Source organism: Sphingopyxis sp. (assembly GCF_050725655.1).
Lineage (GTDB): Bacteria > Pseudomonadota > Alphaproteobacteria > Sphingomonadales > Sphingomonadaceae > Sphingopyxis.
This window is the reverse complement of record NZ_JBOHHT010000089.1, coordinates 1-115343: the sequence shown is the minus strand read 5'-3', so window position 1 is coordinate 115343 and position 115343 is coordinate 1. Positions and strand designations below refer to the sequence as shown.

Here is a 115343-nt window from a genome sequence, read left to right as displayed (position 1 = left end):
CGCAGGGTTGAGGGCCGATTTGATTTCGAGCCGCGGGTTATTTAGGCCGGGGTAACCCAACCGCCCCAGTCGATCTAAAGTATCCTTAAAAACTTCCGCCAGATGCTTATCGAGGCCTACCTCAGATTCGAACAGCGCCTTCAGCGCCTGATGGTCGTCCTGACGTTGATCAAGATTGCGCTGATAGAAGCGGCTTAAACGCTTCGACAAATCCTCTGAACGACCACCGCCGCCGGAGGCTGTTGAATGATCTGCCAAGTGCCGCTGCGCATTCAGGAAATCGACCTTAATGAGCGATTTAAGCACAGCAGCGCCGCCGGGTTCGTTGCCGAGAGGCAGCGGCTGATATCCTTCCACCGCCTGAAACTTCGCATCGAATTGAGCGTGATCAAGGACGAAGTAGTGCAACTCGTACTCACGTCTCAGTTCCTCAAGCAGATAAGCTGACAGCGATTTCGGCCAAGGCACATAGTCGCCTGCGCCGCCAATTAACGCCGCAGCTTTAGCTTGGCCATCATCACGAGCGCTGCGGTAACGCTCGATCAATTCGGCGGCGTTCTTCGGCGCGAATTCTACGCGGACGCCGACGAGCGTTCCGGCCCAGGCGGTTGAAGGCAGGATGGGGATAACGAGATAGAGGTCTTCTGCTGCCACCTCGAACCAAAGGTCGAGCGAGACGGTAGGAAACTCGGCCCCGTCGATCTCGCCGTCTCGTTCGCCGATCTCGTCTAGCAGCGGCCAAACGTGAGAGCTGAAATCGTACAACGAAAAGGCGTCTCTGCCGCCGGAGAGGAACATCTGCATCGCCTGCGTTGCCGACGTTTTCCCGCTGTTGTTCGCCCCAACGAAAATGGAGATGTCGGACGCAAGCTCGACGTGTACGTCCCGAAGTCGCCGGAAATTCCTCAGTCTATAAGAATGTAGGTGCATCGTGTTCCCCCGGACGGAGACTACCGGCTGATAACCCGCTTGGGAATTTTAAACACGCACCGATCTGGTATCTGAATCTGATAGACCGGGCTCTCCTAGCTTCGTCGGATTCCAATACATCTCATGAGCGTCCGCTTTCGGGACGCGAACCGTCGCGGCTGAATGCCAGAGATCAGGCGCAGAGCCGACGCAAAAAAGGCGGCCCGAAAGGCCGCCAGGTTTGTGATGAAGGAGCACCTCCATCGGGTCGCTCGCGGCCCATACAGCAAGGTAGGCACCCCACCGCAGAAATCGACCACGCTTCGAACGAAAGAATCCGGACTGATGCTGTAGCGCAACACGTTGTTTCGCGCGCAACTATTTAATCGTCCGACGCGAGCGGTAGGCAAGAGACGATAGGCAACTAGCAGAACAAGAAACGACACGCGTTTGAGCCATTCTCCGGCGTGGTGTTACCAAAAAACTTCCCGCGCGTTTAGACAGGATGTCGGAAACACTTCGTACTCTGCAGATGAAAATGGAAGCCGCGGCCGAAGCCCTGGATTTCGAAGAAGCAAAGCGGTGCCGTGACAAGATCAGCCTGCTACGCGGAGGCGCGACTGCCGCAGCGGCCGAACAGGCGGATTTGTCCGGACTGAAACGACAGCAGCCCGGATCGATGGGTCTTGGAACGAGCCAACAGCAGATGACACCACCTGAGGGCTGGCAGCCACCGGCTAAACCCGATCCCATGACAACCGGTCGAAGCAGACGGCGAAGATGATGGGAGCCTCCGCGCGGGATGCGATCTTGGCCATGCTCGCAGATCGATCGCCTGAAGCATCGATCTGCCCGAGCGAGGTTGCGCGCGCGGTCTCGACCGACGACGACTGGCGCTCGGCGATGCCGATCGTCCATGCGGCCATCGACTCTCTTCTTCTCGAGGGGCGTGTCCAATTGAGCTGGAAAGGCCGGCCCCTTAAAACGCGCTCCGGACCTTATCGGATAAATTTGCCTGCGCGGCCGCTAGCTTCGGCGGCGCAGGCGAAGAGAACACTCCGAAACTAGCCAGCCAAGGCTCTGTTTTCAGCAAGCGCTTCGACGATCGCATCGCAGAATGCCGGCAAATCATCCGGGCACCGGCTAGTGATGATATTGCCGTCGATGACGACAGCTTCGTCCACAACGTTCGCTCCGGCGTTCGCAACATCGGTGCGGATCGACTTATAGCTCGTCATGCGCTTGCCCTTCGCAAGGCCCGCTTCGATCAGCAGCCATGGCGCGTGACAGATGGCGGCGACTGGTTTTCCGGCGGCGGCGAAGGCCTGAATGAGCGCGATCGCATCCTTCTCTACGCGAAGCAGGTCGGGATTGATCTGCCCGCCGGGCAGCACGAGGGCGTCGTAATCGTCAACGTTCGCGTCGGCGATCTTGAGGTCGACCTCGACGTCGTCGCCCCAATCGTCTTTGTTCCAGCCGGTGATTTCGGCCATTTCGATCGAGGCGATGTCGACGTCGGCACCGGCCTCTCTGAGACGTTCGAGCGGCACTTCGAGTTCGGATTGCTCAAATCCATCGGTCGCCATGATGAGAATGCGGCGTGACGAGAGGGGGGAGGTATTGGTCATGTTGGCAGCTCCTTATTGCTATCCAACCAATGCGCGGCCGCAGGCGAATGTTGCCTTGGCTGCGAGCATGCGACCCGGTTATCGCCCGCCTCGGCGGCGGAAGCGGCGGGCCCTCGCTATCGCACTTCCCGCTCGACGAGGAGTTCGGTTGCAGGCTTCCGCCGGAGCGCAACGATGAGCACGCCGAGCATGGCGAACCCTCCCCCAATCCCCATGCGCAAATCGAAATGGTCGTGGGTGATCAGCACGCCGAGGGCGATCGTGCCTAGGGGGGTCATCAAGGTCAGTGGCGCGAGCAGGTTGGCCTCATAGCGATCGATCAGGTGATAATAGACCGAATGCGCCCCCACCGACACGACGAGCGCGGTGAACAATACGGCGGCAAGAAGGGGCCAACCCGTCGCCATTGCCGACGCCCATTGGCCGTTCTCGACTGCCGCGGAAGAGAGCGTGAGAACGACCGACGATATCAGCCCGACCCATGCCTGGAAACGGAAGGGCGTGACGCCGTCGACCTGCTTCATCAGCACGGCGCCCGCGGTGCCGGCAAAGGCGCTTGCGGCGACGAACCATAGCCCGGTCGAAAGCGACAATCCGTCCGGCCGCCATGTCACGATCAGGACGCCAGCGAGAGTCAACGCGATCCCAAGGCCGCGGCGCCAGTGGATGCGCTCCCCCAATACCAGCACGGAAAGCAGCATCGTAAACGGAACGCCGAGCTGCAATATGATCGCCGCGGCCGAAGGTGATGTCGTCTGAAGCCCGACGAAGAGAAGCGAAAAGCTACCGCCGCCAAGAAAGAGAGCGATCAACGCAATGCGCCACGCCGGTCGCGGCATCGGCAGAAGCCAAGGAAGCATGACGAGCGCGACGACCGCAAACCGGAGCGACGCATAGAACAGCGGCGGGATCGCCCAGTCGGTAACAATGATCTTGCTGAGGACGTTGTTGAACGCCCAGATCAGGCACACGGCAACGAGCAAAAGAAAATCACGGACCCGCATCCCCCCGCCTAACCGGCGGCCCGTGCGGTTTCCTCAAGCTGCGCAATGCGTTCGGAACAGACGATTTCGACTACCGACGCCAGCTCGGCGACACGCGCGCCGAGCCATTCGAGTTCTTCTTCCGAGATCCGATAATGTTTCGAGTAGCGCGCCTTGATGTAAGCCTCTTTCAGCTTCTCGAAACGAGAGCGATCGGCCTTTGCCTCGCGGGGCCATGCCTCGATCAGCCGCGGATCGATGCGTTCGGCTTGGATACGCAATGAACGAAGGTTGTGAACGTGGGGGCTATAGAAAGTGCACACTAGAAGAATGCAGTTGTAGAATCGTTCGGTAGCCTGATGCAAATCGAACGCGGCTTTTTTGAGATCGCCATCGTCTACAGCGTGGCGAAACCCCCGCACGAAACTTTCGGAGCTTGGATACAACTCCTCATAATATTCGCGCGCCATCTCGAGCGCCGCATGCGGCGTCATCGGCTTCGGCTCGTGAAGCTCGGTATCGCTCGACTGGTAGATCGCGATCCCGTCGCGCGCGATATCCATGAAGAAATAGCGCCCCTGCGACAGACTCCCGTTCACCTCGTCGAGACTATGGACGATGAAATTCACAGGCGTCCGGAGAGTCTTCGTCACGCCAAGTTCGCGGCTTAACCGGTCATCGAGCTTCGACCAATATTCGGCGCGATCGGTGAGCCGCTGGTCGTTGACGATAATCAGCAGGTCGAAGTCGGACTGATAGCCCTTTGCCGTGTGCGGCTCGTCGACCCAGCCGCCGCGCGCATAGCTGCCGTAAAGAATGATCTTCTCGATCCGCCCCTTGCGCTTCCAGTCCTGCGTCGCGAGCGCGAGCACATCCTCGAATTCCTCAAAGACGATCTGGACGATCCGCTCGAGTTCGCGCTGCTTGTGCGGGGGGAGATGGTCGAGATTGCTGCGCATCGCATTTACCCTAACAAGGTGGCGGCAGCCTTGCACGTCGAGATTGAACCAGACGCACGGGATGCCGCCACGGTGGTCAATCCGCCGGATTCCATAGCAAGGCATAGACGTCCGGATTATCCTGCCCGGCGGCGCGGCCGAGGTTCGCATAGATGCGCCGCGGCCCGAACTCGGGGGCTTCGAGCGTGAGCGAGACATAGAGATTGCCCGAGGCTTCGCTGCGCCGAAGCCAGCCCGCGCCGCATTCGACGCCGCCCGACCAGACGCGATAATCGGGCTGCACTTCGCCATTCTTGCCCGGATTGGGGCGGATTTCGATGGGAACGCGGATCGAGATGGTGGTGAGCTGGCCGACAAAGCCTTTCTCCATCGTTCCACTGACAAGACCGATTGCGGCCATGATGCTTGCTCCTGCAACGCCCGGAGCCATCCCCGGGGCACCCGCCGCAAGAGACTGGCGGTGAGACTGGCCGCGCACCCGCAGGGCCGAAGCGCCAGCGAAGGACGGCGACGCCCCGGCTTTTTGCGCGCGAAGCGCCCGCGAGGAGGCCGCGCGGCGGCCGGGGAAAAAGGCGGGGCGGCGCCGTTGCGCGCCCGGGCGCGCCAGTCACCGCGGGACCTGCACCGGCTGGCAACGGGGTGTTCTGCAGAGTGGATGTTTGCGGCAAGGATTTGCTCACCGGATCTGGCTAAAGCTGCAGTCATGAAACTCATCCTCGTCGTCGCCATGTTTGCCATCTCCGTTCCTGCACTGGCGCAGGATGTCAGCGGCAGGGCCCGCGCTGCCGACGGAGATTCGCTCGACCTCAGCGGGATTTCGGTTCGCCTGCACGGGATCGACGCGCCCGAGCTCCTGCAAAGCTGCGAGCGCGCCGGAACATCCTGGCCATGCGGCAAGGAAGCCGCGGGTAAGCTCGCCGACCTTGTCGGCCGGGGATCGGTCGAATGCGAGCAGCAGGATGTCGACGATTATGGCCGGATCGTCGCGCGTTGCCGGGTCGGGTCGATCGATCTGGGCGAGGCGATGGTGAGCGCGGGTCTCGCGGTCGCACTTCCCCGGTTCAGCGATCGCTATGTCGCGAGCGAGGCCCGCGCCCGCGATGCTGGTCTTGGGGTATGGGCTGGCAGTTTCCAGATGCCCGCCGATTATCGCGCCGCGCATCCGCGGCCGAAGCTTCGTACCCCGGAGCCGCCACGCGCGTCGATGCCCCGCAGCGCGCCGACCGCTTCGCCTTCCGGGGTCTATTATCGCAATTGCAAAGAAGCCTGGGCGGCCGGCGCCGCGCCGCTCCGCCGGGGCCAACCGGGATATCGGCCCGAGATGGACGGCGACGGGGACGGCATTGCCTGCGAGCCTTATCGCGGCCGCTGATCGATGGCGGGTGCGGCAAGAATAGAATCGATCTGGATCAATCTGTTCTTCGCAGGCTTGCCCCGCCGCTACGGCAAGCTATGCTATCGGGGCATCGGGCCAGAAGGCGCGCGGTGCCGAGTTGTAAGAGGCTCGCTCGGTCCTTTATGATATTCCATCCGTTGCCGGGTGGCCGTCGCGCATGTCCAGGCCTTCGGGCTAAAGGCGGCGGCACATATTTTTCCGAGTATGTTCTTACCTCCCGGCACACTCGCCTTCCGATCCGACCGGTAGGCGATGGACATGGAATTCGACGACGAACAGGAACGCGCGCAAGCCTTAAGCAGTGGCGACCCCATGCCGCCGTCCGACTGGACCGGCTTTGGCCGGTCGGCCAGCATGGAAGCGATCTACAATGCGCATCAACCTGCGCTGATGCGTTATCTGCGGCGCCGCGCGCCGAAACAGGATCTCGGCGATCTCGTCCAGGAATGTTTTCGCCGTCTCGCGATGGCGAAAGGCCAGAAGCTGGCGTTGATCGAGAAGCCCGGCTCCTATCTCGTCAGCACAGCGCGCAACCTGCTCACCGACCGCGCGCGCGCCGACAAAGCGCGCCAGACGTCGCAGCACCATAGCTTCGAGGATGAAGATATCGCCGGCCCTGACCCCCATGCGGCGCTTGAAGCCCGCGACACGATGCGGCGGATCGGTGAGGCCATCGAAAAATTAAAGCCCCAGACTGGTTCCATCTTCGTGATGCATCGGTTCGATGGCATGAGCTATGAGGACATCGCGCAAGCGAAAGGAATCAGCGTGAAGGGCGTCGAATGGCATATCGCGCAGGCGATGATCGCAATCCGCAAGGCGCGGGCCGGCACTAAGTGAGCGACCGCGAGACCGAGGCGGACTATTGGTTCGCGCTTCTGCGCGCGCCCCATTCGGCTGCAGACGAGGCCGAGTTCGAGGCGTGGCGGGCCGACCCTGAAAATGCCGAAGCCTATGCCTTGGCCGAAGAAAACTGGTTGCTGACAACTGGCGTCGCGCCCGAGTATCTTGCTGCGCATCGGAAGGCGGCCGCAGCCCCCGCGCCGGCCGCGCCCGACAGGCGCTGGGCGCTCGCTGCGGCGCTCCTTCTTGCCGTCTCGCTCGCCTTCGGCTGGGTACTCCTCGGCAATCGCGGCTCCGAGCCGATCGTCGCGGGAAATGAAAGCGGCGAGCTACGTCTCGAGGACGGCACCCGCGTCGCTCTGATGGAAGGTGCGCGCATCGAAACGAAATATTCGCCCGGGGAGCGCCGTGTGTTTCTGAGCGGCGGTCGCGCGCGGTTCGTTGTCGCCCATGACGGTGCCCGCCCCTTCCGGGTGGAAGCCGGAGGAAGCGAAACTACGGCTCTCGGCACGATCTTCGAGGTCGATCTGACAGGGCGGCGGCCGGTCGTCCATCTTGTCGAGGGCTCCGTCGAGGTGCGTGCCATCGCCAAGCCTTTGGCCCCGCTCCGCCTCCGCCCCGGCCAGCGCGCATCGATCGACAATGACGCACCGATGCTCATCGAGACGGAGCCGGCGGGCGAGACCATCACCATGCGCAATCCCGTCGACCAAAGCGCCGCGACGAACCTTCTTGTCGCCGACGGCCTGCCGCTCAGTGCGGTCGTCGACCGCGCCAATCGTGCCGGAAGCACCAAGATTGAAATCGCCGATACGACTATTGCCGGGCGTCTGGTCAGCGGACGCTTCGATGTTTCGGATGCGCGATCGCTAGCACGCCAGCTCGCTGCCGCACTTGATCTCGATATGAAAGAGCAGGCGGGCGGCTATGTCCTGATGCCCAAATTAGCCAACTAGGAGTTTTCCCACCCGATACGTCTTGCCCCCTCAGACGGCCATGCAGGCCGCTGGGAGGGAAAAATGAAGTATCGTTTTCTGGCCGCGTTTCTAGCAGCGGGCTGCGCTGTCGGCGCAATTTGTCCGACCACTGCCTATGCGCAGACCGACCAACGCCCCTATGACATAGCGGCGCAGCCGCTTGGCGACGCGCTGCGCGCATATTCGGAAGTCTCGGGACGTCAGATCCTCTTCGCGACGGACCTGGTTGATGGACGGCAATCGTCGCCCGTGCGGGGCAGAATGTCTTCCGACCGAGCCCTTTCGCGTTTGCTTGCGGGATCGGGCCTGGTTCCCGAGCTTGTCGACGGCACGCTCGTGCTTCGCCTGGGAAACGGCGCTGTCGCCAGCACCAGCTCGACTGACGGCGTCGACGATGCCGCCATCATTGTCACAGGTTCACGGATCCGGGGCGCGGGCCCGACCGGGTCGCCTGTCGTCACGATCGATCGCGAAGCGATCGAGAAGAGCGGTTATGGCTCTGTCCAGCAATTGCTCCAGTCACTCCCGCAGGCGTTCGGAGGCGGATCGAACGAGGCCACGACCGGGTCGACGACGCGGAACGGCACGGGCAATGACGCGACACTCGGTTCGAGCATCAACCTGCGCGGTCTGGGAACGTCCTCCACCCTTGTGCTTATCGACGGTGCGCGCCCCGCACTCGGGGGCGTCGGGGGTTTGTTCGCCGACATTTCATTGATCCCGATGGGCGCGGTCGAACGGATCGAGGTTCTGACCGATGGCGCTTCGGCTATCTATGGGGCGGATGCCGTGGCCGGCGTGGTTAATATCCGGCTCCGCAATCGCTTCGAGGGCGCCGAAACGATGCTGCGCGCGGGCACGGCCGATGGCGACATGACCGAGGTTCAATTCAGCCAGCTGCTCGGGAAGCGGTGGAGCGGCGGTCATTTGGTGCTCGCTTATCAATATTCAGACCGCGGCGCGCTCGCGGGCGCAGCGCGGGACTTCGCGCGCGAGGACCTTCGCCCCTTCGGCGGGCCCGATTTTCGCTCGACGACGAGCGTGCCGGGAACGATCCGTGCGGCGAACGGACAAATCTTCGGCATCCCATCGGGTCAGGACGGCACCGCGCTGACCGCTGCGCAGCTGTTGCCAGGTGTGCAGAACCGCCGCGACGCACGCGCGGAAAGCGATATCCTTCCCCGTCAACGCGTGCACAGCCTTTATGCTGGCGGCGAATTCGAGATCAGCGATGGCCTCACGCTACGGGCTAATGTGCTCGCGGCCGAGCGCCGATTTCGCCGGATCGCCAAAGGTGATTTCCTGCGCGTGTCGCGCGTGCCGGTCACCAACCCATTCTATGTCGATCCGATCGGTACAAATCAGCCTATCTCGGTAACCTACAGCTTTGTGGCCGATCTGGGCCCCGACACGAGAACCGGGCGCGTGCGAGCCGTGACGCTATCGGGCGGTCTCGAGCAGCGCCTCGGGCCCTGGCGCATCGATCTCAGCGGCGCATATGGTCGCCAGAAGGGCAAGGCCAAATATCACAATCTCGTCAACAGCGCCCGGCTTGCCGCGGCGCTGGCTGACGCCAATCCCGCGACGGCCCTCAACGTCTTCGGCAACGGGAGTGCCAACAATCCCGCCACGCTCGCGCGCATCCGCGGCACCTATGGAACAATCGACGATTACTCGACCTGGTCGGCCGCACTTCGCGCCGACGGCCCGCTCCTCCGGCTTCCCGGCGGCGATATGCGGCTCGCCCTCGGCGCCGAGTATCGGCGCGAGGCCTATGATTATTTCGTCAAGAACGACATCAGCGCGGCGACGCCGAACAATGCGCCCTATCCCGGCTTTCCCGGCCCACGGCACGTCAAATCGATCTACGCCGAACTGAACCTTCCCCTCGTCGGCGAAGGCAATGCGATGCCTGGAATCCACCGGCTGGAAGTATCGGCCGCCGGTCGCATCGAAGAGTATAATCAGTTCGGCCGGACGAAAAATCCCAAGTTCAGCGCGCGCTGGGAACCTGTCTCCGGCATCGCCCTACGGGGCTCCTTCGGCACGTCGTTCCGGGCTCCGCTGTTCGACGAGCTGATCGGACCCGCGCTTTCGCTCTATTCGGTCGAACGCGTGCCGGACCCGGCTTCCCCGACCGGCACGTCAAACGTCCTCGCGCTGTTCGGCTATGCGCCGAACATCCAGCCCGAAAAGGCGACGACCTGGACCGCAGGCGTCGACATCGCCCCACCGTCGATTCCCGGGCTGAGGGCTTCGCTTACCTATTATGACGTCGACTATCGGGACCGGATCGGAACGGTCACCGAAGATTATCTGCGTTTCCTCTCGAACCGCGACGTCTTTGGCGGGGTCATCGTCGATAATCCCGCGCCCGACCTCGTGCAGTTCTACTTCGACCAGCCGACACTGAGCAATCCGCTTGGACTTGCACCGACCGACATCAAGATCATTCTCGACGGGCAGACCCGCAATCTTTCGGCCGAGCGGCAGCGCGGGATCGATTTCGATGTCGGCTATTCGCCGCAGTTTGCCGGTGGAACGCTCGATCTTGGGATCGGCGGGACGCATATATTTTCGATCATCCGGCAGCTGACGCCGGGCGCTGCCAGCACGGATTTTGTCGGCCTCTACGCAAGCCCGGTGAAGTGGCGGCTGAGGGGCCGCGCGGGCTGGTCGAAAGGAGGCTTTTCGGCAAATGCCTTCATCAACTACACCGACTCCTACCTCAATCAGGTTCCGGTGCCGGCCGAGCGCATTTCCGCCTGGACGACGGTCGATCTGACGGTCAACCAGCGCGTCGGCGACGCGGCGGCAAACCCGGACGGACGTGGGGTGCAACTCGGTCTCAGCATCCTCAATCTCCTCGACAAGGATCCGCCCTATGCGACCATTCGCAGCCAGACGTCGGCGCAAGGCTATGATCCGGAGAAAGCCAGCCCGATCGGCCGGATGATCTCGGTGCAGGCGACGATCCGGTGGTAAGTCGCGTCGCGCTCCTGCTCGCCCTGCTCGCCTCGTCACCCGCGGCAGCGCAGACGACGGCGCGCGACATTGCCGAGACGGCCGACATTTCCGGTGTCACTGCGTCCCCCGACGGCGAATGGGTCGTCTACCGGATCGAGCGCCCGTCGACGCTGACGAACCGGATCGATGTCGACTGGTACATCGTCGCCTCAGATGGCCTGTCTCCACAGCGAGCCCTTGGGCGGACCGGAACGGCGATGTGGGACGATGCCGGCGTCGTCCTTGCAGGCGAGGCCAAATGGGCTCCCGATAGTCGCACACTGGTTGTCCGCGCACTGGTCGACGGCCAGATCGCACTATGGTCCAGCGACGTGGCGGGGTCGGGTTTCCATCCGCTCGCGGCCGGCGAGGGCGACATCGAAGCCTTCGCATTCGCTGCCGATGGCTCGCTGATCACCAGCGAAGGGCCGGCTCGCGACACGCTCGCCCGCGCCGAGGATGCTGAACGTGAATCGGGCATCCTCGTCGACGGGAGTACCGACCTCGCGCAACCGCTCTACCGTGGGGCATCGATCAACGGACGCCCGGCGACGCAGCGCTTCTCGGGCGACTGGTTCGACCGGGCGCCATTATTGGCGGATGAGCCCCGGCGCGTGACCGCGCGTCTGGCGGGAGGGCCGGTCCGCGCCGCAACTGCCGACGAAAAAGCCTTGATCGCGCCACCACCGCACCCCGCCTTGCTAAAGCTTGACGATCTGCCGGTTTCGCTGCGCACGGCGCTCATTACCGAGGGCATCTGCCAGACCAAAACCGGCTGCCCGGCCGATCAGCCTCGGCTGTCATGGTGGATACCGAAATTCGGAGATGGAAGTATCGTCGCTACCCACAACGCCGATTACCGCCAAACCCTTCATCGGTGGTCCGCGACCGACAAGCAGCTCACTCCGCTTGCCACGTCGGAAGGGCAACTCTCGGGCGGGCGCTATCATTTTCAACCCTGCGCCGCAGCAAGGAGCTCTGTGTTTTGCGTCGAAGCGTCGCCGGCACAGCCGCCCCGCCTTGTCCGTGTCGATGCCGATGGCACGAAGGCGATCATCGCTTCCCCCAACCCCAATCCTGACAGCGACGGGCTCCTTGCGGAAACGATCGTTTGGCAGGTGAGCGGCAGCCGTGCGTCGGGCGTATTGATCCGCCCGAAGATCCCCGGACGGCTGCCGCTCTTCGTCACCTATTATCAGTGCGGGGGCTTTTTGCGGGGCGGGGTCGGCGACGAATGGCCGCTCCGCGCGCTCGCCAGTCACGGGATCGCTGCGCTCTGTATCAACGCCGTTCCCAGCAAGGCCGCAGGTCCCGAACGCTATCAGCTCGGAATGAAAGCGATCGAAGCCATCGTTGCCAAGCTGGACGATCAGGGGCTCATCGACAGGAAGCGCATCGGCATCGGCGGGCTCAGCTTCGGAAGTGAAGTTGCGATGTGGACGGCCATGCGGAGCGACCTGGTGAAGGCCGTTTCCATCGCCTCGGTGCAGATGGAACCCGCCTATTACTGGTTCAACGCGCGTCCGGGTCGCGAAACGTTCGCCGCCAATGTTCGCAAGGGATGGGGTGTCGGTCGTCCCGACGAGGATCCGCAGGGCTGGAAGAAGATATCGCCAGCGCTCAATGTCGACGATATCCGCGCGCCGGTCCTCATGCAGCTTCCCGAACAAGAGGCGCGGCTGTCGATCGAACTGCAGAGCAAACTGGCACTCGCCCGTCTCGGCGAAATGCACATCTTCCCCTTTGCGCCGCACCTCAAGGTCGAGCCGCGGCAGAAGCTCGCGGCCTATCGGCGCAATCTCGACTGGTTTCGATATTGGTTGAAAGGCGAGATCGACCCAGACCCGGCCAAGACCGGTCAATATCAGCGCTGGTCTGTGCTGGGTCCGAACGCGGCCTCGGCGGCACGAACCCAAGTTTCGATGTCGCCGATTTCGATGAGGCGGAAATAGTCGAAATCGCCCTCGACGAGATCGCGGGCGAGATAGGCCTCGATCCGCGGCAGGTCGAGTAGGCCGTTGGCTGCAAGCCTCCCTTCGAGCAACAAATCGCGAAGCCTGCTGCGCTGCGCCAGATAGGCCGTCGCGCACAGGGATTCGAGGCGCCCCTTGCCGCGACGCCAGACGATGTCCGCCGGCAACCGGTGGGCGAACGCGGCGCGTGCAACCGCGCGGTCGCGCCCGCCGGTGAACCAGGTCCAGCTTGGGACAGACAGGCAAAACTCCACGACCGGCTGCGACAGGAGGGGCGTGACGACGTCGCGCCCTTGCCAGCGGCCCGGCCGGTCAAGAAAATCGATAATGCGGCGGAGGGATTCAACATGGTTGCGCTTGGCCTGCGATACCGACTTCGCCCTGTCGTCCCAGGGATGAGCGAGCGGCCGATCGGGTAAAGCCGCCGGATCGAGGTACTCCGCGTCGCGGCGCCAGGAAGCGCGCGGTCCCTTTCGCTTTGCCCGCCAAGTGAGACGCGAGGCTTCCCAGATCGTGGCGCCGCTTGCGCGAGATATGTCGCGGAGCACGGCAAATGCTCGCGCACCTATGCCGAATGTCTCGAACGCATCGACGATCGGCGCGACGGTGCCGTCGAACTCGAAGATATTGTCGCCTCCAATTCCACCGAAGATTGCCACATCGGTGTCTTGCACCGCGGCAGCGAAGGCTCGGTCGATGCCGCCGAGCGCGCTATACGCGCCCGGGCGCGCCTGGAGCGTCTTAGGCAACGCAACAAGGTCGATCCCGCGTTCGTCGTGCGCCATTTCGAGGAGCGAGACGCCGCAATGCGCGGCGACGCGGCGCGCATAGAGACGTTCGTCGCCATCCGCCCCGGGCGTCACGAAGGTGATTGCGGAAAAGTTCGCACCCGCTGCACTGAGAGCCGCCGCGACAATCGAGGAATCGAGCCCCCCTGAGAGTTCCAGGAGGATCGAGGGCCGCGAAGCGCTCCAATGCCGAACGCTCCCGAGAATCCTTCGTTCGAGTTCAGGCGCCAGCTCGGCCACGGGCAACGAATTCTCCCGCATGACATGCTCCCATGGCAACCAGGTCGGCGTGACCATGGTGACAGATCCATTGATATCGAGACGCGTGCCGGCGAGGAGTTCGTAGAGGCCCGAGATTCCCGTGCGCTCGGTGCGAAGGTTGATGTGGACCAGGCCTTGCGCGATGAATTCCCAATCGATCGCAGGTCGTCCGAGAAGAGGGACGAGCAGGTCTGGGGCCGACCCGCACAATATTCCCTCTTCGCGATGTGCCCAATAGAATGGCGCGCCGGTGAGCGGCGCGCGCACGACACTGTGACGCGATCCTTGGCGCGAGAAGGCGATATAATTTCCCCAGCCATCGGCGGGCATTGCAACCGTAGCGCCCGAGCGGGAGAAAACGTCACCGACGACAAGTGCTTCGTCCGCCAATCGCGCCACAGGACAGCGCTCATCGACGAAGAGAAGACGATCAGGTTCGACAATGACTGGCGCCAGCCCTGAGCGCTCAGCGGCGGCGGCGATCGCGCCAGCCCGCTCGGCGGGGCCAAAAAATGCGAGTATGCCGAGGCTCATGCGATCACCAGGATGGGCGTGAAGTTGCGCGCCTCCGCCGCCGTGCCGGTAAGGACCGTTTCGGGGGTTTGTAGCCAGCAGTGGGCGGCGAAAGGTGACAGCCGCACTCCGAACACGAGACTTGCCGAAAGCCCCGAAGACAGAAGGAGATGATCGAGTGCGAGGGCGTCGACGAGACATCGCGGCGGCGTCGGATTGATCCAGCGGGCGGCGGCAAAACGCGTAGCAATCCGGCGGACGGACGCCTCGGACCCGGGAACACCGATGCGTGACTTTCTCCGGCGGTGACGCTCGATCGTGTCAGCGATCCGTCCTGGACGCATGCCTGACCGCGCCTTTCGCAAAGCGATGGCGGCGGCAAGGGCCATGGCAGGGCTGAAGGGTGTGTCACGCACGACCGACAGGTCGCAGCCGGGAATATCGGTGACCGTTGGAGGGAGACGGGTTTGGCCGTTGGCTCTCGCCAGCAATCCGGTTCCGACGAGCCTGCCCATGGTTTCGCTATCGTTCGCCTCGCCCGCGCGAAGTCGCTCGAAAGCCGCGCGATCTGCGCCGACTAGCGAAAGATATTTGTCGCGCACGAGGTCGAGAAACACGAAGTTTCCGGCGACTTCGCAGTAACCGACACCGGGTGCCAATTGCCATCCAAGCATGAGCGGGAAGAGCCGTCGGGCATCACTCTTGGGAACGACGCCCGACTGACTTCTCAATCCTGCGCGAGGCCGGGGTGCGGCATGCGGCCGCCCGGTTCGAAGGCGGGGCCACCTTCGCCTGCGGTATCTTCGGTGACGGTGCCAAGCTCGACAAGAGTGTCTTGGTCGCGTTCCATATTCATGTCCTTTCCTGAAATCATGGGTCGGGGAGTGCCGGGGGCCGGCAGAGCCGACCCCCGAACGGCCGGTCAGTCCTGGCGGAGACCGGTCTCGAGGATCTTGCCCCCGGCTTCGATACCGAAGGGGACCTCGCCGGCCGTGTCGACGCTGACGCTGCCGAGCTCGACCAGATCATTCAGTTCACGATCCATGATCGTTTCCTTTCAGATTGCCGCGGAATTGCGGCACCGTCGAAGTTACGCCCTTGAAGAAAATAGAATTTATGTACTTTCTCGATCTCGAAAATATCATCCAATTGTTTGCGACCGCGGCCGGAGCGCGGCGACTACCCGCCCTGCGTGCGCTATCCTGCGGCGGTAAAAACCCGCGCTTTTGCTGCGAAGTTCGGTCCAGCGCTCGCTCCGAAAGGCTGCTTCCATTGCGGAAAGATGCTCGTCGGCAGCGGGATCGGTGCGGGCCTCGGCCGCGCGGAAAAACTCGCTCCGCTCCACGAAATTGACGATCGCGTAGCGGATCTCCCGATTGTCGCAGAGGAGGGCGATCGCCCGGAACAGACGCGCGACTCGCGCCGGATAATCTTCGACCTCCATCGAAACCAGAAGCGACGCTGGCACCGCTGATCCCAGCGCGGGTGCCCGAAGCGCAAGCCCGATGAGTGCGCCTGCCCACTGATAGAGGTCGCAGAGATCGGATTCGGCGAAAATGGGTTGCCGAAACCCTTCCTGGTGCCAGCTATCGACGATGCGCTCGCCCGACAGCCGGTGCAGCGCTTCACGCACCGGCGTCGGGCTCGCCGCGAGGCGTTTCGCCAAATGAAACGGATCAAGCCGCGTGCCAGGCGGATAGGCGCCGCCGACGATCCGCGCCTTGAGATCGAGATAGACCCGCTCCATGGTCGAGCCCGCGTTCATGCCGCAAGATCCTCGCCACCCTCTCGTTGGGCCGCCACATAGTTTGCAAGTAATGCGTCCTGATCGGGACGAAGGGCATCGATCGCGGCCAAAGGTTCGGCCGGATATCCGCCGAACAGAACAGAGGGGCATTGTCCTTCGAAATTACCGAGATTGGGCCGGTGCTGAGCATAGCCGGCGAGTGCAGCGAGATCTGGCGGGAAATCTTTCGCTAGGGCGGGAGGATAGGCGAGCCACTGATTTTCATATGGCTTGAGCCAGCCAAGACAATAGCTGATGATGATCCCCCGCCTTACATCCACAGTGCGATTGCCGCCCGCGCCATGCAAGGTCGACCCCAAAAATATGATCGCATCGCCGGGTTCGGCTTCCGTAACGACCGGAGCTTCTTTCGGCTCTTCGATCAATGCCTCTACGCCATGGCTCCGAGGCCAGATGATTGTCGCACCATTATCCTCGGTGAAGGGTGTGAGCGGCCACATCACATTCATGAGATATTCGACGTCGCCGAGCGCTCCCTGCCACATATCCTGATCGCGGTGCGGAAACTGCGCCAGCGCGCCAGGATGGAGCTCGATTGCCTGGGCGAGGTTGAGCTGGATTCGCTCGCACCAATTGCCGAGCGCGAGTTCGGCGAGATCGAGGATCTCCCTGTGCATCACGAGCTCTCCCATAAGCGGCGAGCGGATGAGCAAGCGGCCGAAGCGCTTTGTGCGCTCGCCGTAAAAGCCGCCCTCGCAAAAGGGCGTCGCGGCGAACCGCGGTTCGAGGTCTTGCGCCAGACGGCAGAGCAGCGAAGCGGGTGCCGCGCCGCGCAGGATGGTATAGCCCTGCTGGAGCAGCTCACGTCCCGCGGTTGAATGGTGGGCGGGCCGTCCTGCCAGGTCCGGATGAACCAACATCCCGGCCTCCTCACGCTGCGCGCGTCGCGGAGACCGCGACCGCCTTGCTGATGATGCCCATCGCCGCGAGCCGCGAGATGGTCGAACCGTCGACGTCGATGCGAAGCGCCACCAGCGCCTCGCCACCGTGCAGCCGCGGCGGGCCGAGCGGCTGGCAGTCCCATCCGAAGCGCTCGACCTGCCGAAACCAGGCAAGTTCGGCGACGCCGGTATAAATCCGGATTCCATTGGCGAGCGCGAATTCAGCGAGACCCACCAGAAGTGAATCACGCGCGACCCTCCGATGCCGCGCGCCAATCCCCGGCGAAAGACAGAAGCGAGTGATTTCCAGAACGTCCGCTCCCTGCGGCGCCGGTCCGTCGACGAGCTCGGGAAACAGGCTGTCGAGAAGCGCCGGCCGCGTGGTGAGAAGCAGTCGCGCCGAGGCAAGATGTTCGCCATCGGCATCGGTCACGATGAGATAGGTGGCATCGACATCGTCGAAATGATCGAGTTCGAACCGGCCCGCGAGTGCCGGAATATCCCACTTAAGAAGATCGATGAAGACGCGCTTTCGCGCCTCGAACATCGAGCGAAGGGCGCGATGTTCGCTCGCGCGGTTCTGGTGATCGATGATACGCAACATGGATGCCTCCTTTCAAAGAGGCGATCCAATTGAACCGCTTTTTTCGGTCGCACCATAGCACGATAGGGGGGGGTGCGACGTCTTTTTTTACCGGCGAGCGATGTCGACGAAACTGATGTCGCCATCATAAAGCGCCCGCACCGTGAGCACGACGCCTCCATTGGCGCCGTAGCGCAGCCGGGCGTTGCGCAGATGCTCGCGCACAGTGTCGGGCGAGAGCTCGAGATGGCGCCCGATCCGCCAGATCGGGTTGCCCTGAGCGGCCCTGATGAGACATTCCCGCTGCCGGTTGGTCAGGCGCGGACCAATATGCACGCGGTCGGGATTGGCGATGCTGTCGGCCGCTTCGAAGGCGGCGCCGCCGATCATGCGGGCAAATTGTAGCGCATCCGGTTCGGCAGCAAACCCCGGCCGCCATGCAAAGGAAACCGAGCCATGGGCATCACCCGGAATATGGGCGGGCACCGTTAGCCCGTCGCCGATACCATGGCGCTCGGCCTCAGCAAGGATGATATCGTCGCCAGAGCGCGGGGTGTCGTAGCGACGCATATCGTGCCAGAGAAAGCCGGCCCGGCTGCGCTGGCTCGCGCGGTGTATCGGATCCGATGGCCCCAGTCGGTTCTGATCGAACCAATCGGCCCATTCCTCCGGATAATTGTGAACTCGCACGCCCTTGTCGGGCGCGGCGAGGAAGTCGATGTGGTGACTGAGCGCGAACCAGGCGCAGCCCATGAAGGAGCAGGCCTCACGAAGCAGATCGGCAAGTTCGGCTTGGGTCTTCACACGCGTGAATTCAAGCTCGAAGGCGTGGGCGGCGGCGATCGTCGGCATTACGAACCATGGCGCGCCGACCGCCGTTTCCGAACCAGTCGATCCGCGTGCCCCTCGTAAGGGCCGGCAAGCCCCGCCCTCTTACAAGGCCGACCGCCGACGGCGGGACCGCCGCTGGTCAAGGCGATCGTGGGAGAAACTGAAAATGGCGGCTAAGCTCATATATTCCTACTATATTCGAGAGATAGAACCAGATTGAGGCTAGTTCTCAAAGGGCCTCGTGGAAGAGCTTCAGCGAGATCTGCTCCGAAAATCCCAAACCGGTATGCCCATCTTGCGAGCTTTATCGGCCAGATTGTCCTGAATGCCAGTGCCCGGGAATATGATGATTCCGACCGGCATGGCCTCGAGGATTCGGTCGTTGCGTTTGAAGGGGGCTGCCTTGCCGTGCCGGTTCCAGTCGGGCCGAAAGGCGACCTGCACAACGTTACGGCTGTCAGCCCAGCACGCTGCGGCGCGTTCTGCTCCCGTTGGCGTGGCCCCATGGAGGAGCATCATGTCGGGGTGTCGCTCGCGTGTCCGGTCAAGGATTTCCCAGATGTTGTTGGGATCGCCCTCGGCGCCTCCCGTGAACGCGATGCGCGTGCCCTCGGGGAGCAAGGCTGCAGCTTTTTGACGCAACCGGGAATCGAGAAAATCGCGGCTGTCGATCAGCGCGGCGGTCAGTGATTTCTGTATCGCGCGTGAGCCGGTTCGCGGCATCCACGCTTTGCGGGTCAGTGCCCGATATTGATCGGCAGCGGCCTCGCGGAAGAATTCCATCGCGTCGCGCCTTTCGATAAGCGTGATGCCTTCGCGCGTCGCCTGTTCCAGCTCGGAGGACCGTATCTCGCTGCCATCCTGTTCGCGCTGAAGCCGGCGCTGCACCTGCTCATTGTCGTCGAGCTTGCGGTCGGCATGGTCCCCGGCGCGATGGAAGATCGCAACGAGGTTCCAGAGCAGGTCGTCGAGATCGGGCTCGATCCGTGTATCCTGCAGGCATCCCGCCAACGCATCGAACATGTCGACGATCGCGCCATGGGCCAAGCGGGCATCGGGTAGCGGACGCGGGTCGGGCTCGTCCTCGAAGGGCCGGTGCCCGAACAGCTGAAGTTCGTCGAGAAGCGTATGATTGTCGCCGGGGTCGGCAAGGTCGAGGCGAAACTGGTCGGCTGCATCGGTCATCGTGGCTCTCCGCTCTGCGGCCGCGCTCCCGCGGCCTTCGCGGCGACAAGAGCGGGAGGCGGCGCGGGGCCGCACCGCAGCTTAAGCTGCGGCCGAAGCGCCAGCGAAGGATGCTGGCCGAAGGCTATTTTGTTTCGCGATGCAAAGGGGCCGCAGGTCCCGGCGGAAAATAGCCGCGCGGCCAGCATTGAGGCACCCCGCGCCGCCTGTCGCAGTCGCCCTTTCCGAAGGCCGGAGCGCGGCCCTCCAGGAGCCATGCCCGCCCAGCCGCCGCCCGCCTCGCCTTTCCGGCCCGCCGCTTTCATCAAAGAAATTCGAGCCGATCGGAACGGCACAGTTGACGCGCGGTGGCGGCTCGCAACTTTTCGGGGCCCGCGGTGACGAGGTCGGCGTTGAAATCGCCGTGCGTTGGATCGAGCGGCCGTATCTCGATATCGGCGGCAGCGGCGCGCTCGGCCAGCGTGTCGAAAGCGTGCCTCCCTGCGGGGTCGTCATCGCGTGCGACATAGAGCCGTTCGAGTGGAGCGGGGAAGGTGATAGCGGCGAGATGTGCCGCCGACAGTCCCGCGATCATCGGCATTGCCGGCAGGACGCCGCGAACCGAAAGCAAGGTCTCGAGCCCTTCGCCAAAAAGCATCACGCGGCCAGACTGGCCGAAACGGACGCCGTGACCCAGCAGATGCCCCATCGCGCGGCGGGGATAGGCCACCGGCGCCTTCCCGCCCATCGGATCGAGCCAGGTGCGATGGACGCCCGTGATGGTCCCGACGTCGTCGGTCACCGCTGCGATCAGCGCCGGCCATGCCGGGCGAATGTTCGGTGGATCGTCCTCGGATGCACGATAATAGCAGCGCGGGTGGAAGCGCAGGCTGTCCGCCGCAAGCGAGGAGACAATGCGCCGCCCTTGCAAATAGGCGTCGGCAAGGCTTCCCGGGAGCGGCTTCAATGCCGCCCATAGCTGCCGGGCGGCCTCCGGCGATCCGGGCGAATATTTACGCGGGGCGGGATTTCGGGCCAGAGGCGGGTCGATCGGCAAACTCAGAAATCGGCGCGCTTCGTCCATGGTATCGCGGAAGCTGGCGTGACCGCAGGTCGCCGCGATGATATCGAGCAGGTCGCCATGGTCACCGCTTTGGGCATCGGTCCATTTGCCGGCCGACCGTCCGCCTTCGGCGTCGCCGGACAAGCGGACATAGAGGCTGCGACCCGGATCGTTGCGGATGTTGCCGACCATCCAATATTGGCCTTCGCGCCGTCCCTTGTTCAGATAGCGGCGGCACACGGCCTCGGCATTTTCGCCAAGACGTCGAGCGATTTCAGCGGCAGGCTTGTTCATTGCAGGGCTCCTCGGTTTCGCGGTCCATGTTGCCCACGCCCGGTCCGGGCGAGCAGATGCGAACCGTTCCAGCAGCCCCTGCCGGTGACGAGCTTCATATGTTCGATCGGCGGCTCGCATCTTCAAGGTCGGGGCAGAAAAAAGGGAAGCCTGACGATCCGTCAGGCTTCCCAGGTTGGTCGTCGTTCGACCCTATTCGGCGGCAACCGCGTCGATATCGCCATCGCCGCCGGTCTCGCCGGCTTCATCGCTACTGATCGCGGGCGCCGCATTATCGTTCGCCGCCTCAAGCACGGGTTCGTCGGCGACGAGGAGGTCCGGCGTGCGAAGCGGCTTGGCGAGCCAGCCCTTGCCCTTCAGCAACTCTTCGGCGGCGCTTGCCATCTCGGGCTTCTTCATGCCGGCGAGGCGGCTCGACACCTCCTCCCCGCATGCTTCTTCGACGGCGCCGAGGATCTGCGGCTTGGTGACCCGGCCGAGATAGTTTGCAACCGTTGCAGACCAGCCGGCCGCGACCATGTCGAGACCCGCCGCACGCGCAAGGATGTGCGAATGCTCGATGCGCGCCGCGACTTGCCGGGCTGACACGCGACCCTGATTATATCGGGTCGCTGCTTCCCACACCGCGTCGATGCCGAACGAGATGCAGTGAGCAAAGAGCGCCGCCTGCTCGTCGGCGTCGAAACCGGCAAGCGTCGTCCACACCTCATCGGTCGCATCCGGCAGGCGCGCCGACCAGCTTTCATGCCGGTCATGGATGGCCTTCGCCGACGGCGTGTCGTTGAGACCCGTGCCATAGCCGCTCAGCCGGTTGCTTCGCATCGCGATTCCGACACAGCTTCCCGATTGGCTGTAGGTGTAGAAGGTCTCGAGCACGAGCGCGTGGAGAAGCGCCGCGAAGGCGACCATCGGACTCTGCGCCACCGCATCGCGCAGTGCGAGCGTGCGGTGCGCCGTGAGGTCGGTGACGAGACGATCGGGAAGCGGCCGAAGCAGATCGTCGGGGTCTTCGTCCTCGCTGCCATCGACCGTCGGCGGGACACCGTCGCCGCGATGATCCGCAGCCTCGTCCTGCCCTTCACCGGATTCGCCGCCTTCGCCGTCCGCGCCGCCGGCCTCGGCTTCATCCTCCGGTTCGGCGGGTTCGTCTTCGGCCCGGACATAGCCGCGCTCGATGTGGAGCGAACCATCGACATCGATGCTGACGAAGGCGCCCGCGATCGCGACCTCGGCGGGATCATAGATCAGGGGCTTGGAGACGAGCGGCGCGATCTCCTCGTCGATCGCATGGATGCGCGCGGCGACTTCGTCGGGGATGTTCTCCTCGCCGGCCCATTGATCCTCGAGCCGGTCCGCTTCCTCGCGAAGCGCCTCGACCCGCGCCTCATCCTCCGCGTTCGCCGGCGGCTCCTCGCCGTCGATCGCCCGGAAATCATAGGTGTGACCGTAAGCAAAATCGACCGCAGCCTCGACCCACTTCCAGCCCTCGGCCGCGACGCGCGCGACTTCGGCATCGAGCTTCTCGGTCTGGAGCTGATTGAGCAACGTGACGTCTTCGAGCCAGCCACCGTCATCGGATTCGAAGAGATCGCGAAGGACATGGCCGCCCGCCGCGATATAGGCATCGAGGGTCACGAAGAGCACACGCTTGTCCGACGCTCGAACCTTGTCCTCGGTCAGCCGCGCCCGGATGAACCAGGGTTGCCGGTTGCCGCTCGTCTGGAGCATCTCCCAGATTTGCTCCTGACGCGCATGGTCGGGCGACACCGAGAAGGCCATGAGCTGCTCGAGCGTCATGCCATCCTCGGCATAGACGTCGTGCAGTTTCGGCGAAACCTCGGCGAGCTTCAGCCGCTGCTTCACCACCGCCGGGGTGACCATGAAGGTCGCCGCGACCGTTTCGACGTCGCTGCCTTGCGCGACCAGCATCTGCATCGCCCGGAACTGGTCGAGCGGATGCAGCGGCTCGCGGTGGACGTTCTCGGCCAGCGAATCCTCCTCGGCCGAGATCGCGTCGTCCTCGCGAACGATGCACGGGACAGGCTCGGTCTTGGCCATCCGGCGCTGCTTGACCAGCTGCTGGAGGGCGCGGAACCGGCGACCGCCGGCCGGAACTTCATATTTGCCGGTTTCAACGCCTTCCGCGTCGCGCTGAGCGCGAACGGTTAGGCTCGTAAGCAGTCCGCGGCGTTCGATGTCGGCGGCGAGACCGTCAATCGAGACGCCGCCCTTTACGCGCCGGACATTGGCCTGGCTCAGGACGAGCGCGTTGAAGGGAATATCCCGCGCGCCGCTGAGGGTGATTTTCACATGCTTCGTCATGACATTTCTCCATGACGGGCAGCCGCAAGACTCTCTCTTGGCTTTCAGCCCGTCATGGCTCCGGCCCGGACCTCTTCCTCTGCGGGAGCCAGCCGGGCCGGGGTTTCAGGCGAACAGGTGCTTGTCAGGCGGTGACCGCGAACGGATCGACAGCAGAGTGGATGGGCTGCGCCCGCCCCATCCAAGGCTCTGGCCGGATGCAGCGTACCCAATCGGCAAAGGATGGAATGAAGCCGAGATCTTCGCGGACGTGCTGCTCCCCGATTAGTCGCACCGGAACCTTGCGGCCGCTGGAAATGAGGAGGGCAGCGCCGAAGAACCGCTCAAGCATGAAGATGCCTTCAGCGTGATGGCGAAGCGCACGATGGCGAAAGTCAGCCGTGATGAGCTTCGACGGCTCGTCGAACCATTGATGGAGGGGAAGATAATCTTCCGCTTCGCCGCCCCATTTCTTCGCGCTGGAAAGCGCGTGATGGTAACAGTGTCCCATGACGGCCTCCGTCAGAATGAATGGACGAACTGCTCGCTCGTTTCGTATCGCTCATTATAGTCGAGCGTGATCACTTCTGCGGCGACGTCGAAGGTGAAGTCTCCATAGGCCCCTTCATTATTTTCCCACCCACCATGCGTGGCTGCGAGGGCATCATAGGCAAGGGTCTCGATGGCATCGGCGACCGGCTGCGCGCAGACCACGGGTTCATCTTGGCCAAACTGAAGCCGCGTAAGTTCAACCTCGATTGCGGGCAGATCGCGCTCGATTTCATCCGCGCCGAAAGCGGTCACTTCCTCGACCTGCCCGCTATCGCCCGACCCGTCGAAGCGGACGAGCACCTTCGAAACTTCGGCGTCCTTCAGTGCCGCGAATAGCGCCGACTTGTTGGCCGGAATCAGGGCGGCGGAGCGTGACTCGAACAAATTGTATCGCTCGATGAAATTTGCGATTTCCGGGTTCGGTGATGCAACGTCGTCGGTCATGGCATATCTCCAAGACGGGCTGGCCGCGAGACTCTCTCTTGGCTTTCAGCCCGTCATGGCTCGGGCGCAGCCCTCTCCCTCTGAGGGAGCGGACTGCGCCGGAGGACGGGCGCTGGCGCGGACTAGCGCACCGAAGCGAGAAGCTTCGCGCCCTTGCCTTCGAGCTCAAGGCGAGCGTCCTGGTGCGGCTTGTCCCGCGCGAGCGCGGTGATCCCCTGCACGAAGTCGAAAATCGACGAAGGCGGGTGCCCTTCTTCCTGGAGGACCGTGGCGATGATCTTGTCGGTCTCGGTTTTCGAGAAACCGCGCTTGCGCAGGAAGCTGTGCCGTTCCTCGCCATTGCGCGCTACGATGGCCACGCGCGATGCCTTGATGCCGTTCAGGAACGAACCAGGCGATGAGGATGCGAAGCGTTCGAGCGCGGGCGATGCTTCCTGGGCAAAGCGACCCGCCGCGAATTTGCTGTGGCGAATGCTGATTTCCTCGAAACCTTCCGCGCCCCAGATGTTCCGGTTCATGCAGACGGCGCGGAGATAGAAGGTCGCCATGCCGAGCGTCTTCGCGCCGACCTCGCTGTTCCAGCAGTAAAATCCCCGAAAGAAGAGATCAGGATCGCCGTTGGGCAGCCGCCCGGCCTCGATCGGATTCAGATCATCGACGAGGAAGAGAAAGACGTCGCGATCGCTCGCGTAGAGGGTGGTGTTGTCCTTCGTCACATCGACGAGCGGATTGTGATGCATCGTTGACCAGTCGAGTGTCCCCGGGACTTTCCAGCGCGTGTCGCCCATTCCGTTGCCCGCGATCTTCATCACGGCCGCCACAAGTTCATGGTCCCAGATGCGGCCATAGTCGGGGCCGGTCACGGCCCGGAGTTCGGTGCGGCCGTCCCCGGTTTCGAGCGTCTTAACCAGCTCGCCGCGATGCGCGAGTAGCCCATGCTGCATGTTGATCCCCGCCAGGGCCGCAGGCAGCTGGCGCAGATAGCCCGAGGGTGCGCCAACGAGGCTGCACAGCTGGCCGAAGGACCAATGGGTGGGCGCCACGGGATTAGCGCGGTCGGGAAGCCGCAGCGCCAGGCGCTCAGGATTGTCGGTCGCAGCTTCGACCCGGATGGCGCGGGTTTCGACCGTGCGCGCAGTTGCTGCTTCGGCGCGGGCGCGAACGGAGTCAAAGAGCGCGTTCAGCGACAGATAGCGCTCGTCGTCGGGACGCGCGAACCATTCGGAAGAGACGCGGCCGATGCGCTGGCCGCGCGAGATTTCGACTTTATATCCTGGGGTTTCAACAGCGTTTGAGGTGCGAGTTGGGAGTGTCATGACAAATCTCCGCGACGAGCGCCAAGAGCCTCTCTCTTGGCCTCTGCCCGTCACGGGTCTCCCTGGTCCCTCTCACTCTTCGCGCCGACCGGAGGCCCGGCGCTCGGCCCCGCGACCGGGTGCCTTCGAATGTGCCGGGCCCGATACCCGGCGGCCGGTCATTTTTGCGCCGTCTCGCGTTTCCGCCGCTCTTCCGTCAATTGGTCGAAGAACCGGAGGCGTTCGCCATCGGGCGCGCGCTGGACCTGAGCTGGCTTGTCGATGGTGAGTGCTTCCATGCGCTCGAGGTCATATCGGGGCCAGTGCGGCAACGAACCTCCGTTGGGATTTCCCGTCTTTGCGAAGTTCGTCCAATAGGATGTGAGGAGGTCCTGGAGTTCCCGATCGGCCTCGGTAATCGCATCGCCGCTGAGCTTCCCCTGTCCGCGCTCCAGATTGCCAAACGCGTAGATATTTTCCCCGCAGTGCATTCCCCGCATCATTTCGGGCGGAAAGGCTCCGCCGGCGCGTTTTGCGAGTTCGCCGGCAGCGGGCAGCGCGTTTCGGAAAACATAGGTCGGCTGTCCGCGCTCGGTATTGATCTTGGCAAGAGCATAATTTCCGTGGGCGAAGCCGACATCGGTCGACCAGTTGACGGCCGACCGGAGCGCTTCGGCTGGCGTATTCGCCGGGTAATAACGAAAGAACTCGGGAGCGTTACCCGGCGCCTCTTTCTCTGCCAGCGCCCGCATTGCCTCGGGGGTCGCGAGTGGCTTCCACGTCGTGGGAAAAATCGTCGCCTCGTTCAGCGACGAGCCGGTGAGAAGCGGAACATCCGCATAATAGCCTTTTTCGGCCGCCGTATAGGTGTCGAGCGGGAGCCAGTATCCGTCCGTCCCTGGGAGAGCCATGTCGCCCGAACCGGTCGCCTGCTGCGTCGCGACGATCGTGTCGGCGGACATTGCCCTGAGCTCTGCCAGATTGCTGGCGCCGAGGCGGCGGGCAAAGGATAAACCACGCTCTTCGCTTTCCGAAAGCGGAGCAAGGGTCGCATTCAGTCCAGGCGAGAATTTGGCGCCGCTCTCCGCGATGACACGGTGAAACAGCCCCTTCGCATGCGGCGAGGCCATGAGGAAGCTCGACATGTAGGAACCGGCGGAGCAGCCCATCAGCGTGACGTTCGCAGGATCGCCGCCGAAGCTGGCGATATTCTCATTCACCCACCGGAGTCCCAGAACGAGGTCAGACATCGCATATTGACCCGAACTCCCGTGAGGATTTTCCTTGGTGAGTTCAGGGTGGGCCATATAGCCGAGCGCCCCCACCCTGTACGGGAGGCTGACAAGTACGACGCCCTTGCGTGTCAGCGCCGTACCGTCGCTACCTGACGCGCCGGTGAACCCGGCTGTAAATCCTCCGCCATATATCCAGACGATCACCGGACGCTTGTCGGCCGGATTCCGGTTCTCTGTCCAGATGTTGAGATAAAGGCAGTCCTCGCTCGGTACCGCACCCTCTAGCCAGGGAGAGGCGGGCTGTGCACAGGGCGCCGCGAACTTGTTCGCCTTCAGAACGCCGCTCCAGGGCTTTGCTGGACGTGCGTCCCGCCAGCGAAGCTCGCCGACAGGCGGCTCGCCGAGCGGGATGCCCTTGAAGCTGACGACGTCCCTCTCCAAGGTGCCTTCAACCGTTCCGCCACTTGTCTTGACGATGGTTTGCGCCTGGACGGCAGAGCTCAGGAGGAGCGAAGCAGCGGCGACCGCGCCGAGGGCGGCGCTGCCGGTGCCTTCTTTTGGGGTGAAGCCTGAGCGGCGGGTCATCATCAATGCCTTTCTGACTTTGGTCTTGTGGAGGCGTTCGTCTGGGAACAGGCGACGGCGCCGGATCGTCTCTGCCCGAGTCTCAGTCGGAAATGGCCTTCGTCCCGCCGTTCATCGCGTCGATCACTGCGAGGGTCAGAACGGTGATTCCCATGGGGATCGCCCCTGCGGGATCGGGAGCAAAATAGGGCGAATGGTTGACGGGCACGGGCAAAGACCTGGCCTTGTAATCGGCAAGGACGCTTGGGGCGTAGCCGCCTATCGAGAAGAATACCGATGGGACGCCCGCCGCAACGAACTCGGCATAATCTTCGCTCGCGGCGGATGGCGGCGCCGAAGCCGCAACGAAGTTCAATCGGTCACCGAGCATAGGCGAAAGCAGATCGGCCATGTGGCGCGACAGCCCGGGATTATTGACGAGCGCGGCCCCGCCACTGGTCGCCTTGATCGTTGGCTCGGGTGCGCCGGCCATAGCTGCGACCGCGCGCGCCGTTCGTTCGACGCCTGCTTTCAGCATCGTCCTGACCTCAGGCGCGTGCGAGCGAAGATTGACCTTCACGACCGCCTCGTCGGGGATGATGTTGGCAACGGTTCCAGCCTGAAATGCGCCGACGGTGAGCACAGCGAAGGTTGCTGGGTCCTTCTCGCGGCTGATGACCGTCTGGACATCGTTGACGAAGCGCGCTCCGATGATGACGGGATCTATAGTGGCGGACGGCATCGAGCCGTGCCCGCCGCGGCCATGAAAGACGATCTCGAGCGAATCGGTTGCCGAGGAGGTGGTGCCAGCCTTGATCGAAACGCGGCCGGTGGCATTGCTGCTGACATGCGCGGCGAAGCCCACGTCGGGCTTTCCGAAGCGTTCGAACAGCCCGTCGGCGAGCATGGCCGTTGCCCCGCCCCGCTCCTCGGCAGGTTGGCCGACGAACATCAGCGTGCCGTGCCATTTGTCCTTGTGCGCGAGAAGCGCCTGCGCCGTACCGAGCCACCACGCCATGTGGATGTCATGGCCGCAACTATGGGCGACCGGCGTTTCCTTGCCGTCGACGATCTGCTTGGCGTGACTGGCGTATGGCAACCCGGTTTTCTCGGCCATTGGCAAGGCGTCGAGATCGGTCCTGACCAGCACCGTGGGACCTTCCCCATTTTTGAAGATCGCGACGAAGCCGGTCTTCGCGATTCCCTCAGTGACCGCGAAGCCGAGCTTGCGCATGCGCGCAGCCAATATTTTCGCGGTCCGGTTCTCCAGAAAGCCGACTTCGGGATGCGCATGAAGGTCTTTGTAAAGCGTCTCAAGCGAAGGATAGTCGGCCTTCACGGTTTGCGCGAGTTCGGCCTCGAACGATTGGGCGGCCGCGGCACCCGGGGCAAGCGCCAAGGCCAATCCAATGCCCGCGCCAAGCATATGACGACGCATCATCCTCTACTCCTTCTTTATTCCGAGCTACCCAGCGTTGCAGAAAACCGACTGCCGGCAGAACGGGGGTCGCGGATCGATCCCGGCCGCGGGCGGACTATCTCGCCCGCGACCGGGACGGCCTGATCAGAAATTATAAGTGAGTTCGGCGCCGTAGATAGCGGGTGGCCGGAAATCGACGCCAAGCCCTCCGGTGAAGGGATTGGTGGACGTGTTGGGGATATAGCCGCGGCTGTCGAGAATATCGCGGCCGAAGATGGCAAGATCGAAGTTCGAGTCCGCCACGCGGGCCCATTCGATGCGGAAGTTCGCCTGGTCGTAAGACGGGCCCTTCCTCGCTGGAGTGATCGTCGTCGTGGTCGCCCCATCGCGATAATAATAATTGCCGCTGACGGTGAGCTCCCCGCCGATCGAGCCAAGATCGATTGTCTGCGACGCGTTGAGGCCCCAGCTATAGGCGGGAGCGCCGGCATCGCGGCTGGCCTGGACCGGAGCGCCATTGCCCGGATCGAACTGGAGGAATTCTCCGCTTACGTGGCCCACGAACCCGCCGATCGAGGCACCCCGCCAAGGTTCGAGAGTCAGGCTCGCTTCCCAGCCGCGCAGATTTTCGGAGGCCGCATTGGTGATCCGGGTACCCGTACGCGGGGGGCTTCCGAAGCTAAAGATAACGACCGTCTGCGTGTCCTTATAGTCCATTTCCCAATAGTTGGCGTTGAGCTGGACTCCGACACCGCCGAGCGAGACGCGCGATTTGAAGCCCACTTCCTTGTTGTTCACGGTTTCGGGACGGAAAGAGGATGGCAGGAAGAGTTCACGCACATTGAAGCCGCCGCTGCGATAGCCGCGGCTGATGGTCCCATAGACGAGGATGTCGCGAGCCAGCTTGTAGTCGAGCGTCACGAGATAGGTCGACTTTGCGTATTTCGCCGAGTTGGTGAGCGAGCAGGCCGAGAGCGGCAGCGCGACATTGTTGGCATCGAGCAGCGAACAGTTCAGTTGGTCACCAAGATCATAGGACCCATCGACAAATGCGGTCGTAGTGCGCGTGCCGCTTGATATGGTGAGGGCCCGGCGGTCCCATGTGCGGCGAAACCCGCTCGTCAGACTGGCCTGCGGCAGCCAGTCGGGTCGATAGGTGGCCTGCGCGTAAAGGGATCGCGAGCTGTTATCGATCTCGCCGTAGGAGGTCGCGATCGGCAGGCTGAGCGCGGACACGAACGAGTCCGAGGATGAAGACTCGGTGCCGGTTTCCTTGAAATAGAAGCCGCCGGCGGTGAGCTCGACCTGCCGGTCGAACAATTTTGCCTGGACCTGGAGCTCTTCCGTATATTGCTTCTGCTCGAGACGGGCGAGAAGGCGGGACACCGGATCCGCAAGACCCGCGCCGGTCAATTGCGAATAAGCCTTGATGTTGCGATAGGCAGCGATGTTCCGGAGCGTGACCGTGTCGCTCAGGTTCCAGTCGGTGATGTTGGTAATCATCAGCGCCCGGTCGCGCGACTTGGGGACCGTCGGCAAGGCCACAACCGGTCCGTCCGAGAGGTTGAGCGCCAGCGCGGCGGCAACCGTCGGCCAGTTTGCGTAGCGCGGATCGGCGGCACCCGACGGGGCACCAGGCCCGTAGAAGCAGGCTGCCTGGCGTCCCGTCGTGCAAGGCACGGCGGAGATCGCCTTCGCCCCGTAGACAAGACCTCCGAGGTCGCGTTGATCGGCGCGGCTATATTCGACGATCAGATCGTTCGTCACCGTATCCGACGGGGCCCAGCGGAGCGTTCCGCGGACGGCTTCACTGTGCTGGCTGCCCAGCGACCTGCCCGAGTTGAGCTCGGTGATGAAGCCGTCGCGACGCCGGAGTTGCCCGGCGACGCGGAGAGCCAGTGTCTCCCCGACCGGAATGTTGATTGCGCCGGTCAGGCGGCGATGATCATAACTGCCGGCTTCGACCTTCAAATAGCCCTCGAAGCTGTCGCTCGGGCGCTCGGTGGTATAGGTGACCGCGCCGGCAACGGTGTTGCGCCCGAAGAGCGTGCCTTGGGGACCGTAGAGGATCTGGACGCTGGCGATGTCGTAGAAGCCGATATTGGACCCGTCCTGCCGTGCAAGCGGAACCTCGTTGAGGTAGAGACCGACCGTCTGGTCTTGGCCAAACAGCGTCTCATTGCCCCCGATACCGCGCAGAGCGATATAGTTCCCGTTGCCGCCCTTGGCGGAGCGACCGACAGTCAGGCTGGGAACATTGATCTGGAGGTCGCGGGTGTCGGTGATATTCTGCTTCGCGAGTGTCTCCGCTGGAAGGGCCGCGATTGTGATCGGCACGTCCTGAAGCCGTTCCGAGCGACGCCGCGCGGTTACGACGATTTCGCCCGGCTCGGAGGCAGTGCGCGGATCGGATGGCGCCGCGTCGGGGGTCTCGCCGGATTCCTGCGGGGCGGGTTGCTCGGCGTGTGCCGCCACCGGCAACATCGCAATGGCAAAAATCGACGATTTCAACGGAAATTTCCGAGACATATCACTCTCCCTTACCTGGCATGTTTCTGCCAATTCATATATCTCTTTAAAAGCAGAATCGCGGTGCCGCAAGGCCAATCAGCAAGCCGCAGTAGGCCTCTGCGGTTCCGTCGACCAAGGGCACGGCGCCGCAAACCCCGCGTATCTGGCGATAAATTCGCTACAAATCACTGCGTTTCGCCGTAAAACTGAGATCGGCACCACCGACTAAATTTTGAGATCGGTACAGCAGAAGCCAGCGCGAGCGCGACTCAAAACTAACTCAATCTTTGAAGTCGCTTGCTCGTCAAATATGGCCGAGCGTACTCATGCGCGCCGGGCCGACTCTATCGCGCTGGCGGACCGGGGCACAGGTTTTGGGTGAGACCATCCGCAGGCTCAGAACCATTTGCCCTCAACGCGGGCATGACGAGAACCTGGACGCGCAGTTCCTTATCCGCTTGTCCCAATGGCATCGCCGCGATCGAAAGGAGCTGGCGGAATATCCAGGCGACGAGTTCGGAAAGCGGAAGAGAATCCCGCACTTCGCCCGCCATGACGCCCTCTTCCAGCAGAGGGAGCAGCGCGTAGCCGGCGGCTTCCTGATCCGCCGGATTGAGGATCGCCATCACGCGCGTGTCGGGGCCTTTCGAAAGCTCACCAGCAAGCCAGTCGTGACCGGCGATTTCCGCGAGCGCGACGAAAAGGATGGCCTCGACGCGCGAAAGGACGGACTCGCTTCGAGCCGCGATCGCGCGAGCGCGGTCGACGAACGAGGCGGCCTCCCGTCTGAGGAGTGCGGCGAATATCTGCTCCTTATTCTCGAAGCGACGATAGAGCGTCGCGCGCGACATAGACGCCCCCTTGGCTATGTCCCCCATATGGGTGTGAACGAAGCCCGAGTGCGCAATGCAGGCCTTGGTGGCGTCTAGAACATCCTCAATATTGCCCGACAAAGGCGAATTCTCGGAAAATCCCGATTGGTTCCTCATGATAGATATACCTCATTGCAATGGGCGATGTCATCGGTTAGCTTGAGACAGATAAAAAATTTTGTCTCATACTATGATCGGCAGAGGAAGGAGACAAGTGCGATGGCCATGATGTCGACGCAACTTGGGGCAGTCCCGGATCATGTTCCGCAGGACCTTGTCGTCCCCTATGATTTTGTGGCCGGCGAGAATATGCAGAGCTGTCCCCACGCAATGCTGGCGAGACTGCAGCAAGGACCTCGGCTCTTCTTCAATTCCTCTGGCCAGAATCCCGACGGCAGCATGGGCTTCTGGGTGCCGACGAGAGCGGAGGATCTGCGTCACATCCTCCAGCATCCTGACATTTACTCGTCGCATCAGATAGCGCGCTATTCGTCATTGCTCGGTGAGAGCTGGCCCCTCATTCCGGCCGAAGTCGACCCGCCGGATCACACCGCCTATCGCAAATTCCTCAACCCTCTCTTTTCACCGTCCGCCGTCAAGGCAATGGAGCCGGCAATCCGGCGGCATGCGGTCAGCCTCATTGATCGCGCGCTCGCTGATAAGCAGTGCGATTTCGCAACGGCCTTTGCCAAACCATTTCCGATCATCATCTTCCTCACGATGATGGGGCTCCCCCTCGAAGCCTTTGAGGATATCGTCCGATGGGGACATGATCTTCACGAGGGCAGCAGTCTGGAGCAACGGGCCCGAGGAGGCAGGGCGATAGGAGAGTTTCTCGGCGCCGAACTCGCGCGGGCAAGCGCAACACCGCGCGATGATATCATCTCGCGAATAGCGAATGGCGAAATCGACGGACGCAAGTTGAACGACGACGAGATCATGGGAATGACCTTTCTCGTGTTTGCCGGCGGAATTCACACCGTAACCGCGTCGCTCGGCTTTCAATGCCTTCATCTTGCGCGGACGCCCGAACTCCAGCGCGAATTGCGTGACGATGTTACGAAGCTACCAGCCGCGATCGAGGAAATGCTCCGCGTGTATGCCGTCGTAAACTCCTTCCGGCGCGTCACACAGGATCATGAACTTGCCGGCGTGTTGCTTCGCCGGGGCGACTGGCTCCTGAACAGCCTGCCTATCGCCAACTATGATCCGGACGAGTTCGAAGACGCGGCGGTTCCCGACACCAGTCGGAAGCCGAACCGGCACATGACCTTTTCCTTCGGACCCCATTTTTGCCTCGGCGCCCATCTCGCACGGAGCGAAATGCGCATTGCCTGGTCCGAGTGGCTCACGCGCGCACCGCCCTTTGTGATCGCCGATGACAGCGCGACCGAAATCACTTCGGGCACGTTGTTGGGCGTCAATCGCCTGCTGATTGAATGGAATTGACGCGCCGATCGTGCGCAATGGAGACTGGACATGATTTCGCTGACGAACCGCGACAGGCATTTTATCGATGGTCAATGGGCGCGGCCCGTCGAGGGGGGCCGGATCGAAGTAATCAATCCCGCAACCGCTAAGCGTTTTGGCGAAGCTCCCGATGGGTCAGTGGCTGACATCGATGCGGCGGTTCGCGCCGCACGCCTGGCGTTCGATAATGGGCCCTGGCCCCGCATGAGCGCCGAGGACCGTGCAACCTTTCTGCAGCGGATGGCCGACTATCTGCTCGCGCGGGCCGAAGAGACCACGCACCTCATCATCCAGGAGATGGGAGCGCCGATCGCTTTCCTCGGGCGCGGGGGTACGGCCCCCGCCGCGATGCTCAACTATTATGCCGACCTCGCGGTCGAGCTGCCTCCCGCCGAGCAGCGGCAGGGACTTGCAGCGCCTTATCTTGTCCGCCGCGAACCGGTCGGGGTGGTGGCCGCGATCGTGCCTTGGAACGGCCCCCTCTTCCTGCTGCTCGCGAAATGCGCTCCTGCGATGGCAGCCGGCTGCACCGTGGTTGCCAAGCCCGCTCCGGAAACCCCGCTCGATGGCTTCCTGCTCGCCGACGCCGCCGAAGCCGCCGGCCTGCCGCCCGGCGTACTTAACATTGTGCCGGGTGGGCGCGAAGCGGGTGAGGCGCTGGTCAGCCATCCACTTGTCGACAAGGTTTCCTTCACGGGCAGCACCGCGGCTGGTCGGAAGATCGGCGAAATCTGCGGCCGCGATCTGCGGCGCTGCGGACTCGAGCTGGGCGGAAAATCCGCTGCGATCGTGCTCGATGACGCAGACCCCCAACTTGTGGCGGACTTCGCGGTCCCCCTCGGCCTGGGCTTCAATAGCGGTCAGGCCTGCGCGGCGCTCACCCGGATCATCGTTCCGCGCGCTCGGCAGAAGGATTTTGTCGAAGCCTTGAGCGCCAAGGTAAGCGAGCTCCGGGTAGGCGATCCCCACGACCCTGCGACAACGATCGGTCCCATGGTTGCCAAGCGGCAGCAAGAGCGTGTGCAATCTTATATTGACGGCGCGCGCGCTGACCGCTTTCCGATCGCGGCCGGCGGCGATCGCTTGTCGAACCTCCCCGCCGGTTGGTTCGTGCCTCCAACCCTCTTCTACGACGTTTCGAACGCGAGCCGTATCGCGCAGGAGGAAATATTCGGTCCGGTCGGGGTCGTCATACCTTATGATGGCGGCGACGAAGAGGCGCTCGCGATCGCCAACGACAGTCCCTACGGGCTCGCCGGCGCCGTCTTCAGCGCCGAGCCCGCGCGCGGATATTCCATCATCAAGCGGCTGCGCGCGGGAACGGTGGGGTATAATAGTTTCGGCATCGATTTCACCGCGCCCTTCGGCGGTTTCAAGGCGTCGGGCGTCGGCCGTGAGATGGGGCGCGAGGGCCTCGGCCAATATCATGAACTGAAGACCGTCACCGGCCTGGGCGAGGAACCCGACTAGCGCCATCGAGGATCCGCGAAATGAGAACCGAATTGGACGAGAGCTTTCTCCACGCCGACTATGTGATCATCGGCGCCGGCTCGGCGGGCTGCGTACTGGCCAACCGGCTCAGCGAGGACCCGTCGGTTCGTGTTCTTCTGATCGAGGCCGGCGGCAGCGACCGCAGTCCTGTGATCGACCTGCCCGTCGGCTATGCGAAGACGATGGCCGATCCGAGATATGATTGGTGTTTTCGCGCTGGACCCGAACCAGGTCTCGATGGACGCACGATCCATTATGCGCGTGGCAAGCTGCTGGGCGGGTCGAGTTCGATAAACGGGCTCGCGTGGGTGAGAGGTACGCGTGCCGATTACGACCATTGGCGCGATCTCGGCTGCGCCGGTTGGGGCTGGGATGACGTGCTGCCTTACTTCATGCGCGCCGAGGATTTCCGGGCAGGCGGGGCCGGGCGCGGACAAGGCGGCCCGGTTCCCGTCGATTTCAACCCGCTCTGGTTCCGTTCGATGGGTTTGCTGGTCGAAAACAGCCGGGCGATGGGCCTGCCGGCGCTGGCGGATTATAATGTGGAACGACCGCTCGGGCTTGCGCGCGCGCAACTCAACTGGAAGGCCGGGCGACGCCAGAGCGCCGCACGCGCCTATCTCGCCCCTGTTCGCAGCCGCTCCAATTTGCATATAGTGACCGACGCGCTGGTCGAGACAATCCTCCTCGAAAATGGTGCAGCGACCGGTGCAACCCTGCGCGTCGGGGACCAGTCAGCCGTTGCCCGTGCCGATGTCGAAGTTATCATTTGCGCCGGCGCGATCGGCTCCCCCTTGCTCCTCGAGCAGTCGGGCATCGGCGATGCGACGCGGCTGGGGTCACTCGGTCGCCGCGTCGAGATCGACAGCCCCGAGGTCGGCGAGAATGTCGCGGATCATCTGATGCTGACAACACATATGAGGTGCGCGGATTGCCGTCCATGAACGGCGCTGGCCGGGGCTTTGCGGCGATTCTCAACGGGCTGCGCTATCTTGCGGGACGAAAGGGCTTGCTCGCCGGAACGCCAACGCAGGCCATGGGCTACGCCCGCGTCGGGCCGGGCGATGGACCCGCCGACATCGAGCTCTTCGCGGGTCCGCTGACCTATGCTTTCAGGGAAATCAATGGTCGGGTGGCCGCCGTGGTTGATCGCCGCCCGGGCTTGAGCCTTTCCTTTTATCAGTGCCGCCCGGAAAGCCGGGGTCATGTCCATCTCGCGGCCGACGGACACGTCGACCTGAGCTGTGGTTTTCTGACGCAGGAAAATGACCGGGCGATTGTCACCGCCGGTCTGCGGTATTGCAGGGCGATGGTTCGGCAGTCTCCTCTCGCCGAATTTATCGTTGGCGAGAATATGCCGGGACCCGAGGTCGACAACGATGATGCATCGCTCCTCGAATGGGCGCGCCGCGCGGGCGGGACCGGCTTCCACATCGTCGGCTCGTGTCGGATGGGCAATGACGAGAGGTCGGTGGTCGATCTCGGGCTCAAGGTCCGCGGGGCCAGGCGGCTTCGGGTTGTCGATGCGTCCGTGATGCCGGCGCTGGTCGGTGCGAACACGCATGCACCGACCGTCATGATCGCAGAGCGCGCCGCAGACATCATCCGCCGGCGAAGCTGATCACGGCGATACAGGCAAATCAGACGCAGCGCCCACCGAGGAAGAGCCAGCTCCCGCCGCGATGAGTGGGCCTTGGCGATGGCGGCGCCCCCCTTTCATTGCATGACGGCGTCGAGCGTGTCGAAACCGAGAAGCATTTCGTCGACGCGCTTCTGCAGCCTCTGGCGGCCCTCGGCATGCGTGAAAATAAAGAAATCTCCGCGCGTCAGACCGGCGAGCGCGATCGCCGCGACGTCTAAGACCGGCATGGCATTGCTCGGCCTCGCCGCAGCAGATGACGCCGGCGGCGCCCCGGGGGCGCTCCCGCTCGCGGCATCGATTATGCGCTTGCCGCCAAGGCCGGTGTCGACGGCGCCCGGACACAGCAGCGAGACGATGATCCCGTCGGGCGACAGTTCGTCGCGCATCGCCTCGCAGAGCGAAACAAGCGCATGCTTCGATGCGGAATAGTCTGAAGCGGCGCTGACGGTGTCGATCCCGGTCATTGAGCCGATATTGAGAATATGGCCGCGTTGCCGCTCCCGCATCGCAGGCGCGAAGGTCTGGACGCCCCGCAACGCGCCGACGACATTGGTGTCGAGCACCTGGCGGAGCACATCGGGCGATACGCCGAGGGGCATTTCATATGCTCCCACGATTCCGGCATTGTTGCAGAGAAAATCGACTTCGCCGAATGCCTCCCGGGTCTGGCGAGCGACACCGTTCCAACTCTCGCCGTCGGTCACATCGAGGTGGAAGGCGAGCGTCGCGCCCCCGCTTTCATTGAGGGCGGCGCTCGCATCCTGCACCCCCGCAGCGTCAACATCCGCCATGATGACTCGTGCGCCATTTGCGGCGAGGACCCGGGACAATCCAAGCCCCAGCCCGCCGGCGGCGCCAGTAACGAGCGCGACCTTGCCGCGTAGCCAGCTCAATTCAACCATATATCCCTCCCGAGAATGCCGGGCTCCGGATGGCGTCGACCCGCCTCCCGCCTAAGCGCCACTGGCACAAGACGACGTCTTCACTGTTCGATCTTCGGGCGCTATCGCGCAGCACGGGGAAGCGTGGCGAGAACCCGGCCCGGCCCGACCGAAATGTCGCTGCCGTTTTCGGACCATATCTCAAGAGTCACGAGGCCCGCGCCATCGACTATCGCCTTTTCGATGACGCGTCCGCGCACGGTGACGCGATCGCCGGCGACGTTGAAGCCCGACATGCGGAAGCCGCTGATACGGCGGATCGTTCCTGCTGGTCCGATGTAAACTCGCACCGCCTTTTCCCACATTCCCTGGAGAAAGAGCGTGTTCGCGTAGATGTCGGGGGCTCCCGACGCGCGCGCGACGTCGGGATTGTGATGGATTGCGTTGAAATCGCGGTTCGCGCCCGCCGCCATGACGAGCCGATACACTGTCAATGGAAAGTCGAAAGCCTCCAACACCTCGCCGATTTCCACATCGTCCCAGAGGCGCTGCTTCACCGCGCGCCCTCCCGCGGCGTGTAGAGAAAGAGGCTGGTGCGCACGCGCGCCAGTAGATTCCCCTCTTCGTTCGCGATTTCGGCCTCGGTCGTCACGAACGCGCCACGTCCGACCCGGGTTTCCTTGGGATGGCACGCCACCAGCTTTGCGCCGCGTCGCTGCAAGCGCTCGCCGACATGCGCCGGGCGGAGATAATCCATATCGACGTCCGTCGCAAAATAGCCGGTGAAGGGCGGGAAGAAATCGGGAAAAACAGGCTTGACGACGCTTCGCTCCGGCTGGGCATCGCGGTCCGCGGCAGGAAAGAGGGTGGGCGCGCCCGGGAACCACATCGGCGGCAAGGCAAAGCTCAGCATGGCAGTATAGGGCGCGATGATATCGGGATGGCCATGCCGGCGCGCTTCCTTACGGTCATCATGAAGGGCGCACGCAAATTCGAGCGGCTCGGTCCAGCGCCGGATGGCACCTGCTTCGACGCGGTCGGCCGCTTGCGCAGCCGCGCCCGTTCCAAGGTCGGTACCGATCGCGGCGACGACGGGATCCCACAGCCGCTGCCATGCTTCGTGCTCGCCGCTGATATCACTGCCCTCGTTCATCGAAGCGCTTTGGCGTCGACAAGCGCCGCGATCGCGGCATCGGAATAACCAAGCAGGTCGCGGAGCACCGCCTCATTGTCGCGTCCATATACGGGTGCCGCTCGCCTCGGCCCGACGGCCGAAGCGGAGAGGCGAAAACGCGATCCCTCGACAATGCTGACGCCGCCATGGGCGTGCGCGAGCTCGACGAGATGCCCGTCGCGGCAAAGCTGCGGATCCAGCGCAAAATCCTCCGAATTCGCGACGACATGCGCCGGAATGCCTTGCGCCTGCAGCTGCCGCTCGATCTCATGGGTGTCCCGCGTCACGGTCCAGCGTGCCACCATCGCCTCGATTTGTTGTTCTGCAGCCTTGCGACCGACGAGCTTAGCAAGATAGGGGTCCATCGCTTCGTCGCCAATCAAGGCGGCGAAGCGATGCCATTCGCTGTCGTCGCGAACCGCGATCGCAACCCAGCGATCGTTGCCCTTCGCGGGGAAGACACCATGCGGAGCCATTGCCGGGACACGATTGCCTTGTAGCCGCGCAACGGTGCCGGTCGTTTCGAAGTCGGCGATCTCGGCTGCCAGGAAATGCAAGCCTGCCTCGACCTGCGCGATGTCGAGCCAAGCGCCCGGTTCGTTCGGCCCTTTGCCCACGCCGTCCAGTCCTTCACCGCGCTGCGCCGCGAGGCGGGCAAGCAAGGCGGCCAGGGCAAAGCGCGGGCCGACATAGTCGGTGTAAGGCCCATAAGGTCCGATCATCTCGCCATCGGGATGGCCGACAATTGCCTGGAACCCCGACAGGGCGGCACCGATGTTGCCGAAACCGGCGAGGCCGGCGAACGGACCGCTCTGCCCCATGAGCGAGGTGCTGAGCATCACAAGACGCGGGTTGCGCGCCGAGAGCATGTCGTACCCAAGCCCCCATTTCGTCATCTGTCCGGGCGCGAAGCTTTCGACGAGGACGTCGCCCCACGCTGCCAGATCGCGAACCACCTCGCGCGCTGCGGGGTTGGCAAGGTCGAGGCTGAGTCCGAGCTTTCCCGCATTGCAGTTCTCGTAAAGCGCCGAGCGCTCGGGATTGATGTCGCCCCCGGGAAACGGTCCCATCATACGGGCCGTTTCGACACGCAGCGACGATTCGACCCGGACGACCTCGGCACCGCAATCGGCGAGCACACGCCCGATCATCGGCCCAGCTACCACCCAGGCGAGATCGACGACCTTGAGACCGGCAAGGGGCGCCTTTGAGTTCGCGACGTCATCGCTACCGGCCGGTCGGCTCCGCGGCGCGGCGCGTTCGAGCGCGCCCAGAATCTCCGCCGCATGGGCGCCGGCCGCTGGCGCCGCATGGACCGGGCGCCGCGCCGACAGTCCGTCCAGGGCGGCCGGCAAGCGGACCGGCACGCTGGCTCCCACAGCCCCGGCGAGCGCCCCGCGCGCCGCGAAATGCTCGCTCGCTGCCAGGTCGGCGATCGTCATCACGGGCGCGAGGAGAAGCTTGTGACGCATTGCGATCAGGGCAAGGTCGGCCTTTGTGAAAGATGCGAGCGCGGCGGCGACCTCGTCGCGCGCTGCCTCAAGATCGGCCTCGCCCATCGCGCCTGTCGACAAGGCTTCGGGCACGCCGCGTGCCCAGTCCCATTCGCGGAATTGCTGCTGGGCAAGCCCGGCGTCACAGAGCCAGGCGAAGAGATTGTTGGTGAAGCGACCGGCCGCCGGACCCATCGCGAGGTGCATTTCGACAAGGCCATCGCGCACTGGCCATTTGGAACGGCGCGTACGCGAGCCGCTACCGCTGAGATCGAGATTCCCTTTGCCGCGCATCGGCGGCGGCTTACTGCCGAGCGTGAAATCGGGATGACCGACCGCATGCGCAAGAACTGCCGAGAGCGTCGCCTGGGCCACGCTTGCCTGGGCCGACACGGTGACGAGCTGGCCCCGGCCGGTTCGCTCTCGCTCCGCGAGCGCCACGAGTGCACCGACCGCCCCGTCGGCACCGGCATGGAGCAGCGCCTGATTGGAGCCGATGCGCACCGGGGGACGCTCGGCATCACGGCTCGGAAAGAGAGCGCCGCCCGCCGCCCAGAGAATGAGGTCGCTAGCCGCATAGCCGCGCTTGGGTCCCTCTTCGCCGAATGGCGAGATCGAGAGATGCACCAAATGCGGGTTGTCCGCGCGTAGCGCCTGCCAGTCGAGACGCCGATCGCAAGCCATACCTCCGGTGATCAGGATATCGGCACTCGCCGCAAGCTGCCCGAGCAGATCGCGCCCTTCCTCGCTGTCGAGATCGCAGCATATGCTGCGGCGGTCGCTCGCGAGAGCCGTCCATAACGGGCTTTCGCGCTCTTCGGTATCCGCACGACCGGCCGCCGCGGTCTTCGCCTGCCATCTTGTCGGCGAGCCGCCGGGCGGCTCGACGAGGATGACGTCGGCACCCAGCTGCGCCAGCATCTTGCCGGCGATGAGCGCGCCCCCTTCGGCGAGATCAAGGACACGGATGGCAGCGGACGTCATTGCGTTAACTCAATTATAGATCTACAGGAGAGAGGGTGAAGACATCGCTCGGCTTTCTTCTCGACGACACAGCGCGCCTCTTCCGTCGCTCTTTCGACGCGAAGACGCGCGGCGACGGAGTGACAGCGCTCCAGTACCGGCTGCTCAAATATCTCGCCGAGCATCCCGGGACCCGGCAATCGGCCCTCGCTCAGCGCCTCGAGCTTGCACCCATTACTCTTTCCCGCATGATTACGCGGCTGGTCGCGACCGGCCTCGTCTTGCGCCTTCCGGACAGCGACGACCGCCGGGCGAAATGCCTTCATGTCACGGGCCGCGCGCCTGAACTCCTCGACGAGGTGGCGGAACGGGCCGAGGCGACGGTGCGCGAGGCGATCGAGGGGCTTAGCCAAGGCGAGAACGAGGATCTGGCTCGGCTGATCGGCCGCGTTCGGACCAATCTCTCGCGTGTCGCCGAGGCGCACTCGCCCTGACCCGGCAAGCATCCCCGGTCAATCCGGCCGGGCGAGGCGCTCGATCTCGTCAATCGTGTGGACTTCGGCGAACCACAGGGACAGGTTGAGAAGCGCAGCGTCATGCTCGCTTGTGGTCATCGCACCGGTGCCGTCGGCAGCGATGATGACGCTGAAGTCATGCTGGTGCGCATCGCGCGCTGTCGTTTCGCAGCAGACGTTCGTTTCGATGCCCGCGATCACGATCGTCTCGGTTTCCTGTTCGCGCAGGATTCGACCAAGATCGCATTCCGATCGGGGATGCAGCGCGCTGACCGTCTGTTTGGAAACCCGGAGGTCGCCGGGCAGCGCATCGAGTTCGGGCGCCAGCTCGTAGCCCGGTTTCCCGATTGCCAAGGCGGCGCGAAAGGCGGCGCCCTTGTCATGGCGGGGATCGGCAACAGGTTCTTGCGAGGGCGGATAACCATGCTGGACCCAGATCACCGGAACGCCCGCGGTGCGCATGATCCCGACGAGCCGATTGATCCGTGCAACCAGCGCGGCTCCATTCGGGACGGCGATCGGCACCGAAGGGTCGAGAAAGAAATTCTGCATGTCGATGACGACAAGCGCCGTGCGGTCGGCGACGATCTTGGCGGGCGGGCGGATCGATCGTCCGCGTTCCGTCGCCCAGGCGGGCGGCATCGATATCGCTTCGGCCGTGCTTGCCATCACTATTTCTCCACTTGCGGTGACTGACGCGGTAGTCAGCTGGCGAGAGACGCCGCAGCGCCCTGATCGGCAGCGAGAGCGACAAGTTCGTCCGCGCTCTGCACTTCAGCGAACCAGAGTGCGAGATTGAGGAGGGCGGCGCGATGCTCTTCCTCGCTCATCGCGCCGGTCGCGTCCGAAGCGAATAGGATTTGGAAGCCGTGCTGCGAGGCATCACGGGCGGTCGTCTCGCAGCAACCATTGGTAACAATGCCGGTGATAACGAGCGTCTTGATCCCACGGGACTGTAAGGTCTGGAGGAGGTCTGAGCCGGATTGCGGGTGGAAGACGCTGGCCGTCTTCTTGACTGCGTGGAGGTCGCCCTCCTCAACTGTGAGCCGTGCATCGATATCGAAAGCGGCGTTGCCCGGGACCAGCTGCCTGACGAGCGAGCTGCGTACGCCGCAATCGCCATCGGCGGGCGCCTCAGCGCCGGCGAAACTATGCTGCACCCAGATAACGGGGCAGCCGGCATCGCGCATCGCGCGCCGCACCCGGTCGATATTGTCGACCAGCTTCGGAATTCCCGCCACGGCGAGCGGATGTGTGCCGTCGAGGAAAAAATTCTGCATGTCGATGATCAGGAGCGCTGCCGTGCGCGGATCGAATGCGACCGAGGGGCGGATGGCCCGGCCCCGCTCAAGGGCCCATGCTGGAACTGCTGCTTCGCTCATGTCTTGCTCCCGGTGTGCCGAGTTCGACGCCCGGCGATGACGTTCGTACAATATCTGTCAGCTGGCAGCGATGGGCACCGACGCGGCCGCTTAGCCGCGCCGGCTCCCCAGCCCGCTCAGAAGGAGAAGCGCGCAGTCATACCGTACGTCCTCGGATTTCCGACAACCCCGCCTGCAACATTGCCCGAGAAAGTCGCCGAGACAAAATATTCGTCCTTGGTCAGGTTGCGACCCCACAGGGACAGTTCGAGACCGTTATCGAGCTGCAGGGCAAGGCGCGCGCTCAGAAGGTCGGAACCCGATACAAGGGCACCTGGTGTGAGAGGGTTGGGCGTTCCGTAAAAGGCGCCCGAATGGTCGAAATTCACCTGGCCCGTAAGCTTCGACGTGCCGATTTCCTGTGTGTAGGAACCGCCCACCGCCCATTTCCAGCGCGGCGAGAGGATCTGGACGATAGTCGGATCCTTGAAGTCGAAGTCATTATGACCGACCGAGGCTTCAAGACGAAGTCCCTTCACCGGCGTGAAGAAAGTTTCGACCTCGAACCCTTCGACATTCGCGCTGCCTTGGTTCACGTTGGCAGTCGTGGTGGTCGGCGTGTTGGGCGGCGACAGGATGAGCGACTGCTGCACGTTCGAATAGTCGACATGATAGGCTGCGGCATTGACCGTCAGCATGTCGAACAGCTTCACCTTGAAGCCTGCCTCATAGTTGACGACCTTGTCGGGATCGAACGGCAGGCTGCTGAGCGTGTTCACCGAGCGCAGCTGCTGACCACCACTGCGGAAGCCGTTCCCGGTCTTCACATAGACGAAGATGTCGTCGGTGACCTTATAGTCGGCCCCAACATCGTAAATCCAGTAATCGAACTTGTCGGTACGGCGCAGTTCGCACGGCCCGTTGGGGGTCGTCGACGTGATGATGCCCGGCCCCGCGGTGTAGACACAGATGCCGGTATTGACGTTGCGGTTCTGGCCGAGAATGCCCTTGGTATCTTCGGTGTAACGGCCGCCGGCGCGGAAGGTGAGACGGTCGGTGGGATGGAAGGTCAGGCTGAGATAGCCCGACTTCGACTTGTTGTTGACGGAGCCGTCGAATGTAATGGCGTTCGCGCGGCTACCGAGCGTGCGCGAATTGCCCGGGCTGAAGTCATAAGCATCTTCCTCGAAATAGTAGAGGCCGCCAATCCAGTCGAGCACGCCATCGAAGCTCGATCCGGCAAGCTGGATTTCCCCGGTATATTGCTTTTGCCCCTGGCTGAGGTTGGGCTCGAACTGAACGAGCGTAACGCTCTCGCTTACCACACCGTCGGCATTGGTGCTCGAGCGGTTCGACCCCTTCACATAGGAGCCGATCAGCTTGAGCGTGATATCTTCGGAGAGATCCTGCGCGATGGTCGCCTGCATGATGTCGGCACGCGACTTGCTGAACGGAGTTACGTTCGAAAGAGCCGCATAGAAGCTTTCATCGCGTTGCGGCGAGTTGAACTGGGTCGTGACGCGCGGCGTGGTCAGCGTTGTGTTGCTAATGTCGCCGAACAGATTCGCGACGAGGACGCCATTGCTCTTTTCGCGGAACAGATAATAGCTCGCGTCGATCCGCGTCGTATCACTCGGATGCCATGCGACGCTGAGGCGATGCGAGGTCACCGACTCATCGTTGGTGTCGATGACGCGCCTGATGGAGGCGGGGCCGGTGTAGGGCTCGGTGACAAGAGTGGTTTTGGTATAGCCATCGTGGCTGCGGATATTGCCCGCATAACGCAGCGCGAGCCGGTCGGCGACGATCGGGATAGTCACCGCGCCGCCCATTTCGAGCCGGTCGTAGTTTCCATAACCCGCATAGAAGGACCCGGTGAGGCCTTCGTCGACCTTCGGCTTGCGCGCGATAACGCGGATCGCGCCGCCGATCGTATTTCGCCCGAAGAGCGTCCCTTGGGGGCCGCGCAGCACCTCGACGCGTTCGACATCGAGCAGTTCGCTGAGCGCCGAATAGGACCGGGCAAGGTAGATGTCGTCGACATAGACGCCGACGCTCGGATCGACCGTCGGCAAATTCTCGCGTTGGACCTGGCCGCGCATCGAGATGATCGCTGTCGATTTGGAGGCCGCCGCGGGGCGGACCGCGAGGTTTGGCACCGAACTCGCGAGATTGTCGATATTGGTGATGCCGCGCTGTTCGATGGCTTTGCCGGTGAGCGCAGTGACCGACACAGGGACCGTTTGCAGCGTCTCCTCGCGCCGCGTCGCGGTCACGATGATGTCGTCATTGCCAACTTGGTCCTCTGCGACAGGTGGCGCCGCGGCTTCCTGCGCGAAGCCCTGGACGGGCGTGCAAACGGCAAACACGGCGATTGCAAACGACGAAGCAGTCAGTAGCTGGCGCATAGTGGGTCCTCTCCTAGCTCGATTCGGCTATAGAGTTATATCAATCATATTTGGGTAACTCTTTCAAGCATGATTTTCCGCTACGTCGATCTACGCGCTAAAGTCAGCAATTCAGGCAATTTTATTGGCCAGCGTTGATAGATCGCTACCCTCGCCCCACGAGATGACGGAGGTTGAAACCCTCTATTCGGCTAACGCTTCCCGCATTTCGGACTGCGAATGGGCTGTTTGAATCAGATCCGGACCCTCGCTTCGCCCCAGTGCCGGGCACGAAGGTCGCGCTTCAAGAGCTTGCCTGCCTCGGAGCGCGGCAGGGTCGCGGTGAACTCGAAACTGCGCGGTATCTTGAAGCCCGCGAGCTTGCCGCGTGCGAGACGCGAGAGTTCTTGGCTGAAGGCATCATCCTCTCCCCGCTCGGTCTCGATCACCGCATGGACACGCTCGCCGAACTCGTCATCGGGGATGCCGATAACCGCGACATCGGCGACGTCCGGATGCGCGAGAAGGACCGCTTCGATTTCCGCCGGATAAATGTTCACGCCGCCCGAGATGATCATATGGCCGCGCCGGTCGGCCAGATAGAGATAACCGTCCGGATCGAGCCATCCCATATCGCCAAAGGTCGCCCACCCTTTTTCATGAAAGGCATCATGGGCGTCCTTCTCCTGCCCGCGATAATCAAAGGGCTTTGGCTCGGTAAAGTAGACGAGGCCTACCTCTCCCTGCGGCAAAGGCTGACCATCGGCACCGACGATCGCGATTGCTCCGCCGTAGCGCGGCCGACCGACGCTACCCGGATGCGCCAGCCACTCGTGCGGATCGATGGCGGTCATCCCGAAACCCTCGGTTCCCGAATAATATTCCCAGATGATTGGCCCCCACCAGTCCATCATCGCGGCTTTGACCGCAACCGGACAAGGCGCCCCGGCATGAACAACACGTTTGAGGGCCGATGAGGGAACGGTCTGCCGCGCCTGCTCGGGAAGTTTCAGCAGACGGACGAAATGGATCGGGACCATCTGAACATGGCTCACATCGTGGTCCGAGAGCGCCGCGAGGCAGGCGGCGGCATCGAACTGGCGAAAGACGATGATCGTCGCGCCGAGCCGCTGTGGTCCGATCGCCCAGTTGAGCGGGGCGGCATGATAAAGCGGCCCCGCGGTGAGCACGACGCTTGCCGCGGTGATTTCGTGAAAGTCCCGGTAGAGCTTTTCATAGGATGTGAGTTCGGCGAGCGATCGTCCCTGGCCACCGGAGGCAACAACCCCTTTGGGGCGCCCTGTGGTCCCCGAACTGTATAGCATCATGCCGCCGCCGAATTCGGCCGCGGTTCTGTCCGGCGAGGCCTCGTCGATCGCTTCCGCAAGGCCCAACCATCCCGGCTCGGCGGTGCCGGCAGCATAGCGGCGCGCGGGGACGGCCGCCGCCCCATTGACCAGAGCAGTGAAACGGGGCGACGCGATGATGGCCTTGGCGACACAATCGCCGAGAATATATTCAATTTCAGCCGGCGCGAGGTGCCAATTGAGAGGAATGCAGAGCAGGCCGGCACGGCGGGCCGCCCATATTCCGACGATCAGATCGGGACCATTTTCGAGCAGGAGCGCTACCGCGTCACCGGTTTGCAGCCCGTCGGCCATCAGGCGATTGGCAAGGCGGGCAGAGCGGTCGTTGAGGTCGCCGAAGCTCAGAGTTTCGCCCGTATCGGCTACCAGCAGCGCAGTTTGATCGGGACTCGCGGCCCCGAATATCCAAGGCGCGCGCTCGCTCATAGATAGGTTCCGGATGCATCTCCGAGCTTCATGCCCCCGTCGCAATCGAGGATCGTGCCGGTAATATAGGCGCTCTCGGGGGAGGCGAGGAACAGCGCGGCATTGGCGATGTCCTCGACAGTCCCGAAGCGGCGGAGCGCGGTCTGATTGGCCCAGATGCGCTTGTCCTCATCGGTCGGTGCCATGCGATCGACGCCCTCGGTTCCCAGAATCGGACCCGGCGAGATCGCGTTGACCCGGATGCCCGCCTGGCCCCATTCCATCGCTAGCACCTTCACTACCATGTTCACGCCGGCCTTCGCCGCGCAGACATGCACCTGTTCGGGAAGGGCTTGAACGGCCTGCGGCGCGGTGATCGCGATCATCGAACCGGGCCGGCTGATGATGTCGAAGCCGCTGCGGAACACATTATAGGTTCCCAGCAAGTCGATATCGACGACCGTCTTGAACCCGTTCGGTGAGATACGGCTTGCCGGTGCCATGAAATTGCCCGCCGCGCCGGCAATGATGAGATCGGGTGCGCCGAGGCGCTGCGCCGCGTCGGCGAACAGGGCCGCCACCGCGGCCGCATCGCGGACGTCGGCGCTGCCGCCGACGGCCTCACCACCGGTCTCCGCCATGATCTCCGCGGCGGCGGCGGCGGCCTTCTCCCCGTCCCGGCCAAATACGAGGACCTTGCCGCCGCGTTTTGTAATGCCCTTGGCGATGCCCAGGTTGATCCCGCTGGTGCCGCCCGAGATGAAAGCAATCTTGCTCACGTCATATCCTCCCTTAACCCCGCCGGACGTCAGCCATCCCAGCGCAATTCCCAGATTGCGCCGTCCGGATGGTGAAATTCCCCCGTCGAGTAGCTTTTGCCCCAGTGGCTGACGAGCAGACGTCCGCCGGCAAACAAAATGTCGTTCCGGCCGGCGCGAAGGCCCGACACGAGCGGTTGCAGCTCACCTGCTGCATCGCGAAACAGGAGGCGCCCGTCGTGGGGCAGCGGGTCGTGATCATAGATGGTCTGCGACTGGTTGATCGAGCCATGATCGGTATAGACCAGCGAACCGGACAGGGGCCCGAAGTCCGCGCCGCAGCGCTGCGGAAAGGCCAGCATACGGTTGCCAAAGGCGAATGGGTCGGACGCGACCGCGCCCTTTTCCACGAGGAAGAAAGCGCTTTCCTGTCCGACAAAGCGCCCCTTATTGTCGTCGCCGATGATGAAATTCGCGTCGGGCACACCTCCGACGATCAGCTTCCCTTTATGCTCGGGAAAAATATCGTCGGTGCCGAAGCACATTGCGCGCGGCAGCAGTTTCGGGCCGTGGACGCCATCCATGATCGCATAGGTTTCGGCGCGGCCGGAACCCGAGACACGGTAGATGCTGTTGTTGCGAAGCGCCGTGAAATAATAATATCCCTCATGTTCGGTCCCCTCGGGTCCGAACCCGCCGGGGATCAATGCGGCAGGAATACCCTCGCCGCTCGCGCTGTGGTTGCGCGGCAAGGTGGCGAAGAGGGTGAGCTCGCCCGAGCGCCGGTCCCATTTATGAATGACATGATCCCAGTGCGCGCCTTCGCGTCCCGGCTGGACCTGCGCGAGGATGAGGGCGTGCCCCGCCCATCGGCCGAAGGACGGCGGAGCAAGGCGGGGAAACATGATCATTCCCAAATGCGTATGTCCCCACGCGACGGCGGGCTCGAGCCGGCCGTCGGCGGTGAGCCACCAGATCGCCCCGTGGCCGAGGGCCGGGTCGAAGCGCGAGGACCAGCCCTGTCCGCCGACATCGCAGATCGCGACTCGCCCATCGGGCTCTTCCCAATCCACCACATGCGGGTCGTAGAGGACATCGTCGGTCGGGATGATTGTCCGGAAGCTGTAGCCCGGGATGTGAACCTTGGGCGTGATCTCGAGGTCTTCGCCGTTCGTCCAGTCGGCCATTCTATTTCTCCTAGAGTCCGCTGATGTCGACGACACACACGCTGCTCGCGCCAGCTTCGGCGCCTGGCGCGATGTCGGGGATGAGCAGCGCGGGTTCGCCGCCAAGGGCAGCGGGATAGCAAATGTTGATATCGGCCGGCCGCGCGACGGGATCGGAGCCATCCGCGAGTTTCAGGATAAGATGGCGGCCGTCGGCAGGAAACAGATGCACCTCGCTCGTCGGCGGCGTCGAGGCAATGAAGGTTCCGCGACGGGTCTCGCCCACGCCGTCGATGATCCCGAGGCCCGCGATAAGAGGGGCTGGCTGCTGGCCGCTGCCGAAATCGGCGAGCGAATAGCGATACACGCCACCGGCTACCGGATCGTTGGGCGAGCAGCTGACCGAAAGGATCGAGCCGTCGCGCCAGGAGCGCGTGAGCCCGTTGGTCTTACCGGGCGTGAGCAGTCGCTGCACCGCGTCGGCCGCACCCTCCTTGCCCGCCATCAGGTCGTCGATCGCACCGTGCGGAATGCGGTAGATCGCCGAAGGTGAGACGCTGTCCCAGCCGGGCACTTCGGCCGCGGGCGCCATGTCGCTCACATAGAGATCGCCGTTGGCGCCGAAGGCAAGGCCATTGGGTTGCTCAAGATCGCTGAACTTTGCCGCGATTGCGCTACCGACACCGAGCGGAAGCGCACCAAGCAGGATGCCGGCGTTGGGGTCGAACACGGCAAGGTTCGATTGATAGGCGGACTTCGGCAAAATTCGGCCGCTTCCGCGCACGGTCTGCGGACCCGCGGCTTCGGTGATGAACGCCGTGCCCTTCGTAAGCTTCGCTGTTGCGACCGGAAGAATGTCGATCCCGTGCGTTCCCGTCAGGCCGTCGATGAAGCGTCGCTCGAGAAGCGGAACGTCGCCCCGTCCGGCGAGCCTTGCGCGCGAGATGAAGGCCTCGCCCTGAGCATAGGTTATCCCACGCCCGGCACGATAGCTCTCGATTCCCAGCAGGATGGTGCAGTTGCCAAAGACGATCGTTTCGCCGTCGGCGAGAAGCTCTGCGCTCTCCGGATTCGTGCAACCCTCGATGCGGCCGATCAAATCAGCCTTATATATGTGCCGTTTACTGTCGGCGATATTGCGGGTCATTTCGGTACCTTTCCCAACGCTTTTATTTTTTCGATCTCCCGGCTCCTAGGCGGGGGCGGACGTCGCGGCCCCGTCATGAAGCGGCTGCAATATTTCCCGAAGCGCGCGCTGGTCGACCTTCATGGAGGCGGTGCGCGGCAGGCTCGGAAGGAAATGGAACAGGACGGGTAGCTGGTAGCTCGAAAGGCTCGACCTCAGGAACGCCTTCAGTTGCTCGACAGATGGCGCCGGCTTGCTGGCGTCGAGCAGTATTGCCGCAGCCGGCACCTGCCCGAGGCGTCCATCGGCAAGACCGATCACCGATGCTTCGGCGACGGCGGGGTGTGCCTGAATGGCGCGAATGAGCTCGTCGGGATGGACCTTGAAGCCACCGCGGATGATGGCGTTGTCCGAACGGCCTACGATCCAGAGAAACCGCTCGGCGTCGAGACGCGCGAGATCGGTTGTCCGGGTCCAGCTTTCGCCATCTCCGATCTGACGCGAGCGCAACTCGAGGATGCCTGTCTCGCCTGCCGCAAGCGGAACGAGGGTTTCCGGATCGACGACACGCCCTTCGACGCCCGGATTCAGACGCCCAACCGCGCCGCGCCGCGTTTCACGAAATGCCACGAAGTCGTCGAGGGTCCAACCCGCCACACCGCCGAACTCGGTTGCACCATAATTCTGCAGGACCGGAATTTGGTAGCGTTCATAAACGGCGTCGGCGAGGTCGGGGTCAAGAGGTGCGGTGCCAACGCGGAAGGCCTGGAGCGAAGAGAGGTCCTCAACCGGCACCGCCGCGTCATAGATCATCTTGAGCGCGGCGGGAGGGACGCTCGCAGCCTTGATTGCGTGCCGCTTCACGACATCGCGAAAATCATCGACGCGGAAGCGTTCGAGGAGTCCGATACTGCGGCCCGCCATCAGTGCGTTCATGAAGGCAAGCATGCCGCTGATGTGGGCGAGCGGCGCCATCAAAAGTTGCACGCCCTTGCGAAGTCGGGGCGCATCGTCGCTGTTGCGCCCTTTCTCGAAGCGGGCCGCGCCGAAGACCGCGGCCTCAAATGCCTCGCGACGCATCGGAACGCGCTTCGGCGCTCCCGTCGTGCCGCTGGTCAGCATTTCGAGCGCGACGTCCTCCTCAACCGACCGGGCGGCCGCGACGTTCGCGGAACTTCGCTCCTGGCGCACGATCGCGGGCGCATCGGTCCGGCCGGTCAGTTCGACAACAAGGCATCCAAGGCTCTTCAACGCTGCGGATAATTCCGGCGCTTCAACGTCCGCGGCCATGCCGATCACGGCGGGGACATTGGCAGCGAGCGAATCTTCAGCAAGTTTGGCCGGGCTCTGCATCGGATTGAGCGTCACGAGGCAGCGATCGCCGATCACGGCAAGGATCGCCGGCAGCAAGGCGGCATCGTTGCGAATGAACACGCCGATGCGACATTGCGGTCCGAGACCTGCGCCCGACAGAATAGCGTCGATCGCACTGCGCGCGCGGGCAAGGTCGCCCCAGGTCAACCATCTGCCTTCGAATTCGACGGCCTGTGCATCGGGATCGAGCGCGAGGATTGCGTCTATTCTATTGGCCAGCTCACCCATTATTCCGACTCCTTGACGCCTCTGTAGCATGGGTGCATGATGAATTGAAATAACTCTTTATACTATGGGAGCAGCTATGGCGGTACAGGATGGTGGAAGCCACAGCGATAACCGCGCGCGGATAAGAGCGCTTCGCCCGGACCTTTTTCCCCAGCAATATTGTATCCAGTCGCGGCAGGCGGACCTCGATACGCTTCGGCATATCAGCAATTATTCGGTTGCGACGATACTCGGTGAAGCCCGGACAAGAATGATCCGGGAGTTTGCGCCGCGCGACCAGCGTCCCGAAGGCGTCGTGTTCATGGTCGGCCAGAATGCGACGACCTTCGTAAGGCAATCGCATTATCCTCATGATTGTACCGTCGGGTGCGGCCTTCTTTCGATCGGCACTTCGACATTCCGTATCGTCCAAGCCTTGTTCCAACAAGGAGAGTGCAAGGCGCTGGGTGAATCGGTGCTGGTGGCAGTGCGGTCGGACCGGGCGACGCCAATCGACGGCGCGCTTCATCAGCGGCTCGCGTCGCTGCTGCTCCCCGAACATGCGGTACCCCGACAACTGATCGGTTGACAATGAACGTCAGGCCGTACGCTTGGGCCAGTCTGACCCGAGCAGACCGGCGAGCGTCGCTTCTTCCCAGCTCACATCATCCTGCTCCGCACGCTGGCGAACAAGGGCAAAGGCATCGCCGGTTCCGTCGAGACGCAGCGGGGGTTCGCCGGTTTCGATGGCATCGACGATACGCTCCGCGACCGAGGCGGCGCTGTGCGGTGCGGTCCGATTGCTTGCGACCCGCGCCATGGCCCCATCAATGATGGCCTTATAGGCGGGGTGCGGCAGGATTTGGCGGTTCTGCGGAAAGGCGCTTTCGACCGCGCCCAGAAGAACCGAGCACACAAAGATGCCGAACGGCCGCAATTCGATACGGAGCGCGTCCGAATAGGCGTCGAGCGCTGCCTTCGTCGCCGCGTAGTGACCGAGCACCGCCGTCGAGCGCTTGCCGGCAGCAGACGAGACCTGGAAAATGGCCCCCGAGCCGCGATCGCGCATCGCCGGCAGGCAGGCACGCGTCACGCGAAGCGCGCCGAACAGATTTGTTTCAAAAGCGCCCTGGACGTCCGCAGAGGATGCAGCTTCTACAGGACCCCATAGACTAACGCCGGCATTGTTGATGAGCACATCGACGGGGCCCGCAGCGGCGACCGCTTCAGCGACCGATGCATCGCTGGTCACGTCGAGCGCGAGCCGGCGAGCAGCGGGAAGATCGTCAAGGCTCTCGGGGCGCCGGGCCGTAGCGGTGACCCGGTGCCCGCGCCGCGCGGCCTCGATAACGAGAGCCCGGCCGATCCCGCTCGAGCAGCCCGTAATCAGGATATGCTTGGGCTCGAACGCATCAGTCATGATTGTCTCCGGGACGGCAGGGTAGATTGGGGTTCAGACGTCGACCGGGGTCCAGACCATCGGCAGATGCCGCAGCACCGCTTTGGCGTGACTTGTCATCAGTTCGTACGGCTGGTCGGGGTCGAGACGATAATCGGGAATGACGGCGGTCACTTCCTCGAGTGCGATCCGTAGCTGAAGCGTTGCAAGATGCTGACCTATGCAGCGATGCGGCCCGGCCGAGAAAGTCATCGCTCCCCCAGCATTGCCGCGTTCGAAGCTGACCGTCAGCGGATCGGCGAATTTCGCGGGATCATGGTTGGCGGCGCCCATGGGAAGCAGGATGATGTCCCCCTTGGGGATCGTCACGCCAGCGATCTCGACGTCGCGGCGCGCCTCGCGGCGGATCTGGTGGAATCCGTTGTAACGGATGAGTTCCTGCGTCGCGGCCGGAAAAATCGACGGATTGCCCGCCAACTGCTTTTGATATTCGGGGTTCTGGGCCAGGAAGAGGAAGGCGTAGCTCATGATAGCCGCGGTCGAGTCGGTCCCGGCGAAGAAGAGCAGGGACGCGATGTTGAGCATCTCGTCGTCGGTCAGCTTGCGGTCATAGACTTCGCCGTCGAGAAGGATGCTGAGAAGGTCATCGCCCCTGTTTTTGCGCCTGTCGTCGAGAACATCCTTCAGAATGTCGTCGATCTGTTGACTGGTGTCCTGGCGTAGTTTCCGCGCGGCTTCTTCGCCCTCACGCTCGAAGGTGTCGGCGGCCCCGAAGATGAGCGCGAGAGATAGCCGGTTGAATTCCTCGAAGTTCGAGGGGTCTATTCCCAGCAGCCCGCAATACATGGTGCTAGGCGAGATCATGCAAAAATCATCGACGAAATCGCAGCGGCCGAGCGGAGCGATTTTCCTGACCTGCGCCCGCATGACATCGCGGATGAGCGGCTCGAGCTTGGCGATCATGCGCGGCGAGAAGATGGGGGTCATCACCTTGCGGTAGACCCCGTGCTCGGGCGGATTGAGCATCAGCGGTATATGGATTTTGGGATACGGGTTATGGGGCAACCCCCCGGCGTGCTGGCCGAAGCTATCGGGATCCTGGAGGATCGCGCGGATATCCTCGAAGCGCGTGAACACCCAGAACCCGCCGTAAAGATTGCTATAGAAGACGCGGTACTCTTCCCGGAACCCATCAAGAGCGCTCGGCGGGAAGGCCGTAACCTCAGGCCCCTTGATGTGGTCGTAGGCAATCACATGTTCCGGCGCGATCGAATCGGCGGGGCTCATCAACACTCTCCCAGCTATTTTATCGCGATAGCGTGCCACGGCGAGCAGCTTGCGTGAACCGTGATAAAAGGAATATACTTATCGCCATTCATGATAGATCCACGCACCCTCTTCCACCCGATGCTCCTGCGCAGCTTCGTTGCCGTTGCCGAGGAGCATGGGTTCAGCCGCGCCGCGCGGCGGTTGAACCTCAGGCAGTCGACGCTCAGCCAGCATATCGTCCGGCTCGAGGAGGCCGTCGGCCATCCCCTCTTCTGGCGAACCACGCGGGAAACATCGCTCACGCCCGCCGGCGAAGAGATGCTGGACCATGCCCGCACGATCCTCGCGAGCTATGAGCGTGCCCACCGCGGGCTCCACAGTTCGGCGCTCGAAGGCAAGGTTCGCATGGGAGCTTCGGAAGAATTTGCGATCCAGCGCCTTCCTTCAATTCTCAGTCACTTCAAACGGATTCACGACGGCGTCGATCTGGCGGTCACAATCGCGCCGTCGACCGAACTCGAAGCGAAATTTGCCGCGGGCGACCTCGATCTCATGGTCGTCGAACGGCGCGCGGGGCTTCCCGGCGGCCACCGCCTCCGCTCGGAAAGCATATTCTGGTATGCCGTGCCGGGGTTCACGCCGGATACCGATGCCCCGATCCCCATGGTGATGTACAAGGCCCCGCACCTCATCCGCGACATCGTCGTGGCGGAGTTCGAGCGGAACGGCCAGCAATGGCGCGAAGTCTGCACCGGCAGCAGCTTCCTCGGCCTGCGTGCCGCCGCGATGGCGGGGCTGGGACTGGCCGCGCTCAGCACGACCGCCAATCCGCTCAGCCTCGAGCGGGTAAAGTTCGAGAAAATCCTTCCCCGACTTCCGCAAATCGACCTCGTTCTCGTGACGCGGGGCGACGATGATGCCGTGCGCGAACTCGACCGACTGATCCGTTCAACCCAAATCGCCTGATTGCCCTTCGCCGCTTCGTCCGCTATTGAGATTACTCAATAACGAAGGAGATGGATGTGACGCAAGCGGAAGCCGCGCCCTGGCATCGCGTCGAGCGGGTCGCCGCGCTCGCGGAGTGGCTCGATGCCGCTCTCGGCGGAAAGTCCGAGGCCGTAATGACGCCGCTCGCCGGCGGCTCAAGCGGCTCGGTGTTCCGTCTTCAGCGCGGTTCGCAAGCCTATGTCCTTCGTACCACTGCATGGCCACCACGGCCGGACAGCCGCAAGGCGTTGGAGCGCGAAGCGCGGCTCCTTGCCGCGCTGACTGGCAGCAGCGTACCCCATCCGGGCTTCGTCGCCTGGTGCGCCGACGAAGCCATATTCGGCGTGCCCTTTCTCATTATCGATTTCGTCGATGGCTGGCTGGGCGCGGGGGAACGGCCGGACGCCTTTGCCGCCGATCCGGACCTGCATCATCGTGCGGCGTTTGCGATGGTCGAGGCAATTGCCGAGCTACCCAAGGTCGATATCGCTGCTGCGGGATTGTCCGATTTCGGAAGGCCCGACGGCTTTCTCGAGCGCCAGGTCGACCGCTGGAGCGGCCTGATGGCGAAGCATCGCGCCCACCCCGACTATGGCGACCGGGCCATAGCCGGCTGGGATGAGGTGACCGAGTGGCTTCGCGCGAAACGACCAGAGATGCAGCAGGCCTCGCTCATCCACGGCGATGTCAGCTTTTCGAATGTGATGCTCGCTCCGTCGCCGCCGCCGCGCGTCCTTGCGATTATCGACTGGGAGCTTGCGACGCTTGGAGATCCGCTGCTCGACCTGGGCCGGCTCCTCTATGCCTTCCCGGCCGCGGACGGAACCGCCGGCGCATCGCTTGCGATCGACCTCACAGGCTATCCGTCGCGCGATGCGCTGGCGCGCCGCTACGCCGAATGCACCGGCCTCGATGTCACGTCGATCGATTATTATATGGTACTCGCAATGTACAAGCTCGCGGCGCTGATCGAATTCAATCATGTGAAATCGATGCGAGAGCCCGCGGGGTCGCTTGCGCACCGCATCGCTGATTTTATTCCTGATCTTGTCGCGAAAGCGGCCGTCATAGCCCGCCACTCGCGTCTTTAGAGTTCTCCGTCAGCCGGTCGATCACGGAAACGCAGGGCCGCGCGTCAGGACTTCACTCCCGCCATCGCTGAAGACAATTTGGCCGATCATGTTTGAATTCTCGGCGCATGCGAGAAAAGCGATGAGCGGCGCAATGGCGGCGGGCGACGGGTAGGATGGCAGCACGATCGGTGCCACTGCCGCCGCAGCGGCGCGACCTTCGGCGGTGCCGAGCGCCGACTGGGTCAAAGGCGTGACGACCACTCCGGGAGCGACCGCATTGAGGTGGATTCCCGATCCCGCCCATTCCGCCGACACCGCTTTGCTGCGCATCCAATGGCAAAGCGCGCGCTTGCCGGTAGAATAGGTGAGCATTGGATCGGCGGAATGCCGGAGAGCACGCTCTTCATCGTCGGCCAGATAATATTCCAGCAGCACGGGATCATGCGCCAGGATTGCTGTCGATGACGAGACAATGACCACCCTCGCGTCGGTTCCCAGCGCAAGCTGCGGCCGCAACAGGTCAAGAAGCCGCGTCGTTCCAAAGAAATTGACGGCGCTCACCATCATGCTGCTCGTGCGCCCTCCTCCGATGCCGGCGCAGGGTATCACGGCGTCGATACCGTCTGGTGCAAGCTCGAGAATCCGGGCCGATGCGTGTGCGCGCCCTTCCTGCGACGAAAGATCGGAAATGATGTCAGCCGACTGAAGATCGACGCCGATCACCCGATAGTTGGCGCGCCGGAAATAGGCTGCGGTCGCAAGTCCGATGCCGGACGCCGAGCCGGTGATGACCGCTGTCCTCATGCGCTCGGGCATCGTCCCTCTCCCGTTCCGGAATGCCTCCAGGGCGTGGCTGAAATTCTCAAAAGCCGGCTAGCGGTTCTTCCACGCGGGCGGGCGTTTCTGCGCAAACGCCGCGGTTCCCTCGTAAAAATCCTCGCTCGCCATGAGCTTGTCGCGCGCACTGCTGTCCAGGGTCAGGCGCGCCGCAAGGTCCGGATCGGCTACCGCGTCGGCTTCGTGCAATACCTGCATGGTGAGACGGACCGACGTCGGCGAAACCGAAAGGATTTCGCGCGCGAGTGTCCGCGCCGCCTCCATGACGTTGCCGGGCTCCGACACCGCATTTGCCAGGCCCCAGCGCTCGGCGGTCGGCGCGTCGATCGGCCGCCCGGTGAGGAGCAATTCGCATGCAAGTTTTCGCGGCAGCTGGCGGGGCAAGCGCACGATGCCGCCGGCGCCAGCATAAAGACCGACCCGAACCTCTGAAAGCGCCATCGTGGCGGCGGGGTCCATAACGAGCAGATCGCAGGCGAGAGCAGTTTCGAATCCGCCGCCGAACGCGAAACCATTGACCGCAGCGATAATCGGCTTGGTACGGCTGCGGCTGGTCAGCCCCGCGAAACCTGCCGGGGGCATGACGCCGCCGCGCCCGGCGGTCTTGAGATCGGCACCGGCACAGAAAGCCCGGTCCCCCGCTCCCGTGATGATGGCGACCCAGAGATCGGCATCGGCCTCGAAAGCGTCGAACACCCCGGCCAGCTCGTGATGGGCGTCGATTGGCAGGCTGTTGCGCGCATCGGGACGATTGATCGTCACCTCGAGCAGATGGCCGTCGCGTCGAACGAGGATATGCTCATAGTCCGGCTTGAAGGCGGGTACCCTCAGCGGATAAACCCGGCGGAGCGTCTCGGCGTCGAATGCGAAACGATTGCCCTCGTCGCGGCGCGTCACGACGATCTCTGCGCCAAGCGGGTCGTCTTCGATCAACCTCGTCAGAACCGAGACGTCGGCATTGTTGGCCAGGAACCTCCGGCCATCCTCAAGCTCGCCGAGGACGATTCCCAGTGTCGGCTCGCCTTTGGCATAAGTCACGGTATAGCTCAGAATATGAGCTGGCCCTTCGGCACGATGGGCGAGCGTCGCTTTGGGCATCGCGTCCCGTTCGCGCTGGATATCGTCATGTTTGCATCCCGGCCATTCGGCAGGCTCCGCCGAGAGGACGATACCGCCATATTTCGACTGGATGCCGCCGTTGAGGCCGATCAGGCCGAACGCATCGGGACGGTCGCGCAGCCGCTCGGTCATCGTCGCGATGGCATGGGTCGAGTAGTTGTTACCCGGGCCGCCGAAATAGGGCAGACCGCCAGTGACGGTCAGCCCTCGCGGATCGTCGGGCGAGAGACCTAGAGCCTCGATCCCCGCAAACACCGGCGCCGGGAAACAGCTGTAGAAGTCGAACAGTGCAATATCGGCGACACTCTTGCCGGCGCTGTCGAGCGCGGAACGGAGCGCCAGCTCGGCAGCCGGATAGCGACCGGGCTCGGCGCGGCTGACCAGTTCGGGCTCGGACGCCCAAGCCGCACCATGGACGAATATCCATTTGCTCTCGGCGATACCGGCCCGCCGGGCTTCGGCGACGGTCGTGATCAGCAGCGCCGCGCCTTGGTTGACCTGGTCACGAGATACCATCCGCAGGCTGTAGGGCGAGGCAATCATCCGGTTGCGCTCGCCGACATCCGAAATCTCGTCGGGAGCCAGGGCCGAAGTCGCAGCGCTTGCATAGGGATTGTCTTGGGCAACCTTGGTAAGAGGCGCGAACAGGCGCCCCATCCGCTTTCGATAAGTCTCCAGCGTCTCTCCGGCTGCAAAGCGCCGCGCGTTTTCGCACATCGCATAGCCCGGGGGTGCGCCGACAAGTCCATGGACATTGGCATAGAGCGAGACGAGACCCTCGAGACCGCGCCCCTTGTCTTCCATCTCGCCCTCGATCGTTTCCGACCAGTCGCGGCTTTCGCCCTTTGTCGCAAGGTGCCGCACGGTCGAGATTGCCTCGGAGCCGAAGAGAAGGGCAGCAGCACCCTCGCCGCGCCGCAGCCGCTCGCCAAGATCTGCGAGTAGCACCAGAGGCGACTGGCCACCGGCCTTTTCGAGGATCGCCGTCCTTGGGCCGAGGCCGAGACGGTGGGCAACCGCCAGCGGAAATTTGTCGGGCTTCCCGAACTTGGCGGGAAGCGGCGTGCTGTCCTCGAAGGTCCGGATCGCACCGACCAGATCGACACGATCGCGAAGGGTGCCGGCGGCATCGGCAATCGCAGCTTCGCAGGCACGTGCCGCGATGTCCGCGGGGGCGAGACCCTTATAGTCGGCCGCGTCGATACGCTCGACGAATTGCCCTACCCCGACGATTATGGGTGTGTTGTCAGCAACCATCTTCTTCCCTTCCAGTCTCGATATTTTGCGTGGTCGCGCCCGCAGTGTCACTCGTCGCCGTAGATCGAGCTGATGATGTGCCGCTCGGAGGGCGGCGCGGCGACGATGCCATCGGCGCGAAGGCTCAGGATTGCCGCTTCGTCAAACCCCAGTTCAGCGAGAATGGCGTCGCTATGTTCGCCGAGCTCGGGCGCGGGCGCCGGCACCGGCGCCAAAACGCGGTCGACGATCGCGGGCTGGCGAATATAGGTGAAGGGCTTGCCGTCCGCTTCAGCTTCGACGAACAAGCCGCGGGCGGCGATTTGCGGATCGGCACCTACCTCCTCGATCCCGTCGTTCACGGGACCGATCGGCAGATTGTGCGCGATGGCGAGATCAAGCCAGTGCTGCCGTGGCTGCGCTCCGATGATCGACTGGATCTCATGTCGAAGTTCGACGCCGCGCTCCCCATCCTTAAGATCGGGGCGATCGACGAGATCGCAGAAAGCGGTCCAGAATTTCCGTTCCTCGGGACAGAAGAGGATGAACAGATCATCGGCGCATTGATAGGATTGGTAGCGCGCAATCGGCCGGATATTGTCCTCATCCTGCCACCAGCCACGCCGGGCCGGGCGGTTCAGAAGCGCCGACACGCCGGCCCAACCGCTTGCCACCACGGCATGCGCCGATGACACGTCGATGAAGCAGCCCTCGCCGGTGCGTTCGCGGTGGGCAAGGCCGGCCGCAATGTGGAACGCGGAATAGATGGCCCCCATCGCGGTCCCTTCGCCGCCCGACAGGAGGCTGCCGGTGCGACGGCGATAGCGGTCGCTCGGCACGACAAGTCCGTCCTCGCCCATCATCATCGGCAGCGCGCCCGCCATTGCGTCCATCATCTGGCCGTGGCTGGGCACTTCGCGGAAGGGTCCGGTCGCGCCGAAGCCGGTGTTCTGGCAGTAGACGATATCGGGCTTGAGCGCCTTGAGTTGGTCATAGCCAAGACCGAGCCGGTCATTGCGGTCGGCGATCGCGTTGGTCACGAAGGCATCGGATGTTGCCAAGAGGCGCCCGAAGATCTCGCGCCCACGTTCGGTCTTCATGTCGATCGCGATGCTGCGCTTGCCCTTGCTCGCCTGGAGATGGAGGTGGCGCGTTTCGGGCAAGCGGAGATAATCGCCCATCGCCGGACTCTCGATCTTGATGACGTCGGCTCCGAGGTCGGCTAGCATCATGCCGGTCGAGGCCCCGTTCAGAAGCATCGACGATTCGATAATCCGGTAACCCGACAGCAGCATCACGTCTCTCCTCCGATCGACAGGACGATCTTCCCGACGGCCCCGCGCGTCTCCATGCGCTCGAAGGCCTTGGCCCATTGCTCGATCGCGTAGATTGAATCGACATGCGGCCTGATTTTGCCAGCCGCGACGAGATTCTCGAGCTGACTGGCGATGGCTTTCCGTCGCTCGGGATAGCGCCGCCCATATTCGCCAGCGCGCACACCGATCAGCGCAATCGACTTGATAAGCGCCACATTGCTTCGAAGGCTTCGCTTTTCGCCCGAGGTGAAGCCGATCACGAGCATCCGCCCACCGAAGGCGAGCGCGCTGATCCCTTGATCGAAGGCGTCGCCGTTGACCGGATCGAAAACAAGATCCGCGCCGCCGCCGGTCAGCGCCTTCACTCGCGCCGCAAGATCCTCGCCGGGCGCCAGAATATGATCGGGCGCATAAAGCTCCGCGATGCGCGCTCGCTTGTCGGCCGATGCCGAGACAGCGATCACATGCGCGCCGAGCGCTTTGGCGAGATCAACCGCGGCCAGCCCCATTCCGCCCGATGCGCCGTTGATGACAACCCACTCGCCGGGGCGAAGGCCTCCGCGCTCGACGAGAGCGACATAGGCGGTCAAATAGGCCGCGCCGAAGGCAGCGCCTTCCGCCATCGACAGGGCGGAGGGAAGGTGGCCGACAGACGTCGCGGGCAGAATCGCCCAATCTGCAAAACAACCAAGCCCGATCCCCCATACCCGGTCGCCGGGCGCCAAGCCCTCGACCCCCGGCCCGATGGCATCGACGGTCCCGGCCAAATCGCCGCCGATCGTGAAGGGTGGCTCGGGCTTCATCTGATATTCGCCGCGCGTCAGCAGCAGATCGGGGAAGTTGAGGCTTGCGGCATCGACCGCAACACTAACCGCACCGGGCCCCGGCTCGGGTCGTGAAACCATATCGAGGCGCACGCCCGCATAGTCCGGAGCGAGCTCGTGCACCTGCAGTGCGCGCATGAGATTGGAGCTCGGCATAATTCATATACCTCTATTCGCTTGCTACCTGCGACGCAAGCCCCGACCAACGGCAAAAAAATACCCCGGCCTGGCGCGCGCGAAGCGGCCGGACCGGGGAGTCTGGAGAGGAAAGGTGGGCGGGGCGTGCCATACGCCCCGCCGATATCTTGCTCGCGGGGCGCAGCGCCCCGCGGCGTGTCCCGTCAGCGCGTACCCAGGCCCGACACGGGAACGCCGTAAAGGCGCTCGGCGTTACGGTAGAGGATGTTGCGCTGCGCTTCTTCGGGGTGGCTGGCGAGCGTCTCGACCGCCTTGCCCCGCACATCGGGATAGAGCGAGGTCGGGTGCGGGAAATCGGTTTCGAAGAGCAGGTTGGTCGAACCGAATTCGCGGATATAATGGTCGATGCACTGGGCATTTTCGAACCAGTAGGCGGTGTAGATCTGATCGACGAACATTTCGCGGGGTTCGCGCTTGAACTTCGCGAGGTCATTCTTCGTCAGCATTTCTTTCCAGTTATGCTCGATCCCGCCGATGAGGAAGGGCAGCCACGACGCGCCCGATTCAACAATCACAAACTTCAGTCGCGGATATTTCTCGAGCATGCCGGTGAGAATGAGGTTCATCACGTCGGTGCCCATCTGGATGAAATTGTTGACCGCCGTGAAGGTCGACAAGGGGCCGTTGAGCGAACCGTCGGGCAGGCGCGTCGAACGCTCGGGCAACCACCATTTATCCTTTTCGCCTTCGAAGTCGCCCGAGCCGATGTGGAAGTTGATTGGCAGCTCGAGATCCTGGCAGATCGAGAAGAAGCGCTCCCAGTCCTTGTGCGCGAGCGGCTGCTGGCCGAAGTCACCGGGCTTGTTCGACATCGCGACGCCGGTCAGTCCATTCTTGCGGATGCGCTCGAGTTCCTTCTCGGAAGCCTCGAGATCCCACAGCGGAAGCGCAGCCTGCGGCAGGAGACGGCCGTCGCCTGCTTTCTGGAAATCGACAAGCGCGTCATTGTAGGTCTGGACGTGCCAGTTCCGCAGCTCGACGTCGCCGCCGACCTTGAGCAGGCGCTGCGAGCCGAATCCGATGACATTCGGATAGACGATCTGCGCGCCGACACCGACGCTGTCCATGAACGCCACGCGGGCTTTGGCTTCGGTCGAAGCTTCAGCCATGTCTTCCATGCGCCCGATGGTGAAAGTGCCGAGCTCCTTGCCCATGTCCTTGCGGACGACCGACGGACCGACCATCGCGACTTCCATGCCATTGACGAACCAGGCCTGGTTGCGGTCGGGGCGCTCCTGAAGTTCGAAGACCCGGCCCTTGTATTTTTCGGGTGCGCGCGACGTCCAGAGATCGCCGGGCTCGGCCCAGTGCGTGTCGATGTCAAAGATCGGCATCGTCTCGAGAGGCGCGGCGGAAATGCGTTCGGGGCTCAAAAAGGTCATTGCAGTTCTCCCATTGATTATGGGGACGAGAAGGCCAGAGCATCGCTATTTCGTCAATCGTGATAACTATGATACAAGTATCACAGATCATGATACTGCACCCTCGCCTCCTGTTCAGCCCCATCCTCCTTCGCAGCTTGCTCGCGATCGTCGACGAGGGTGGTTTCTCCCGCGCCGCCAAGCGGTTGTCGATGCAGCAGTCCACGGTCAGCCAGCACCTCATGCGGCTGGAAGAACAGCTCGGCACAAAGCTGATCGAGCGACATGCCTCGCGCGTGATTTTCACGCCGGCAGGCCAGCGGATCGAGCAGAGCGCCCGCGAAATCCTCTCTCTCTATGCCCGACTGGCGAATGAGGTGGGCGGGCGCGAACTAGAGGGGCAGGTGCGAATCGGTTCGCCCGAAGAATTTGCCGTGTTCCGTCTGCCCAATATTCTGAGCGCGTTTCGCAAGGTTCATCCGCGGGTCGATCTCGAGGTCCATGTTGCCCCTTCGACCGACCTTCTCGAGATGTTCGACAGCGAACGACTCGATGTTGCCATTTTCGAACGCAAGCCGGGTGATCGCCGCGGAACGCTGATTCGGCACGAGCCGCTCTACTGGTACGGAAGCGGCGCGAGCTGGCCCGCCACCGACGAATCCCTGCCGCTCATCCTGTATCCCGAGGGGAGCCCGGTTCGCGACGTGATAACGGCCGCCTGCGCCGATAATGGCCGCGCCTGGCGTGCGACCGGGAGCAGCGCGAGTTATCTGGGAATGCGCGCCGCGGTGCTTGCGGGTGCCGGCATCACAGCCTTTGGCGCGAGCAGCAAACCGGTGACGGTCGAAACTGCCCCCGCCGCCATCGGGCTGCCGCGGCTTCCCGGCATCGAGCTCGCGCTCGAGGCGCATTCGACCGATGCGACCGCTGCGGAATTGGTCGATGCGATCCTTTCGGCCGAACGACATGAGCGTCCACCATTGCAAAGCTAAAAGAGTTAGCTTAATTACCACTCCGGGAAAGGAGTGCCAATGGATCTCGAACCGAACGGCGACGAACAGCAGGTTATCGACGCGACTGCCGATTTCCTCGCAGGCGCTATGCCCCTCGAGCGATTTCGCTCCGCAAATGAAGGACGTTTCGACGAAACGACCCGCACCCAACTTGCCGAACTCGGCTGGTTTGGAATGGGCGTTGCCGAGGCGGCCGGCGGTTTCGGCTTTTCAGCCATCGAAGAGACGCTCGTATTCCGGGAGATCGGACGGCATCTCGGCCCTACCGCGGTTCTACCCATTGCGCTCGCAGCGAAGCTCGCGGCCGAAGCCGGCGACCTCGCGCTGGCGAGGGACATCGCGAGCGGCGGCCATAGTGTTGCGTTTGCGGTCAATGACCCGAACCGGGAAGCTTCGCTTTTGTTCGACTGGCATGGTGCGGATCTCGCGCTGTGCGTCGATGGCGATGATGCGCGCCTCGTTTCGCTTGCAGGAATCGATGTCGAGCCGGGCGCATGCCTGGACCGATCGGTCGGACTTGGCAGAGCGAATCTCGACGAAGCCCGATCGCTCGTTTCGGCGCCTCGGGCGTTGACGGAGCGAAGCGGGCGCCTGTTTACCGCCGCGATGCTTGTCGGCATCGCCGAGGCCGTTACCGACATGATCGCCGAATATGCGAAAATCCGATTCACGTTCGGAAAGGCGATCGGGTCCTACCAGGCTGTGCGCCATCCGATCTCGGACATGAAAACCCGCGCCTTCGCGGCGAGACAGCAATTGTTCCTCGCAGCCGTCTCTTGCCGCGACGAAACATCCGACGCGGCGATGCAGTCCACCGGTGCCAAACTTCTCGCGAATGACGCCGCGATGGCGAATGTCGACGCCAATATCCAGCTGCACGGCGGCATTGCGACGACCGATGAGCATGACGCTCATTATTTCATGAAGCGCGCCAACGTCCTCGTTCGCCTGTTCGGCGCGAAGACCGCGGCCGACGATCTCAACAATATGGCGTTCGCGGCCTGAGGACTGATTGATGGATCTCGATTATAGCGATGACGACCGGGCTTTTCGTGCACGCGCGCGATCCTGGCTCGAAACCAATATCCCGGCCGACCCGCGCCCGCCCGAAGGCGCCGACGCGGCGCAATGGGACATGGCCTGGCAGGCCAAGCTTGCCGGCGGCGGGTTCGCAGGCCTGAACTGGCCAAAGGATTATGGCGGCGCGGGCCTCGACGGGGTCAAGCAGGTCATCTGGTTCGAGGAGCTTGGACGCGCGGGTGGTCCGCACCAGGGGACCATGGGGATCGCCATGAACCATGCAGGTCCGACTTTGATCCTGCGCGGGACCGAGGAGCAGAAGAAATTCCATCTGCCCAAGATCCTCCATGGCGAGCTTAGCTGGTGTCAGGGCTTTTCCGAGCCGGGCGCGGGCTCCGACCTTGCCGCAATTTCTACCAAGGGCGAAATCGACGGCGACGAGATCGTCGTCAACGGCCAGAAGATGTGGACGTCGAACGCGCATCACGCGACCTACCAGGAACTGCTGATCCGGACCGATCCGGCCAGCAAGCGCCACGCAGGACTGACCTGGATCATCTGCGACATGCGGACACCGGGGATCGAGATCAAGCCGATCAAGAACATGATGGGCGAACGTCATGTGAACATGATCTTCTACGACAATGTCCGCATTCCGCTCAGCAATGTAGTGGGTGAGATCGGCGATGGCTGGGCGGTCGCCATGTCGACGCTGGCGTTCGAGCGCGGCATCTATTTCGTACCCGAAATGCTCTCGATGATCGAGAAAGTGCAGTTGCTGACCGACATGGCGCGTCGTCTCCGGCTCGAAAACGGAAAACTGGCGATTGAAGACGGCGCCATCGCCAACAAACTGGCGCTGATGAAGGCGAAAACACTGGCGCTTCGCGCGCTCTGCATTTCGACCGTCGGATCGAGCCGAACCGGCACCCAACCAGGCCCCGAAGGGTCGATGGTCAAACTCTATGTGACCACGACCTACAAGGAATTGTCTCAACTCGCCGCCGAAATCGTCGGGCTCGACTTCCTTGGCTATGACAATGACCGGACGACCAACCGCTGGACCTATGAATATATGTGGAGCTGGGTCCTGACCATTTCGGGCGGCAGCAGCGAAATCCAGCGCGAGATCATTGCCGACCGCGTGCTCGGCCTGCCGCGCGCTCGCTAACCCATCATCGGAGAAAAACTATGAAGATTGATAGCAGCACCGTTGCCGTCGTGACCGGCGGCGCATCCGGGCTTGGCCGGGCATCGGCCGAAGCCCTTGCCGCTGCGGGCGCGAAGGTCGCGATCTTCGACCAGAACGCCGACGCGGGCGAAGCTGTCGCGGCCGAGGTGGGCGGCATCTTCTGCAAGGTCGATATCACGAGCGAGGAAGACGTGGTTGCCGGGTTTGCGCGATCTCGCGAGGCGCATGGGCAGGAGCGAATTCTGGTCCACTGCGCGCAGGTCTCGCGCGGCGGCAAGACCGTGAGCTTCGACAAGGCGAGCGGCGGCTATCGGCGTTACTCGACCGAGGATTATCTTTTTTCGGCGAACGGCATTCTGATCGCAAGTTATCGGATGGCATCGCTCGCAGCACTCGGCATGGCGTCGCTCGATCCGCTCGAGGATGGCGAACGCGGCTGCATCACGCTCACGGCTTCGGTAGCCGCGCAGGAGGGACAGGTCGGGCAGATCGCCTATGGTTCGCTGAAGGCGGGCGTGAACGGGCTGGTCCTGCCGATGGCGCGTGATCTGATGGACCTCGGTATCCGCGTCAATTCCATCATGCCGGGGGTCTTTGCCACCCCGCCGATGCTCGCGCTCGGAGAGCGCAACCCCGCGGTGTTCGAGGGACTGGCAAAGTCGGTCCCCTTCCCGAAGCGCCTCGGAAAGCCCGAAGAGTTCGGCAGCCTAGTTCTGGAACTCGCGCGCAACAGCTATTTCAACGGCCAGAATCTGCGCCTCGACGGCGCCATCCGCATGGGGCCTCGCTAGACAGCAGGCTCGGCCGCCCCGCTCTTCATCCAGCGTGCAATCGTCCACCCGCCCGTCGCCGAGAGGGCGGGCGACCCGTCGCGCTCGATGTCGAAGGCATAACGCAGCAGCCAGAAGCCTGGCCGTCGTTCCTCCATTTCCTGCAGCGTGAGCGCGCAGCGGACCCGCGATCCTACCGGTACCGGCTCCAGGAAGCGGACGCGGTCATAGCCATAATTGGCACCCATATCGGTGCCGCTAACGAGCGGGGCCGCGCTTCGCATAAGGCGCGGAAGCAGCGAGACGAGAAGCAATCCATGCGCAACGCAACCGCCGAAGCGGGTGCGGGCGGCGGCTTGCGGATCGACATGAATCGAGGCTTCGTCTCCCGTCAGGACGGCGAAGGCGGTGACAAGCTGCTGGTCGACAAGACACCAGTCCGAATGAAAGGTCCTGCCGATCCAATCGCGGTAGCCAGCGAGCGAAACGACGGGGCGTCCGCTTGCCGACCTGGGAAGTCCGGAGAGGCCCCCTACGCCGTCCGCCGCCATGCCGTGATCTCCGGCTGCGGCGGCAGCTTGGCGAGGCCATGCTCGCGCGAGGCGACAAGTATCGTCGCCTGGGCGCTGATATTCTCATCGCCGCGCTGATTGATGCTGCTGATTTCGACCTCGATCAGCGGACCGAGCTCTGCATCGACGCGCGCCTCGACAATTTTGCCGCGGATCCAGCTTGTATCACCCATATAGTTGAAATTGCGCAATTCGTAACGAATGCGGTGGACGAAACCATCGTCGCCGGCAAAGTTGGTGAGATAGTTGCAGAGCCAGACGAAGCGCATCGGCCCGATGTCGTAGCTCGACTCGACGCCAATCTTGTGGGCGAGTTCAATGTCCCAGTGAACGCGCTGGAGCGTGTCCCACGAACCAAATTCATTCTTCGAGTAGAAGCCCCGCAGTTTCTTCCGATTTTCAAAAGCCATGCGATAGGGCGGGTTGCCATAGGTTGTCCAACCGGCACCCATATGGAAGTTGATCATATCGGTGACGGTGAGGGGACCCTTGACCATCTCCGGCAGTGCATCTCCTGCCGTTACATCCTCGAGATAGAGCGTGTCCGCACCGCGAATATATTCGGCATCATAGGCGCGCTCGATGGCCTCGAGGTCCGCATCGCTATAGGACGCGAGCTCGACGCGCTTCTTTTCCTTGACCGGCTTGTCCTTATCGACTGGCCTGCGCTCGGTATGCACGAACCAGCGATGGCTGGTGACATAGGTCCGGTCGTCGTCGTCCCACCAGTTGGAGACATTGTCGACGATGACCGATTTGCCTCCGAACCTGCTCTGCTTCTCCTCGACGCTGCCGACGACTTCAGATTTGTAAATCTTCCGGCCTTCGGGGATTGGCAGATAGTAGAGATATTCGGCGCCCGAATGAAAGAGCTGGACGCCGCGCAGCGCCGAGCGCGTTTCTTTCACGAAGGCGTCGTCCATGAGCGGGTTGCGATCGATTCCCATCGACCATTCAAAACCCGGTGGCGCGATCACGCCGCCCCAGCGCGTAGACCTTGCATAATCCTCGTCGTTGAAGAGCGGATTCATGTCCCCCATGCATTCCGACCAGCGGCGGACCGCGTCAGGGTTCGAGGCAGTGTTCCAGGGTGTCTGAAGCACACCCTTTCGCAGCGAGGGATTGGGGAAACCGATGCGCCGCCGCATGTTGGCTACGTCGGTGTCGGTGATCTTCCCGATGACAAGCCCATCGTCGCGGGCCGGTGTCATATTTTTTTCCTGTACCGTCATGCCTAGTCCCTGTTGCCTCGTGTCGCCTCACCAACCGGCGAGAGCGGCCGAGCGAGAGCGATGAATGGAGGGGAGTCCGTGGATCGCGCGAGCGGTCATCGCGCGCTTCAGATAGATATGAAGCGGATATTCCCATGTGTAGCCGATGCCGCCGTGCGCTTCGACCGCCGCGCGCGCGACGCGCACTGCAACGTCGCTCGCATGGGCCTTCGCGAGTGAAGCGGTATAGGAAGCCTTGGCCGGGAGCGCGTCCCAGCAATGTGCGGCATACCAGTAAAGGTAGCGCACGGGTTCCATCTCGGCCTTCATATTGGCGAGTTGATGCTTGAGGCCCTGGAAAGAGCCGATCAGGCGGTCGAATTGCTTGCGCGTGGTTGCATATTCGACCGCGAGGTCCATTGCGCGATTCCCGGCTCCGCAGGCGTCGGCTGCCGAAAGCACGAACAGGGCATCGCAAAGCCGTGTCGCGAGAGCCGTGCTCCCTTCGATCCGCGTCGCGACCGCGCCGTCAAAACGGACATGACCGAGCGGTTGCGACCGGTCGACCGCTTCGACGGGCTCGACTGTAACGCCCGCTGCGGTCGTTTCGATAAGAGCAAGTTCCCCGCCTTCGCACCCGACAATGAGCAGGTCTGCCTCGGCCGCCCAGAGAATGTTGCCGAGGCTTCCGCTGAGAGCGGCAGGCGCCTGCGTCCAGGCTTCCGGATCGGACTGCCCGTTCTTCTCGATCGCGAACGCCGCGATCGCTTCGCCTGCGAGCAAGGGCGCAACCCAGCGCTCGCGAAGTGTCGCGTCGCCGCTCGCGCTCAGAAGCCAGGCCGCCAGCGCGTTGGCCGCCACCGGCACGGGCGCTGCGGCCTGACCAAGCTGCTCTTGGACAACCGCAAGCGTGAGCAGGTCCATTCCAATCCCGCCATGCTCTTCGGAAACGAGAATGCCGCAGAGGCCCATTTCGGCGAGGCTCGACCAAAGGTCGCGATTGACCGACCCGCGGTCAAACTGTTGAACAATCTCCGAATCGGGCACCGCCTTGGCGAGCAGGGCCCCCACCGTATCGGCGATCACCTTCTGGTCCTCGGTCAGGTCGAAGTACATTGTGAACTCCCTGCGCTTACGCGGCGGCTTCACGCGGGAGGCCGAGGCCACGCTCCGCGATGATGTTACGCTGGATATTGGAGGTACCGCCGGCGATCGCGAGGCCAAGCGAGCCCATGACCTGCTTGAACCAACGCTCCGCGCCGGCCTTGCCGGTCTCGGGCGGCATGGTGAGCATCGCGTCGCCCGCGATGTCCATCGCAAGCTCGGAGATGCGCTTGCCGATCTCGGTGTTGTTGAGTTTCGCGGCCAGGCCGAGAACCCCGGCACTCTCGCCGCGTGACCCTAAAGTCGTCTGATAATAGCCCGAAACCGTCTGGGTCAGCACATAGGCGTCGATCGCCGCCAGGCGCTCGCGCACGTCGGGCACTTCGATGGCCGGCCGGCCGTCGATCGTGACTTCCTTCGCGAGCTTCACGAGGCTGCGAAGAAGTGCGCGTGCCCGCGCGGCGGATCCCACCCCATTGCGTTCATGCTTGAGATTGACCTTCGAAACGTCCCAGCCCTTGCCACGCTCGCCGACAATCCAGTCTTTCGGCGTTCGGGCGTCGTCGAGAAATGTCTCGTAAAATTCTTCCTCGCCGCTGATCTGCTTGATCGGGCGTATCGTGATGCCGGGCTGCTTGAAATCGAGGAGAAGGTAGGAAATGCCCTGATGCTTCGGAGCATCGGGTTCGGTGCGGCACAGAAGGAACATATAGTCGGACTCGTTTGCGCGGGTCGTCCAGATTTTCTGGCCGTTGATGACCCATTCGTCGCCATCGAGTTCGGCTTTCGTCCGCAGCGATGCGAGGTCACTTCCCGAACCAGGCTCCGAATAGCCTTGCGCCCATTTGATCTTGCCGCGGATCGTGGGCTCGATGAACTTCTCGCGCTGCCATTCCTCGCCCACTTCCAGAAGCACGGGCACCAGCATCATCGTTCCCTGGCCGGCGACTTCCTGAGGCGCACGTGCGGCCAGAAATTCCTCGGCAATAACCTGCGCTTTCAAAACATCGGCAGGTTGCTCCGAACCGCCGTAGCGCTTGGGAATGGAGCGGTAGAGATAGCCCCTGCGCGTCGCTTCGAGACGGAATGCGTCGACGAAATCGGCATCGCGCGCCTTGCCGGCCTGCCAATGTGCGGCGAGGAATTCAGCAACCTCTTTACGGAAGGCCTGATATTCTGCGCTGAACGTCAAATCCATTTCAACCAGCCTCTGTTGCGTTCGGGGCGAATGATTCCCTGTTACGGCCTGCCCCCATCTTGCAGGCATTGTGAGCGTGCTTCGCAGCTCCGTCAAGCCATTCATATAACTCTAATAGCCTTTCATCGTCCCAAACCGCCGTTTGCCGACCTCATTTTCCCGGTTTTGAGCCCATTCCGTTACATGAGGCTTGCAATCCTGCCCGAAACTGCTGAATTGAGGTCTTCCAATTGGGCTGAGACAGGAACGATATTTTGGCAGTGAAAAAGAAGGACTCGGCCGTGTCACGCGTCGCGAACCGGATTCGCGACGATGTGGTGAAACTCGCCGACGGCGAACTGCTCGGCTCGGAGGAAGAGCTGGTTGCCCGTTATGAAGTAAGCCGGCCGACATTGCGGCAGGCCGCGGCGCTCGTTGTCCAGGAGCATTTGCTCGGTGTTCGGCGCGGCGTTGGCGGGGGTTATTTCGCGCGCGCGCCGCAGGCGAAGGCAGTGAGCCGCATGGCGGCGCTTTATCTCAAATTCCATCACGCCCGTCTCGGTGAAATCCTCGCGGCGTTCATGCCGATTCGCGTCGAATTGGCGTCGCTCGCTGCGGCGAACGAAGATCCCGTCAAGCGGGCCGGTCTTGCCGAGTTTCTGGAACAGGAAGAGGCGATCGAGACCTATGGCTCCTTTCGCGAGTTTGTGCTCGCAGAGCGGCGCTTCAATCTTCTCCTCGGTAGCCTCGGGAACAACAGCGCGCTCGGCCTGTTCATGGAGATCCTGCTCGACCTTTCCGGGATGATCGATCGGTCGGACGATATGTACCGCGCGCATCCCGATCGCGTCGAGCATCTCCGGCGCGAACGCAACGCGCTCGCGAAGGCCGTCCTCGAAGGCGAAGAAGAGTTTGCCGTCATCATCGCCCGCCGCGCGTCGCGCCTGTCCTCCCAGTGGCATCAGGACGATCTGGCGCAGCGCGGAAGCGGCAACAGCAGCAGCGATCTCATCCGGACCCTGAGCGCGGCGAGCTGACCCCTCCGCTGCAAAAGATTCAGCCAGCGGCCTCGGGAGGGTGGCGCTCGTCGAGGTCGGCAACGACCTGCCGGTGCAGCGCTGCCGTTATGATGTAGCCGCGCAAGAAGAAGATCGAGATACCATAGGCAAGGACGGGGAGGCCGAGGTAGACGAGCAGCATGCCGTCGACCATCGCTTCCTTGCCGGCAGGCGCATCGGGATATCCGACCATATGATAGCACCAGCCCAACAGGCCGTTGCCGATCGCCATCGAGACTTTCGAAGCCAGCGTCATCACCGCGAAACCCACCGCTTCGGTGCGCTCTCCGAACTTCCAGTGGCCATAGTCGAGCGAGTCCGCCGCGGCCGCGAACTGCATGATCAGAACCGACTGGGCCGCGATGCCGATGACGAAGAAGCCGCCGACGAGAAGCCAGATCGAACCCAGCACGAAGAAGTGGATGACGAGCAGGGTGACGACGGCGAGCGAGGCCCCGGTTATCCAGGTTGCCCGCTTGCCGTATCGACGGCTCACGGCGGGCCACAGGAAACTCGCAAGGAGCGCCGACGCGGTCATCGCCGTAAGCGGCCAGCGACTGAGTTCGCGGTGGCCATAGGCCTGCTCGACGAAAGGAAGCGCACCCGACATCAAGATCGCATAGCCCGTCTGGCAGGCGAGCGACGCGAGGACGACGATGCGGAACTGGTCGTTGCGCCAAAGCAGGCTCGCGATCTTCACGGGATGGCTGACATCCGCAACATGTCCGACCCTAATCTCGCGCGTGACGATCCCGGTGAACAGAAAGCTCGCGGCGGTTACCGTCGCGAAGATGATCGAGAGGAGAAGGAAGCCCTGACGGTCATCGCCCTGTCCGAGCCAGTCGATCGCGCTCAGGGCCCCGAACGAGACGACGAGCTGGCCCGCCGCAATAAACCAGGCGCGCCAGCCTTCGATATCGGATCGCTCGTCGGCGTCACGGGTAAGAACGACGACCATGCTCGTGTAGGGCATGTAGATGAACTGGAATGCTGCCCGGAAGATTGTCAGCGTGAGCAGGCAGTAGGCGAAGAGGCTCGTTCCCTCGAGCCCCGGATCGACGAAAACCGCGATGAGAGCAAAGGATAACGGCACACCGCCGAACAGCAGATAGGGGCGATAGCGTCCCCATCTTGTATTGGTCCGGCCGGCGAGCCAGCCGACAATGGGATCGAGAACGGCGTCCGAGAGCGCGCCGATCGCAAGGATCGTGCCCGCATGATCGGCGCGCATGCCGAGAACCTTGGTGTAGAAATACAGGAGGAGGACGCCGATCGTCGCATAGACGAGCGCGACACCGAAGCCGCCGACGCCGAAACCGAGACGGGCCCGCCAGGCGGCATGCTCGACCGCCATCAGAAGGTCACCACGGTGCGGACGGCTTCGCCGCTGCGCATCATGTCGAAACCGTGATTGATCTCGTCGAGAGTGATGCGGTGCGAAATCAGTTCGTCGACCTTGAGATAGCCTTGCAAATACCATTCGACGAGACGCGGGATCGCCTCCTTGGGATTTTCCCCGCCGAGCAGCGACCCCGTCCAGACACGGCCTGTGATGAACAGCCGCGGATCGAGTTCGAGCGCACTTCCCGGCCCCGGGATGCCGACCGCGACGCTCTTGCCCCACGCGGGATGCGAGGCCTGCACGGCTTGCCGGGCGAGTTCGACATTGCCGACGCAATCGAAGCAATAATCGGAGCCGCCTGCAGTGAGTTCAACGATTTTCGCGACCGCATCTTCCTTCGAGCCGTCGATGAAATGCGTCAGGCCCATTTGCCGGCCGATAGCCTCGCGCGCGGGATTGATGTCGACGCCGATGATCTGCCGCGCCCCGGCGAGCTTCGCTCCCTGAACGACATTGAGGCCAATGCCCCCAAGGCCGAAGATGGCGACTGTCGAGCCTGGCTCGACTCCGGCTGTCCGCGTGACCGATCCCACGCCGGTCATTACCCCGCATCCGACATAGCAGGCGCCGGCGGGCGATGCGGCCGGGTTCACCTTGGCAAGGCTATTTTGCGAAATGACCGAATGTTCGGCGAATGTCGCGGTGCCGCAAAATGAGGCCAGCGCCTCCCCCTTGTAGGAAAGGTTGGATTTGGCGAGAACCCATTGCTCGACGCAGACATTGGTCTTGCCCGAGAGGCAGAGATGGCAAATGCCGCAGCGGGGCATCGGCGACGGCACGACGACATCGCCGGGCGCAAACCCGGCAACGCCCTCGCCGCACGCGAGCACGACGCCGCAAGCTTCATGACCGAGAACGATGGGAAACGGATAGCGGGCGACCTTGCCTTCGAGAGCACCAAGATCCGAATGGCAAAGACCGGTCGCTTTCATCTCGATGAGGACTTGCCCCACTCCGGGATCCGCGAGATCCACCTCAAGGATTTCGAGCGGACGGTTCGCCTCCCAGGCAACGGCTGCACGCGTTTTCATTTGGCACCTCTCGATTCTTATTGTTATAACTCTATTCGATTGGCATTGTGGGTCAAGGACAATGTGGCAGCGTCGCGAATCGACGACGTAGAAACGATAATCCGGTTGGTCGAATTCCTCCGGACAAAGCGGAAGAGGAAAGATGGACGATCTTAGAGTGCACGGAATCATCCACGATGCGATTGTGGTGGGCGCGGGCTTCGGCGGTGTCCATATGCTCCACGAGCTCCAGAAGAGAGGGCTGTCCGCCATCGGGATCGAGGGCGGCTCCGACGTCGGCGGCGCCTGGTACTGGAACGTCTATCCCGGCGCGCGCTGCGACGTCGAGAGCCTGCTCTATTCCTACAGCATCTGCCCCGACCTCGACGCGAAGTGGCGTTGGAGCGAGCGCTATCCTGCTCAGGCCGAAATCCAGCGCTACATCGGTTTCGCAGTCGATCTGTGGGACGTGCGCCAGCTGATCCGCTTCGACAGCTGGGTCCGCAGCGCGACATATGACGAGGCGGCGACCTGCTGGCGCGTTGAGATCGAGGGCGGCGACACGCTTTCCTGCCGCTATCTTGTGATGGCGCCGGGCCCGCTCACCAAGGTCGTATGGCCCGATATCGAGGGCATCGGCGAATTTCTCGGCGAGACCTATCACACGGCGCGCTGGCCGGAGGGCGTTGCGCTCGATGGAAAACGGATCGGCGTGGTGGGGAACGGGTCGTCGGGTACGCAGTTCATGACGGCAGCGGCGAGCCGTGCGAGCGAGCTCCATATATTTGTCCGCACGCCCCATTTCAGCGTCCCGGCGTTCAACCGGCCGCTGACCGATGAGGATTATGCCGAGTGGAATGCGCGAAAGGATGAGATCCGGAGCGACACGGGTACGGGCGTTATCAGCGGGTCGGGCGATGCCTTCGCTCCGCGCGCGATCATCACCGTTCGCAAGCCCGGCGCGGAGTTCTCGCCCGAAGCACAGCGCGAGCGCATGGAAACCTACTGGAGTTTCGGCGGCGCCCAATTGATGCGCGTCTTCTCCGATGTCGTCGTGAACGAGACAACCAATCGCCTCGTCGGCGATTTCGTGCGCGAGAAAGTCCGGGAGATCATCAAGGATCCGGGGAAAGCGCGGGTCATGGAACCCCGGCATTTCGCCTTCGGCGGCAAGCGGCTTGTGGTTGACACGGGCTTTTACGAGATATTCAACCGCGACACGGTGATGCCTTATGATCTTCGCGAGACGCCGATCGAGCGTATCACGAAGGATGGCGTCATGCTTGGAGGCCGCGAGATCGCGCTCGACATGATCGTCTTCGCGACGGGCTTCGACGCGGCGGCCGGCTCTTATCTCGCAATGGACATCCGGGGCCGCGGCGGCGAGGCGTTGAACGATCGCTGGCGCGACGGTGCCGCCTCCTATCTCGGCCTTGCGGTCAGCGGCTTTCCCAACTTCCTCATGGTCAACGGACCCGGCGCGCCGGGTCCTTTCAGCAATGTCGTCGCGAGCAATGAATGGTGTGTCGCCGCGGTTGCCGCCATCATCGAGCGGATGGAGGCAGCCGGGATCACGACCGTCGAAGCCGACCCCGAGGCCGAGCGGACATGGATGAAAACGATCGCGGATATAGCGGCTCCAACCGTGTTCGCCACCACCGAGAACTGGTATTCGGGTACAAATATCGAGGGCAAGACGGGCGGTATCGTCAACTGCATCAATCCCGCGATGTACCGGCAGGCCTTGCTGAAGGAACAGGCGGCGGGCTTTCCCAATCTGCGTTTCGGCGCCGCAAACGCCGAGACCGACCCTTCGGCCGAACAGCGCACGTCGGCCTGATGGCAACGCACAATTTGAACAATGAGGTTGATATGGACGCCAAGTCGACACTGACGGACGAGGAAGCGCCGCTCCGCGGAATCCGGATCGTCGAGATTGCGCCGCGGGCGGCTGGCGCCGTGACGCGTCTGTTCGCCGAACTCGGCGCCGACGTCATCAAGCTCGTCCGCCCCGACGTGAGCAGCACGGCGCCCTTGCCGGTCAATCCGAGCGATGCCAGCAAGCGCATCGTCACCGATAGGGAAGCGGCCTTTGCAACGGCCATGCGTCTGGCGCGGAGCGCGGACATTCTGATCGAGGTCCGGCTCGACATGTCGGCGCCCCCGCTTCTTGACGATGCCGCGCTCGCTTCCATCCGCAGCGAAAATCCGCAAATTGTGGTCGTGTCGCTTACCCCGTTCGGCAAGGACAACGGCTATTCGGACTGGAAATTCTCCAGCACCGTGATGGATGCGCTTGTCGGCAATCTCGCGCGTTCGGGCATACCCGGATGCGCACCGCTTCCGCCGCCCGCCGGGATAACGCTCGAATGCGCATGGATACAGGCGGCGTGGGTCACCTTGCTCTCCTATTTCCACCGTCTCCGCACCGGGGTCGGCGATCAGATCGATGTCGCGATCGTCGAGGCCGGAGCCCAGTCGATCGACCCAGGGTTCGGGATGGGCGGAAGCGCTCTTGCCGGTAAGACGGCCATCGATGCGCCGCGCGGGCGCCCCGAAGGTCGCCATCTCTACCCGTTGTTGCGCTGCAAGGACGGCCTCGTGCGCATTTGCGTCCTCGCGCCGCGCCAGTGGCAGGGCATGTTCGCGTGGATGGGCCGCCCCGAGCGCTACGCATCGCCCGACTTCAACCGTCTCCACGTCCGCTTCAAGTCGCCGACGCTGCTCAAGGATATCGCGGCCTTTTTCGCCGACAAGACGCGCGCCGAACTGGAAGAAGGCGGTGCAGCCCATGGCGTCCCGCTGGCGGCCGTGCTCAGCCTTGCAGAATGGGTTCGTTCGGATCAGATGCGCCAGCGCGCGGCCACCGCGGTTTTCGATGCGCCCCATGGCAAAAGCGTCGAAATTCCGAACGGGATGATCGAGGTCGATGGAAAGCGCGCGGGTGCGCGCGGACTGCCGGTCGTCGCCGACGCCGACGTCGACTGGCTCGCCGCCGAGCGCTTCTTGCCCGAGCCGGAGGCGATTACCCCTGAACGTCCGCTCAGCGGCCTGACCGTCCTTGATTTTGGTGTCATTGTCGCGGGCGCCGAACAGTCGCGGCTGCTTGCCGACCAAGGCGCGCTGACCCTCAAGATCGAGAACAAGGCGTTCCCCGATGGCGGACGGCAGTCGGAAGCGGGATGGATCGTTTCGCCGAATTTCGCGATGGGCCACCGCAACAAGAAGGGCCTCGGCCTCGACCTGCGACAGGAAAAGGGCATCGAGCTGCTTTTTGCGCTGGCGCGAAAAGCCGACGTGGTGCTCGCCAATTTCAAGCCGGGAACGCTGACATCGCTTGGTGCCGACTACAGCCGCCTTTCGAAGGAAAATCCGGGGATCGTGATGGGGGAAAGTTCCGCCTATGGCGGCTCGGGCCCCTGGAAAGGCCGGGCCGGATATGGCCCGCTGGTGCGCGCGAGCTCGGGCCTGTGCGCGATGTGGTCCTATGCCGATGGGGACATCAGCGACAGTATGACGACCTATCCCGATCATGTATGCGGCCGCATTCTCGCGATCGGCGCGGTTTCGCTGCTCATCCGCCGCATGCGGACAGCGCGCGGGGGCCATCTCGACATGGCGCAGGCGGAAGCGATCACGTCGCAATTGTCCGACCGTGTGGCAGCGCTTTCGCTTGGCATCGAGCATCCGGTGAGGCCAGACGCACCTTGGGGGTGCTATCCCTGCGAGGGGGATGACGAATGGTGCGTCGTCACGGTGCGCAATACCGACGACTGGCTCCGCCTCACTGAGGTCATCGGCCGTGCGGACCTCGGGAAGGACAGATATCTCCGAACCGCCGCAGGCCGCATCGGACACCGCGACCGTCTCGACCAGGCGGTGAGCAGCTGGTGCTCGAAGCGCAGTCCCGACGAAGCGATGTCGCGGCTCCAGGCGGCCGGCGTCCCTGCCGCGAAAATGCTCCGGGTACAGGAAATGCCCGATTTCGCGTTTTTCGCCGCACGCCGTTCGTTCCGCGAAGTGCGCCATCCGCATCTGCCGCATCCGCTCCTCATGGAGAATTCGATCGGGCTCTCCGAACGGCTGCACGATCCCCTTGTCGAGCCGGCGCCCGTCCCCGGCGAGCACAGCCTCTGGGTCGCGAACGAGATATTGGGACTCGATGCGGCAGCAAGCGACGCGCTGGTCGCAGCGGGAGTGCTGGAAGTTCCTGCCGCTCCCGCGGCCTAGGACCGGCTGGCGCCGCCGCGCGTCAGGCCGTCCAGTTAGGCGTCCGCTTTTCGAGAAAGGCTGCAGGCCCTTCGGCCGCGTCGGGATGGTCGCGGTGCCGCATCACCATTTCGTACCCGAGGTCATACCCTTCAGAGAGGGGGCGCTCGAACGATTCCCAAACCGCCTCGAGCGAGCGCTGGACAGCAGCGGGCGACACGCCGGCGATGATGGTGGCGAGCGCGTGCGCGCGCGGTAGCAACTCACTATCGGGCAAGACTTCGGAAACGAGATGGAGCTCGAGCGCCTTCGCAGCCGAGAGACGTTCGGCCTTGCCGAGGGTCACGAGACGCAGCACGGCACCGAGCGGCATACGACGCGCGAGGCCCACCGGTTCCATGCCTGTGACCTGACCGACGTTGACGTGCGTGTCAGTGAAGCTCGCGCTCTCGCCGGCGATAATGATGTCGAAGTCGGCGACGAAATGGAGGCCGGCACCAGCGCATATCCCGTTCACCGCGCAGATCGAGGGCTTCCAGATATTGACCATGCGGGGCGTGAACCGCGGACGTTCCGCCAGTCGTTGCTCGACATCCTGTTTCGCCGAGTCGGCGAGGCTCTGCGCGTCGGCGCCCGAGCAGAAGGCGCGCCCTTCCCCGGTGAGAATGATGGCGCGCACCGCCGGCGAAGCGCCGGCCTTCTCGAAAATGTCTCCCAGCTCGTTCAGCATCGGTCTGGTCAAGGCATTGAGCCGCTCGGGCCGGTTCAGTCTGATGGTCAAAATGCCGGTATCATCGAGGCGCACAGCGATCGTGCCGTCGCGGTCGAACCAGTCGCGTGTCACGCCCTCGGTCACTGCAAGTCTCCCAGTAGTACAGCGGAGCCCGATCGGGCAGCCGCCAGATTTTCATTCAGGCGCGCGGGCCGGTCGCTTCGCCGAGAATACGGCGAATGTCGCTTCGATAGCGGCGCGTTACCGCCGCTGTCTCGACCATGTCGAAGGCATGGAAGGCGCCGGGATAGCTTTGCAGTTCGACGGCAACGCCGGCGGCCGCAAGACGGCGTGCATATTCGTGATTTTCGTCGAAGAAGAGATCGATCGATCCCACGCCGATCCAGGTGCGCGGCAGGCCTTCGAGATTTTCGGTGATGGCAGGCGAGAACCAGGCAGGCAAAGTGTCGGCGGCGACATGCGGGCCGGCAAGCGCCTTCCAGGCATAACGGTTCGCGCTCCGCGTCCATATATGTTCGCCCGTCCCCTCGGCACCGGGAAAAGCGTCGGATCCGGTCCGATGATCGAGCATCGGATAGGAAAGAAGTTGCAGGCAGGGTAGCGGAACGCCGCTGTCACGGGCCCTCAAGGCCAATGCCGCCGCGAGCAGTCCGCCCGCGCTCTCGCCGCCGACCGCAATCCTGCCAGGATCGATGCCAAATTCTGCCGCTTCCGAAAGGAGCCAGCGATAGGCCGCGAAACAATCGTCGAGTGGTGCGGGATATGGCGCCTCGGGCGCGAGGCGATAGTCGACCGACACGACAATTATGCCAAGATCGCGCGCGAGTGCAGCATTGGCGATCGAGCTTACATCGGCGGACCCCATGACGGTGCCCCCGGCGTGCATGTGGAGGAGCGCTCCGCCGCCGGCCGGGCGTCCCGGTGGATCGAAGACGAGAAGCCGCACGGAAGGCGCGGCATCGCCGACTGGAACAAAATGCTCGCTCGGTGCGATGGCCGGCGCGGGCGCGTCTGGCCGTGGCTGGCCAAGCATCCGGCGAACCTCACCGATCGTCTGGTCGCTGAGTTCGAACTTCGGAAAGACGCCCAGCACGGGCGCGAGTTCGGGATCGACGGTAGCTCGGTTGCTCATGACAATAGAAATAACTCTATTTTCGCAGAGCGCAATGACGAACTGCACCTTTGCCTTGACAGCCCGCGCGCCGAACCATATCCCGATAATTACGGACGGAGGAGTATCGTAAATGAGCCGACAGATTCGCGACCTCGTGGGGGCAGAGTTTCCGCTCTTTGCTTTCAGCCATTGCCGCGACGTTGTTGTCGCTGTCAGCCGTGCCGGCGGGTTCGGCGTGCTCGGAGGAAGCAGCTTCACGCCCGAATCGCTTGACGAGGAATTGCGCTGGATCGACGCGCATATCGATGGTCGCCCCTATGGGGTCGACATCCTGATCCCTGAGCATCTCGGTATCGGTGCAGGCCTCGACCCCGAGGCCATCGTCGCGAAAATACCAGCTTCGCATGTTGATTTCGCGCGCAACCTGCTCACGAACGCGGGCATCGCGGTCGAAGGCGAGCAACTCGTGAACCGCCAGATGCCATCGGTTTCGCCGGAGATGGGCGAGGCCCTTCTCGATGTGGCCTTCGGCCATCCGATCCGGCTGATCGTCAACGCGCTGGGCATTGCGCCCGCTGCGATGATCCGGCGTGCCCGGTTGGCTGGCGTGGCGGTCGGCGCCCTGGTCGGCGCGAAGGAGCATGCTGTTCGGCAAGCACAGGCGGGAGTCGATCTCATCATCGCGCAGGGAACCGAGGCCGGCGGATATTGCGGCGAAGTGACGACATTGGTGCTCGTGCCGGAAGTCATCCGGGCGGTCGCGGATCATGGTGCGCCTCCCGTACTGGCTGCCGGCGGCATCATGACCGGTTCTCAGATGGCAGCCTGCGTCGCGATGGGCGCCGCAGGGGCCTGGACAGGCTCGGTATGGCTTGCCTCTCCCGAGGCGGAAACATCGAAGGCGTTCCGGGCGAAGATGATCGCGGCGACGTCACGCGATACGGTGCGCTCGCCTTATCGGACGGGAAAGCCGTGCCGGCAGTTGAAGTCCGAATGGTTCGACGCCTGGCACGGCCCCGACAGCCCAGGCAGGCTCGACATGCCCTTCATGGGCATGATCAGTACCCCCGCCTTTCGGCGCATCGAAGCCGCGGCGGACGCAGGCAACCGCGAAGCGGATGCACTTCTCAGCTATTTTGTGGGGCAAGGGGTCGGCCTCGTCGAACAGGAACGGTCGGCAGCCGCCATCGTGCAGGAGTTCAAAGAGGACTATCTGCACGCCTTGGAACGCCTTCAGGCATCGGTGGAGTGACGCCCGATGGTTCGCGTATCGGGCCGGTTACCGACCAGCGATGCCCGGCGCGCCGGCGATCCCGTTCAACAGCAGCGCCACGAGCTGGCGCACGAATTGCGGGGCCTGCGCCGTCATCCGGTCGCGCAGTTCGGGCGGTGTTGCGGCGACATGGCTCATGACGCTTCCGGTGAGAATATCGAGGATCATCGTCGGGGCGGCGTTGGCGGGAAGTTCGCCGCGCGCGATCGCATGGCGGACCATCTGCCGCGCGCTCCGCTTCACGCCCTCGCGATAGGCGGCCGTCGAGGCACCGACTTCGGGATGCCGCATGACATCGAGATGAAGCTGAAAACCGAAATTGCCATGCGTGCCAGCATAATGATCGAAGAGCATCATGCAAAAGGCGATGAGATCGTCCCGAAGATTGCCGGTGTCGATATCGCCGACCGCCAGCCAGCGCTCGGCGAGCAGCGTCGTCAAAAGCTCCTCCTTGTTGCGCCAGCGCCGGTAAAGCGCGTTTTTGCCGACGCCGGCTTCGCGCGCGATGACATCGAAACTGAGGCCGGACCATCCTGCAGCGGCGTAGAGTGCCATCGCCATGTCGAGGATGCGGCGCTCGGTTTCGGGATCGCGCGGACGACCCCTTGGCGCGGATATGCTGGCTTCGCTCGTCGGACCGGTGACCATTGCGCTTCGCTTTGAACTAAATTACGGACGTTTCCGTTCCGTATATAGGTGATCGATAATGACTGATATAGAGGACGGCCTTCGCGAAGCAATGCGCGAGAGTTTCGAGCGGCTTCTCCGCGACCGCTGCGACGAGGCGTTCGTGCGCCATTCGATGGAAACCGCCACGGCACATGATGCGGCGCTATGGTCAGAACTGGCCAGTCTCGGCCTGACCGGACTGTTGGTGCCCGAAGCCTTCGGCGGCCTCGGTGGCGGGCCGCGCGAGGCCGGCCTGATAATGGAGGAGGCCGGAAAGACCCTGCTCCCTGGACCGCTTTTCTCAAGTGCGATCCTCGCGACAGCGCTCATCGTCGCCTCGCGTGACGACGCCGCAAAAGCGCGTCTGCTCCCCGGCCTCGCCGACGGATCGCTGATCGCGACGGCCATGCTGACCGGACCGGGCGGCGCCTGGGACGGCGAGGATCTCGACATCGCCGCCGTTTCGGATGCGACCGGAACGCACCTGAGCGGGACAGCGCATTTTGTGAGCGATGCCGAAGTCGCCGATGTGTTTCTCGTGGTCGCGGGTCGGGGCGCCGAGCGGACGATGCATGAAGTCCGTCCGGCCGATGGCGTTCGCGTCGAGCCCTGCGCCAGTTTCGACCGAACCCAGCGCCTTGCCGCCGTACATCTCGACCGGGTCCCTTCGATCGCGATCGATATCGCTTCCGACGCCATTGACGCGGCGCTCGCGCTCGGCCGCGTGGCGCTCGCGGGACGCCAGGTCGGGGCTGCGGAACGCAACTTCGCTTTTACGATCGAATATCTTGGGACGCGCGTCCAGTTCGGCCGCCAGATTGGCGGTTTCCAGGCACTCAAACATATCGCAGCCGACCTTCTCGTCGAAATGGAGTCCGCAAAGACCGCGGCTTTGCATGCGGCAGAAAGCCTCGCTGACGGCGCGCGCGATGCGGCTGCGGCGGTGGCCATGGCGAGCTTCACCGTTTCGGACGCCCAGCGGCTCATCGCTGCGGAATCCATCCAGCTGCACGGCGGCATCGGCTTCACCTGGGAGCATCCGGCACATCTTTACTATCGCCGCGCGCAACATGACGCCCTTTTCCTTGGCGCGCCGGACCGGGCGCGCGAGACCTTTCTGACGCTGCTGGAGGCTGGCCAATGAGCGAGGAACGCATATTCGACGAGGTCCGCCTTTGGCTTGCCGACAACTGGCGCGAAGACACATATGCTGGCGATGACGGCCGGCTCAGGTGGCGCCGCATGGTTCACGAGGCGGGCTATGCCGTGCCAGGGTGGCCGAGCGGCGAAGGCGGCCTTGGTCTCGACACCGAAACCGCAAAGCAGGTCGAACGCGCGTTCAAGCAAGCCGGCGCGCCGGGAAGCGGCCAGGACCGGACAAATATCGCCGCGAACACCGTGCGGCAATATGGCACGCCCACACTCAAGGCCGCGCTTCTCGACGATCTCGTCACGGGGGCGGCCGTCACCTGCCTTTTGTACAGCGAGCCCGGTGCGGGTTCGGACCTTGCCGCGGTGCGGACGCGCGCGCGGCGCGACGGCGATCAATATCATGTCGCCGGGCAGAAGGTCTGGACCTCGCGCGCGATGGAGGCGGATTACGGGCTGCTGCTCGCGCGAACCGACTGGGAGGTACCCAAGCATGCGGGATTGAGTTTTCTGATCATCCCGATGAAGCAACCCGGCATCGACATCCGTCCGATTCACCAGATCAACGGCGAGTCGCATTTCAACGAGGTCTTTCTCGACAATGCGCTCGTGCCGGCGGACCATCTCCTGTCGGATGAGGGCGATGGCTGGCGGGTCATCAACACCGCTCTCGCCTATGAGCGCCTGATCATGGCCGAGGGAGCCGCCGAACGGCGCGCCAGCGGCAAGGACGGGCACGCCGACCTGATCGCCCTCGCGCGGCGCCATGACCGCCTCGCCGACCCCTGCATACGGCGCGACATTGCGCAGGCCATCGCCTGGCGGCGTCTGAACAAATGGAACGCCGCCCGGGCGAAGCGGATTGCGGCCGCAGGCGGCGTGTCACCGCTCATGTCGCTCGGCAAGCTCGCGATGTCGAGAATCCTTCACAACGATGCCCGGGTGATGCGCGCCATCATTGGATCGAGTGCGCTTTGCGACGGCCCGGAACAGGCCGACGCGCAGGATGCCAATTTCAGGACCCTCCACGCTTATATGAATTCGATCGGCGGGGGCACCGACCAGATCCAGCGGAATATCATTGCAGAAAAGATATTGGGGCTGCCCCGAGAAATTGAGATCGACCGCACGATCCCCTTCAAGGATTCGCTTGCTCTGGCGCCGCGAAGATCCTGAGGCGAGGCGCGCGGACCTGCGCTGCCAGGGTCGAGAATTCACCTGGTCCCACCTCCGTTGGCGACCCGACGTCGCGCGCCTCCGCGCCCTTGATCCCGCATCATGTCAGCGACCCAAAACATAATGTCAGTCATTGACAAAAACTCCCCCGACAGGCATCCCGCTTAAAAGAGATAGTTCAATGGGAGCTTGCGGTGGTCAAACTGATTTTGCTCGCGTCGCGCAAAGCCGACACGTCGCGCGAGGAGTTCCGCGCCTATTATGAACAGGTCCACGCGCCGCTCGCAGCATCCGTGATGAAACATTGCACGCGATATGTTCGAAATTTCGTCGCGGAAGAGCCTTCGGGCGCGTTCGGCTACGACGTTCTCACCGAATTCTGGTTCGACAGCGAAGGCCCCTGGTCGGAACGGCGCCGCGAAACAGCCAGCGACGACGTTGCCGCACTCCTCGCCGAGGACGAGGCACGCTTCATGGATCGCGCGTCGATGCGCATCGCAATCGTGCGCGAGGCGGAAAGCTCTCCCGCCCTTCTTCTGGGAAACCGGGCGTGACCGGCAATCTTGCGGAGCGCCTTGCTGCCGGGCGCGACCGGGCCGTTGCCTGGCTGTCGGCACAGGTTTCTGCTTCAGGCGTTCCTGCGGGATCGGACCGCAAACCCGGCTGGGGTCGCCTGCCCTGGGCGCTCGCGCTTTCCGGCCAGGGTGCACTCGCGTCGAGCGTTGTGGCGTGGGCAGATCGCGAGGCGGTCGGCGGCGATGGCGGGTTTATCGACGGGCCGGCGCTCGGTTCGGGCACGATGACGGCTTACGGACTGTCTCACCTTGCGATCGGCGCCTGGCTCGTTGAGCGCTACGATGTCGCCGGGCGGATCATGGCGAAGCTCGAGACGATGATGCACCTGGAAACGGGGGGCGTCGACACCGGTCTGACCGACGCCGACGGCGTCGCCATGCAGGACCTGCTGATGACGGCCCAAGTTGGGTTCGCCGCCCTTGTGACCGGTCGAACATTGGTTGCCGCGCGCGCGCGCGCATGGGTTGATGCGCTGCTGCGCGATCAGCCCGACTATCCGCACCGCCTTTACACTTTCCGGGCCGGGTCCCGGCTCGTGACCGATCCCACCGACAGGATCAAATGGCTCGGCCTTTGCGAGTTCCAGTCTCCGCGTCAGGCCTATTATACCCCGGGTATCGCGGCCGCCTTTCTCGCGGGTGTCGCTATGCAGTCGGCTGATGCGTCGGCGCTGGAGACCGCTGAGGCCTATCTCGAAATGAACCGGCGCGGGACGCGCGACCAGTTCGAAGATCTTGCGTCGGTGCAGCTTTGCAAATTCGGGTGGGGATCTGCGCTCGTCGTTCTCGCGCGAGCAGGCGCAGGACCCGTCGGCGACGTCGAGACCATGGGTCAGTGGTTCCTCGATCGTCAGGGTGCGGATGGGTCGTGGGCGCCATCCGCCTTCCTCGTTCCCGATCCGGACATCTCGGACCGCATCATGAAGACCGCCGAGCATGTCATGGAAGTCAACGCGATTTTGGCCGCGCTCGGTGCTGCGGCAGCAAGAAACGGAAGACCCGCCGAATGAAGCCTCTCGTTGAATTTGACCAGTTCAGTCCGCATTATGCCGCGAACTGGCGCGCCATCGGTGAGGACCTCCGCGAAAGCCGTCCGATCGCCTGGTCGGAGGCCTACGGAGGCTTCTGGATCGTCTCGCGTTACGAGGACTGCACCCGTGTTGCCTCCGACTGGGAAACCTTCTCGTCGGAGAATGACGTCGCGGGGACCGGCAACGGCGGCCATGGCATCATGATCCCGCGCAACCCCTTCCAGTTCGCCCTGAGCGAATCGGATCCGCCGCAATGTCTTGAGATCCGTAAGATCGAGACACCCTTCCTGACGTTTCAAAACGCCAGGAAATGGGAAGAGACGGCCCGCGGCTTCGCCGACGAAGCCCTCGATGCGGCTGCAGAGCGCGGCTCGATCGATTTCGTTCGTGACTTCGCTATCCCTGTTCCCGCCCGCACCGTCATGAAGCTTGCCGGGGTGCCCGACGACGACTGGAAGGCTTTCGCGCTCACCGCTTACGGCGCTCAGGTGCCGCGCGACCACCCCGACTATCCAATCGACAAAATCCGGCATGTCCAACAGCTCATGCTCGACCTCGTGCAAAAACGGCGCGCCGCGCCACAGGACGACGTGATCAGTGCGCTGGTGCAGGGCTGCGTCAAGGGACGACCGATGACCGACGAGATGGCGGTCGCCGTCTTGTCGGCGCTGATCTTCGGCGGCTTCGACACGGCGACGACGACAATCTGCCATATGCTCATGCTTCTCGATGAAAAGCCGGAACTGCGTGCTCTCGTCAGCGGCAACCAGCGAAAGCTCGAGGCGGCAATGGAAGAGGTTCTGCGCCTGACGCCGCCCAGTCACTCGATGAATCGTACGGTCGTGAAGGAAACCGAGATCCACGGCCAGCAGCTCAGGCCGGGCGACCGCATCAAGATGCTCTGGACTGCGGCGAACCGCGACCCGCGGATGTTCGAACGACCGGACGAATTCTGGATCGACCGCCCAAACGCGAACCGCCATCTCTCGTTCAGCGCCGGCATCCACCGCTGCTTGGGTTCATTGTTCGGAAAAATGGAGATTCGCGTCGCGATCCAGACGGTTCTCGGGCGGATCGGTGACTATCAGGTCGATCGCGAGCACGTACAGCGCTACGAGAGTTTCGGAAGCGTGGCCGGTTATCATGCGCTGCCTGCGCTCTTCAGGCCGCGAACCTCCCCGACCGAAGCAACGGCACCTTGACAGAGCGCGGCATCGGACGGCCGGTCGGCAGCACCGACGCGCGCGATCATCTGGAACGCGCGGCGTGGCAGCTGTTCCAGACCCGCGGCTATGATGCGGTAACCACCCAAGCCATCGCGACGATCGCCGGTTGTTCGCAGCGAACTTTCTTCAGGCATTATCCGACGAAGGAAGATGTTGTCCTCAGCTGGATGGACGGACACAACAAGGCGATATGCGCGCGCATCTCTGCGGATCCTTCGCCGGGTTCGGCCCCGGCGGTGTTGCGCCGGGCACTTGACGTCTACGGCGATATGTCGGCTCCCGATCGCGAGCGGCTAGCGGCGTTGTCGCGCCTGGCCACGTCGTCGCCTGCTCTTCTCGGCGGCATCCGCGCCCGCCAGGGCAAGTGGGAAGACGCGATTGCCGCGACGCTGGTCGCCCATCCCCTGCTCGACGTCGGCGAAATCCAGTCCTTCCACCTCGCGGCTTACGCGATGGCTGCGCTCGGCGTCGCGATGCGGATGTCGGCTCGGCCAGGCAGCGGAACGACGGCCGAGCATCTCGACGCGGCGTTCGAACTGCTGCGGGACGAACATCCGCACACACCCATAAGGTAAATTGCATGGCACAACTCGACATCTGCCGCTTCTCTTCCTTGGTTCTCGACGACGCATGGCTCCGCGCCACGCTCACTTTCATGGACGAAGGATCGCTACAGTTTACCGACGGCGACAGGAGGATAGAGATTGCGGTTCGCGATGGCATCGCCGCCGGTGTCGCGGAGGCGACGAGCGCGCCCGACATCCTTTTGCGCATCCCGCCCGCTGTATGGGAAGGGCTGGCCAGGAATCCGCCGCCGCCGGGTTTCGAGAGCGCGACGATGGCACAGCGTAACGGGCTCGTGATCGAGGGCGATCTGGAACGCTTCGTCGCGCCTTTTCATCCGGCTATCGAGCGCCTCTATCTGCTCCTCGGCGAAGCGCTTCGCGGCCCTCTCAAGGTCATGGCGACGAATGCGGAGCCATTTCGCGATACCGATGATCCGATCGGCCGCTATCGCTGGGTAACGGTCGACGGGACCGACTTTCGCATTTACTATGAAACAGCGGGGACCGGACCCGTTCCCCTGCTGCTCCAGCATACCGCGGGCGGCGATAGCCGCCAATGGCGGCACCTTCTTGCCGATCCGGTGCTGCAGCGCGACTTCACGATGATTGCCTATGACCTGCCCTATCACGGCCGGTCGCTGCCTCCGACAGGGACGCAGTGGTGGCACGACCAGTATCGCGTGAGCCAGAAGCAACTCATGGATTGGGTCGTCGCCTTCTCAGGATCGCTTGGCCTCGACCGACCCGCATTCATGGGCTGTTCGGTCGGCGGCCAGCTCGCGCTCGACCTTGCCGCCTTCCACCCCGGCAAGTTCCGCGCCTTCCTTGCGCTAAACGGCTGGCACGACATGCGTTTCGCCAAAGATTTCTCGAACGACCGCTTCCGCAATCCGCGCCATTCGAACAATCTCTACGCCTCATCCTGCTACGCCGCGACCAGTCCGCTTGCGCTCGAGGCGAACCGGCAGGAAAGCTACTGGATCTACCGGTCGAATTTTCCGGGCGTCTATGCCGGTGACAATGACTATTTCATGCATGAGCATGATTTCCGACGCGACGGGGACCGGTTCGATCCTGCGCACGCCAAGGTCTATCTCCTGAGCGGAAGCTATGACCCCAGTCTCGCGCACGACGATTGCGGTCCGCAAGCTGTGGCGCGCCGCTTCCCCGGGGTGATCTTCAAGGTTCTGGACGGTCTCAGCCATTTCGCCCCTTCCGACGATCCGGAAGGCTTCAGCCGTGAAATTCGTCCAATCCTGCAAGAGGTGGCGGCGGCCGGGTGACCCGCGCCGCGAATTGGCAAACCCGCCTGGGGCTTCGTAGCGCACGACCTCGGACGCACGACCTCGGACGCGCGGTGCCGAAGCGGCGCGCGATGCCGGACCCATTTCAGCAAGGCGCAAGCGATGCGTCGAACACGGGGTGGCGCGATCGTCTCGGTCGGAACCGACGCCGATGCCCATTGCGATCACTCTATCCCATCAGGAACCCAGCATCGTGCGTCCGCCGTCGACCGCAAAACATTGCCCGGTGATGTAGCGGCCACCCTGCCCGCAGAGCATCAGGACGAGCGGCAGGAGGTCCGTCTCGACCACGCCGAGCCGTCCGCCGAGCGGAACCACGCGATCAAGCTGCTCATCCATTGCCTGGCGATCACCGGGCGTCAGGCTGTCGATATAACGCTCTGCCGCCTCGGTCGCCATCGTCGGAGCAAGGGCGTTGACCGTGATGTCAAATTCCGCCCAGCTGCCCGCCGCAGCGCGGGTCCAGGCAAGAACCGCGCCCTTCGCCGCCGAATAGGCCGCCCGCTCGGGCATTCCGCGAATTCCCGCGAAGGAGGCCAAGTTCACCATGGTGCCGCCGCCCCGTCCTTTTTGGGTTTTCATGCGCCGCGCAGCTTGTTGATTCGCAAGAAAAGTGCCGCGCGCGTTAACGTTCATGAGACGATCGAAGACGTCGACGGGTATATCCTCTGCGGCATAGCCAGGCTTGTCCAGCCCAGCGGAGCAGATGAGGATGTCGAGAGAACCGAGGAAGGCGTCGGCCTCACGAAAGGCTCCCTCGACCGCAGGGGAATCCGCCACGTCGCAGGCCATGAAGCGGCAGGACGCCTCGCCGATTTCGCGCGCCAACGCTTCACCGACATCGGCACGCAGGTCGAGCAAGACAAGCTTCGCCCCCGCGTTCGCGAGGCCGCGAGCAAGACTGGCGCCGATGCCGCGGGCGCCTCCCGTGACAATGGCCGTTCGGCCGCTGAGATCGACCATAGAAGCTGGATCCTTTCGCTGCGTTTCTCTTTGGGCTTGCCAATGAGACGTATATTCATATAACTCAATTCACGAAACAACCATAAACAGGATGCCCCGATGATCGACTTCAGCCTGGAACCGGAATTCGAAGCAAAACTCGAATGGATCCGGACGTTCGTTCGCGAGTCCGTCGAACCCCTCGACGCGATGTTCGATTATAATCCGAATACGAGCTACGATATCACGAACGAGAAGGCGACGATGGTCGTCAAGCAGCTCCAGCAGCAGGTTCGCGAGCAGGGGCTCTGGGCGCCGCATCTCGATCCAGAACTCGGCGGTCAGGGGTTCGGGCAGGCGAAGCTCTGCTATATCAATGAAATATTGGGGCGTTCGAACTGGGCGCCGCGCATCTTCGGCGCGCAGGCGCCCGACAGCGGCAACAGCGAGATCCTCGCCCGCTTCGGCACCGAGGAACAAAAGCAAAGCTACCTCAAGCCGCTCCTCGATGGCGATATCATCAGCTGCTATTCGATGACCGAGCCCGACGGAGGCTCCGATCCGAGCACGTTCGTCACCCGCGCCGTGCAGGATGGAAACCACTGGGTCATCAACGGCGAGAAATGGTTCGCCTCGAACGCTCGCTATGCCGCCTTCCTGATCGTACCGGTCGTGACGCACCCTGATGCCGAACGGCACGAGAAGATGACGATGTTCCTGATTCCGGCCGGGACACCGGGGGTCAAGATCGAGCGCAACGTGGGAACCTGGGGAGAAAGCCCGGAGGAATCGTCGCACGCGTTCGTCAGCTACACCGATGTCCGCATTCCGGCGTCCGCGATTCTCGGCGAGCCCGGTCAAGGCTTCAAGGTGGCCCAATCGCGCCTCGGCGGCGGCCGCATCCATCATGCAATGCGCACCGTCGGTTTGTGCCAGAAGGCGCTGGAGATGGCGTGCGAGCGTGCGGTCAGCCGCAAGGCGAAGGACGGCAAGATTGCTGATCTTGGCGTCGTCCAGGACCAGATCGGAGGTTATTGGTCGAAGCTCCAGCAGTTCCGGCTGCTCGTCCTGCACACCGCCTGGCTTTATGACCAAGGCGCGGCGCGGGCGCGCGAGGCCTATATACAGACCGCCGCGTGCAAGGTGGCGACCGCCGAAACCGCCAAGGAAATCATCTGGGGCTGTGCGCATATCCATGGGTCGCTGGGCGCTTCGAACGAGATGCGATTTGGGCAGATGATCTCGAGCGCGTTCCGCATGGCGATTGTCGACGGGCCGACCGAGATTCACCAGGCCACGCTCGGCCGGCAAATCCTTCGTACCGCGGCGCCCTCGCCAGGCCGTTATCCCACCGACCATGTCCCGCCATTGCTTGAGGCCGCAATCGCCAAATATGGCGACCTCCGCAAGAATTGACCCGCGCCGACACCGAGAAGGAATGTTTATGAGCCAGGCCGTCATCGTCACCGCCGTGCGCACCCCGGTTGCCACTGCGCGCAAGGGCAGCCTCGCGCACACCACTGCCAACGAACTCGCGCGCACCATCCTTGCGGGCGCAATCGATCGCGCCGGTATCGACAAGGACGCGGTCGATGACGTGATCTTCGCCGAGTCGATGTGGGGCGGCGGCGCCGTCGCGCGGCACGCCGTGGTTGAGTGCGGGCTTCCCCGGGCTGGCGGGATGGCGATCAACCGGCACTGCGCCGGCAGCCTGACCGCGGCAGGGCTTGCCGCAGCGCAAGTCCTCTCCGGGATGGAAGATCTGATCATCGCGGGCGGCGTGCAATCGACGTCGACCGCGCCGACCCTCAGCTGGCGCGACCCGGCGACTGGCGAGACCCATTCTCCTTGGGGACCTCCAACCCATCCCGACCGCCCCGATGCGCCCAATCGCGACATGTCGATCACGGTAGGATGGAATACCGCGAAGCTGACCGGAATCACGCGGGCCGAAATGGATGCTTGGGCGGTACGCAGCCATCATCGCGCCGCCGCAGCGATCGAAGCGGGACATTTTCATGACGAGATCGTACCGGTCAGCGCGCGCAAGGAGGACGGTAGCTTCTTCGAGTTTGCGACCGACGAGCATCCGCGGCGCGACTCGAGCCTCGAAAAGCTTGCCACGCTCAAACCGATTCATCCAGAAATCGCCGATTTCCCGATCACCGCCGGCAATGCGAGCGGCGTCAACGACGCGGCCTCCGCCCTCGTCATCACCCGCGACGATGTCGCGCGGAGCGAAGGTCTCGGCACCCGGGCCCGCCTCATTGGCTGGACGTCGCTCGGCAGCGACCCTGCCCGTACGGGGATGGCAGCCATCGACGTCATCGAAAAACTGCTGGCCAAAGCCGGCCGCAGTGCCGCGGACATCTCCCTCTGGGAGATCAACGAAGCATTCGCCGTGGTCCCCCTCGCGGCCTGCCGGCAATTTTCTCTCGATGAGGACCGGGTCAATATTTCCGGCTCGGGCTGTTCGATCGGCCATCCAGTCGCGGCATCTGGCGGCCGGATGATCGCGACGCTCATCCGCGATCTCGAGCGCCGCGGGGGCGGCCTTGGCGTCGCGGCGATGTGTGCAGGCGGCGGGCAGGCCGGGGCTGTCCTGATCGAGGTCTAGTCCCCGCAGCGCTAAGCTTTTCGGAGAAATTTCATGATCGCGGCGACGAATGCATCATTACTGTCGCCTGACACCATGTGCGACGCGCCCGGTACAACTGCAAGGTCGGCGTGCGGCACCAGCGCCTGAAATTCGCGAGCGAGATCCTCGCTGACGATCTCGCTCCGTTCGCCGCGGACGAGCATCACCGGCCCCTCGAGGCGCGCCGCCGCTGCGGCCACGCGCTCGAGGTCGAAGCGAGTACCGGTATCGGCGTCGCGATATCTCATGAAGGCGGGGTCCCAGTGCCAGTACCAGCGCCCCTCGCGCTCGCGGAGGTTGCGCCGCAAGCCGTCGAGGCGCCGCGGGCGCTCGCGGTGCGGCAGATAGGCGGCGACGGCGTCGGCGGCCGCTTCCAGATTGTCGAAGCCATCTGATGCAGAGGACATGAAAGTCCGGATATGGCTCGCGCCTTCTGCTTCGGGACGGTGGACCACATCAACCAGCACGAGCGCCGGGGTTCCCGGCAGCATCTTTTCCCCCAGTGCGAGCATCGAGGCCATGCCTCCGAGCGATGCACCAACGAGCGCCACGGGCGGGGTACCGATCAGCCGTGCGACTGCGGCAATGTCCGCGGCATAGGATTCAAGACCATAGGCGCCCGATTTCGACCAGCTGGCTTCTCCATGCCCGCGCTGATCAAGAGCGAGAGCTCTAAACCCCCTTGCGGCAAGCTGAACCTGCGTTTCAGCCCAGGATTGGCGCGTCTGTCCGCCGCCATGCAGGAGAAGAATGAGCGGCCCATGTTCAGGGCCGAGTGCATCGCCCATGAGGACAAGGCCCCGCTCCGTCTCGAAATCGATCGGCTCAGGCTCCATCGCGGGGGCGCTCGTCTCAGCGGCCCGAGAAGGACGGCGGACGGCGTTCGACCGCCGCGGCAACACCTTCGCGATAATCGTCCGATCCAATGAGCATGTTCTGGGCGAGGAGGTTAAGGGCCCAGCCGTCATCGAAACTCGATTCCATACCGCGGCGAAGGCCTTCCTTGGCAGCGGCATAGGAGAGGGGCGGCTTTTCGCCAAGTTGCAGCGCAAACGCCTGGACGCTGTCCTCGAATCCATCGGCTTCGAGAAGTCGCGTCGCCAGGCCGATTTCGACCGCCTCCTCGCCGCGGACCTCGCGGCCGAGCAGCATCATTTCCTTTGCGCGCCCAAATCCGATCAGCGCCGGGAGAACTTTGAGACCACCGAGCGGCGCAATGAGGTTCATCCGCGCCCAGCTTTCATGAAACATAGCACTGCTTGTCACCAGGCGGAAATCGCAGGCAATCGCCAGCTCGCATCCAACCGTGATTGCGGCGCCGCGCACCGCAGCAATCGTCGGCTTGGCGCAGAGGTGAAGACGGCGCGCCGCGCCCTGGAAATGCTCGTAAATTTCGTTGCGGACCTGCACGGTCGTCATCTTTGCGAGATCTTCGAGCATGGAGAAGTCCGCGCCGGCAAGGAAATGCTTGCCGCGATGGCTCAGAACGATCACGCGAATCGCTTCGTCCGACGCGGCTTCGTCGAGCGCCGCACAGAGCTCGCGAACGGTATCGATCCGCGCCGCATTGCTATGCTCAGGTCGGGCAATGAAAATCCATCGGGCGCAACCGCGGGTTTCCGTTTCGATGTCTTGATACATGACGTTCGATCCACTTTTTGACGCGCCGCTGACGGCGAATTTTCTTCCTATAGAATAAACTAAATCGTCACCAAGAGCAAAGATATATCCAAGGAATGCGTTTTCCCTAGACGAAAGCGTTAACTCTTTGCAGAGTGTCATTTAGGGAGACGGCATGCGATCGCAGCGGACGGCGCGCTCCAGTTGCGCGCGCAGCGACGCGACCCGCTCGATATCCCCGTAGGAGGAGCGACCGATGAGCGACATGGCAGATCCGCCGAGTGCCCTGGCGAACCCGGGTTATCGCAACCTATGGGCCGCGAGCATCGTCGCGAATTTCGGGACCTTCATGCTCATGGTCGGAGCAGCGTGGGCCATGGTAGGGCTTGGCGAAGGGCCCACGCTCGTCGCCCTCGTCCAGTCTGCCATCGTCGCTCCGATCTTTCTGTTCGGCATCGCAGCGGGCACCTTCGCCGATCTCTACGACCGCAGGCGCGTCGCGATCGTCGCCCTCGCGCTCGGACTTCTCGCCTCGCTCGTGCTCGTCGCCCTGACTGTCGGAAGCGGTCTTTCGGCATGGCCGCTGCTGTTCTGCTGTTTTCTCGTCGGGACGGGGAATGCCATATTTTCTCCCGCCTGGCAGACCGCGGTTGCCGAACAGGTTACTCCGGCCCAGCTGCCACAGGCGATCATGCTCAACAGCGTGAGCTACAATCTCGCGCGAAGTGCCGGTCCGGGTGCTGGCGGCCTGCTTGTTTCCGTCGCGGGCCCGCTCGGCGGCTTCCTGTTCAATACCGTCAGCTTCATCCCCATCCTCCTCGCGTTCCTCCTGTGGCGGCCGAAGCTCCATCGTGCGACGCTTCCGCGCGAACGGCTTGGCCAGGCGCTCACGGCCGGGCTGCGTTATATATCGCATAGCGCGCCGCTGCGGGCCGCCACGCTGCGGGCGCTGCTCGCCGGACTGATCGGTTGTGCGCTGACGGCCCTTGCACCGCTGATCGCGCGCGACGTCGTCGGCGGCGGATCGGAAACATTTGGGCTCCTCCTGGCATCGCTCGGTGCCGGATCGGTCGTGGGTGCGCTTGGCCAAGGCCGCCTTCGCAATCGCTTCGGTACCGAAGGAGGCGCAAGAATATTGAGTCTGGCGGGTGCCGCCGGCAGTGCGCTGGTCGCGTTCAGCACGTCGCTTGCGCCGAGTTGCGCAGGCTTCCTGCTCGCGGGTGTCGGAATAGCGGGTCAGGGCGCTCTGCTGAACGTCTTTTTCCAGACGAACTCGCCACGTTGGGTGTCCGCGCGCACCTTGTCGGCCTTTCAGTCCGTCTTTGCCGGTGGCATGGCCATCGGCAGCCTGATGTGGGGCGAGATCACTACCCGCACCGGGCTAGTTGGAGCGCTCGAACTCGTCGCACTGGCATTCGCCGCTACGATTCTCGTTGGACTTGTCTACCCGATCCGCACCCCGGAGGCGACGCCCCGGGGCGAGCCGGAACCGCTCCCCGGTGCACTGATGGAGGTTGACCGGCTGCCGCTCGATGTCGGCCCGATCGTCATCGAACTTCACTATGGAATCGATCCCGTGGCCGACGAAGCCTTCCTCGCGCTGATGAAGGAGGTTCGCGCGACGCGGCTGCGAAATGGCGCGCGCGAGTGGACGTTGCGCCGCGATCTTGAGGACGACACGCATTGGGTGCAACGATTCATCTGCCGCGATTGGCGCGACTATCTGCACCTGCGTCAGCGCTCCAGTGCGGCCGAGCGGAGGTTGCACGAGGAAGTCGCAGCGCTGCAGGCGACGGCGGCGCCGCCCGATATCCGGATCTTTCTCCAGGTCGACTAGCGCGCCGGGCCTGCGATCAGCCGAGCTTCAGATAGACGCTCTTCGATTCCAGGAACGAGTCGAGCCCCTCTTCGCCATGCTCACGGCCCCAACCCGATTCCTTATATCCGCCGAAGGGCATCGTCACGTCGAGGATGGAATAGCAATTGACCCAGAGATTGCCGGTGGCAACGCGCGATGCGAGCCGATGGGCGGTGTTGACGTTGGTCGTGAAGATACCGCCCCCCAGCCCGAATTGGCTGTCGTTCGCGAGCGGGACCAGGTCGTCGATATCATCGAACGGGGTTGCCACGAGCACCGGGCCGAAGATTTCTTCCTTCACGACCCGAAGATTGCGGTCGGTGTAGGCAAAGATCGTCGGCGACACGAAATAGCCGCGGTCGGGCATGGCCTGACCGCCGTTTATGAGTTCGGCCCCTTCGGCCTTGCCGATCTCGATATAGTCGGTAACCCGCTTCTTCTGGGCCGCCGACACCACTGGACCAAGGGTCGTCGTGGCGTCCTGAGGGTTCCCCGGCTTGAGCCGCTGCATATAGTCGGAGATGCCGGCAAGAACGCGATCAAAGGATTTGCGCTGGACGAACAGGCGCGACCCCGCAAAGCACACCTGGCCGCAATTCATGGTGATCGCCATCGCTGCGGCCGGAATCGCGACATCCATATCGGCGTCGTCGAAGACCATGCACGGTGACTTTCCACCGAGTTCGAGCGTAACGCGCTTCAGGTTGCCGGCCGATGCCCGGACGAGATTCTTGCCGACGCCGGTCGAGCCTGTGAAAGTGATCTTGTTGATGTCGCCATGGTCTGCGATCGCTTGCCCAGCGTCCGTGCCAAACCCGGGGACAACGTTCAGAACACCTTCGGGCAAGCCCGCCTCGAGTGCCAATTCGGCTACGCGTAGCGCCGACAGGGGCGTGATCTCGGAGGGTTTGTGGACGACGCTGCAGCCCGCCGCCAGCGCCGGGCTCACTTTGTTGAGCATCGTGCTGAGCGGCCCATTCCACGGCGTGATGACCCCGACTACCCCCACTGGCTCGCGGCGCGTGTAAGCGAGAAACTCGCCGGGCGCCGAAAGGGACTCCGCCACCGCCTTGCCGTAAATGCGCTGTATCGAGCTGGCCGACCAGCGCACGGTATTGGCGCAGCTCATGACGCTGCCGCGCGCCATTGTGATGGGCATACCGTTGTTCATCGACTCCAGGAGCGCGAGCTCCTCGACATTCTGTTCGATGAGATCGGCAAGCCGACGCATGACCGCGCCGCGCTGGGGGGCAGGCATGGACCGCCAGCTTTTCGTCTCGAAGCTGCGCCGGGCGGCGCGGACCGCCGCGTCAATATCTGCGGCGCCCCCTTTCGAAACCGTCGCGATGACGTCCTCGGTCGCCGGATTAATCACGTCGAAAGTCTCGCCCGACTGAGCGGGTTGCTTCTTTCCGTCGATGATCAGCTGCTTCGTGCCGCGCAGGAATGCGGCTACCTTATCCTTAGGCTCCATCTTGTCTCTCTCCCGGGCGGACACCGCCAGCCTGAACCTGATCGTCGCCAGCCGCGCTCTCAGTCGCGGCTGATGACGAAGTCGCTTGTTTCGCGATCCCATGTCGTACTCGTCACGCCTGCATCGCGCAGATCCTGTTTCACGAGGCGGCCATGATCGTTGCGCGGCAGCTTCACCGCGAAATCGATAAATCGCGGCACGAAATAATAGGGTGCCTCGTCATTGATGAACCGCGCGATGTCGGGTGCCGACAGATCCGCACCGGGTTCTGCGACGACCGTGACCATGAGCTCCGATTCCGATTCAAGCTCGCTCGACTCGATGCCGAATGCCGCCACATCCTTGACGAGCGGATGCCGGATGACGACGTCCTCGACCTCGAACATCGACATGTTCCGCCCCTTGTAGCGGATGTAGTCCTTCTTGCGGTCCGCGAAGCGGTAGAGTCCGTCCACGCCCTTCATCGCCATATCGCCGGTATGGTGCCACAGCGACCGCCACGTCTCGGCGGTACGGGCCGGGTCGTTGAAATACCCGAGGAAAATATAACCTGGGGCCCGCGGGCGAACGCAGATTTCGCCCGCTTGCCCCTCGTCGACCGGCCGGTCTTCGTCGTCGAGCAGGGCAATTTCGAGATGTGGAACGGGGTAGCCCAGCACGGCACCGGAGCGATCGCCGGATTCCTCGGTTTCGTCGAAAACCCGGAAGGTCTCGCTAGTACCATAGCCCTGCCGCATATCCTCGATACCGAAGCGCGGCTTGAACTGCCGGATGATTTCGGGAGCCATCGGCATGGCGGCGAACCGCCGAAGCGTGTTGTCCGCATCGTCCGGCTTCTCCGGTGAATTCCAGAGATGCATGTGCATCGCCCCGAGCGTGAACGCATGGGTCGCATTGAAAGACTTGATCCGGTCCCAGAAGCGGCTGACCGAGAATTTGGGATCGATCGCAGCGCGAACGCCCATGACCAGGGACGGATAGATGGAACCCGTCCAGCTGCTCCCAAGATAGACCGGCGTGCAGCTGTAAAGCGTGTCGCCCGCCTGGATGCCCCGATCGTGACTGAGCACCTGCATCAGGACCGAACTGTGCGAGTGCATGACGCCTTTCGGCTTCCCGGTCGTACCCGATGACCACCACACTTGAACGGGATCGAGCCACTTCGCTTCATGCGCGGGCGCGTCGGCTGCCGCCTGACAAAAGCCGGAGAGCGGAAGCGCTGGAAACTTGCCGCCGGCCCACTCGCCGCTCACTACGAGGCTCTGGACGCCGCGAAGTTCGTCGAGTTTGTCGAGACGCGGAGCGAACGCGGCATCGACGATTAGGACATGAGCCTCGCACGCCGCGATGGCGTCGTCGAGAAATCTGCCGCTGAAATCGGTCGAGACCGTCATGAAGATGCCGCCGATCCTCGCGACAGCAAATGAAATCAGGACCACTTCGATAGAAGGCTCCATGATCATGGCGGCGACACGCCCAGGCCCCACACCCAGTTCGGCAAGGCTGTTTGCATAGCGATTGACGAGGTCGTCCGCCTCGCCGAAGCTTAGTTCACGACCATCTTCTACCAGCCAGGACGCATCCCCCTGGACTTGGGCTTGCCAAGCGAGAACCTTCCCGATCACGCGCTCTTGGGGGTTCGACAAATCATAGGGTTTCATAACGAATCCACATCCCAGAATTTATGCCACCCTTCTAGGCCAGTCCGGTACGATCGACAATAGAGTAATATCAATTGCCCTTGCGGCGAGGATTTTTGCGCCATGACAATTGGATTGCCGGCATTCCTTAATATGAAAATGAGATGGCGCGGAGTCGGCAAGCGCGAAGTTCTCGCGATAATCTCTTCTTCACCCTCAAAGAGCGACGACCCGCGTCATCATCGTCCGGACGTGCCGCGGCCAAGCGCGTGTCCCTGATCGCGGAACGGCAGAAAACCGACTTGTCATTATAGATTTGTTTGGTGAGTATTTGGAGAGAATGGCAAAAAAGCCTTGCCCACTCACCAGCGTCGCTCGCGGCGACTGCCGTATAACCATCTGATTTTACGGTAAAAACTGGAGCGGGCGAAGGGATTCGAACCCTCGACCCCAACCTTGGCAAGGTTGTGCTCTACCCCTGAGCTACGCCCGCTCTGGCGGCTGGAAACCGGTCGGTTCCAGCGGGTGAGGCGGGCGATTAGCACCGGCTTTTTGACTCGGCAACCCCTGATTGTGCATTTTCTCCGAAGGGTTGGCATATCGCCCGCAAATCCCACATAAGCGGGGAAAGAGTCTTTCCGCCGGCGCAGAAGCGACGGCAAATCAAAACAGGAGCATGTTTGCGTGGCCACGCTCGGTCTGAACCCCACCGAAAAGGAAGCCGTCGAAGCCTTCCGCAGCGACGTCGTCGAACCTTCGATGACCAGCCTCGTCATCCTCGATTTCTGGGCCGAATGGTGCGGCCCGTGCAAACAGCTCGGCCCGGTGCTCGAAAAGGTCGCCGCGGATTATGCCGACAAGGGCGTCATGCTGGTCAAGGTCGATGTCGATGCGAATCGCTTCATCGCCGCCCAGTTCCAGGTCCAGTCGATCCCGACCGTCTACGCGATCTTCCAGGGCCAGCCGGTCGCCAACCTGACCAACGCGCGCACCGAAAGCCAGTTGAAGGCGATTCTCGACCAGCTACTCGCGCAGCTTCCGATCGAGAGCGAAGCGACCGCCCGCGCGGTCGAGATCGCGCCGCTGATCGAGATGGGCGATGCTGTCCTCGCCGAAGGCGACGGCGCGCGCGCCGCCAGCATCTTTGCACAGATCCTCGAAATGGCGCCCGACAACGCAGCGGCGCATGGCGGACGGATTCGCGCGCTTGTCCTCGCGGGCGATATCGAAGGCGCACAGGCCGCGCTCGACATGATCCCTGCCGAGATCGCCGAAGATCCCACGATCGCGCAGGCGAAAAGCGCGCTCGCGCTCGCCGCCGATGCCCCCGATGCGGGCGAACTCGCCGCGTTCGAAGCCGCTGTGGCTGCGAATCCCGATGACCACCAAGCCCGTTACGACCTGGCGAGCGCCCAGATCGGCGCGGGCCAGCGTGACGCCGCCGCCGACAATCTCCTCCACATCGTCGCCGCCGATCGCGAATGGAATGAGGACGCCGCGCGCGCCAAATTGCTGTCGCTGTTCGAAGCCGTCGGCCTCGAAGACGCATGGGTCGCGGCGCAGCGCCGCCGCCTGTCGCTGATCCTGTTCGGCTGATGGGCGAAACCGCGCCTCTGACCATCCAGCGGATCGCGATCTTTCCGCTCACCGGCGCGGTGCTGTTCCCCGGCCTGCACCTGCCGCTGCATATCTTCGAGCCGCGCTATTCGGCGATGGTGCAGGAAGTGCTGGCGCGCGACCGGCAGATCGGGATGATCCAGCCGCGCCAGCTTCCCGGCGAAGAGGACCGCGAACCGCCCGCGCTCTATGACGTCGGCTGCGTCGGGCGTATCGTCGACGTCGAGGCGCTCGACGAGGGCCGCTTCAACCTAATTCTCGAAGGCGTCGCGCGCTTTCGCGTTCGCCGCGAACTCGACGTCACGACGCCGTTCCGGCAGGTCGAAGCCGAGATCGAACTCGAAGCCGAAGATGAAGTGGTGCTGGCAAGCATCGAGCGCGCCAGCCTCGAACGCGAGGCCAAGCGCTTCGCGGCGCGGCAAGGCTATGTCGTCGATTGGGATTCAGTCGGCCAGCTCGACGACGCCACGCTCGTCAACGGCATCGCGCAGGTCGCGCCGTTCGATGCCGCCGCGAAGCAGGCGCTGCTCGAAGCGACGCCGATCGACGCGCGCGCCGAACTGGTCGTCCAGCTGATGCAGTTTTTCGGCCGCTTAGACGGCGACGACGGCCGCGCCACGCTGCAATAGCGCATTAGTGGAGCTTGCGGACCGGCGCATGATGGACGATGTCGGCGAGCGCCCGGCGTACGACATGCCGGTCGCTTTCGCGCAGACGGTCCGCCGCGTCGCTCACCATCAGATGGTGCCGAACGAGCTTCTTTTCGGCGGCGAGCCGGGTTTCCAGCCGGCTTTCATCGCCGCGCGATGCGCACAGCCTTGTGCGGCGGCGGCTCGCCCACTCCTCGACCAACCGGTCGGCAAAAAGCGCGGCAAGATTGTCGGCCGCGCCCTTCTCGGTGTCATCTTCGGCAGCCGGATCGGTCAGCCACGCGTCGGCGCCCTCTTCCTGCAACGCGTCGAGCGATAGCGTCGCGGTGACATACCGCCGCCCGGCGCAACGCTGGTCGCCGTGAAGCCGATGCCGCAGCGCCTGCAGTTCGGCGCGGAATTGCCAGTTCACATAGGTGGTGAAGCGCGCGCGCGCCGGATCATAGCGTTCGGCTGCGCGATGCAGCGCGATCGCGCACACTTGCGCGGCATCCTCGGCAACATCGGTCAGCCCATAGCTGCGCGTGAAATAGCGGATACGCGACGCGGCGAGCGCGGCGAGCCGGGTAAAGCTGCGGTCGGCCAAAGCCCGAGCTCGCGGGCCCGGCACCGCGTCGAGCGCGGTTCGCGCCTGAATATAGTCCGTCACCGCAGCTTCGAGCGCATCGCTTTTTGCCGACATGGCCCTGTCCCCCATCGTGTCACGGCATAGTTGCCGCATTGGTAGGGATAGGGTGTCATGCTTAGCTCCGTGCTGCCGGCGCCGTAGGTAGTAATACCTAGATTTCGGCGCCCGCGAGCAGGCGCGGCAGGTCGCCCGCCTCGCCGCGCGCCTCGTCCATGAAGAAACGCTTGAGCATCGGCAGCCGCTGCACCGCGCCCAGCCCGGTGCGCCGCACCGCGGCGGCGGTGCGGCCCGGGATGCCGAACAGCCGCGTCAACCCGTCGGTCGCGAGGCTGACCATCATATTGTCGAGCCCGCGCCAGCGCTGGTAGCGCGCGAGGAGCGCCGCATCGCCGAGGTCGAGCCCGAGCCGCGCGCCTTCGACGAGCACTTCGGTCAGCGCCGCGACATCGCGCAGGCCAAGGTTGAGCCCCTGCCCCGCGATCGGGTGGATGCCGTGCGCGGCATCGCCGACCAGCGCGATGCGGTCGGCGACGATCGATGCGCTGTGATGAAAGCCGAGCGGATAGGTCATGCGCGGCGCGACGAGCTCCATCGCGCCGAGCGTGCCGCCCGCGCGTTTTTGCAGTTCGGCGACAAAGCCGCGCTCGCCGAGCTTGGCAAAGCCCGGGCCGTCCTTTTCGGCAACGGTCCAGACGAACGCCGAGCGGTGCCGCCCCTCTGGATCATCGACGAGCGGCAACAGCGCAAACGGACCCGATGGATAGAAGATTTCGTGCGCGATATTGCCGTGCGGCTTTTCATGCGCGACCGCGCCGATCATCGCATGATGATGGTACGACCAGTTCGCGATGCTGAACCCCGCGGCGTCGCGGGTCGGCGAGCGGCGACCTTCGGCGACGATCAGCAGCGGCGCCGCAAGCTTGGTGCCATCGGTCAGCGTCAGCGTGACGCCATGCGCGTCGATGTCGCGCGAAACGACCGCAGCCGGCATGTGCAATCGCACCAGCGGCGCCTCGGAAAGCGCAGCGGCCAGCGCGAGGCGGAGCTGGCGATTTTCGACCATCGTGCCGAGCGGCGGATCACCCAGGGCGGTGACGAAATCGAGCTCGCCGCCGCGGTCGCTGTCGGGGGCGCCGTCGCCGACCTTGATCGCACGGATCGCGCAGCCGTGTCCGGCTAGGCGATCGGCGAGCCCCAACACTTCGAACATCTGCCAGGTCGCGCTGGCAATCGCCGATGCGCGACCGTCGAAGCCCGGCGCGATCGTTGTTACCGGGTCGGCGGGATCGACGATCTGGACCGACAGACCATGATGGGCGAGGGCAAGGGCGAGTGCTTGGCCGACAAGGCCGCCACCCGAAATCAGGACATCGCTGCGCAGCGTTTCGCTCATCGCTTCGCCCTAGCGTGCGGCAGGGCGGTTGGAAAGGCTGTGGGCGAGCGCGGGGCCGTGCTTGACGACGAGTCCGCCCCATGCGCATATCGCCGTGGTTAACTGACAGGGACCGGACAAGAGCATGGCTAGCCGCAAGGCCGCACCCGCAAAGGCCGATTGGCGCACGGTTTTCCGCCAAAGCATCGCGCGATCGCTGGTGATCGCCGCGGCGGCGCTGCTCGGCCTGTTCACGCTCTTCCTGACCCTCGCGCTCGTCACCTATGACAGCACCGATGCGGCGCTCAACACCGCCGCCCACGGCACCGCCGCCAACTGGATGGGCAGCGCGGGGGCCTGGTTCGCCGACCTTGGCCTGTCGATCGGCGGCGCGCCGATCGTCCTGCTGTTGCCGCTGCTTGGCATCATCGCGTGGCGGCTGTGGACGGGCGAGGCGCAGCCCTATTGGCCACGCCAGCTTGCTTACAGCTTCATCGGCATTCTGCTCGTCGGGCTGGGGGCCGAACTCTGGTCACCGGCGACCAACGCACCGATGCCAGCCGGCTGGGGCGGGATCATCGCGCTGCTGATCGGCGGCGCGGTCGCACCGCTGTTCGCGCAGGCGGGCGAACCCGCAGCGGCGCTGATCCGCTTTGCGACCATATTGCTGCTCGTCGGGCTTGGCCTGTGGCTCGCGTGGCGCGCGCTGCGGCTCGAAAAGGGCTGGGCCTCGCGCTTCAGGCTGCCCGCCGCAGAAGGCAGCCGTGTCATCGAACCCGCCCGGGTCGCGAGCGACGACACCACCGCGCCAAATCTGATGGACCGCGTCGTGCGGCCGCGCGCGGTCGCCGAACCGAGCGACCGCGCCCCGCCCGAAATCGCCGATCCCGCCGAGCGTACCGCGCCGTCGAAACCCAAAGCGAAGCCGCAGACCGAACTGTTCACCAATTACCAGCTGCCGTCGATCGACCTGCTCGCACCGCCCCCGCCGGGGCCGACCGGACAGATCGACAAGGCGGGGCTCGAACGCAACGCGCGCCTGCTCGAATCGGTGCTGGAGGATTTCCAGGTCAAGGGCGTCGTCACCGCAGTGCGCCCCGGCCCCGTCGTCACCATGTACGAACTCGAACCCGCGCCGGGCACCAAGGCGAGCCGCGTATCGAACCTCGCCGACGATATTGCGCGCAACATGTCGGCGCTGTCGGCGCGCATTGCGCCGATCCCGGGCCGCACCGTGATCGGCATCGAACTGCCCAACGCGAACCGCGAGTCGGTGGTGCTGCATGAAATCATCGGCAGCGCATTGTTCCAGGATCAGACCGGCGCGCTGCCGATCATCCTCGGCAAGAATATCAGCGGCGACCCGATGATCGCCGACCTTGCGCCCATGCCGCACCTGCTGATCGCGGGCACGACGGGTTCGGGTAAGTCGGTCGGTCTCAATGCGATGATCCTCTCGCTTCTCTATCGCCTCGGTCCCGACCAGGTGAAGATGATCATGATCGATCCCAAGATGCTGGAACTCAGCGTCTATGACGACATTCCGCACCTGCTTGCCCCCGTCGTGACCGAGCCCAAGAAGGCGATCCGCGCGCTCAAATGGGCGGTCGAGCAGATGGAGGATCGCTACCGGATGATGTCCTCGCTGTCGGTGCGCAACCTCGCGAGCTACAACGACAAGGTGCGCGGCGCGCTCGCCAAGGGCAAGTCGCTCGGGCGGCGCGTCCAGACCGGCTACGACCCCGAAACCGGCCAGCCGATCTATGAGGAAGAGGCGCTCGATTACGCGCCGCTGCCGCAGATCGTGATCGTCGTCGACGAACTCGCCGACCTGATGATGACCGCGGGCAAGGAAGTCGAATTCCTGATCCAGCGGCTCGCCCAGAAAGCACGCGCGGCGGGCATTCACCTGATCCTCGCGACGCAGCGCCCTTCGGTCGACGTCATCACCGGCGTCATCAAGGCGAACCTGCCGACGCGCATCAGCTTCAACGTGACGTCGAAGATCGACAGCCGCACCATTCTTGGCGAAGCTGGGGCCGAACAACTCCTCGGCAAAGGCGACATGCTCTACGTCCCCGGCGGCAAGCAGATCACGCGCATCCACGGGCCTTTCGTGTCCGACGACGAAGTCCGCGCGGTCGCCGATCACTGGAAGGGGCAGGGCCGTCCCGACTATATCGAGAGCGTCACCGAGGATCCCGAGGACGGCGGTTTCGCGATGGAGGGCGCCCCCGCGGGCGGCGACAGCGCCGAGGACCGCATGTATGCGAAGGCGTGCCAGATCGTCGTCGAAAGCCAGAAGGCGTCGACGAGCTGGCTGCAGCGCCAACTGCGCATCGGGTACAACAGCGCGGCGCGCCTGATCGAACGGATGGAAGAAGAAGGGCTGGTCAGCCCCCCGAACCATGTCGGCCGCCGCGACGTGCTCACCGACCAATATGGTCAGCAGCGGTGAGGAACCTTTGTCGGCCTCACGACTTGAACAGCGTCTAACGAGAGGTTCAGCGCGGGTTCAATGCCCGCCTGCGATGGACCGGTCCCCTATCCAGAGATGAGAGTCCGATGATCTTCAAGACGAACATGACCCGCCTCGCCGCTTGGACGCTCGCGCCCGTCGCGGCTGTGGGCCTCGCAATCGGCGCGCCCGCCATCGCGCAGTCGTCGAACACGCTTGCCGCGGTGCAGTCGCACCTCAAGTCGACCAGCTCGATGACCGCCGACTTCGTGCAGACCGACCGCAACGGCCAGCGGCTGAGCGGCAAGTTGACCCTGAAACGTCCGGGCAAGATCCGGTTCCAGTATCAGAAGGACGTACCGCTGCTGATCGTCGGCGACGGCAGCTCTCTGACGATGATCGACTATGAGGTGAAGCAGGTGCAGCGCTGGCCGGTGAAGAATTCACCGCTCGGCGCGCTGCTCGACCCCGACCGCGACCTGACGAAATATGCCAAGGTCCTGCCCACGGGCAGCAACGACGTCCTCAGCGTCGAGGTCAAGGATCCCAAGCGCCCCGAATATGGCACGATCACCATGGTGTTCGTGCGCGACGGCTCGGCACCCGCCGGGTTGCGGCTGCGCGGCTGGGTCGCGCTCGATTCGCAGAACAACCGGACGCGCATCGACCTCACCAACCAGAAATTCAACGTCGCGATCGCCGATTCGGCGTTCAAATGGACCGACCCGCGGCCGAAGCAGCGCGGCCGCGCGGGTTGACGCAAGCCGACTGCCGCTTTCAAAATCATGGCGCCGAATCTGCGAGACGGATTCGGCGCCATTTTTCCGGACCAACGGACGTCTCGTATCGACGAACTGCAAGAACGGCGCCAGAGCGTGTATTTTGTTCAGCTTGGCGACAGGGAAGACCGGCTATTTCATCTCTCGAAGGCGCCAACACGGCCCCCGGATTTGGGTTTCCCCCTGTTGCCCCACCCGGACTGCCAGGCACCTTCATTCAAGAGCGTGACGAACGCTGACCTTGAACCCCCGTTCCACCGCCCCTGGAACGGGGGTTTAATTTATCCGGTGTTTGGGACGTTGCGCCCCCCGGCGCGCGCCGATAGAGCCACCGCATGACTCGCACCAGCATCGCTTCGTGGAACATCAACAGCGTTCGCGCCCGCATCGGCATCGTCGAAAAATTCCTTCGCGAAGAAGCGCCTGATGTCCTCTGCCTGCAGGAGACGAAAGTCGAATGCACGCTGTTCCCGCCCGACATGTTCAAGCGGCTGGGTTATGAGCATATCGTCACCCACGGCCAGCGCATGCACCACGGCGTCGCGATCGTCAGCAAACTGCCGCTGACCGACGTGCGCAAATATGACTGGCAGGCGAATGGCGAGGCGCGCCATGTCGGCGTGACGCTGCCGTCGGGCGTACGGCTCGACAATGTCTATATTCCCGCGGGCGGCGATATTCCCGATCGCGAACTCAATCCGAAATTCGGGCAGAAGCTCGATTTCTTCGGCCGCATGACCGAATGGTCGGCGACGCTGGCCGGCATGCCGACGGTGCTCACCGGCGATTTCAACGTCGCGCCGCTCGAAAGCGACGTGTGGAACCACAAGGCACTGCTCGACGTCGTCAGCCACACGCCCTTGGAGGTCGAAACGCTCGCGCGGCTGCAGGCGGCATCGAACTGGGTCGACCTCGGGCGCCACTTCATCGAGGCGCCGACACCGCTCTACACCTGGTGGAGCTATCGCGCGAAGGATTGGGAAGCGTCGAACCGCGGCCGCCGGCTCGACCATATGTGGGTGACCCCCGACCTGATGCCCAAGGCGGTCTCGCACCGCATCGTCCAGCCCGCGCGCAGCTGGGAACGGCCGTCGGACCACATCCCGCTGATCACCGAGTTCGATTTTTGAGCCATATCGGCGCCCGGCGGGCGGCACGCGCCATCGACGCGCTGCGGCGCGGTTGGCCATTTCGCATTGAGGGCGCGGACGGTGTGCTCGACCTGCTCGCGGTCGAAAGCGCGCGCGATGAGGCGCTGGCCGAGTTTGGAGGCCATGACGCGCTGCTCTCGGGCGAACGCGCGGTCACGCTCAAGCTGGCCAATCAGCGCGTCGCCGCAACGCCGGGTCCAGTCCGGCTGGCGAACGCCGCCGATACCGTCACGGCCGCCCTCGCGATCGCCGATCCGGCGCTCGATCTGGCCAACCCGCTCAAGGGTCCCTTCCGCACTATCGCGACCGGCGGCGAAGCGGCGGCGACCGCTGCAATGACGATGGCGCGCCATGCCGGGCTGCTCCCCGCCTTTTTCGTGCGCGAAGCCGCCGGCGACACCGAAACCCTGTGCACCGTCGACGATGTCGCCGCGTTACTCGACCCCACGCGGCTCCAGATTGCCGCGCGCGCGCGGCTTCCCGTCGCAGCCAGCGAAAGCGCCGAGATCATCGCCTTCCGCTCGCCTGAGGAGGCGTCGGACCATGTCGCGCTCGTCATCGGCAAGCGCGACGGCAATCCGCCCGTCGTCCGCCTCCACAGCGAATGCCTGACGGGCGACGTGCTCGGCAGCCTCAAATGCGATTGCGGGCCGCAGCTCCATGCCGCGCTCCATGCGATGGCCGGCGCGCCGTGGGGCGTGCTGCTTTACCTCAGGCAGGAAGGTCGCGGCATCGGCCTCGTCAACAAGCTGCGCGCCTATGCGCTGCAGGATCAAGGCTATGACACGGTCGACGCCAATTTGCGGCTCGGCTTTCCGGTCGAAGCGCGCGATTTTGCGATTGCCGGGCGGATGCTCGAACTGCTCAATATCCCGCGCATCCGGCTGATGACCAACAATCCGGAGAAGGTCGCGCGGCTCGAGAAGGAGGGCGTCGAAGTCGTCGAGCGGCTGCCGCTCGCGCTGCCGACGAACAAATATAACGAGCAATATCTGGCCACGAAACGCGACCGTACCGGGCACCAGCTCTAACGAAAAAGGCGCCGGACGATGCCGGCGCCTTCATCAAATCAATGCACGAACCGCGCGACGACGTCGCGATAGCTGCGGCTGACCTTCACCTGCGCGCCCGAACCGAGCACGAGGAAGCATTCGCCATTGGTGTGCGGCTTTACCTGCTTCACCTGCGACAAGTTCACGATCGTCGAGCGATGCACACGCTGGAAGTTGCGCGGGTCGAGCCGCTTTTCGAGATCCTTCATCGTCTCGCGCAGGATCAGGCTGTTGTCGGCGGTATAGATGCACATATAATCGCCCGCGGCGTCGATGCGTTCGATGCTGTCGACGTCGACGCGGAAGATCTGGCCGCGATCCTTGATGTTGATCATCTTTTCATAGCGATCGGCGGCGTGCGTGTCGGGGGCGACCTCTGCGTCATAATCCTCGACCGCTTCGGGCGCGACTTCGGCGAGCACCGTCTTCAGCCTTTCGACCTCGGCGACGCCGCGCTTTTCGGCGAGCCGCTGGCGGACACGGTCGAGCGCATCGGCGAGCCGCTCGGGTTCGACCGGTTTGACCAGATAGTCGACCGCCTGCGCCTCGAAGGCGCGGATGGCGTGATCCGAATAGGCGGTAACGAACACCACCAGCGGCGGTTCGACCTCCATCAATCCCTGGATCACCGAAAAGCCGTCGAAACCCGGCATCTGGATGTCGAGGAACACCAGGTCGGGTTTGTGGGTCTTGATCTTTCTGATGGCTTCGCGGCCATTTTGCGCGGTGTCGACGATTTCGACGTCCGTATGCGGTTCGAGCCGCAGTTGCAGGCCTTGGGTGGCCAATTTTTCATCATCCACCAGGATGGTTCTGATCGTCATGTTCTCTCGGTTCCAATCGTCATTTGCCCATCGGGCTGGAACGGAAACTCGATTACCACCGTGAAGCCGCCCTCAGTGCCCAGATGGACATCGAACCGGTGCTGGTCGCCAAAAGCCTGCGCCAACCGGTCCCTGATATTGGCTAAACCCACGCCAGTCGATTCCGTTGCAATGCCTGTCGTGGGGTCGGTGCGGTCGGCTGACAATCCCGCGCCGGTGTCGGACACGGTAATCCGAACATTTTGACCGGCCAACTGTGCGGACAGCGTGATATCGGCGCCATCCTCCTGCGGCGTCACCGCATATTTGATCGCATTTTCGATGAGCGGCTGGAGCAAAAGCGAGGGCAATCGCGCCCGCGACACCGCCGGATCGATCGCGAAATGCGGGCGCAGCCGTTCCTCGAAGCGCATTTTCTCGATTTCGAGGTAAAGTTTCAGCGTCTCGATCTCCTGCGCCAGCGTCACCTGCGCGGTCGGCTCGTTCGCGAGCGTGTAGCGAAGGAACGCCGACAGGCGCGACAGCATCGCGTTGGCGGGCTCGGCCTGTTTCAGGAGCACGAGGGTCGAAATGCTGTTCAGCGTGTTGAACAGGAAATGGGGATTGAGCTGGTAACGCAGCATCGCCAGCTGCGCCGACGCCGCCTGCGCCTCGAGCCGGATGACGCGATCATTCTGTTCCTCGAGCTGGAGGAAATAATTGATCGCGAAATAGAGCGCCGACCAGGCCGCGAGCGACGTCGCGTCGATATACATCGCGCCGAGCAACAGGCTGGTGAAGCCCGCCTCGCTCGCCGGATTCTGGATCTGCGCGACCCAAGCGTCGATAAAGGCCCACAACGCGGTCGCGATCCCCGCAAGCCCGAAACTGACGCCCCACATCAGGAGCGGACGGCGGCTGATCAACGCGCGGTAACAGGCCGACAGGATGAGCGTCAGCGAAAAGCCGGTGATCGCCGAAATCGTCTGGGGAATCAGGAAGGTAAAAGCCTGGCCATTGGCAAGCCCCGACACCCCGCGCAGGCCGAGCCATGCGGCCCAGCCCAATATCTGCAGGTTCCAGAAGGCCCGGACCTTGTTGTCGAAAAAGGGGCCCGGCGAAGACAGTCGGAAAAGCGGCATGGGAGTCTTTGCGATGGCGATGGTCAGTCGCCGCGCGGGCGATATCGGAAACCGGCGCAGCCGATCATTCGGCCGCAACCGGCGCCAGTCCGCCGTCACTGCGCACGCGCGCCTGGCCAAGCGGCTGCAGTTCGGCGCGATGCTTCCACAGCAATTCCTTGTAGCCGATCACCCGGCCGTCGTGCGCGGTCAGCGTGACGGGGCCGATCGGCTGTTCGTCGCGCGCATCGACCAGCACCGGGGTCGACGGCACGCCCGCGCCCCATTTTTCGCCCCACTGGCGCAGCGCGATCATCGCGGGGAGCAGCTCGATGCCCTTTTCGGTCAGCTGATACTGAACCTTGCGCCGGTCCTCGGCCATCACTTCGCGCGCCATGATGCCATGGTCGACCAGCCGCGACAGCCGGTTCGACAGGATGTTGCGCGCGATGTTCAGTTCCTGCTGGAACTCCTCGAAATGATGGACGCCGTTGAAGGCCGCGCGAAGGATCATGAACGACCATCGCTCGCCCATCGCTTCCAGCGCCAGCGGCAGGGCGCAATTGCCCCCATCCATGTCGTTCAGCAGTTCGCGTAATTTTCCCATAACCCAAGCCCTAACGTAAAATCGGCATATGCGCCAAAAAATTATAGGGTCTTGCGTTGCATTTCGCAACTCAAAGTCTAGGTAGCGCTTCGCAACCTTTCGGTTGCGCAAAAACAGGAGGTCCCAATGCCCATATTCAAGCTTTCCCCCCGCACCCATTCCTTCGCGCTGGCAGGCGCCGCGCTGATCGGCGGCCTCGCATTCGCATCGACGGCCGCGACCGCCGCCGGCGGCACCTATTATCGCGCCGAACTCGCCAGCCCGGCCACCCAGGCACGCTTCGTTGCGCGTGACGTCGTCTGGGCTTGCACGGATGCCAGCTGTATCGCTGGCCAGGGGACGAGCCGTCCGCTGATCATGTGCTCGGCGCTCGCCAAGAAAGCGGGCCCGGTGAAGAGTTTCACCGCAAGCGGCAAGGCGCTCGAAGCCGAAGAGCTCACGCGCTGCAACGCCGCGAAATAATCTGGCCATAAGCCTTGGAAAGCCGCCGCGCTTCGCCCGCCTCACGGGCGGGGCGCCGCGGCTTTCCACGCCTTTTTCTGCACGACGACCGATGCTTCCAACCGGCTTTATCAAAGTTGCTGATCTCGGGCGGTTCCGCGCAAGCAAATTTCGCATTGCAATATTGCCTGCATGAACGACATTGGACGCGATGCTGAGGCAATATGAACTTGTAGAGCGCGTACGCGCTTATGATCCCGACGTCGACGAGGCGCTGCTCAACCGCGCCTATGTGTTTACCGTCCAGAAGCACGGCAGCCAGAAACGCGCGTCGGGCGACCCTTATTTCAGCCATCCGGTCGAGGTTGCGGGCATTTTGACCGACCTCCATCTCGACGCCGAGACGATCGTTACCGCGCTGCTCCACGACACGCTCGAAGATACGCTGACGACCCCTGAAGAGATCGAACGCCTGTTCGGCCCCGACGTCGGCCGTCTCGTCGACGGCGTCACCAAGCTCAGCAAGATCGAGGCGCAGACCGAAAACGAACGCGCCGCCGAAAATCTGCGCAAATTCCTGCTCGCGATGTCGGACGATATCCGCGTGCTGCTGGTCAAGCTCGCCGACCGGCTGCACAATATGCGGACGCTGCATTTCATCAAGAATCCCGAGAAACGCCGCCGCATCGCCAAGGAGACGATGGATATCTATGCCCCGCTCGCCGAGCGGATCGGCATGTACGAGTATATGCGCGAGATGCAGCTGCTCGCGTTCAGCGAACTCGAGCCCGAAGCCTATGCGACGATCACCGGCCGTCTCGCCAAGCTCACCGCGGGCGGCAAGGACAAGGTCGCGGGGATCAGCCGCGAGTTCAAGGAACTGCTCGCCAAGAACGGCATCGAGGCCGATGTGTCGGGGCGAGAGAAGCATCCTTATTCGATCTGGCGCAAGATGCAGGAACGCCACGTCAGCTTCGAACAGGTGACCGACATCATCGCGTTCCGCATCATCACCCCGACCGACGCCGATTGCTACGCCGCATTGGGGTTGCTCCACCGCAAATGGAAAATGGTCCCCGGGCGGTTCAAGGATTATATCTCCACACCCAAGCGCAACGGCTACAAATCGCTGCACACGACGATCATGCATCAGCAGAATATGCGGATCGAAATCCAGCTCCGCAGCCTCGGCATGCACCAGCAGTCCGAATTCGGCTTTGCGGCGCATTGGGCGTATAAACAGGGCGGCGCCGCCCCCGACGGCCAGGCGGGGTGGATCCGCGACCTGATCGAAATCCTCGAACAGACGCACGATCCCGAGGAGTTCCTCGAGAACACGCGCATCGCGATGTATCAGGATCGCATCTTCGCTTTCACGCCGAAGGGCAGCCTGCACCAGCTGCCCAAGGGCGCAACCCCGGTCGATTTCGCCTATGCCGTCCACACGGGGCTCGGTGACCGGACCGTCGGCGCCAAGGTCAACGGACGGCTGGTGCCGCTGCGCACCCAGCTCAACAATGGCGACACGGTCGAGATCCTCTCGTCCGACAATCAGACGCCGCAGCCCGCGTGGCTGGGCTTTGCGGTCACCGGCAAGGCGCGCGCTGCGATCCGGCGCCATGTCCGGTCGAAGGAAAAGGTCGAACTCGCGGCACTCGGCCGCAAGATGTACGACGAGATTGCCCTTCGCCTGCCGAACAAGGTCGGCGACAAGGCGCGTATCGCGGCGCGCGAACGGCTGAAGCTCGACGACGACACGACGCTCTATGTCGCGATCGCCAAGCAGCGGATCACCGACAATGCGCTGCTCGAGGCGCTCGTCCCCGGCATCACCGCCGAGATGAAGACCAAGCCGGGCAAGCTCGTGCAGGGCGCGGCGGTTTCGATCGCCGGACTGACCCCCGGTGTCGCCTATCAGCTTGCCGATTGCTGCCATCCCGTTCCCGGCGACCGTATCGTCGGCCTGTCGCGGCCGGGCGAGGGGATCGAGGTGCATGTCATCGATTGCCCGAAGCTCGCCGACGGGATCGACGCCGACTGGATCGACCTCAGGTGGCAGGAAGACAGCGAGGGCGGAAACGCGCGGCTGTGCATCGTCATCCTCAACGAACCCGGCACGCTCGCCGAAATGTCGGGCATCCTTGCGGCCAATTCGGCGAACATCACCAATTTGCGCCTGTCGAACCGCGAGGGCGGTTTTCACACCTATGACGTCGTCGTCGAGGTGCGCGACGTCCAGCATGTGATGCGCATCTTGTCGGCGCTGCGCGCGTCCGACACGGTGGTTCAGGCCGAACGGCAGTAGTGCGGATCGCGTGTCCGCTTTGGGGTGGGAAGCGGCCGTAAGAGTGGGTGCGCGGGTATCCCCTCCCGCAAGCGGGAGGGGCAGCGAGGCTTGCCAGCTTGCTGGCTAGCCGCAGCGGGGTGGGCCATCGCAACGTCGCTGCCCACCCCCGACCCCTCCCGCCTGCGGGAGGGGAGAAGAA

The 115343-nt window shown here is 63.5% G+C and carries 103 protein-coding genes and 1 tRNA gene (1 of these 104 running past the window's edge); 41 read left to right on the top strand and 63 right to left on the bottom strand.

Annotated elements, in window-relative coordinates:
- Positions 1-930, bottom strand: partial view of an ATP-dependent nuclease gene (locus ACREBX_RS13240; RefSeq protein ID WP_431562206.1) — the 5' portion only. The gene continues 1368 nt to the left of window position 1, outside the view; 930 of the gene's 2298 nt are visible here — the first part of the coding sequence; the start codon lies at positions 928-930; its stop codon lies beyond the left edge, outside the window.
- Between the two features lie 484 nt (positions 931-1414).
- Between ACREBX_RS13240 and ACREBX_RS13235 the strand changes: the two genes are divergently transcribed.
- Positions 1415-1693 (top strand): UvrB/UvrC motif-containing protein, encoded by a 279-nt coding sequence (locus ACREBX_RS13235; protein ID WP_431562205.1) that lies wholly within the window; start codon positions 1415-1417, stop codon positions 1691-1693.
- Here ACREBX_RS13235 and ACREBX_RS13230 read toward each other — a convergent pair.
- Positions 1647-1835, bottom strand: coding sequence for a hypothetical protein (locus ACREBX_RS13230; protein ID WP_431562283.1), 189 nt, complete (start codon positions 1833-1835; stop codon positions 1647-1649). The two genes, ACREBX_RS13235 and ACREBX_RS13230, sit on opposite strands and share 47 nt — an antisense overlap.
- Between ACREBX_RS13230 and ACREBX_RS13225 the strand changes: the two genes are divergently transcribed.
- Positions 1756-1977 carry a DUF3253 domain-containing protein gene (locus tag ACREBX_RS13225; protein ID WP_431562279.1) on the top strand — a complete coding sequence of 74 codons (222 nt, stop codon included), beginning with the start codon at positions 1756-1758 and terminating at the stop codon, positions 1975-1977. The two genes, ACREBX_RS13230 and ACREBX_RS13225, sit on opposite strands and share 80 nt — an antisense overlap.
- On the opposite strand, the gene ACREBX_RS13220 is transcribed toward ACREBX_RS13225, so the two are convergent.
- From ACREBX_RS13220 to ACREBX_RS13205, 4 genes are all read right to left on the bottom strand, one after another.
- The gene (locus ACREBX_RS13220; RefSeq protein ID WP_431562204.1) at positions 1974-2537 is read right to left on the bottom strand and encodes a type 1 glutamine amidotransferase domain-containing protein; all 564 of its coding nucleotides are present in this window, start codon (positions 2535-2537) and stop codon (positions 1974-1976) included. The genes ACREBX_RS13225 and ACREBX_RS13220 overlap by 4 nt on opposite strands.
- Positions 2538-2653: 116 nt before the next feature.
- Positions 2654-3541 carry a DMT family transporter gene (locus tag ACREBX_RS13215; RefSeq protein WP_431562203.1) on the bottom strand — a complete coding sequence of 296 codons (888 nt, stop codon included), beginning with the start codon at positions 3539-3541 and terminating at the stop codon, positions 2654-2656.
- Between the two features lie 8 nt (positions 3542-3549).
- Positions 3550-4479 carry a HEPN domain-containing protein gene (locus tag ACREBX_RS13210; RefSeq protein WP_431562202.1) on the bottom strand — a complete coding sequence of 310 codons (930 nt, stop codon included), beginning with the start codon at positions 4477-4479 and terminating at the stop codon, positions 3550-3552.
- A gap of 76 nt (positions 4480-4555) precedes the next feature.
- Complete coding sequence (locus tag ACREBX_RS13205; protein WP_431562201.1) at positions 4556-4879, bottom strand: DUF736 domain-containing protein; 324 nt, start codon at positions 4877-4879, stop codon at positions 4556-4558.
- Between the two features lie 303 nt (positions 4880-5182).
- Here ACREBX_RS13205 and ACREBX_RS13200 point away from each other — a divergent pair, with 303 nt between their 5' ends.
- From ACREBX_RS13200 to ACREBX_RS13180, 5 genes are all read left to right on the top strand, one after another.
- On the top strand, positions 5183-5851 hold the full coding sequence (locus ACREBX_RS13200; protein ID WP_431562200.1) for a thermonuclease family protein: 669 nt from the start codon (positions 5183-5185) through the stop codon (positions 5849-5851).
- A gap of 282 nt (positions 5852-6133) precedes the next feature.
- Positions 6134-6715, top strand: a complete 582-nt coding sequence (locus ACREBX_RS13195) for an RNA polymerase sigma factor (protein WP_431562199.1) — start codon at positions 6134-6136, stop codon at positions 6713-6715.
- Entirely contained in the window at positions 6712-7674 is a 963-nt protein-coding gene (locus tag ACREBX_RS13190; RefSeq protein WP_431562198.1) for a FecR family protein, read from the top strand. Before ACREBX_RS13195 ends, ACREBX_RS13190 begins: the two co-directional genes overlap by 4 nt.
- Before the next feature lie 63 nt (positions 7675-7737).
- Positions 7738-10680, top strand: a complete 2943-nt coding sequence (locus ACREBX_RS13185) for a TonB-dependent receptor domain-containing protein (protein WP_431562197.1) — start codon at positions 7738-7740, stop codon at positions 10678-10680.
- Positions 10674-12653, top strand: coding sequence for an Atxe2 family lasso peptide isopeptidase (locus ACREBX_RS13180; protein ID WP_431562196.1), 1980 nt, complete (start codon positions 10674-10676; stop codon positions 12651-12653). Before ACREBX_RS13185 ends, ACREBX_RS13180 begins: the two co-directional genes overlap by 7 nt.
- On the opposite strand, the gene ACREBX_RS13175 is transcribed toward ACREBX_RS13180, so the two are convergent.
- From ACREBX_RS13175 to ACREBX_RS13090, 18 genes are all read right to left on the bottom strand, one after another.
- Entirely contained in the window at positions 12566-13990 is a 1425-nt protein-coding gene (locus ACREBX_RS13175) for an asparagine synthase-related protein (protein WP_431562195.1), read from the bottom strand. The genes ACREBX_RS13180 and ACREBX_RS13175 overlap by 88 nt on opposite strands.
- 263 nt (positions 13991-14253) lie before the next feature.
- Positions 14254-14895: a lasso peptide biosynthesis B2 protein gene (locus ACREBX_RS13170; protein ID WP_431562194.1), complete on the bottom strand. Its 642-nt coding sequence runs from the start codon at positions 14893-14895 to the stop codon at positions 14254-14256.
- A gap of 68 nt (positions 14896-14963) precedes the next feature.
- Positions 14964-15086, bottom strand: a complete 123-nt coding sequence (locus ACREBX_RS13165; protein WP_431562193.1) for a hypothetical protein — start codon at positions 15084-15086, stop codon at positions 14964-14966.
- A 72-nt stretch (positions 15087-15158) separates the two neighbouring features.
- Entirely contained in the window at positions 15159-15281 is a 123-nt protein-coding gene (locus ACREBX_RS13160; protein WP_431562192.1) for a hypothetical protein, read from the bottom strand.
- A gap of 96 nt (positions 15282-15377) precedes the next feature.
- Positions 15378-16001, bottom strand: coding sequence for a GntR family transcriptional regulator (locus ACREBX_RS13155; protein ID WP_431562191.1), 624 nt, complete (start codon positions 15999-16001; stop codon positions 15378-15380).
- Positions 15998-16903, bottom strand: coding sequence for a phytanoyl-CoA dioxygenase family protein (locus ACREBX_RS13150; RefSeq protein WP_431562190.1), 906 nt, complete (start codon positions 16901-16903; stop codon positions 15998-16000). Before ACREBX_RS13150 ends, ACREBX_RS13155 begins: the two co-directional genes overlap by 4 nt.
- Positions 16904-16913: 10 nt before the next feature.
- Positions 16914-17528 (bottom strand): acyl-homoserine-lactone synthase, encoded by a 615-nt coding sequence (locus tag ACREBX_RS13145; RefSeq protein WP_431562189.1) that lies wholly within the window; start codon positions 17526-17528, stop codon positions 16914-16916.
- Between the two features lie 87 nt (positions 17529-17615).
- Positions 17616-18359, bottom strand: a complete 744-nt coding sequence (locus ACREBX_RS13140) for a helix-turn-helix transcriptional regulator (RefSeq protein WP_431562188.1) — start codon at positions 18357-18359, stop codon at positions 17616-17618.
- A gap of 231 nt (positions 18360-18590) precedes the next feature.
- Positions 18591-19523, bottom strand: a complete 933-nt coding sequence (locus ACREBX_RS13135; RefSeq protein ID WP_431562187.1) for a DUF2493 domain-containing protein — start codon at positions 19521-19523, stop codon at positions 18591-18593.
- Between the two features lie 304 nt (positions 19524-19827).
- The gene (locus ACREBX_RS13130; RefSeq protein ID WP_431562186.1) at positions 19828-20859 is read right to left on the bottom strand and encodes a DUF7146 domain-containing protein; all 1032 of its coding nucleotides are present in this window, start codon (positions 20857-20859) and stop codon (positions 19828-19830) included.
- Between the two features lie 192 nt (positions 20860-21051).
- A complete protein-coding gene (locus ACREBX_RS13125) occupies positions 21052-23181 on the bottom strand; it encodes a ParB/RepB/Spo0J family partition protein (protein WP_431562185.1) in 2130 nt (709 codons plus the stop codon).
- A 124-nt stretch (positions 23182-23305) separates the two neighbouring features.
- Positions 23306-23671, bottom strand: a complete 366-nt coding sequence (locus ACREBX_RS13120; protein ID WP_431562184.1) for a DUF6915 family protein — start codon at positions 23669-23671, stop codon at positions 23306-23308.
- 11 nt (positions 23672-23682) lie between these two features.
- The gene (locus tag ACREBX_RS13115; protein WP_431562183.1) at positions 23683-24156 is read right to left on the bottom strand and encodes a DUF6878 family protein; all 474 of its coding nucleotides are present in this window, start codon (positions 24154-24156) and stop codon (positions 23683-23685) included.
- A gap of 122 nt (positions 24157-24278) precedes the next feature.
- Positions 24279-25472 carry a DUF932 domain-containing protein gene (locus ACREBX_RS13110; protein ID WP_431562182.1) on the bottom strand — a complete coding sequence of 398 codons (1194 nt, stop codon included), beginning with the start codon at positions 25470-25472 and terminating at the stop codon, positions 24279-24281.
- A 158-nt stretch (positions 25473-25630) separates the two neighbouring features.
- On the bottom strand, positions 25631-27274 hold the full coding sequence (locus ACREBX_RS13105; RefSeq protein WP_431562181.1) for a carboxylesterase/lipase family protein: 1644 nt from the start codon (positions 27272-27274) through the stop codon (positions 25631-25633).
- Positions 27275-27353: 79 nt separating this feature from the next.
- On the bottom strand, positions 27354-28691 hold the full coding sequence (locus tag ACREBX_RS13100; RefSeq protein WP_431562180.1) for an amidohydrolase: 1338 nt from the start codon (positions 28689-28691) through the stop codon (positions 27354-27356).
- Between the two features lie 123 nt (positions 28692-28814).
- Positions 28815-31199, bottom strand: a complete 2385-nt coding sequence (locus ACREBX_RS13095; RefSeq protein WP_431562179.1) for a TonB-dependent receptor — start codon at positions 31197-31199, stop codon at positions 28815-28817.
- Positions 31200-31525: 326 nt separating this feature from the next.
- A complete protein-coding gene (locus ACREBX_RS13090; RefSeq protein ID WP_431562178.1) occupies positions 31526-32170 on the bottom strand; it encodes a TetR/AcrR family transcriptional regulator in 645 nt (214 codons plus the stop codon).
- A gap of 102 nt (positions 32171-32272) precedes the next feature.
- Here ACREBX_RS13090 and ACREBX_RS13085 point away from each other — a divergent pair, with 102 nt between their 5' ends.
- The 4 genes from ACREBX_RS13085 to ACREBX_RS13070 are packed head-to-tail and all read left to right on the top strand — an operon-like array spanning position 32273 to position 36635.
- Positions 32273-33502 (top strand): cytochrome P450, encoded by a 1230-nt coding sequence (locus ACREBX_RS13085; RefSeq protein ID WP_431562177.1) that lies wholly within the window; start codon positions 32273-32275, stop codon positions 33500-33502.
- A gap of 30 nt (positions 33503-33532) precedes the next feature.
- Positions 33533-34993, top strand: a complete 1461-nt coding sequence (locus ACREBX_RS13080; protein WP_431562176.1) for an aldehyde dehydrogenase — start codon at positions 33533-33535, stop codon at positions 34991-34993.
- A gap of 20 nt (positions 34994-35013) precedes the next feature.
- The gene (locus ACREBX_RS13075) at positions 35014-35958 is read left to right on the top strand and encodes a GMC family oxidoreductase (protein ID WP_431562175.1); all 945 of its coding nucleotides are present in this window, start codon (positions 35014-35016) and stop codon (positions 35956-35958) included.
- Positions 35955-36635 (top strand): GMC family oxidoreductase, encoded by a 681-nt coding sequence (locus ACREBX_RS13070; RefSeq protein WP_431562174.1) that lies wholly within the window; start codon positions 35955-35957, stop codon positions 36633-36635. The genes ACREBX_RS13075 and ACREBX_RS13070 overlap by 4 nt, the downstream gene beginning before the upstream one ends.
- 95 nt (positions 36636-36730) lie before the next feature.
- Here ACREBX_RS13070 and ACREBX_RS13065 read toward each other — a convergent pair whose 3' ends face one another.
- From ACREBX_RS13065 to ACREBX_RS13050, 4 genes are all read right to left on the bottom strand, one after another.
- Complete coding sequence (locus ACREBX_RS13065; RefSeq protein ID WP_431562173.1) at positions 36731-37558, bottom strand: SDR family NAD(P)-dependent oxidoreductase; 828 nt, start codon at positions 37556-37558, stop codon at positions 36731-36733.
- 101 nt (positions 37559-37659) lie between these two features.
- The gene (locus ACREBX_RS13060; protein ID WP_431562172.1) at positions 37660-38094 is read right to left on the bottom strand and encodes a hypothetical protein; all 435 of its coding nucleotides are present in this window, start codon (positions 38092-38094) and stop codon (positions 37660-37662) included.
- Positions 38091-38690: an FAS1-like dehydratase domain-containing protein gene (locus ACREBX_RS13055; protein WP_431562171.1), complete on the bottom strand. Its 600-nt coding sequence runs from the start codon at positions 38688-38690 to the stop codon at positions 38091-38093. Before ACREBX_RS13055 ends, ACREBX_RS13060 begins: the two co-directional genes overlap by 4 nt.
- Complete coding sequence (locus tag ACREBX_RS13050; RefSeq protein ID WP_431562170.1) at positions 38687-41188, bottom strand: CoA transferase; 2502 nt, start codon at positions 41186-41188, stop codon at positions 38687-38689. The genes ACREBX_RS13055 and ACREBX_RS13050 overlap by 4 nt, the downstream gene beginning before the upstream one ends.
- 35 nt (positions 41189-41223) lie before the next feature.
- Here ACREBX_RS13050 and ACREBX_RS13045 point away from each other — a divergent pair, with 35 nt between their 5' ends.
- Positions 41224-41661, top strand: a complete 438-nt coding sequence (locus ACREBX_RS13045; RefSeq protein WP_431562169.1) for a MarR family winged helix-turn-helix transcriptional regulator — start codon at positions 41224-41226, stop codon at positions 41659-41661.
- Between the two features lie 18 nt (positions 41662-41679).
- Here the strand turns inward: ACREBX_RS13045 and ACREBX_RS13040 are convergent, their stop codons facing one another.
- From ACREBX_RS13040 to ACREBX_RS13005, 8 genes are all read right to left on the bottom strand, one after another.
- Entirely contained in the window at positions 41680-42351 is a 672-nt protein-coding gene (locus ACREBX_RS13040) for a cysteine hydrolase family protein (protein ID WP_431562168.1), read from the bottom strand.
- 35 nt (positions 42352-42386) lie between these two features.
- Positions 42387-43064, bottom strand: coding sequence for an isochorismatase family protein (locus ACREBX_RS13035; protein ID WP_431562167.1), 678 nt, complete (start codon positions 43062-43064; stop codon positions 42387-42389).
- Positions 43065-43180: 116 nt separating this feature from the next.
- Positions 43181-45451 carry a TonB-dependent receptor gene (locus ACREBX_RS13030; protein ID WP_431562166.1) on the bottom strand — a complete coding sequence of 757 codons (2271 nt, stop codon included), beginning with the start codon at positions 45449-45451 and terminating at the stop codon, positions 43181-43183.
- 233 nt (positions 45452-45684) lie between these two features.
- Entirely contained in the window at positions 45685-47223 is a 1539-nt protein-coding gene (locus tag ACREBX_RS13025) for an AMP-binding protein (protein WP_431562165.1), read from the bottom strand.
- A complete protein-coding gene (locus ACREBX_RS13020; RefSeq protein WP_431562164.1) occupies positions 47220-47981 on the bottom strand; it encodes an SDR family oxidoreductase in 762 nt (253 codons plus the stop codon). Before ACREBX_RS13020 ends, ACREBX_RS13025 begins: the two co-directional genes overlap by 4 nt.
- A 29-nt stretch (positions 47982-48010) precedes the next feature.
- Positions 48011-49147, bottom strand: a complete 1137-nt coding sequence (locus ACREBX_RS13015) for a hypothetical protein (RefSeq protein WP_431562163.1) — start codon at positions 49145-49147, stop codon at positions 48011-48013.
- Between the two features lie 10 nt (positions 49148-49157).
- A complete protein-coding gene (locus ACREBX_RS13010) occupies positions 49158-50273 on the bottom strand; it encodes a hypothetical protein (RefSeq protein WP_431562162.1) in 1116 nt (371 codons plus the stop codon).
- Between the two features lie 45 nt (positions 50274-50318).
- Positions 50319-51854 (bottom strand): class I adenylate-forming enzyme family protein, encoded by a 1536-nt coding sequence (locus tag ACREBX_RS13005; RefSeq protein WP_431562161.1) that lies wholly within the window; start codon positions 51852-51854, stop codon positions 50319-50321.
- A gap of 76 nt (positions 51855-51930) precedes the next feature.
- Between ACREBX_RS13005 and ACREBX_RS13000 the strand changes: the two genes are divergently transcribed.
- On the top strand, positions 51931-52422 hold the full coding sequence (locus ACREBX_RS13000; RefSeq protein ID WP_431562160.1) for an acyl-CoA thioesterase: 492 nt from the start codon (positions 51931-51933) through the stop codon (positions 52420-52422).
- 9 nt (positions 52423-52431) lie between these two features.
- Here ACREBX_RS13000 and ACREBX_RS12995 read toward each other — a convergent pair whose 3' ends face one another.
- Together ACREBX_RS12995 and ACREBX_RS12990 are read right to left on the bottom strand one after the other, a co-directional pair.
- On the bottom strand, positions 52432-53253 hold the full coding sequence (locus ACREBX_RS12995) for an SDR family oxidoreductase (RefSeq protein WP_431562159.1): 822 nt from the start codon (positions 53251-53253) through the stop codon (positions 52432-52434).
- 33 nt (positions 53254-53286) lie between these two features.
- Positions 53287-54558 (bottom strand): cytochrome P450, encoded by a 1272-nt coding sequence (locus tag ACREBX_RS12990; RefSeq protein WP_431562158.1) that lies wholly within the window; start codon positions 54556-54558, stop codon positions 53287-53289.
- 51 nt (positions 54559-54609) lie between these two features.
- On the opposite strand from ACREBX_RS12990, the gene ACREBX_RS12985 reads away from it, so the two are divergent.
- A complete protein-coding gene (locus tag ACREBX_RS12985) occupies positions 54610-55467 on the top strand; it encodes a LysR family transcriptional regulator (protein ID WP_431562157.1) in 858 nt (285 codons plus the stop codon).
- Between the two features lie 56 nt (positions 55468-55523).
- Complete coding sequence (locus ACREBX_RS12980) at positions 55524-56579, top strand: phosphotransferase family protein (protein ID WP_431562156.1); 1056 nt, start codon at positions 55524-55526, stop codon at positions 56577-56579.
- A gap of 21 nt (positions 56580-56600) precedes the next feature.
- Here ACREBX_RS12980 and ACREBX_RS12975 read toward each other — a convergent pair whose 3' ends face one another.
- The 5 genes from ACREBX_RS12975 to ACREBX_RS12955 all read right to left on the bottom strand — a co-directional run bounded on the left by ACREBX_RS12975 (position 56601) and on the right by ACREBX_RS12955 (position 63473).
- Positions 56601-57377: an SDR family oxidoreductase gene (locus tag ACREBX_RS12975; RefSeq protein WP_431562155.1), complete on the bottom strand. Its 777-nt coding sequence runs from the start codon at positions 57375-57377 to the stop codon at positions 56601-56603.
- A 57-nt stretch (positions 57378-57434) separates the two neighbouring features.
- The gene (locus ACREBX_RS12970; RefSeq protein ID WP_431562154.1) at positions 57435-59774 is read right to left on the bottom strand and encodes an enoyl-CoA hydratase-related protein; all 2340 of its coding nucleotides are present in this window, start codon (positions 59772-59774) and stop codon (positions 57435-57437) included.
- Positions 59775-59821: 47 nt separating this feature from the next.
- A complete protein-coding gene (locus ACREBX_RS12965) occupies positions 59822-61048 on the bottom strand; it encodes a CaiB/BaiF CoA transferase family protein (RefSeq protein WP_431562278.1) in 1227 nt (408 codons plus the stop codon).
- Positions 61048-62049, bottom strand: a complete 1002-nt coding sequence (locus ACREBX_RS12960) for an NADPH:quinone oxidoreductase family protein (protein WP_431562153.1) — start codon at positions 62047-62049, stop codon at positions 61048-61050. Before ACREBX_RS12960 ends, ACREBX_RS12965 begins: the two co-directional genes overlap by 1 nt.
- Before the next feature lie 185 nt (positions 62050-62234).
- Complete coding sequence (locus ACREBX_RS12955) at positions 62235-63473, bottom strand: amidohydrolase family protein (RefSeq protein WP_431562152.1); 1239 nt, start codon at positions 63471-63473, stop codon at positions 62235-62237.
- Positions 63474-63562: 89 nt separating this feature from the next.
- On the opposite strand from ACREBX_RS12955, the gene ACREBX_RS12950 reads away from it, so the two are divergent.
- From ACREBX_RS12950 to ACREBX_RS12935, 4 genes are read left to right on the top strand one after another with little or no spacing between them, the layout of a single operon-like run.
- Positions 63563-64444 carry a LysR family transcriptional regulator gene (locus ACREBX_RS12950; RefSeq protein WP_431562151.1) on the top strand — a complete coding sequence of 294 codons (882 nt, stop codon included), beginning with the start codon at positions 63563-63565 and terminating at the stop codon, positions 64442-64444.
- A gap of 39 nt (positions 64445-64483) precedes the next feature.
- Entirely contained in the window at positions 64484-65470 is a 987-nt protein-coding gene (locus ACREBX_RS12945) for an acyl-CoA dehydrogenase family protein (protein WP_431562150.1), read from the top strand.
- Between the two features lie 10 nt (positions 65471-65480).
- Positions 65481-66656: an acyl-CoA dehydrogenase family protein gene (locus ACREBX_RS12940; RefSeq protein WP_431562149.1), complete on the top strand. Its 1176-nt coding sequence runs from the start codon at positions 65481-65483 to the stop codon at positions 66654-66656.
- A gap of 20 nt (positions 66657-66676) precedes the next feature.
- Positions 66677-67468: an SDR family oxidoreductase gene (locus tag ACREBX_RS12935; RefSeq protein ID WP_431562148.1), complete on the top strand. Its 792-nt coding sequence runs from the start codon at positions 66677-66679 to the stop codon at positions 67466-67468.
- On the opposite strand, the gene ACREBX_RS12930 is transcribed toward ACREBX_RS12935, so the two are convergent.
- From ACREBX_RS12930 to ACREBX_RS12915, 4 genes are read right to left on the bottom strand one after another with little or no spacing between them, the layout of a single operon-like run.
- A complete protein-coding gene (locus tag ACREBX_RS12930; protein WP_431562147.1) occupies positions 67465-67998 on the bottom strand; it encodes a MaoC/PaaZ C-terminal domain-containing protein in 534 nt (177 codons plus the stop codon). The two genes, ACREBX_RS12935 and ACREBX_RS12930, sit on opposite strands and share 4 nt — an antisense overlap.
- The gene (locus tag ACREBX_RS12925; RefSeq protein ID WP_431562146.1) at positions 67980-69230 is read right to left on the bottom strand and encodes an FAS1-like dehydratase domain-containing protein; all 1251 of its coding nucleotides are present in this window, start codon (positions 69228-69230) and stop codon (positions 67980-67982) included. The genes ACREBX_RS12930 and ACREBX_RS12925 overlap by 19 nt, the downstream gene beginning before the upstream one ends.
- Positions 69231-69278: 48 nt before the next feature.
- Positions 69279-70346: an acyl-CoA dehydrogenase family protein gene (locus ACREBX_RS12920; protein WP_431562145.1), complete on the bottom strand. Its 1068-nt coding sequence runs from the start codon at positions 70344-70346 to the stop codon at positions 69279-69281.
- Between the two features lie 16 nt (positions 70347-70362).
- Positions 70363-71637, bottom strand: coding sequence for an acyl-CoA dehydrogenase family protein (locus ACREBX_RS12915; RefSeq protein ID WP_431562144.1), 1275 nt, complete (start codon positions 71635-71637; stop codon positions 70363-70365).
- A 155-nt stretch (positions 71638-71792) separates the two neighbouring features.
- Here ACREBX_RS12915 and ACREBX_RS12910 point away from each other — a divergent pair, with 155 nt between their 5' ends.
- Positions 71793-72548 (top strand): FadR/GntR family transcriptional regulator, encoded by a 756-nt coding sequence (locus ACREBX_RS12910; protein ID WP_431562277.1) that lies wholly within the window; start codon positions 71793-71795, stop codon positions 72546-72548.
- Between the two features lie 19 nt (positions 72549-72567).
- On the opposite strand, the gene ACREBX_RS12905 is transcribed toward ACREBX_RS12910, so the two are convergent.
- Positions 72568-73923 (bottom strand): MFS transporter, encoded by a 1356-nt coding sequence (locus ACREBX_RS12905; protein ID WP_431562143.1) that lies wholly within the window; start codon positions 73921-73923, stop codon positions 72568-72570.
- A complete protein-coding gene (locus ACREBX_RS12900; RefSeq protein WP_431562142.1) occupies positions 73923-75002 on the bottom strand; it encodes a zinc-binding dehydrogenase in 1080 nt (359 codons plus the stop codon). Before ACREBX_RS12900 ends, ACREBX_RS12905 begins: the two co-directional genes overlap by 1 nt.
- Positions 75003-75144: 142 nt before the next feature.
- On the opposite strand from ACREBX_RS12900, the gene ACREBX_RS12895 reads away from it, so the two are divergent.
- Positions 75145-76821, top strand: a complete 1677-nt coding sequence (locus ACREBX_RS12895; RefSeq protein ID WP_431562141.1) for a flavin-containing monooxygenase — start codon at positions 75145-75147, stop codon at positions 76819-76821.
- 32 nt (positions 76822-76853) lie between these two features.
- Positions 76854-79211: a CoA transferase gene (locus ACREBX_RS12890; protein ID WP_431562140.1), complete on the top strand. Its 2358-nt coding sequence runs from the start codon at positions 76854-76856 to the stop codon at positions 79209-79211.
- 22 nt (positions 79212-79233) lie between these two features.
- On the opposite strand, the gene ACREBX_RS12885 is transcribed toward ACREBX_RS12890, so the two are convergent.
- A complete protein-coding gene (locus ACREBX_RS12885; protein ID WP_431562139.1) occupies positions 79234-80046 on the bottom strand; it encodes an enoyl-CoA hydratase/isomerase family protein in 813 nt (270 codons plus the stop codon).
- A gap of 55 nt (positions 80047-80101) precedes the next feature.
- Entirely contained in the window at positions 80102-81055 is a 954-nt protein-coding gene (locus ACREBX_RS12880; RefSeq protein ID WP_431562138.1) for an alpha/beta hydrolase, read from the bottom strand.
- A gap of 112 nt (positions 81056-81167) precedes the next feature.
- Here ACREBX_RS12880 and ACREBX_RS12875 point away from each other — a divergent pair, with 112 nt between their 5' ends.
- Positions 81168-82289, top strand: coding sequence for an NAD(P)H-dependent flavin oxidoreductase (locus tag ACREBX_RS12875; protein ID WP_431562137.1), 1122 nt, complete (start codon positions 81168-81170; stop codon positions 82287-82289).
- A 27-nt stretch (positions 82290-82316) separates the two neighbouring features.
- Here ACREBX_RS12875 and ACREBX_RS12870 read toward each other — a convergent pair whose 3' ends face one another.
- Positions 82317-82958, bottom strand: coding sequence for a TetR/AcrR family transcriptional regulator (locus tag ACREBX_RS12870; RefSeq protein WP_431562136.1), 642 nt, complete (start codon positions 82956-82958; stop codon positions 82317-82319).
- Positions 82959-83016: 58 nt separating this feature from the next.
- Between ACREBX_RS12870 and ACREBX_RS12865 the strand changes: the two genes are divergently transcribed.
- The 7 genes from ACREBX_RS12865 (at position 83017) to ACREBX_RS12835 (ending at position 89985) form a co-directional block, all read left to right on the top strand.
- Complete coding sequence (locus tag ACREBX_RS12865) at positions 83017-84123, top strand: acyl-CoA dehydrogenase family protein (RefSeq protein ID WP_431562135.1); 1107 nt, start codon at positions 83017-83019, stop codon at positions 84121-84123.
- Positions 84120-85304 carry an acyl-CoA dehydrogenase family protein gene (locus ACREBX_RS12860; RefSeq protein WP_431562134.1) on the top strand — a complete coding sequence of 395 codons (1185 nt, stop codon included), beginning with the start codon at positions 84120-84122 and terminating at the stop codon, positions 85302-85304. The genes ACREBX_RS12865 and ACREBX_RS12860 overlap by 4 nt, the downstream gene beginning before the upstream one ends.
- Positions 85305-85498: 194 nt before the next feature.
- Positions 85499-85858 (top strand): EthD domain-containing protein, encoded by a 360-nt coding sequence (locus ACREBX_RS12855; RefSeq protein WP_431562133.1) that lies wholly within the window; start codon positions 85499-85501, stop codon positions 85856-85858.
- Positions 85855-86889, top strand: coding sequence for a hypothetical protein (locus tag ACREBX_RS12850; protein WP_431562132.1), 1035 nt, complete (start codon positions 85855-85857; stop codon positions 86887-86889). The genes ACREBX_RS12855 and ACREBX_RS12850 overlap by 4 nt, the downstream gene beginning before the upstream one ends.
- Positions 86886-88112, top strand: coding sequence for a cytochrome P450 (locus ACREBX_RS12845; RefSeq protein ID WP_431562131.1), 1227 nt, complete (start codon positions 86886-86888; stop codon positions 88110-88112). Before ACREBX_RS12850 ends, ACREBX_RS12845 begins: the two co-directional genes overlap by 4 nt.
- Positions 88109-88711: a TetR/AcrR family transcriptional regulator gene (locus ACREBX_RS12840; protein ID WP_431562130.1), complete on the top strand. Its 603-nt coding sequence runs from the start codon at positions 88109-88111 to the stop codon at positions 88709-88711. Before ACREBX_RS12845 ends, ACREBX_RS12840 begins: the two co-directional genes overlap by 4 nt.
- A gap of 5 nt (positions 88712-88716) precedes the next feature.
- Complete coding sequence (locus ACREBX_RS12835) at positions 88717-89985, top strand: alpha/beta fold hydrolase (RefSeq protein WP_431562129.1); 1269 nt, start codon at positions 88717-88719, stop codon at positions 89983-89985.
- A gap of 198 nt (positions 89986-90183) precedes the next feature.
- Here the strand turns inward: ACREBX_RS12835 and ACREBX_RS12830 are convergent, their stop codons facing one another.
- Positions 90184-90969 carry an SDR family NAD(P)-dependent oxidoreductase gene (locus ACREBX_RS12830; protein ID WP_431562128.1) on the bottom strand — a complete coding sequence of 262 codons (786 nt, stop codon included), beginning with the start codon at positions 90967-90969 and terminating at the stop codon, positions 90184-90186.
- A 99-nt stretch (positions 90970-91068) separates the two neighbouring features.
- On the opposite strand from ACREBX_RS12830, the gene ACREBX_RS12825 reads away from it, so the two are divergent.
- Entirely contained in the window at positions 91069-92364 is a 1296-nt protein-coding gene (locus tag ACREBX_RS12825; RefSeq protein WP_431562127.1) for an acyl-CoA dehydrogenase family protein, read from the top strand.
- A 28-nt stretch (positions 92365-92392) separates the two neighbouring features.
- Complete coding sequence (locus tag ACREBX_RS12820; protein WP_431562126.1) at positions 92393-93565, top strand: thiolase family protein; 1173 nt, start codon at positions 92393-92395, stop codon at positions 93563-93565.
- Positions 93566-93576: 11 nt separating this feature from the next.
- On the opposite strand, the gene ACREBX_RS12815 is transcribed toward ACREBX_RS12820, so the two are convergent.
- Together ACREBX_RS12815 and ACREBX_RS12810 are read right to left on the bottom strand one after the other, a co-directional pair.
- Entirely contained in the window at positions 93577-94422 is an 846-nt protein-coding gene (locus ACREBX_RS12815) for an alpha/beta fold hydrolase (RefSeq protein ID WP_431562125.1), read from the bottom strand.
- A gap of 16 nt (positions 94423-94438) precedes the next feature.
- Entirely contained in the window at positions 94439-95368 is a 930-nt protein-coding gene (locus ACREBX_RS12810; protein WP_431562124.1) for an enoyl-CoA hydratase/isomerase family protein, read from the bottom strand.
- A gap of 94 nt (positions 95369-95462) precedes the next feature.
- Here ACREBX_RS12810 and ACREBX_RS12805 point away from each other — a divergent pair, with 94 nt between their 5' ends.
- The gene (locus ACREBX_RS12805; protein ID WP_431562123.1) at positions 95463-97043 is read left to right on the top strand and encodes an MFS transporter; all 1581 of its coding nucleotides are present in this window, start codon (positions 95463-95465) and stop codon (positions 97041-97043) included.
- A 16-nt stretch (positions 97044-97059) separates the two neighbouring features.
- On the opposite strand, the gene ACREBX_RS12800 is transcribed toward ACREBX_RS12805, so the two are convergent.
- The 3 genes from ACREBX_RS12800 to ACREBX_RS12790 all read right to left on the bottom strand — a co-directional run bounded on the left by ACREBX_RS12800 (position 97060) and on the right by ACREBX_RS12790 (position 100671).
- Positions 97060-98640 carry an aldehyde dehydrogenase family protein gene (locus ACREBX_RS12800; RefSeq protein ID WP_431562122.1) on the bottom strand — a complete coding sequence of 527 codons (1581 nt, stop codon included), beginning with the start codon at positions 98638-98640 and terminating at the stop codon, positions 97060-97062.
- Positions 98598-100199, bottom strand: a complete 1602-nt coding sequence (locus ACREBX_RS12795) for a class I adenylate-forming enzyme family protein (protein WP_431562121.1) — start codon at positions 100197-100199, stop codon at positions 98598-98600. Before ACREBX_RS12795 ends, ACREBX_RS12800 begins: the two co-directional genes overlap by 43 nt.
- A gap of 397 nt (positions 100200-100596) precedes the next feature.
- Positions 100597-100671 (bottom strand) — tRNA-Gly (locus tag ACREBX_RS12790).
- 191 nt (positions 100672-100862) lie between these two features.
- Between ACREBX_RS12790 and ACREBX_RS12785 the strand changes: the two genes are divergently transcribed.
- Both ACREBX_RS12785 and ACREBX_RS12780 read left to right on the top strand, forming a co-directional pair.
- Positions 100863-101774: a tetratricopeptide repeat protein gene (locus ACREBX_RS12785; RefSeq protein ID WP_431562120.1), complete on the top strand. Its 912-nt coding sequence runs from the start codon at positions 100863-100865 to the stop codon at positions 101772-101774.
- Positions 101774-102424 (top strand): LON peptidase substrate-binding domain-containing protein, encoded by a 651-nt coding sequence (locus ACREBX_RS12780; protein ID WP_431562119.1) that lies wholly within the window; start codon positions 101774-101776, stop codon positions 102422-102424. The genes ACREBX_RS12785 and ACREBX_RS12780 overlap by 1 nt, the downstream gene beginning before the upstream one ends.
- Before the next feature lie 4 nt (positions 102425-102428).
- Here the strand turns inward: ACREBX_RS12780 and ACREBX_RS12775 are convergent, their stop codons facing one another.
- Positions 102429-103127: a sigma factor gene (locus tag ACREBX_RS12775; protein WP_431562118.1), complete on the bottom strand. Its 699-nt coding sequence runs from the start codon at positions 103125-103127 to the stop codon at positions 102429-102431.
- A 97-nt stretch (positions 103128-103224) separates the two neighbouring features.
- Positions 103225-104466, bottom strand: a complete 1242-nt coding sequence (locus ACREBX_RS12770; RefSeq protein WP_431562117.1) for an FAD-dependent monooxygenase — start codon at positions 104464-104466, stop codon at positions 103225-103227.
- Between the two features lie 124 nt (positions 104467-104590).
- Between ACREBX_RS12770 and ACREBX_RS12765 the strand changes: the two genes are divergently transcribed.
- The 4 genes from ACREBX_RS12765 (at position 104591) to ribA (ending at position 109864) form a co-directional block, all read left to right on the top strand.
- Positions 104591-106903 (top strand): DNA translocase FtsK 4TM domain-containing protein, encoded by a 2313-nt coding sequence (locus tag ACREBX_RS12765; protein WP_431562116.1) that lies wholly within the window; start codon positions 104591-104593, stop codon positions 106901-106903.
- Between the two features lie 107 nt (positions 106904-107010).
- Positions 107011-107661 carry a LolA family protein gene (locus ACREBX_RS12760; protein WP_431562115.1) on the top strand — a complete coding sequence of 217 codons (651 nt, stop codon included), beginning with the start codon at positions 107011-107013 and terminating at the stop codon, positions 107659-107661.
- A gap of 356 nt (positions 107662-108017) precedes the next feature.
- A complete protein-coding gene (locus tag ACREBX_RS12755; RefSeq protein ID WP_431562114.1) occupies positions 108018-108812 on the top strand; it encodes an exodeoxyribonuclease III in 795 nt (264 codons plus the stop codon).
- 5 nt (positions 108813-108817) lie between these two features.
- Positions 108818-109864: a GTP cyclohydrolase II gene (ribA, locus tag ACREBX_RS12750; RefSeq protein WP_431562276.1), complete on the top strand. Its 1047-nt coding sequence runs from the start codon at positions 108818-108820 to the stop codon at positions 109862-109864.
- A gap of 38 nt (positions 109865-109902) precedes the next feature.
- On the opposite strand, the gene ACREBX_RS12745 is transcribed toward ribA, so the two are convergent.
- The 3 genes from ACREBX_RS12745 to ACREBX_RS12735 form a co-directional block, all read right to left on the bottom strand.
- Entirely contained in the window at positions 109903-110709 is an 807-nt protein-coding gene (locus ACREBX_RS12745; protein ID WP_037517222.1) for a LytR/AlgR family response regulator transcription factor, read from the bottom strand.
- Positions 110706-111830, bottom strand: coding sequence for a sensor histidine kinase (locus ACREBX_RS12740; protein ID WP_431562113.1), 1125 nt, complete (start codon positions 111828-111830; stop codon positions 110706-110708). Before ACREBX_RS12740 ends, ACREBX_RS12745 begins: the two co-directional genes overlap by 4 nt.
- Positions 111831-111894: 64 nt before the next feature.
- On the bottom strand, positions 111895-112416 hold the full coding sequence (locus tag ACREBX_RS12735) for a winged helix-turn-helix transcriptional regulator (RefSeq protein ID WP_037517228.1): 522 nt from the start codon (positions 112414-112416) through the stop codon (positions 111895-111897).
- Between the two features lie 126 nt (positions 112417-112542).
- Between ACREBX_RS12735 and ACREBX_RS12730 the strand changes: the two genes are divergently transcribed.
- Positions 112543-112878, top strand: a complete 336-nt coding sequence (locus ACREBX_RS12730) for a CC_3452 family protein (protein ID WP_431562112.1) — start codon at positions 112543-112545, stop codon at positions 112876-112878.
- A gap of 190 nt (positions 112879-113068) precedes the next feature.
- On the top strand, positions 113069-115162 hold the full coding sequence (locus ACREBX_RS12725) for a RelA/SpoT family protein (RefSeq protein WP_431562111.1): 2094 nt from the start codon (positions 113069-113071) through the stop codon (positions 115160-115162).
- The last annotated feature ends 181 nt before the right edge of the window (positions 115163-115343 follow it).

Coding starts and splice junctions, on each gene's coding strand:
- ACREBX_RS13235 (WP_431562205.1), top strand. CDS start 1,415: ATGTCGGAAACACTTCGTACTCTGCAGATGAAAATGGAAGCCGCGGCC.
- ACREBX_RS13230 (WP_431562283.1), bottom strand. CDS start 1,835: ATGGCCGCATGGACGATCGGCATCGCCGAGCGCCAGTCGTCGTCGGTC.
- ACREBX_RS13220 (WP_431562204.1), bottom strand. CDS start 2,537: ATGACCAATACCTCCCCCCTCTCGTCACGCCGCATTCTCATCATGGCG.
- ACREBX_RS13215 (WP_431562203.1), bottom strand. CDS start 3,541: ATGCGGGTCCGTGATTTTCTTTTGCTCGTTGCCGTGTGCCTGATCTGG.
- ACREBX_RS13210 (WP_431562202.1), bottom strand. CDS start 4,479: ATGCGCAGCAATCTCGACCATCTCCCCCCGCACAAGCAGCGCGAACTC.
- ACREBX_RS13205 (WP_431562201.1), bottom strand. CDS start 4,879: ATGGCCGCAATCGGTCTTGTCAGTGGAACGATGGAGAAAGGCTTTGTC.
- ACREBX_RS13200 (WP_431562200.1), top strand. CDS start 5,183: ATGAAACTCATCCTCGTCGTCGCCATGTTTGCCATCTCCGTTCCTGCA.
- ACREBX_RS13195 (WP_431562199.1), top strand. CDS start 6,134: ATGGAATTCGACGACGAACAGGAACGCGCGCAAGCCTTAAGCAGTGGC.
- ACREBX_RS13185 (WP_431562197.1), top strand. CDS start 7,738: ATGAAGTATCGTTTTCTGGCCGCGTTTCTAGCAGCGGGCTGCGCTGTC.
- ACREBX_RS13165 (WP_431562193.1), bottom strand. CDS start 15,086: ATGGAACGCGACCAAGACACTCTTGTCGAGCTTGGCACCGTCACCGAA.
- ACREBX_RS13160 (WP_431562192.1), bottom strand. CDS start 15,281: ATGGATCGTGAACTGAATGATCTGGTCGAGCTCGGCAGCGTCAGCGTC.
- ACREBX_RS13155 (WP_431562191.1), bottom strand. CDS start 16,001: ATGAACGCGGGCTCGACCATGGAGCGGGTCTATCTCGATCTCAAGGCG.
- ACREBX_RS13150 (WP_431562190.1), bottom strand. CDS start 16,903: ATGTTGGTTCATCCGGACCTGGCAGGACGGCCCGCCCACCATTCAACC.
- ACREBX_RS13145 (WP_431562189.1), bottom strand. CDS start 17,528: ATGTTGCGTATCATCGATCACCAGAACCGCGCGAGCGAACATCGCGCC.
- ACREBX_RS13140 (WP_431562188.1), bottom strand. CDS start 18,359: ATGCCGACGATCGCCGCCGCCCACGCCTTCGAGCTTGAATTCACGCGT.
- ACREBX_RS13135 (WP_431562187.1), bottom strand. CDS start 19,523: ATGACCGATGCAGCCGACCAGTTTCGCCTCGACCTTGCCGACCCCGGC.
- ACREBX_RS13130 (WP_431562186.1), bottom strand. CDS start 20,859: ATGAACAAGCCTGCCGCTGAAATCGCTCGACGTCTTGGCGAAAATGCC.
- ACREBX_RS13125 (WP_431562185.1), bottom strand. CDS start 23,181: ATGACGAAGCATGTGAAAATCACCCTCAGCGGCGCGCGGGATATTCCC.
- ACREBX_RS13120 (WP_431562184.1), bottom strand. CDS start 23,671: ATGGGACACTGTTACCATCACGCGCTTTCCAGCGCGAAGAAATGGGGC.
- ACREBX_RS13115 (WP_431562183.1), bottom strand. CDS start 24,156: ATGACCGACGACGTTGCATCACCGAACCCGGAAATCGCAAATTTCATC.
- ACREBX_RS13110 (WP_431562182.1), bottom strand. CDS start 25,472: ATGACACTCCCAACTCGCACCTCAAACGCTGTTGAAACCCCAGGATAT.
- ACREBX_RS13105 (WP_431562181.1), bottom strand. CDS start 27,274: ATGATGACCCGCCGCTCAGGCTTCACCCCAAAAGAAGGCACCGGCAGC.
- ACREBX_RS13100 (WP_431562180.1), bottom strand. CDS start 28,691: ATGATGCGTCGTCATATGCTTGGCGCGGGCATTGGATTGGCCTTGGCG.
- ACREBX_RS13095 (WP_431562179.1), bottom strand. CDS start 31,199: ATGTCTCGGAAATTTCCGTTGAAATCGTCGATTTTTGCCATTGCGATG.
- ACREBX_RS13090 (WP_431562178.1), bottom strand. CDS start 32,170: ATGAGGAACCAATCGGGATTTTCCGAGAATTCGCCTTTGTCGGGCAAT.
- ACREBX_RS13085 (WP_431562177.1), top strand. CDS start 32,273: ATGGCCATGATGTCGACGCAACTTGGGGCAGTCCCGGATCATGTTCCG.
- ACREBX_RS13080 (WP_431562176.1), top strand. CDS start 33,533: ATGATTTCGCTGACGAACCGCGACAGGCATTTTATCGATGGTCAATGG.
- ACREBX_RS13075 (WP_431562175.1), top strand. CDS start 35,014: ATGAGAACCGAATTGGACGAGAGCTTTCTCCACGCCGACTATGTGATC.
- ACREBX_RS13070 (WP_431562174.1), top strand. CDS start 35,955: ATGAACGGCGCTGGCCGGGGCTTTGCGGCGATTCTCAACGGGCTGCGC.
- ACREBX_RS13065 (WP_431562173.1), bottom strand. CDS start 37,558: ATGGTTGAATTGAGCTGGCTACGCGGCAAGGTCGCGCTCGTTACTGGC.
- ACREBX_RS13055 (WP_431562171.1), bottom strand. CDS start 38,690: ATGAACGAGGGCAGTGATATCAGCGGCGAGCACGAAGCATGGCAGCGG.
- ACREBX_RS13050 (WP_431562170.1), bottom strand. CDS start 41,188: ATGACGTCCGCTGCCATCCGTGTCCTTGATCTCGCCGAAGGGGGCGCG.
- ACREBX_RS13040 (WP_431562168.1), bottom strand. CDS start 42,351: ATGGCAAGCACGGCCGAAGCGATATCGATGCCGCCCGCCTGGGCGACG.
- ACREBX_RS13035 (WP_431562167.1), bottom strand. CDS start 43,064: ATGAGCGAAGCAGCAGTTCCAGCATGGGCCCTTGAGCGGGGCCGGGCC.
- ACREBX_RS13030 (WP_431562166.1), bottom strand. CDS start 45,451: ATGCGCCAGCTACTGACTGCTTCGTCGTTTGCAATCGCCGTGTTTGCC.
- ACREBX_RS13025 (WP_431562165.1), bottom strand. CDS start 47,223: ATGAGCGAGCGCGCGCCTTGGATATTCGGGGCCGCGAGTCCCGATCAA.
- ACREBX_RS13015 (WP_431562163.1), bottom strand. CDS start 49,147: ATGGCCGACTGGACGAACGGCGAAGACCTCGAGATCACGCCCAAGGTT.
- ACREBX_RS13010 (WP_431562162.1), bottom strand. CDS start 50,273: ATGACCCGCAATATCGCCGACAGTAAACGGCACATATATAAGGCTGAT.
- ACREBX_RS13005 (WP_431562161.1), bottom strand. CDS start 51,854: ATGGGTGAGCTGGCCAATAGAATAGACGCAATCCTCGCGCTCGATCCC.
- ACREBX_RS13000 (WP_431562160.1), top strand. CDS start 51,931: ATGGCGGTACAGGATGGTGGAAGCCACAGCGATAACCGCGCGCGGATA.
- ACREBX_RS12995 (WP_431562159.1), bottom strand. CDS start 53,253: ATGACTGATGCGTTCGAGCCCAAGCATATCCTGATTACGGGCTGCTCG.
- ACREBX_RS12985 (WP_431562157.1), top strand. CDS start 54,610: ATGATAGATCCACGCACCCTCTTCCACCCGATGCTCCTGCGCAGCTTC.
- ACREBX_RS12975 (WP_431562155.1), bottom strand. CDS start 57,377: ATGCCCGAGCGCATGAGGACAGCGGTCATCACCGGCTCGGCGTCCGGC.
- ACREBX_RS12970 (WP_431562154.1), bottom strand. CDS start 59,774: ATGGTTGCTGACAACACACCCATAATCGTCGGGGTAGGGCAATTCGTC.
- ACREBX_RS12965 (WP_431562278.1), bottom strand. CDS start 61,048: ATGCTGCTGTCGGGTTACCGGATTATCGAATCGTCGATGCTTCTGAAC.
- ACREBX_RS12960 (WP_431562153.1), bottom strand. CDS start 62,049: ATGCCGAGCTCCAATCTCATGCGCGCACTGCAGGTGCACGAGCTCGCT.
- ACREBX_RS12955 (WP_431562152.1), bottom strand. CDS start 63,473: ATGACCTTTTTGAGCCCCGAACGCATTTCCGCCGCGCCTCTCGAGACG.
- ACREBX_RS12950 (WP_431562151.1), top strand. CDS start 63,563: ATGATACTGCACCCTCGCCTCCTGTTCAGCCCCATCCTCCTTCGCAGC.
- ACREBX_RS12945 (WP_431562150.1), top strand. CDS start 64,484: ATGGATCTCGAACCGAACGGCGACGAACAGCAGGTTATCGACGCGACT.
- ACREBX_RS12940 (WP_431562149.1), top strand. CDS start 65,481: ATGGATCTCGATTATAGCGATGACGACCGGGCTTTTCGTGCACGCGCG.
- ACREBX_RS12935 (WP_431562148.1), top strand. CDS start 66,677: ATGAAGATTGATAGCAGCACCGTTGCCGTCGTGACCGGCGGCGCATCC.
- ACREBX_RS12930 (WP_431562147.1), bottom strand. CDS start 67,998: ATGGCGGCGGACGGCGTAGGGGGCCTCTCCGGACTTCCCAGGTCGGCA.
- ACREBX_RS12925 (WP_431562146.1), bottom strand. CDS start 69,230: ATGACACCGGCCCGCGACGATGGGCTTGTCATCGGGAAGATCACCGAC.
- ACREBX_RS12920 (WP_431562145.1), bottom strand. CDS start 70,346: ATGTACTTCGACCTGACCGAGGACCAGAAGGTGATCGCCGATACGGTG.
- ACREBX_RS12915 (WP_431562144.1), bottom strand. CDS start 71,637: ATGAATGGCTTGACGGAGCTGCGAAGCACGCTCACAATGCCTGCAAGA.
- ACREBX_RS12905 (WP_431562143.1), bottom strand. CDS start 73,923: ATGGCGGTCGAGCATGCCGCCTGGCGGGCCCGTCTCGGTTTCGGCGTC.
- ACREBX_RS12900 (WP_431562142.1), bottom strand. CDS start 75,002: ATGAAAACGCGTGCAGCCGTTGCCTGGGAGGCGAACCGTCCGCTCGAA.
- ACREBX_RS12895 (WP_431562141.1), top strand. CDS start 75,145: ATGGACGATCTTAGAGTGCACGGAATCATCCACGATGCGATTGTGGTG.
- ACREBX_RS12890 (WP_431562140.1), top strand. CDS start 76,854: ATGGACGCCAAGTCGACACTGACGGACGAGGAAGCGCCGCTCCGCGGA.
- ACREBX_RS12880 (WP_431562138.1), bottom strand. CDS start 81,055: ATGAGCAACCGAGCTACCGTCGATCCCGAACTCGCGCCCGTGCTGGGC.
- ACREBX_RS12875 (WP_431562137.1), top strand. CDS start 81,168: ATGAGCCGACAGATTCGCGACCTCGTGGGGGCAGAGTTTCCGCTCTTT.
- ACREBX_RS12870 (WP_431562136.1), bottom strand. CDS start 82,958: ATGGTCACCGGTCCGACGAGCGAAGCCAGCATATCCGCGCCAAGGGGT.
- ACREBX_RS12865 (WP_431562135.1), top strand. CDS start 83,017: ATGACTGATATAGAGGACGGCCTTCGCGAAGCAATGCGCGAGAGTTTC.
- ACREBX_RS12860 (WP_431562134.1), top strand. CDS start 84,120: ATGAGCGAGGAACGCATATTCGACGAGGTCCGCCTTTGGCTTGCCGAC.
- ACREBX_RS12845 (WP_431562131.1), top strand. CDS start 86,886: ATGAAGCCTCTCGTTGAATTTGACCAGTTCAGTCCGCATTATGCCGCG.
- ACREBX_RS12835 (WP_431562129.1), top strand. CDS start 88,717: ATGGCACAACTCGACATCTGCCGCTTCTCTTCCTTGGTTCTCGACGAC.
- ACREBX_RS12830 (WP_431562128.1), bottom strand. CDS start 90,969: ATGGTCGATCTCAGCGGCCGAACGGCCATTGTCACGGGAGGCGCCCGC.
- ACREBX_RS12825 (WP_431562127.1), top strand. CDS start 91,069: ATGATCGACTTCAGCCTGGAACCGGAATTCGAAGCAAAACTCGAATGG.
- ACREBX_RS12820 (WP_431562126.1), top strand. CDS start 92,393: ATGAGCCAGGCCGTCATCGTCACCGCCGTGCGCACCCCGGTTGCCACT.
- ACREBX_RS12815 (WP_431562125.1), bottom strand. CDS start 94,422: ATGGAGCCTGAGCCGATCGATTTCGAGACGGAGCGGGGCCTTGTCCTC.
- ACREBX_RS12810 (WP_431562124.1), bottom strand. CDS start 95,368: ATGACACTCTGCAAAGAGTTAACGCTTTCGTCTAGGGAAAACGCATTC.
- ACREBX_RS12805 (WP_431562123.1), top strand. CDS start 95,463: ATGAGCGACATGGCAGATCCGCCGAGTGCCCTGGCGAACCCGGGTTAT.
- ACREBX_RS12800 (WP_431562122.1), bottom strand. CDS start 98,640: ATGGGATCGCGAAACAAGCGACTTCGTCATCAGCCGCGACTGAGAGCG.
- ACREBX_RS12795 (WP_431562121.1), bottom strand. CDS start 100,199: ATGAAACCCTATGATTTGTCGAACCCCCAAGAGCGCGTGATCGGGAAG.
- ACREBX_RS12780 (WP_431562119.1), top strand. CDS start 101,774: ATGGGCGAAACCGCGCCTCTGACCATCCAGCGGATCGCGATCTTTCCG.
- ACREBX_RS12775 (WP_431562118.1), bottom strand. CDS start 103,127: ATGTCGGCAAAAAGCGATGCGCTCGAAGCTGCGGTGACGGACTATATT.
- ACREBX_RS12770 (WP_431562117.1), bottom strand. CDS start 104,466: ATGAGCGAAACGCTGCGCAGCGATGTCCTGATTTCGGGTGGCGGCCTT.
- ACREBX_RS12765 (WP_431562116.1), top strand. CDS start 104,591: ATGGCTAGCCGCAAGGCCGCACCCGCAAAGGCCGATTGGCGCACGGTT.
- ACREBX_RS12760 (WP_431562115.1), top strand. CDS start 107,011: ATGATCTTCAAGACGAACATGACCCGCCTCGCCGCTTGGACGCTCGCG.
- ACREBX_RS12755 (WP_431562114.1), top strand. CDS start 108,018: ATGACTCGCACCAGCATCGCTTCGTGGAACATCAACAGCGTTCGCGCC.
- ACREBX_RS12745 (WP_037517222.1), bottom strand. CDS start 110,709: ATGACGATCAGAACCATCCTGGTGGATGATGAAAAATTGGCCACCCAA.
- ACREBX_RS12740 (WP_431562113.1), bottom strand. CDS start 111,830: ATGCCGCTTTTCCGACTGTCTTCGCCGGGCCCCTTTTTCGACAACAAG.
- ACREBX_RS12735 (WP_037517228.1), bottom strand. CDS start 112,416: ATGGGAAAATTACGCGAACTGCTGAACGACATGGATGGGGGCAATTGC.
- ACREBX_RS12730 (WP_431562112.1), top strand. CDS start 112,543: ATGCCCATATTCAAGCTTTCCCCCCGCACCCATTCCTTCGCGCTGGCA.
- ACREBX_RS12725 (WP_431562111.1), top strand. CDS start 113,069: ATGCTGAGGCAATATGAACTTGTAGAGCGCGTACGCGCTTATGATCCC.